Source organism: Candidatus Poriferisodalis sp. (assembly GCF_965214215.1).
In the GTDB taxonomy this organism is placed as follows: Bacteria; Actinomycetota; Acidimicrobiia; order Acidimicrobiales; family Poriferisodalaceae; genus Poriferisodalis.
Genome location: NZ_CBDCBD010000002.1, coordinates 1 through 115,343, shown reverse-complemented (window position 1 = coordinate 115,343; position 115,343 = coordinate 1). Strand labels below are relative to the sequence as shown.

106 protein-coding genes and 1 tRNA gene (1 of these 107 running past the window's edge) are annotated in these 115,343 nt (G+C 66.3%); 68 read left to right on the top strand and 39 right to left on the bottom strand.

The window, feature by feature from the left end; genetic code table 11:
• Positions 1-678, bottom strand: the 5' portion of a protein-coding gene (locus tag ACOOF5_RS00760) for an acyl-CoA dehydrogenase family protein (RefSeq protein WP_420435631.1). The gene continues 474 nt to the left of window position 1, outside the view; 678 of the gene's 1,152 nt are visible here — the first part of the coding sequence; the start codon lies at positions 676-678; its stop codon lies off the left edge, out of view.
• 27 nt (positions 679-705) lie between these two features.
• On the bottom strand, positions 706-2,331 hold the full coding sequence (locus ACOOF5_RS00755) for a flavin-containing monooxygenase (RefSeq protein ID WP_420435629.1): 1,626 nt from the start codon (positions 2,329-2,331) through the stop codon (positions 706-708).
• Positions 2,332-2,398: 67 nt separating this feature from the next.
• Between ACOOF5_RS00755 and ACOOF5_RS00750 the strand changes: the two genes are divergently transcribed.
• On the top strand, positions 2,399-3,934 hold the full coding sequence (locus ACOOF5_RS00750) for an amidase (protein WP_420435627.1): 1,536 nt from the start codon (positions 2,399-2,401) through the stop codon (positions 3,932-3,934).
• Here ACOOF5_RS00750 and ACOOF5_RS00745 read toward each other — a convergent pair.
• Entirely contained in the window at positions 3,928-6,240 is a 2,313-nt protein-coding gene (locus ACOOF5_RS00745) for a hydantoinase/oxoprolinase N-terminal domain-containing protein (RefSeq protein WP_420435625.1), read from the bottom strand. The genes ACOOF5_RS00750 and ACOOF5_RS00745 overlap by 7 nt on opposite strands.
• Before the next feature lie 165 nt (positions 6,241-6,405).
• Here ACOOF5_RS00745 and ACOOF5_RS00740 point away from each other — a divergent pair, with 165 nt between their 5' ends.
• Together ACOOF5_RS00740 and ACOOF5_RS00735 are read left to right on the top strand one after the other, a co-directional pair.
• Positions 6,406-6,813, top strand: coding sequence for a rhodanese-like domain-containing protein (locus ACOOF5_RS00740; RefSeq protein WP_420435623.1), 408 nt, complete (start codon positions 6,406-6,408; stop codon positions 6,811-6,813).
• Positions 6,814-6,846: 33 nt separating this feature from the next.
• Positions 6,847-9,153 (top strand): N,N-dimethylformamidase beta subunit family domain-containing protein, encoded by a 2,307-nt coding sequence (locus ACOOF5_RS00735; protein ID WP_420435621.1) that lies wholly within the window; start codon positions 6,847-6,849, stop codon positions 9,151-9,153.
• 27 nt (positions 9,154-9,180) lie between these two features.
• Here the strand turns inward: ACOOF5_RS00735 and ACOOF5_RS00730 are convergent, their stop codons facing one another.
• A complete protein-coding gene (locus ACOOF5_RS00730; protein ID WP_420435619.1) occupies positions 9,181-9,855 on the bottom strand; it encodes a hypothetical protein in 675 nt (224 codons plus the stop codon).
• 211 nt (positions 9,856-10,066) lie between these two features.
• Here ACOOF5_RS00730 and ACOOF5_RS00725 point away from each other — a divergent pair, with 211 nt between their 5' ends.
• Complete coding sequence (locus tag ACOOF5_RS00725; RefSeq protein ID WP_420435617.1) at positions 10,067-11,221, top strand: epimerase; 1,155 nt, start codon at positions 10,067-10,069, stop codon at positions 11,219-11,221.
• A gap of 30 nt (positions 11,222-11,251) precedes the next feature.
• Here ACOOF5_RS00725 and ACOOF5_RS00720 read toward each other — a convergent pair whose 3' ends face one another.
• The 3 genes from ACOOF5_RS00720 to modA are packed head-to-tail and all read right to left on the bottom strand — an operon-like array spanning position 11,252 to position 14,048.
• Positions 11,252-12,433 (bottom strand): ABC transporter ATP-binding protein, encoded by a 1,182-nt coding sequence (locus tag ACOOF5_RS00720; protein ID WP_420435615.1) that lies wholly within the window; start codon positions 12,431-12,433, stop codon positions 11,252-11,254.
• Positions 12,430-13,275 (bottom strand): ABC transporter permease, encoded by an 846-nt coding sequence (locus ACOOF5_RS00715; protein WP_420435613.1) that lies wholly within the window; start codon positions 13,273-13,275, stop codon positions 12,430-12,432. The genes ACOOF5_RS00720 and ACOOF5_RS00715 overlap by 4 nt, the downstream gene beginning before the upstream one ends.
• Positions 13,272-14,048 carry a molybdate ABC transporter substrate-binding protein gene (modA, locus tag ACOOF5_RS00710; RefSeq protein ID WP_420435611.1) on the bottom strand — a complete coding sequence of 259 codons (777 nt, stop codon included), beginning with the start codon at positions 14,046-14,048 and terminating at the stop codon, positions 13,272-13,274. The genes ACOOF5_RS00715 and modA overlap by 4 nt, the downstream gene beginning before the upstream one ends.
• 121 nt (positions 14,049-14,169) lie before the next feature.
• On the opposite strand from modA, the gene ACOOF5_RS00705 reads away from it, so the two are divergent.
• Positions 14,170-15,081 carry an MBL fold metallo-hydrolase gene (locus ACOOF5_RS00705; RefSeq protein WP_420435609.1) on the top strand — a complete coding sequence of 304 codons (912 nt, stop codon included), beginning with the start codon at positions 14,170-14,172 and terminating at the stop codon, positions 15,079-15,081.
• Here the strand turns inward: ACOOF5_RS00705 and ACOOF5_RS00700 are convergent.
• The gene (locus tag ACOOF5_RS00700) at positions 15,078-16,229 is read right to left on the bottom strand and encodes a DUF418 domain-containing protein (RefSeq protein ID WP_420435607.1); all 1,152 of its coding nucleotides are present in this window, start codon (positions 16,227-16,229) and stop codon (positions 15,078-15,080) included. The two genes, ACOOF5_RS00705 and ACOOF5_RS00700, sit on opposite strands and share 4 nt — an antisense overlap.
• Positions 16,230-16,316: 87 nt before the next feature.
• Positions 16,317-17,408, bottom strand: a complete 1,092-nt coding sequence (locus tag ACOOF5_RS00695; protein ID WP_420435605.1) for a Zn-dependent alcohol dehydrogenase — start codon at positions 17,406-17,408, stop codon at positions 16,317-16,319.
• 314 nt (positions 17,409-17,722) lie between these two features.
• Here ACOOF5_RS00695 and ACOOF5_RS00690 point away from each other — a divergent pair, with 314 nt between their 5' ends.
• The 7 genes from ACOOF5_RS00690 (at position 17,723) to ACOOF5_RS00660 (ending at position 24,777) form a co-directional block, all read left to right on the top strand.
• On the top strand, positions 17,723-19,138 hold the full coding sequence (locus tag ACOOF5_RS00690; protein WP_420435603.1) for a 3' terminal RNA ribose 2'-O-methyltransferase Hen1: 1,416 nt from the start codon (positions 17,723-17,725) through the stop codon (positions 19,136-19,138).
• A complete protein-coding gene (locus ACOOF5_RS00685) occupies positions 19,135-21,693 on the top strand; it encodes a polynucleotide kinase-phosphatase (RefSeq protein ID WP_420435601.1) in 2,559 nt (852 codons plus the stop codon). Before ACOOF5_RS00690 ends, ACOOF5_RS00685 begins: the two co-directional genes overlap by 4 nt.
• A gap of 85 nt (positions 21,694-21,778) precedes the next feature.
• Entirely contained in the window at positions 21,779-22,045 is a 267-nt protein-coding gene (locus ACOOF5_RS00680) for a hypothetical protein (RefSeq protein ID WP_420435599.1), read from the top strand.
• A 24-nt stretch (positions 22,046-22,069) separates the two neighbouring features.
• Positions 22,070-22,375: a carboxymuconolactone decarboxylase family protein gene (locus ACOOF5_RS00675; RefSeq protein WP_420435597.1), complete on the top strand. Its 306-nt coding sequence runs from the start codon at positions 22,070-22,072 to the stop codon at positions 22,373-22,375.
• A 116-nt stretch (positions 22,376-22,491) separates the two neighbouring features.
• Positions 22,492-23,346 (top strand): acyl-CoA thioesterase, encoded by an 855-nt coding sequence (locus ACOOF5_RS00670; protein ID WP_420435595.1) that lies wholly within the window; start codon positions 22,492-22,494, stop codon positions 23,344-23,346.
• Complete coding sequence (locus tag ACOOF5_RS00665) at positions 23,343-24,221, top strand: 1,4-dihydroxy-2-naphthoate polyprenyltransferase (RefSeq protein WP_420435593.1); 879 nt, start codon at positions 23,343-23,345, stop codon at positions 24,219-24,221. Before ACOOF5_RS00670 ends, ACOOF5_RS00665 begins: the two co-directional genes overlap by 4 nt.
• A gap of 55 nt (positions 24,222-24,276) precedes the next feature.
• Positions 24,277-24,777: a YbaK/EbsC family protein gene (locus ACOOF5_RS00660; protein ID WP_420435591.1), complete on the top strand. Its 501-nt coding sequence runs from the start codon at positions 24,277-24,279 to the stop codon at positions 24,775-24,777.
• A gap of 117 nt (positions 24,778-24,894) precedes the next feature.
• Here the strand turns inward: ACOOF5_RS00660 and ACOOF5_RS00655 are convergent, their stop codons facing one another.
• Both ACOOF5_RS00655 and ACOOF5_RS00650 read right to left on the bottom strand, forming a co-directional pair.
• On the bottom strand, positions 24,895-25,542 hold the full coding sequence (locus tag ACOOF5_RS00655; protein WP_420435589.1) for a ubiquinone/menaquinone biosynthesis methyltransferase: 648 nt from the start codon (positions 25,540-25,542) through the stop codon (positions 24,895-24,897).
• Between the two features lie 62 nt (positions 25,543-25,604).
• A complete protein-coding gene (locus tag ACOOF5_RS00650) occupies positions 25,605-26,051 on the bottom strand; it encodes a hypothetical protein (RefSeq protein WP_420435587.1) in 447 nt (148 codons plus the stop codon).
• A 103-nt stretch (positions 26,052-26,154) separates the two neighbouring features.
• Here ACOOF5_RS00650 and mshD point away from each other — a divergent pair, with 103 nt between their 5' ends.
• From mshD to ACOOF5_RS00630, 4 genes are read left to right on the top strand one after another with little or no spacing between them, the layout of a single operon-like run.
• A complete protein-coding gene (gene mshD, locus ACOOF5_RS00645) occupies positions 26,155-26,901 on the top strand; it encodes a mycothiol synthase (protein WP_420435585.1) in 747 nt (248 codons plus the stop codon).
• A 14-nt stretch (positions 26,902-26,915) separates the two neighbouring features.
• The gene (rlmN, locus tag ACOOF5_RS00640) at positions 26,916-28,046 is read left to right on the top strand and encodes a 23S rRNA (adenine(2503)-C(2))-methyltransferase RlmN (RefSeq protein ID WP_420435583.1); all 1,131 of its coding nucleotides are present in this window, start codon (positions 26,916-26,918) and stop codon (positions 28,044-28,046) included.
• 9 nt (positions 28,047-28,055) lie between these two features.
• Positions 28,056-28,697 carry an endonuclease III gene (gene nth, locus ACOOF5_RS00635; RefSeq protein WP_419838652.1) on the top strand — a complete coding sequence of 214 codons (642 nt, stop codon included), beginning with the start codon at positions 28,056-28,058 and terminating at the stop codon, positions 28,695-28,697.
• Between the two features lie 54 nt (positions 28,698-28,751).
• The gene (locus ACOOF5_RS00630; protein WP_420435580.1) at positions 28,752-29,669 is read left to right on the top strand and encodes an HpcH/HpaI aldolase/citrate lyase family protein; all 918 of its coding nucleotides are present in this window, start codon (positions 28,752-28,754) and stop codon (positions 29,667-29,669) included.
• A 42-nt stretch (positions 29,670-29,711) separates the two neighbouring features.
• Here the strand turns inward: ACOOF5_RS00630 and ACOOF5_RS00625 are convergent, their stop codons facing one another.
• The 4 genes from ACOOF5_RS00625 to ACOOF5_RS00610 all read right to left on the bottom strand — a co-directional run bounded on the left by ACOOF5_RS00625 (position 29,712) and on the right by ACOOF5_RS00610 (position 36,491).
• Entirely contained in the window at positions 29,712-29,954 is a 243-nt protein-coding gene (locus ACOOF5_RS00625; protein WP_420435578.1) for a hypothetical protein, read from the bottom strand.
• Between the two features lie 66 nt (positions 29,955-30,020).
• Entirely contained in the window at positions 30,021-33,266 is a 3,246-nt protein-coding gene (locus ACOOF5_RS00620; RefSeq protein ID WP_420435576.1) for a cell wall-binding repeat-containing protein, read from the bottom strand.
• A 245-nt stretch (positions 33,267-33,511) separates the two neighbouring features.
• Positions 33,512-34,786 (bottom strand): ATP-binding protein, encoded by a 1,275-nt coding sequence (locus ACOOF5_RS00615; protein WP_420435574.1) that lies wholly within the window; start codon positions 34,784-34,786, stop codon positions 33,512-33,514.
• A 469-nt stretch (positions 34,787-35,255) separates the two neighbouring features.
• Positions 35,256-36,491 carry an ATP-binding protein gene (locus ACOOF5_RS00610; protein ID WP_420435572.1) on the bottom strand — a complete coding sequence of 412 codons (1,236 nt, stop codon included), beginning with the start codon at positions 36,489-36,491 and terminating at the stop codon, positions 35,256-35,258.
• Between the two features lie 378 nt (positions 36,492-36,869).
• On the opposite strand from ACOOF5_RS00610, the gene hisD reads away from it, so the two are divergent.
• The 7 genes from hisD to ACOOF5_RS00575 all read left to right on the top strand — a co-directional run bounded on the left by hisD (position 36,870) and on the right by ACOOF5_RS00575 (position 43,912).
• Positions 36,870-38,174, top strand: a complete 1,305-nt coding sequence (hisD, locus tag ACOOF5_RS00605; RefSeq protein WP_420435570.1) for a histidinol dehydrogenase — start codon at positions 36,870-36,872, stop codon at positions 38,172-38,174.
• Positions 38,171-39,244 carry a histidinol-phosphate transaminase gene (gene hisC / locus ACOOF5_RS00600; protein WP_420435568.1) on the top strand — a complete coding sequence of 358 codons (1,074 nt, stop codon included), beginning with the start codon at positions 38,171-38,173 and terminating at the stop codon, positions 39,242-39,244. Before hisD ends, hisC begins: the two co-directional genes overlap by 4 nt.
• A 112-nt stretch (positions 39,245-39,356) precedes the next feature.
• A complete protein-coding gene (gene hisB / locus ACOOF5_RS00595; RefSeq protein WP_420435566.1) occupies positions 39,357-39,965 on the top strand; it encodes an imidazoleglycerol-phosphate dehydratase HisB in 609 nt (202 codons plus the stop codon).
• A 24-nt stretch (positions 39,966-39,989) separates the two neighbouring features.
• A complete protein-coding gene (gene hisH / locus ACOOF5_RS00590) occupies positions 39,990-40,637 on the top strand; it encodes an imidazole glycerol phosphate synthase subunit HisH (protein ID WP_420435564.1) in 648 nt (215 codons plus the stop codon).
• The gene (locus ACOOF5_RS00585) at positions 40,625-41,434 is read left to right on the top strand and encodes a HisA/HisF-related TIM barrel protein (protein WP_420435562.1); all 810 of its coding nucleotides are present in this window, start codon (positions 40,625-40,627) and stop codon (positions 41,432-41,434) included. Before hisH ends, ACOOF5_RS00585 begins: the two co-directional genes overlap by 13 nt.
• 44 nt (positions 41,435-41,478) lie before the next feature.
• Positions 41,479-42,285 (top strand): imidazole glycerol phosphate synthase subunit HisF, encoded by an 807-nt coding sequence (hisF, locus tag ACOOF5_RS00580; RefSeq protein WP_420435560.1) that lies wholly within the window; start codon positions 41,479-41,481, stop codon positions 42,283-42,285.
• 70 nt (positions 42,286-42,355) lie between these two features.
• On the top strand, positions 42,356-43,912 hold the full coding sequence (locus tag ACOOF5_RS00575) for an acyl-CoA synthetase (protein ID WP_420435558.1): 1,557 nt from the start codon (positions 42,356-42,358) through the stop codon (positions 43,910-43,912).
• 12 nt (positions 43,913-43,924) lie between these two features.
• Here the strand turns inward: ACOOF5_RS00575 and ACOOF5_RS00570 are convergent, their stop codons facing one another.
• On the bottom strand, positions 43,925-44,617 hold the full coding sequence (locus ACOOF5_RS00570; protein WP_420435556.1) for an alpha/beta hydrolase: 693 nt from the start codon (positions 44,615-44,617) through the stop codon (positions 43,925-43,927).
• Between the two features lie 172 nt (positions 44,618-44,789).
• Between ACOOF5_RS00570 and ACOOF5_RS00565 the strand changes: the two genes are divergently transcribed.
• The 10 genes from ACOOF5_RS00565 (at position 44,790) to fabZ (ending at position 52,894) form a co-directional block, all read left to right on the top strand.
• A complete protein-coding gene (locus ACOOF5_RS00565) occupies positions 44,790-45,086 on the top strand; it encodes a GroES family chaperonin (RefSeq protein WP_420436295.1) in 297 nt (98 codons plus the stop codon).
• 50 nt (positions 45,087-45,136) lie between these two features.
• Positions 45,137-47,326: an anthranilate synthase component I gene (locus ACOOF5_RS00560; protein ID WP_420435554.1), complete on the top strand. Its 2,190-nt coding sequence runs from the start codon at positions 45,137-45,139 to the stop codon at positions 47,324-47,326.
• A complete protein-coding gene (locus ACOOF5_RS00555) occupies positions 47,323-48,204 on the top strand; it encodes a YgfZ/GcvT domain-containing protein (protein WP_420435552.1) in 882 nt (293 codons plus the stop codon). The genes ACOOF5_RS00560 and ACOOF5_RS00555 overlap by 4 nt, the downstream gene beginning before the upstream one ends.
• Positions 48,205-48,320: 116 nt before the next feature.
• Positions 48,321-48,635, top strand: coding sequence for a putative quinol monooxygenase (locus ACOOF5_RS00550; protein WP_420435550.1), 315 nt, complete (start codon positions 48,321-48,323; stop codon positions 48,633-48,635).
• A 76-nt stretch (positions 48,636-48,711) separates the two neighbouring features.
• Positions 48,712-49,386: a phosphoribosylanthranilate isomerase gene (locus ACOOF5_RS00545; RefSeq protein WP_420435548.1), complete on the top strand. Its 675-nt coding sequence runs from the start codon at positions 48,712-48,714 to the stop codon at positions 49,384-49,386.
• Between the two features lie 90 nt (positions 49,387-49,476).
• Positions 49,477-50,643 (top strand): tryptophan synthase subunit beta, encoded by a 1,167-nt coding sequence (trpB, locus tag ACOOF5_RS00540; protein WP_420436293.1) that lies wholly within the window; start codon positions 49,477-49,479, stop codon positions 50,641-50,643.
• Positions 50,640-51,446, top strand: a complete 807-nt coding sequence (trpA, locus tag ACOOF5_RS00535; RefSeq protein WP_420435546.1) for a tryptophan synthase subunit alpha — start codon at positions 50,640-50,642, stop codon at positions 51,444-51,446. The genes trpB and trpA overlap by 4 nt, the downstream gene beginning before the upstream one ends.
• Before the next feature lie 3 nt (positions 51,447-51,449).
• Positions 51,450-51,863, top strand: a complete 414-nt coding sequence (locus ACOOF5_RS00530) for a hypothetical protein (RefSeq protein WP_420435544.1) — start codon at positions 51,450-51,452, stop codon at positions 51,861-51,863.
• Positions 51,864-51,967: 104 nt separating this feature from the next.
• Positions 51,968-52,336 carry a c-type cytochrome gene (locus ACOOF5_RS00525; protein WP_420435542.1) on the top strand — a complete coding sequence of 123 codons (369 nt, stop codon included), beginning with the start codon at positions 51,968-51,970 and terminating at the stop codon, positions 52,334-52,336.
• An 87-nt stretch (positions 52,337-52,423) separates the two neighbouring features.
• The gene (fabZ, locus tag ACOOF5_RS00520) at positions 52,424-52,894 is read left to right on the top strand and encodes a 3-hydroxyacyl-ACP dehydratase FabZ (protein ID WP_420435540.1); all 471 of its coding nucleotides are present in this window, start codon (positions 52,424-52,426) and stop codon (positions 52,892-52,894) included.
• Between the two features lie 83 nt (positions 52,895-52,977).
• On the opposite strand, the gene ACOOF5_RS00515 is transcribed toward fabZ, so the two are convergent.
• Complete coding sequence (locus ACOOF5_RS00515; protein WP_420435538.1) at positions 52,978-53,232, bottom strand: hypothetical protein; 255 nt, start codon at positions 53,230-53,232, stop codon at positions 52,978-52,980.
• 640 nt (positions 53,233-53,872) lie between these two features.
• On the opposite strand from ACOOF5_RS00515, the gene ACOOF5_RS00510 reads away from it, so the two are divergent.
• Together ACOOF5_RS00510 and ACOOF5_RS00505 are read left to right on the top strand one after the other, a co-directional pair.
• Complete coding sequence (locus ACOOF5_RS00510) at positions 53,873-54,547, top strand: helix-turn-helix domain-containing protein (protein ID WP_420435536.1); 675 nt, start codon at positions 53,873-53,875, stop codon at positions 54,545-54,547.
• An 84-nt stretch (positions 54,548-54,631) separates the two neighbouring features.
• On the top strand, positions 54,632-55,666 hold the full coding sequence (locus ACOOF5_RS00505; protein ID WP_420435534.1) for a hypothetical protein: 1,035 nt from the start codon (positions 54,632-54,634) through the stop codon (positions 55,664-55,666).
• Between the two features lie 58 nt (positions 55,667-55,724).
• Here the strand turns inward: ACOOF5_RS00505 and ACOOF5_RS00500 are convergent, their stop codons facing one another.
• Entirely contained in the window at positions 55,725-56,009 is a 285-nt protein-coding gene (locus tag ACOOF5_RS00500) for a hypothetical protein (protein ID WP_420435532.1), read from the bottom strand.
• Positions 56,010-56,069: 60 nt separating this feature from the next.
• A complete protein-coding gene (locus ACOOF5_RS00495; protein ID WP_420435530.1) occupies positions 56,070-56,864 on the bottom strand; it encodes an SDR family NAD(P)-dependent oxidoreductase in 795 nt (264 codons plus the stop codon).
• 134 nt (positions 56,865-56,998) lie between these two features.
• Here ACOOF5_RS00495 and ACOOF5_RS00490 point away from each other — a divergent pair, with 134 nt between their 5' ends.
• Positions 56,999-57,883: an alpha/beta hydrolase gene (locus ACOOF5_RS00490; protein WP_420435528.1), complete on the top strand. Its 885-nt coding sequence runs from the start codon at positions 56,999-57,001 to the stop codon at positions 57,881-57,883.
• Between the two features lie 17 nt (positions 57,884-57,900).
• On the opposite strand, the gene ACOOF5_RS00485 is transcribed toward ACOOF5_RS00490, so the two are convergent.
• The 3 genes from ACOOF5_RS00485 to ACOOF5_RS00475 are packed head-to-tail and all read right to left on the bottom strand — an operon-like array spanning position 57,901 to position 61,204.
• A complete protein-coding gene (locus ACOOF5_RS00485; protein WP_420435526.1) occupies positions 57,901-58,599 on the bottom strand; it encodes a type 1 glutamine amidotransferase in 699 nt (232 codons plus the stop codon).
• 24 nt (positions 58,600-58,623) lie between these two features.
• Positions 58,624-59,916: a cytochrome P450 gene (locus tag ACOOF5_RS00480; protein WP_420435524.1), complete on the bottom strand. Its 1,293-nt coding sequence runs from the start codon at positions 59,914-59,916 to the stop codon at positions 58,624-58,626.
• A 4-nt stretch (positions 59,917-59,920) separates the two neighbouring features.
• The gene (locus ACOOF5_RS00475; RefSeq protein ID WP_420435522.1) at positions 59,921-61,204 is read right to left on the bottom strand and encodes a cytochrome P450; all 1,284 of its coding nucleotides are present in this window, start codon (positions 61,202-61,204) and stop codon (positions 59,921-59,923) included.
• A gap of 52 nt (positions 61,205-61,256) precedes the next feature.
• Between ACOOF5_RS00475 and ACOOF5_RS00470 the strand changes: the two genes are divergently transcribed.
• On the top strand, positions 61,257-62,639 hold the full coding sequence (locus tag ACOOF5_RS00470) for a glutamine synthetase family protein (protein ID WP_420435520.1): 1,383 nt from the start codon (positions 61,257-61,259) through the stop codon (positions 62,637-62,639).
• 103 nt (positions 62,640-62,742) lie between these two features.
• Here ACOOF5_RS00470 and ACOOF5_RS00465 read toward each other — a convergent pair whose 3' ends face one another.
• Positions 62,743-64,047, bottom strand: coding sequence for a glutamine synthetase (locus ACOOF5_RS00465; protein WP_420435518.1), 1,305 nt, complete (start codon positions 64,045-64,047; stop codon positions 62,743-62,745).
• 102 nt (positions 64,048-64,149) lie between these two features.
• Between ACOOF5_RS00465 and ACOOF5_RS00460 the strand changes: the two genes are divergently transcribed.
• The 11 genes from ACOOF5_RS00460 (at position 64,150) to ACOOF5_RS00410 (ending at position 73,408) form a co-directional block, all read left to right on the top strand.
• Positions 64,150-65,415 carry an ABC transporter substrate-binding protein gene (locus ACOOF5_RS00460; protein ID WP_420435516.1) on the top strand — a complete coding sequence of 422 codons (1,266 nt, stop codon included), beginning with the start codon at positions 64,150-64,152 and terminating at the stop codon, positions 65,413-65,415.
• Between the two features lie 67 nt (positions 65,416-65,482).
• Complete coding sequence (locus ACOOF5_RS00455; protein WP_420435514.1) at positions 65,483-66,256, top strand: ABC transporter ATP-binding protein; 774 nt, start codon at positions 65,483-65,485, stop codon at positions 66,254-66,256.
• Positions 66,253-67,140: a branched-chain amino acid ABC transporter permease gene (locus ACOOF5_RS00450; protein ID WP_420435512.1), complete on the top strand. Its 888-nt coding sequence runs from the start codon at positions 66,253-66,255 to the stop codon at positions 67,138-67,140. The genes ACOOF5_RS00455 and ACOOF5_RS00450 overlap by 4 nt, the downstream gene beginning before the upstream one ends.
• 13 nt (positions 67,141-67,153) lie before the next feature.
• The gene (locus ACOOF5_RS00445) at positions 67,154-69,040 is read left to right on the top strand and encodes an ATP-binding cassette domain-containing protein (protein WP_420435510.1); all 1,887 of its coding nucleotides are present in this window, start codon (positions 67,154-67,156) and stop codon (positions 69,038-69,040) included.
• Positions 69,041-69,213: 173 nt separating this feature from the next.
• Entirely contained in the window at positions 69,214-69,996 is a 783-nt protein-coding gene (locus ACOOF5_RS00440) for a Phenylacetic acid catabolic protein (RefSeq protein ID WP_420435508.1), read from the top strand.
• A gap of 42 nt (positions 69,997-70,038) precedes the next feature.
• Positions 70,039-70,296, top strand: a complete 258-nt coding sequence (locus tag ACOOF5_RS00435) for a hypothetical protein (protein ID WP_420435506.1) — start codon at positions 70,039-70,041, stop codon at positions 70,294-70,296.
• A gap of 50 nt (positions 70,297-70,346) precedes the next feature.
• On the top strand, positions 70,347-70,796 hold the full coding sequence (locus tag ACOOF5_RS00430) for an FAS1-like dehydratase domain-containing protein (protein WP_420435504.1): 450 nt from the start codon (positions 70,347-70,349) through the stop codon (positions 70,794-70,796).
• A complete protein-coding gene (locus ACOOF5_RS00425) occupies positions 70,793-71,185 on the top strand; it encodes a MaoC family dehydratase (protein WP_420435502.1) in 393 nt (130 codons plus the stop codon). Before ACOOF5_RS00430 ends, ACOOF5_RS00425 begins: the two co-directional genes overlap by 4 nt.
• Complete coding sequence (locus ACOOF5_RS00420; protein ID WP_420435500.1) at positions 71,166-71,300, top strand: hypothetical protein; 135 nt, start codon at positions 71,166-71,168, stop codon at positions 71,298-71,300. The genes ACOOF5_RS00425 and ACOOF5_RS00420 overlap by 20 nt, the downstream gene beginning before the upstream one ends.
• Before the next feature lie 14 nt (positions 71,301-71,314).
• A complete protein-coding gene (locus ACOOF5_RS00415) occupies positions 71,315-71,683 on the top strand; it encodes an MmcQ/YjbR family DNA-binding protein (RefSeq protein ID WP_420435498.1) in 369 nt (122 codons plus the stop codon).
• 51 nt (positions 71,684-71,734) lie between these two features.
• Positions 71,735-73,408 (top strand): acyl-CoA dehydrogenase family protein, encoded by a 1,674-nt coding sequence (locus tag ACOOF5_RS00410; RefSeq protein ID WP_420435496.1) that lies wholly within the window; start codon positions 71,735-71,737, stop codon positions 73,406-73,408.
• Positions 73,409-73,412: 4 nt separating this feature from the next.
• Here ACOOF5_RS00410 and ACOOF5_RS00405 read toward each other — a convergent pair whose 3' ends face one another.
• Positions 73,413-73,880, bottom strand: a complete 468-nt coding sequence (locus ACOOF5_RS00405; protein ID WP_420435494.1) for a PPOX class F420-dependent oxidoreductase — start codon at positions 73,878-73,880, stop codon at positions 73,413-73,415.
• A 286-nt stretch (positions 73,881-74,166) separates the two neighbouring features.
• Here ACOOF5_RS00405 and ACOOF5_RS00400 point away from each other — a divergent pair, with 286 nt between their 5' ends.
• On the top strand, positions 74,167-76,605 hold the full coding sequence (locus ACOOF5_RS00400) for a CoA transferase (protein WP_420435492.1): 2,439 nt from the start codon (positions 74,167-74,169) through the stop codon (positions 76,603-76,605).
• A 5-nt stretch (positions 76,606-76,610) separates the two neighbouring features.
• Here ACOOF5_RS00400 and ACOOF5_RS00395 read toward each other — a convergent pair whose 3' ends face one another.
• Positions 76,611-77,609, bottom strand: a complete 999-nt coding sequence (locus tag ACOOF5_RS00395) for a CapA family protein (RefSeq protein WP_420435490.1) — start codon at positions 77,607-77,609, stop codon at positions 76,611-76,613.
• A gap of 367 nt (positions 77,610-77,976) precedes the next feature.
• On the opposite strand from ACOOF5_RS00395, the gene ACOOF5_RS00390 reads away from it, so the two are divergent.
• Positions 77,977-79,143, top strand: coding sequence for a serine hydrolase domain-containing protein (locus tag ACOOF5_RS00390; protein ID WP_420435488.1), 1,167 nt, complete (start codon positions 77,977-77,979; stop codon positions 79,141-79,143).
• Positions 79,144-79,152: 9 nt separating this feature from the next.
• On the opposite strand, the gene ACOOF5_RS00385 is transcribed toward ACOOF5_RS00390, so the two are convergent.
• The 5 genes from ACOOF5_RS00385 to fabD all read right to left on the bottom strand — a co-directional run bounded on the left by ACOOF5_RS00385 (position 79,153) and on the right by fabD (position 83,676).
• The gene (locus ACOOF5_RS00385) at positions 79,153-80,328 is read right to left on the bottom strand and encodes a beta-ketoacyl-[acyl-carrier-protein] synthase family protein (protein WP_420435486.1); all 1,176 of its coding nucleotides are present in this window, start codon (positions 80,326-80,328) and stop codon (positions 79,153-79,155) included.
• Entirely contained in the window at positions 80,325-80,558 is a 234-nt protein-coding gene (gene acpP, locus ACOOF5_RS00380) for an acyl carrier protein (protein WP_420435484.1), read from the bottom strand. The genes ACOOF5_RS00385 and acpP overlap by 4 nt, the downstream gene beginning before the upstream one ends.
• A gap of 159 nt (positions 80,559-80,717) precedes the next feature.
• Positions 80,718-81,452 (bottom strand): 3-oxoacyl-ACP reductase FabG, encoded by a 735-nt coding sequence (gene fabG / locus ACOOF5_RS00375; RefSeq protein WP_420435482.1) that lies wholly within the window; start codon positions 81,450-81,452, stop codon positions 80,718-80,720.
• Between the two features lie 59 nt (positions 81,453-81,511).
• Entirely contained in the window at positions 81,512-82,477 is a 966-nt protein-coding gene (locus ACOOF5_RS00370) for a beta-ketoacyl-ACP synthase III (RefSeq protein WP_420435480.1), read from the bottom strand.
• A 14-nt stretch (positions 82,478-82,491) separates the two neighbouring features.
• On the bottom strand, positions 82,492-83,676 hold the full coding sequence (gene fabD / locus ACOOF5_RS00365; protein ID WP_420435478.1) for an ACP S-malonyltransferase: 1,185 nt from the start codon (positions 83,674-83,676) through the stop codon (positions 82,492-82,494).
• A gap of 146 nt (positions 83,677-83,822) precedes the next feature.
• On the opposite strand from fabD, the gene ACOOF5_RS00360 reads away from it, so the two are divergent.
• From ACOOF5_RS00360 to coaE, 5 genes are all read left to right on the top strand, one after another.
• Positions 83,823-83,905 (top strand) — tRNA-Leu (locus ACOOF5_RS00360).
• 131 nt (positions 83,906-84,036) lie between these two features.
• Positions 84,037-84,612, top strand: a complete 576-nt coding sequence (locus ACOOF5_RS00355; RefSeq protein ID WP_420435476.1) for an ANTAR domain-containing response regulator — start codon at positions 84,037-84,039, stop codon at positions 84,610-84,612.
• Between the two features lie 77 nt (positions 84,613-84,689).
• The gene (gene polA, locus ACOOF5_RS00350) at positions 84,690-87,425 is read left to right on the top strand and encodes a DNA polymerase I (RefSeq protein ID WP_420435474.1); all 2,736 of its coding nucleotides are present in this window, start codon (positions 84,690-84,692) and stop codon (positions 87,423-87,425) included.
• Positions 87,426-87,673: 248 nt separating this feature from the next.
• A complete protein-coding gene (rpsA, locus tag ACOOF5_RS00345) occupies positions 87,674-89,059 on the top strand; it encodes a 30S ribosomal protein S1 (RefSeq protein ID WP_420436291.1) in 1,386 nt (461 codons plus the stop codon).
• A gap of 59 nt (positions 89,060-89,118) precedes the next feature.
• On the top strand, positions 89,119-89,748 hold the full coding sequence (coaE, locus tag ACOOF5_RS00340) for a dephospho-CoA kinase (RefSeq protein WP_420435472.1): 630 nt from the start codon (positions 89,119-89,121) through the stop codon (positions 89,746-89,748).
• 26 nt (positions 89,749-89,774) lie between these two features.
• On the opposite strand, the gene ACOOF5_RS00335 is transcribed toward coaE, so the two are convergent.
• Positions 89,775-90,281, bottom strand: a complete 507-nt coding sequence (locus ACOOF5_RS00335) for a hypothetical protein (RefSeq protein WP_420435470.1) — start codon at positions 90,279-90,281, stop codon at positions 89,775-89,777.
• 178 nt (positions 90,282-90,459) lie between these two features.
• Between ACOOF5_RS00335 and uvrB the strand changes: the two genes are divergently transcribed.
• Positions 90,460-92,574 carry an excinuclease ABC subunit UvrB gene (gene uvrB, locus ACOOF5_RS00330; protein ID WP_420435468.1) on the top strand — a complete coding sequence of 705 codons (2,115 nt, stop codon included), beginning with the start codon at positions 90,460-90,462 and terminating at the stop codon, positions 92,572-92,574.
• Between the two features lie 11 nt (positions 92,575-92,585).
• Here uvrB and ACOOF5_RS00325 read toward each other — a convergent pair whose 3' ends face one another.
• The gene (locus ACOOF5_RS00325; protein ID WP_420435466.1) at positions 92,586-93,677 is read right to left on the bottom strand and encodes an S-(hydroxymethyl)mycothiol dehydrogenase; all 1,092 of its coding nucleotides are present in this window, start codon (positions 93,675-93,677) and stop codon (positions 92,586-92,588) included.
• 240 nt (positions 93,678-93,917) lie between these two features.
• Between ACOOF5_RS00325 and uvrA the strand changes: the two genes are divergently transcribed.
• Complete coding sequence (gene uvrA, locus ACOOF5_RS00320) at positions 93,918-96,791, top strand: excinuclease ABC subunit UvrA (protein WP_420435464.1); 2,874 nt, start codon at positions 93,918-93,920, stop codon at positions 96,789-96,791.
• Positions 96,792-96,805: 14 nt separating this feature from the next.
• Here uvrA and ACOOF5_RS00315 read toward each other — a convergent pair whose 3' ends face one another.
• From ACOOF5_RS00315 to ACOOF5_RS00295, 5 genes are all read right to left on the bottom strand, one after another.
• Positions 96,806-99,034 carry a sensor histidine kinase gene (locus ACOOF5_RS00315; protein ID WP_420435462.1) on the bottom strand — a complete coding sequence of 743 codons (2,229 nt, stop codon included), beginning with the start codon at positions 99,032-99,034 and terminating at the stop codon, positions 96,806-96,808.
• The gene (locus ACOOF5_RS00310; RefSeq protein ID WP_420435460.1) at positions 99,031-100,263 is read right to left on the bottom strand and encodes an ABC transporter substrate-binding protein; all 1,233 of its coding nucleotides are present in this window, start codon (positions 100,261-100,263) and stop codon (positions 99,031-99,033) included. Before ACOOF5_RS00310 ends, ACOOF5_RS00315 begins: the two co-directional genes overlap by 4 nt.
• Before the next feature lie 127 nt (positions 100,264-100,390).
• On the bottom strand, positions 100,391-100,819 hold the full coding sequence (locus ACOOF5_RS00305; RefSeq protein WP_420435458.1) for an ATP-binding protein: 429 nt from the start codon (positions 100,817-100,819) through the stop codon (positions 100,391-100,393).
• An 85-nt stretch (positions 100,820-100,904) separates the two neighbouring features.
• Positions 100,905-102,080 carry a PP2C family protein-serine/threonine phosphatase gene (locus tag ACOOF5_RS00300; RefSeq protein ID WP_420435456.1) on the bottom strand — a complete coding sequence of 392 codons (1,176 nt, stop codon included), beginning with the start codon at positions 102,078-102,080 and terminating at the stop codon, positions 100,905-100,907.
• Between the two features lie 8 nt (positions 102,081-102,088).
• Positions 102,089-102,424 carry an STAS domain-containing protein gene (locus ACOOF5_RS00295; protein WP_420435454.1) on the bottom strand — a complete coding sequence of 112 codons (336 nt, stop codon included), beginning with the start codon at positions 102,422-102,424 and terminating at the stop codon, positions 102,089-102,091.
• A 163-nt stretch (positions 102,425-102,587) separates the two neighbouring features.
• Here ACOOF5_RS00295 and uvrC point away from each other — a divergent pair, with 163 nt between their 5' ends.
• From uvrC to ACOOF5_RS00255, 8 genes are all read left to right on the top strand, one after another.
• Positions 102,588-104,462: an excinuclease ABC subunit UvrC gene (gene uvrC / locus ACOOF5_RS00290; protein ID WP_420435452.1), complete on the top strand. Its 1,875-nt coding sequence runs from the start codon at positions 102,588-102,590 to the stop codon at positions 104,460-104,462.
• Between the two features lie 232 nt (positions 104,463-104,694).
• A complete protein-coding gene (gene rapZ, locus ACOOF5_RS00285) occupies positions 104,695-105,609 on the top strand; it encodes an RNase adapter RapZ (RefSeq protein ID WP_420435450.1) in 915 nt (304 codons plus the stop codon).
• Between the two features lie 89 nt (positions 105,610-105,698).
• Complete coding sequence (gap, locus tag ACOOF5_RS00280; protein ID WP_420435448.1) at positions 105,699-106,703, top strand: type I glyceraldehyde-3-phosphate dehydrogenase; 1,005 nt, start codon at positions 105,699-105,701, stop codon at positions 106,701-106,703.
• A 14-nt stretch (positions 106,704-106,717) separates the two neighbouring features.
• On the top strand, positions 106,718-107,878 hold the full coding sequence (locus ACOOF5_RS00275; protein WP_420436289.1) for a phosphoglycerate kinase: 1,161 nt from the start codon (positions 106,718-106,720) through the stop codon (positions 107,876-107,878).
• 91 nt (positions 107,879-107,969) lie between these two features.
• Positions 107,970-108,737, top strand: a complete 768-nt coding sequence (gene tpiA / locus ACOOF5_RS00270) for a triose-phosphate isomerase (protein ID WP_420435446.1) — start codon at positions 107,970-107,972, stop codon at positions 108,735-108,737.
• A 105-nt stretch (positions 108,738-108,842) separates the two neighbouring features.
• Complete coding sequence (locus tag ACOOF5_RS00265) at positions 108,843-109,121, top strand: hypothetical protein (protein ID WP_420435444.1); 279 nt, start codon at positions 108,843-108,845, stop codon at positions 109,119-109,121.
• Positions 109,121-109,510: a helix-turn-helix domain-containing protein gene (locus ACOOF5_RS00260; RefSeq protein ID WP_420435442.1), complete on the top strand. Its 390-nt coding sequence runs from the start codon at positions 109,121-109,123 to the stop codon at positions 109,508-109,510. The genes ACOOF5_RS00265 and ACOOF5_RS00260 overlap by 1 nt, the downstream gene beginning before the upstream one ends.
• 36 nt (positions 109,511-109,546) lie before the next feature.
• Complete coding sequence (locus tag ACOOF5_RS00255) at positions 109,547-111,112, top strand: AMP-binding protein (protein WP_420435440.1); 1,566 nt, start codon at positions 109,547-109,549, stop codon at positions 111,110-111,112.
• 23 nt (positions 111,113-111,135) lie between these two features.
• Here the strand turns inward: ACOOF5_RS00255 and ACOOF5_RS00250 are convergent, their stop codons facing one another.
• Together ACOOF5_RS00250 and ACOOF5_RS00245 are read right to left on the bottom strand one after the other, a co-directional pair.
• The gene (locus ACOOF5_RS00250; protein ID WP_420435438.1) at positions 111,136-112,278 is read right to left on the bottom strand and encodes an alpha/beta hydrolase family protein; all 1,143 of its coding nucleotides are present in this window, start codon (positions 112,276-112,278) and stop codon (positions 111,136-111,138) included.
• Positions 112,279-112,395: 117 nt separating this feature from the next.
• On the bottom strand, positions 112,396-113,004 hold the full coding sequence (locus ACOOF5_RS00245; protein WP_420435436.1) for a MarR family winged helix-turn-helix transcriptional regulator: 609 nt from the start codon (positions 113,002-113,004) through the stop codon (positions 112,396-112,398).
• Positions 113,005-113,255: 251 nt separating this feature from the next.
• Here ACOOF5_RS00245 and ACOOF5_RS00240 point away from each other — a divergent pair, with 251 nt between their 5' ends.
• The 3 genes from ACOOF5_RS00240 to ACOOF5_RS00230 all read left to right on the top strand — a co-directional run.
• Positions 113,256-113,705 (top strand): hypothetical protein, encoded by a 450-nt coding sequence (locus ACOOF5_RS00240; RefSeq protein WP_420435434.1) that lies wholly within the window; start codon positions 113,256-113,258, stop codon positions 113,703-113,705.
• Between the two features lie 30 nt (positions 113,706-113,735).
• Entirely contained in the window at positions 113,736-114,875 is a 1,140-nt protein-coding gene (locus tag ACOOF5_RS00235) for an alpha/beta fold hydrolase (protein WP_420435432.1), read from the top strand.
• 9 nt (positions 114,876-114,884) lie between these two features.
• Positions 114,885-115,343, top strand: a 459-nt coding sequence (locus ACOOF5_RS00230; protein ID WP_420435430.1) for a patatin-like phospholipase family protein, incomplete at its 3' end; no start/stop codon positions are given.

Genomic DNA, 115,343 nt, shown 5'->3' with positions numbered 1-115,343 from the left:
GTCGGGCACGAAGACGTCGTGGAAGGTCACCTCGTTGAAGTGATGGCTGCCGTCGAGGAACGGGATCGGGCTGATTTCGAGCCCGGGAGAACTCAGGTCGATCAGGAACTGAGACAGCCCCGCGTGCTTGTTGCCGTCTTCCATGGGTGCGGTGCGCAGCAGGCAGATGAACCAGTCGTTCATGTGTGCGTTCGACGTCCAGATCTTGGTGCCGTTGACGATCCAGCCGTCATCGGCCCGCTCGGCTCGGGTCGACACCGAGGCCAGGTCCGATCCGCTGTCGGGCTCGCTCATGCCGATCGAGAAACCCAGCTCGCCCCGGCAGATCGGCGCCAGAAACCGCTCGCGCTGCTCATCGGTGCCGAACTTGAGGATCACGTTGCCGGTCTGGCGATCGGCCACCCAGTGATGCCCGACGGGGGCACCCCAGCGCAGCATCTCCTCCACCACGATGAAGCGCTGCACGGCCGTGCGATCCGAGCCGCCCCAGCGTGATGGCAGCGCCATGCCCACCCAGCCCCGGGCGGCCATCTTGGCCGAGAACTCGCGATCGTGATCCGCAGCCATGCCCAAGCACGGCTCGTGGCTGCCGGGCGGCAGCTCGGCAGCCAGGAACTCGCGTACCTCGGCTTGGAGGTCACGTTCCGGACCGGTCAATTCGGTGGGCGTGAATCTCATCGGCAGGTCTCCGCGGAATGGGTGCGACTAGGCGAGGGCGAAGCCGCGGTAGTTGTCGGACGCCACGTCCTCGCAGATCTCAACGTAGGGCGGGAAGCCAGGCAGCGGCATGAACACTCGGGTCTTGCCGGGAATGTTTGCCCCCAGGTACCACGAGTTGCACGTCGGGTACAGCGTCAAGTCGGCCACGGCATTGACGTGGTCCACCCAGTAGGCCTCGGCGTCGGGCTCGGCCTCAATCGTGGTGGTGCTGCGCTCGCGCAGATCGGTGAGGCAGCGGGCGATCCAGTCGACATGCTGCTCGATCGACGGGATCATGTTGCTCAGCACCGATGGGCTGCCCGGTCCCGACACGGTGAACATGTTCGGGAAGCCCGCCACGCCGAGTCCCAGGTAGGTGCGTGGACCGGCGTCCCAATGGTCGGCCAGCCGTACGCCGCCACGACCAGTGATGTTCATGCGCAGCAGCGTCCCGGTCATCGCGTCGAATCCCGTCGCGTACACGATCGCGTCGACCGGGTATTCCTGGCCGTCCACCACCACGCCCGCTGGCGAGATGCGTTCGATAGGTGTCTCGGACACATCGACCAGATGGACATGGGGCTGGTTGAACGTCTCGTAGTAGTTCGTGTCGAGGCAGGGGCGCTTGCAGGCGATGGTGTTGTGCGGGGTGAGCTTCGCGGCCATCTCGGGGTCATCGACGACTTCGCCGATCTTGTCGCGGACGAATTGGGCAACTCGCTCGTTCGATTCGGCATCGAGCACGATGTCGCCAAATGCGCGGTAGAAGGTGAAACCGCCCACCCCCCACCGTTCCTCCATGCGCTCGTTGAATTCCTGCTCGCTCAAATCCTTGGCGGCGTCTTCGATGTCGGGCAGCCGCTGAATCATGGCCGCGCGCTGAGCGAACATCTCGGCCCGCAGCTCGCGGTAGTTCTGCTTCCAGTGAGCCTGCTCGTCGGGATCGAGCGGCTGGTTGCGGGCCGGCACCGTGTAGTTCGGCGTGCGCTGGAACACCGTCAGCTCGCGGCACTCCGCGGCGATGACTGGGATGGCCTGCACGGCTGAAGAGCCGGTGCCGATCACACCCACCGACAGGCCGCTGAATTCGACGCCTTCGTGCGGCCAATTGCCCGTGTGAAATGTCGGTCCGGCGAAGGTCTCGGCACCATCAAATCTGGGGACATTGGTGGTGGACAAGCAGCCGGTGGCCATCACCACGAAGCGCGCCCGGTACGTGCCCCGGTCGGTCTGCAGCACCCATCGGCAAGCATCGTCGTGCCAGTCGACCCGCTGGACCGTTGTCTCGAAGTGGATGTCTCGTCGCAGGTCGTACCGGTCGGCGACGTGGTTGGCGTATCGCAGGATCTCGGGCTGGCCGGAATAGCGCTCGGACCATTCCCATTCCTGTTCGAGTTCGGGGTCGAATGAGTAGGAGTACTGCATCGACTCGACGTCGCAGCGGGCACCGGGGTACCGATTCCAGTACCAGGTGCCGCCGACGTCGTCGGCCCTTTCCACCACCACAGCGTCGAAACCGAGCCCGCGCAGCGTGTAGAGCGTGTACATGCCGGCGAATCCCGCGCCTACGACCACCACGTCGTAAACGCTCGGCTCGTGACCGTTCGAGCCGACCCCATCCCCGGTGCTCATGGCCGGTCAGACTACCGATGCAGCCAAAGCGCAGCCCGGGGCCCGGCGATGTGTCACGCTCCGGGAGATGAGCGAGCCGTGCGATCTGTCTGCGACGCGGGCGCGGGAGCTGTTGGCAGCCCGGGACCTGTCGGCGATCGAGTTGCTGGAGTCCTGCCTGGCACGGGCAGATGCCATCGACGAGGCGGTCAATGCGCTCGTCATTCGTGACGACAAAGCGGCGCGCGCCACGGCCCGCGCGATCGACGATGCCCGTTCCCGTGGCGACGAATTGGGGCCGCTGGCGGGTCTGCCGGTGGCGATCAAGGACATTCAGACGACCGCGGGCCTGACCACGACGTATGGGGCTGCGCCCTTCGCGGCAAACGTGCCCGATACCGACGACGGCATTGTGGCGCGGGTTCGGGCGGCTGACGCCGTGATCATCGGCAAGACCAACACGCCCGAGCTCAGCATCGGCGCCAACACCGTGAACCGTCTGTTCGGTGCCACCGGCAATCCGTTCGACCCCGCGCTGACTTGCGGGGGCAGCTCGGGCGGCTCCGCAGTCGCACTGTCGTGCGGGATGACGCCGCTTGCCACCGGGTCCGACCATGGCGGCAGCCTGCGTATCCCGGCGTCCTACTGCGGAGTTGCTGCTCACCGCTCCACGCCGGGCACCGTGGCCCACGACGAGCGCACGATCGGGCGCACCAACTACAGCGTGCAAGGCCCGATGGCCCGAACGGTTGCCGACGTCGGGCTGCTGCTGTCGGTGATCGCAGGGCGCGACCGGGCTGCTCGCCGCGATCCCATGGCCTTCCCGCTCGACCCCTCCGGATTTGCCGAGCTCCCAGAGGCCGACGTCGGGAAGCTACGGGTAGGTGTGAGCGCCGACTTGGGCGGCTTGCTGGTGTCCGACGCTGTGCGTGGCGTGTTCGCCGACCGGGTCGAACGGCTGAGCGGCATCGTGGGATCAGCCGAAGAAGCCGATCTCGACCTCAGCGACGCGCTCGATGTGGACTGGCAGCTTCGCTCGGACATCTTCGCCACCCAATACCACCGCAGCATTCACAAGTTCGACCCCGACGTTGCGGGCCCCCATGCAAACAAACCTGATGGTGGCTTCAACCCGAACATCCGAGCTACCTACGACGAGGCCCTGAGCACCACCGTGCTCGACATCGCCAAGGCCCGGCGACGCCAGGTGGAGCTGTACAGGGCGACCGATGCGCTGTTCGACAAGTTCGACGTGCTGATCTGCCCGGGGGTCAGCGTGCCGCCGTTCGATTGGCATCAGCTGTTCCCTGCCGAGATCGACGGCGAACCTGTGCGCAACTACATGGCGTGGCTCGGGCTCTCTGCGGCATTGACCGTGGTCGGCCATCCCACCACGGCGCTGCCATGCGGGCGCGACGGCCAAGGCACGCCGTTCGGGTTGCAGCTTGTCGGCCCGAGCTACAGCGATCGGCGTCTGTTGGGCATCGCTGCTGCACTCGAGGCCGCGTTCGGCGAGGATCCGGTCATGACGCGCCCGGTTCCAGACGTCGATTGGCTGGCGAACCTGCAGACCGCGTGCCGCAGCGAGGGCCGACTCGTTCACGCATCTGCACCGCCTCAGTAGGGGCGGCCGGCCGCCGTGACCCGAAGGGTGGCCTCCACGAAGAGTTCGCGTCCGTTGCTGGGGGCTGTGCGGGTCGCCCAGTCGACGGAGACCGTTGCGTTGCGGGCACCTGCCGCAGCAGCCTCGGCCTGAGCAGCCTCCGTTGCCTGGGCGGTCGCCCACTCGCGGGCTTCGTCGAGGCTGTGCCAGACCGGCGGGTCGTCGCCCCAGTGGGCCCGGTAGCTGCCGCGACGCGGCGCGGTCACCGTTATCTGTTTGGTGATGCGGACCCGGGCCACGGCTGCGCCGACTGCATTGGCCACCTCGGCATGGGGCGGAACGACTGCGGTGGTGCCGAGCAGGGCTGCGACGAGGGGGGCATAGGTGGGCGCCGGGGTGCCGATCGCCACGATCGGCACCCCCACGCCAGCGTCGACGCGAGCCAGCGGCGCGTGATCTGTCGAGGGGCGTTCGCTCCGCGTCGCGTCGGCATCCTCGGTGATCGGGACGCTCGGCAAGGCGCTGGATTCGAGCAAGCCCCACAGCGGATTGACTGTGCGCGCGTCGTCGGGATTGCTGATCGGATCGGGCGAGGACCTTGCCAGCTCAGCAAGTCTGCGGTTCAGTGCCGCTTGAGCGAGCGGTCGCCTGGTTTCGCTCGAGGCGATGCTGTCTGCGCCGAGCGCGACGCCGAGCAGCGCCTCAGCCGCGCCCCGCAGCACCGTGCGCATCACCCGGCGGGACACGTCCACGGCACCGGCGCCGATCTGAACGCCGTAGCGGTCGCGCTGGCGGCTGAAGAGCTCGGCACCGGCCCTGGCTGCTGCGGCGTCGCCCACGGCGTCAGCGTCAGCCAAGCCGAGCACGACGCAGGCGTCGGTCGGCGTCAGCGCGGCGCGGCGCACATAGCCGCTGCGTTCGAGTCGTTCGATCGCACTGCGCCAGCGAGCCGACCGCTTGAGACTGTCCATGGGGAGTGCGCCGCCGCCGCCGTCGACGAGCCGCAAAATCTCGTTGTCGAGACCGTCGAGGTGCTCGCTCGACGCCGGTGTTGCGGCCCTCAACAGGACCTGGCCGAACTCTGCGAGCGGCCGTTCAGCCTGCTGCTGACGTTCGAGCATCGGCAGGACGATGTGGGGGTGTCGCTGGGCTGCGGTGCACAACGGCACCACTCTGCGCGGCCCGACGGTGAGTTCGCCGAGGCGCCCGTCGGGCGGGATGTGGATCTCGCTGTCGCCGCCGAGACCCAGCGTCACGGTCGGCAATGCGGTGACCATCGTGGCGTGGCCGCCCACAGTGGCGGTGTCGGCATCGTTGTTGCCATCCGCAGTCACGACAGCGCCGTCGCGGACAGCGGCGATGTCGGTGGTCGTGCCGCCGGTGTCGACGACGAGGCAGGCGGCGCTCAGCGAGTCGTGCCCGTTTGTCAGCGAACTCGCCAGGTGGCGCGCCCCGACGACGCTGGCCGCAGGGCCCGACAGCACGGTCTCGATCGGGCGTCGGGCGACGAACTCAGCCGAGACAAGGGCGCCGTCGCCTTTGACCACCATGAGGCGCGCATCGAGTTCGAGAGCCTCCATCCCTGCTCGGATTGCCTCGGCGAAGTGGGCCGTGACCGAGATGAGCTGAGCATTGAGCAGTGTGGTCACGGCTCGACGCGGCCCGCCTAGGTTCGGTGACAATTCATGGCTGCAGGTGACGGGCTTGCCGGTGCGCTGCGCGATGGCATCGCGAGCCGCGAGTTCGTGGGCGGCATTGCGGACGCTGAATTGGGCGGCAACGGCGTACGCATCAACCGAGTCGTCGATGCGGTCGATGGCCGCGGCGAGCTCGGCGACATCGAGCGGGTCGCGTTCGTCGCCGTGGGCACTGTGTCCTCCGCCCACGATGACGAGCGGTGCCGTCGCGAGGTTGCGGCTCATCTGCTCGCCGGTGCCGGCTCGCGTGTTCGATGCCTCGCCGATGCCCGCGGCTCCGGCGTGCAGCCCGACGCGCGCCAAGGTCTCGGGCTCGAATCCGATCGCCACCAAGCCGGCCGGTCGTACCGCACCCTCGACCAGCGCGTTGGTCGCCAGCGTCGTCGAGACCGCCACCAAGCCGATGTCCGCAGCGCTGGGAGCGCTGGCAGAAGCGTCGCCGCCGCCCTCGAGCACGCTCGACATTGCTTCGATGACGCAGCTGTACAAGTCATCGTGGAGCGTTGGAGTCTTGGCCGTCGCGAGGACCCGATCAGCGCCGTGGTCGTACACCACGGCATCGGTGAAGGTGCCGCCGGTGTCGATGCCAAGACAGAAACGACCTGACGGCGCTCCGAGCGGTTCTGTCACCGCTGCAAGTGTGCCAGCGCGAGCCCCTGCGGAACGATGATCGCTGGGTCGAGTGGACTCGAGCGCCCGCGTCGGTGAGACTGCACCGACGGCGCCCGCTGCACTCGCTGCGGTGCACCCGAGGCCGCCGCACCAACACCGATGCAGCCCCACAAGGAGGAACCGATGGGCGTCAAATCAGTCAACGAGATGGTCGCCGAGGCCAAGACCCGTATCGACAACATCTCGCCGGCGGAGGCGCATCGACGTGTCACCGAGCAGGGCGCGCTGATCGTGGACATTCGTGACGTGCGCGAACTGCAGCGTGACGGCGCTATTCCGGGTTCGATGCACACCCCTCGAGGCATGCTTGAGTTCTGGGTCTCACCCGACTCGCCCTACACGAAAGAGGTCTTCACCGAAGACCGCGAGTTCATCCTGTGCTGCGCGGGAGGCGCCCGCTCGGCGCTGTCGGCGGACACGCTGCAGGACATGGGCCTAGGAAGAGTCAGCCACGTGGATTCCGGCTTCGGCGGTTGGCGGGCGGACGGCATGCCGGTGACCGACTACGACACGTTCAGGTCGCAACGCTGAGCTGAACCTGCCGATCAACGCCAGCGAGACGCCATGACTGAGTCCCACGCGCCCGAGGTCGGGGCGCCCGGCCGCGGCGACACTGATTCCCCCAAGCAGGTCACCGGCTACTGCGAGCCCTGGACGTGCCGCGCCGGAGAGTCGATCCGGCTGATGGCCTCGAGCCACCAGCCCGGCCCGGCGGAGATCGACATCACGCGAATCGCCTGCGGCGACCCGACCCGTTACGGCCCCGGCTTCGACGAGCGACCCGCCCCGACGGCCGGCAGCTGGTCGGTTGAGCTGAATGAACAGCCGTTCGTGGCCGGCTCGTTCGGGGTCTGCGCGCTGGCGGGCGTGTCGAGTGCGAGCCGCTTCGGACTGCGGCTGTGGGTGATGCCGACGCTTGTTGATCGACCGGCGCGTATAGCGACGCTGCGCGCACACGCCCTCAGCGCATCGAACGAATCCGAGCCGATGGATGCCCTGCGCCTCGAACTCGTCGATGGCTGCGTTGTCGCGGTGACGGGGGCCGCCGGCGACGAGACGCGGCTGGTCGTCGACGATCGGCCGCTGACCCGCAACCGGTGGTACCTGGTTGACGCCGAAGTGGACCTCGACGCCGGAACGCTGAGCGCAGCGGTGACCACTGCGCGCTCGGACTCGCCGGGACGCGATGCCGTCGAGGGCAGCCGGATGAGCGGTCTGGCGTTCTCAGCGCTGGAAGCCCCCTCGGGCGGGTCTGCCGCCACAGAGCTTGTCAACGATGTGTCCCGGTACGGCGTCGGCGGCACCGTGAGATTCGGGACGCCGGGCGGCGTGACCTCCCTTGATTCGTCCGAGTTGTGGTTCGGGGCCGGTCCGGGCGGCGAACGCTTCGATGGGCGCATCGCGCGTCCCCGGCTCAGAGCCGGCGACATCGCGGTGCGGTGGGACCTCGCGGTGAACATGGCGGGCTCTGAGGTGCCTGCGGCACAAAGCGGGTGCGGGCCGATCGTCCTGCACCAGCTGCCGACACGAGCAGTCACGGGACCCGCCTGGGATGGCTCGTCGCATCGCTGGGCCGACAATCCCTCCCACTTCGACGCCATCCATTTCCATCACGACGATCTGTACGACGCAGGCTGGGAGACCACCGTCGAGACGACGCTGCCGGCCGATCTGGAGAGCGGGACCTACGTCTTCCGGGTGCGAAGCGCCGCTGGCCAGGATCGTGTGCCGTTCTTCGTTCGCCCCGCTGTGGGCGCACGCACGGCCGATGTGGCGATGCTGATGCCGACCGCCACCTACATGGCCTATGCCAACCACCGGATGCTGTTCGAAGGCGCCGACTTCATCCCGACCAAGACTCGCCTGCGGCCCGAGCACGCCTACATCCGCGACCATCCCGAACTCGGGCGCAGCCACTACGAGAAGCACCCCGACGGCAGCGGCGTGATGTTCAGCTCACGCCGCCGGCCCGTGCTGAACCTTCGGCCCGGGGCTGATGGTTGGAACTTCACGCCCGACACCGACATCAGTGCATTCCTCGAGCATCTCGAGATCGGGCACGACATCGTCACCGACGAGGACCTGCACTTCGAGGGCCGAGACGCCGTTGCGCCCTACCGGGTGCTGGTTACGGGCACCCATCCCGAGTACTGGTCGACCGACATGCTCGACGTGCTGGCCGACTGGCAGCGCGAGGGCGGCCGCCTCATGTACCTGGGCGGCAACGGCTTCTACTGGAGAGTGGCGTTCAGCGACGACTGGCCCGGCGCCATGGAGCTGCGCAGGGCCGAGGACGGCGTGCGGAATTGGCAGACCGGGCCGGGGGAGAGCTACCACGCTTGGGGCGGCGAGTACGGCGGGATGTGGCGTCGCCAGGGGCGGGCGCCCAACGAGATCTGCGGCATCGGCTTCGCCGCGCAGGGATTCGAGAAGGCCACCTACTTCGTGCGAGATCCCGGGGCCGACAGCTCGCGGGCGGCGTGGATTCTCGACGGGGTGCCGGGGGAGCGCATCGGCACCTCCGGGTTGGGCGGTGGCGCTGCCGGCCAGGAAGTCGATCGCTACGACGTGCGACTCGGCTCGCCAAGCCACGCGGTCGTGCTGGCGTCTGCGACCACGTTCGGACCCGACATGCTGCGGACGAAAGAAGAATTCGAGGGCTCGGTGGACTTCCCGACGCCCGACCCCATGGTCCGCGCCGACATGGTGTTCTACGAGACGCCGAATGTGGGAGCAGTCTTCTCGGTCGGCTCGATCTCGTGGTTCGGAGCGCTGGCCCGCGACGGCTATGACAACGACATCGCGCGTATCACGGCCAACGTGGTGCGGCGGTTCGCCGACCCTGAGCCGTTCCCGCCACCCGCCGTTTGACGGCGTGGTGTCGGTGGAGGAAGCCGGTCAGGCGTCTTTGCGCGTTTCGGAGATGATCTCGCTCACCCGATTCGCCGCCGGGGCGTAGTCGGGGTCGACCTCGGGGCCCGGCACGAATTCGGGCACCTCGACACGTTCGGGCCCTGACGGCGGCGCTGAACGCTTCGGCTTCGCTGCAGTCGCAGCGGGCTCGGCCGCCGACGCGGAGCTTGGCTCGGCAGCCGAACTCTCTGCCGCGGGGGCCGCAGTGCTCTGCGGCGCAGGGACTCCCGTTGCGTCGCGTGCGGACTTGGAGCGGGCGAGTATCGCAGCCAGCCGGGGATCTGCTGCGCCGTCATCGCCGGCTGGCTCGGCAGGCGCGGGCGCCGCGGCTGCGTCGTCCTGTGCCGGGAGCTCGTCAGTGCTCGCTGCCGGCAGCCCGCGCGATTCAGCCGCTGCGGCACGGGCTTCGGCGAGACGTGCCCGTTCCTGGGCCGCTTCGATTTCGGCTCGTGCCCGCTTAGCCAAGAACTGCGGCCATTCATCCTCGGGTACGAGCTTGCTGTGGGCTACCGAGATGACCTCGACGTCGTTGTCGAAGCGCACGCGGTAGCGCTTGATAGCGAAGCCGAGGCCTCGGCCGCACTTGCCTGGCGTGCCTTCGGGGACGCCAGGGAGGTCTTCGTTGACTATGACTCGGGTGCCGCGCTTGTACTCGCTCATGACCCGGTTCCGCCGATGATCGCGCTCATCGTTGCGGGAGCGTACCGGCGAATGTGGTCAGCATCACCGCAAGGACGGCGAGTTGTCGATCTTCCGCTGCGAGACACGGTCTACGAGCCGTAATGTCGCCGCGGCAGGGGCTCAGCGAGTGCGCGGAACGCGCGCCCGCGCGGCCCCGATGCCGGACGAACAGTGAGTCGAAGGAGCGGTCGTGAGCGAGCAGACTGCGTTGGTCGTGGGCGGCACGGGTCCGACTGGGCCCCACGTGGTGAAGGGCTTGCTCGAGCGGGGCTATCGCGTCACGATTCTGCACACCGGACGCCACGAGGCTGAAGAGATCACCGACCTCGTCACCCACATTCATACCGACCCGTTCGATGCCGACCAGTTCACTGCGGCGATCGGGCGGGCTACCTACGACCTTTCGGTGGTCATGTACGGCCGGCTGCGCGAGATCGCCCGGGTGATGGCCGGTCGCGTCGCCAAGTTCGTGAGCATCGGCGGTTTCCCTGTGTACAGCGGATGGGGCGATGCAGATGCGCTCTGGCCGGCAGGCATGCGAGTGCCCACGCGCGAGCACGATCGCTTGGTCTCCGATGAGGGGCCTGAGTTCCGGGTGAACAACAAGGTGCGCCAGATCGCGAATACCGAGCTCGTCGTGTTCCGCGAGCACCCAACGGCATCGCACCTTCGCTACCCGTGGATTTATGGCCCCGGCCAGATCAGCCCGCGCGAGTGGAAGATCGTGCGCCGAGTGCTGGACGGCCGTACGCGCATCGTGCTGCCCGACGGCGGTGTGACGTTGCAGGCTTCGGCAGACGCGCGCAATGCCGCTGCGATGGTGCTGGCGACAGTCGATGCCGGCGCACGGTCGTCTGGTCAGGCCTACAACGTGTCCGACGAGTGGACGCCCACGCTGCTGCAGTGGGTCGAGATCATCGCTGCGGCGCTGGACCACCGTTTCGAGATCGTGTCGATTCCCTGGGAGTATGCGGCCGTGTCTCACCATCTCACCCAGCGCAGCACGCCGCATCATCGCGTCATCAATTCCGACAAGGCGATCTACCAGCTCGGATACCGCGACGTCGTGGACCCGGTGGAGGGTTTGGCCGACACGGCACGCTGGCTTGCCCGCGAGGAGAATCACCCCCAGCCCGGTGGCGCCATGGAGCGCTCGCTCGTCGACCGTTTCGACTACCAGGCCGAAGATCGTCTCATCGACGCGTGGCAAGCAGCGATCTCGCGCAACGACATCGAATTAGCGGCTGCCGCAGCTGATCCCGGTTTCTTCGATCGATACAGCGCCGACTTCGACGACCGCCCCGGCGCCGGCAAGGGATGGACCTCAGTCAGCCGTCCCGGCTGAGCGATGAACACAGTCAGCCGCTCTGGCCGATTAGTCGCGGCTGTCGGGCGCGAGATCTACCTCGGTGGCCTTGACGGAGACCCACAGGCTGGTGCCGGGACGGATCACGAGCTCGTGTGCGGCGCCTGGGGTGACATCGGCCGTCAGCCGCAGAGGTGAGCCGAGCAGGACCCGCGTGATGTCGCCCAGCGGTTCCACCGCCTCCGCGGTGGTGCGCCACACGTTGCGCGGGCTGCCGCTCGGGCGTTCGCGGTGCAGCGCGATCGCCCGAGGGTGAATGGTGGCCAGGACCGGCCCGTTCACGGTCGTGTCGGCGGCGTGCAACAGCACCGCCGAACGTGGGCTGGCCGTTCCCGCCGTGGAGCTCTCGTCGGATGCGACGGTGATCTCGCCGCCGTGCGCTGCCCCGCGCACCAGGTTGATGCCGGACAGGTCGGCGGCATAGTCGGTCGCCGGCGCTCGCCGCAGTTCGTCGGGCGTTCCCGATTGAGTGAGGCGACCGTGCTCGAGGATGTGCACGCGGTCGGCCAACACGAATGCGTCGGCGGGGTCGTGTGTGATCAGCAGGCGCGGCACATCGTCGGCACCGCGAAGCGGGACCGCGTGCGCCGAGCCGCCGCTATTGCGCCCGCTGCTCAGATGCGCGGCCAGATTGCGGCGCAGCCGGTTGCGAGCGGTGACATCCAACGACCCGAGCGGCTCGTCGGCGAGCAGCAGATCCGGCTCGCAGGCCAGTGCGCGGGCCAGCGCCACCCGCTGACGCTGGCCTCCCGACAGGGCGCGGGGGCGGCGATGGCCGAGATCGCCGAGGTCCATCGCATCGAGCCAGGCCTGTGACCGTTCGCGTGCTTCGGTTCGGCGCATCCCGCGGGACGTCAATCCGAACGCAACGTTGTCGAGTGCGTTGAGATGACCGAAGAGGACTTGGTCTTGGAACACCACACCGATGCGCCGTTGATCGGGGGGCACGAAGATTCCCGCCGCCGGGTCGTCGAGCACCCGTCCCCCGAGCTTGATGACGCCGTGCCCTAACTGAAGCAATCCCGCGAGCGCCGTCACGATGGTGGACTTGCCTGCGCCGTTCGGGCCGAGCAGCGCAGCCGTCTCTCCCGGTTCGACGCGCAACTGCACATCGAGCTCGAAATCGCCGCGACGCAGCCGCAGCTCGGCGTCGAGGGCTCCGGAGCCCCCTGAGGCGTCAGTGCTGGTCATCGGCTCGGCCACCAGCGGTCCCGCAGAGCGATCAGCAGTCCCAGCGACAGGGCTACCAATACCAAGCTGATGGCAACGGCGGCATCACGATCAGCCTCGAGGGCCACGAACACGGCGAGCGGCAGGGTCTGGGTTCGCCCGCCGAGATTGCCCGCAAAGGTCACCGTCGCACCGAACTCGCCGAGGGCCCGAGCCCACGCCACGACGACAGCGACGCCCAGCGCCGGTCCGATCATCGGAAGCGTCACCCGCCACAGCACGCGCAGCCGGGAGGCGCCGAGCGTGGCGGCAGCGTTCTCGTAGCGCCGGTCGAGGTTCCGCAATGCACCTTCGACGGTGAGGATCACGAGGGGCGTGGCAACAAAGGCGTTGGCCAGAATGACGCCCCATATCGAGTAGGGCAGCAACAACCCGGTGGCGTCGTGCAGCGGCCCGCCGACCACGCCCCGTCGACCGAGTGCGAACAGCAGCGCGGCGCCCCCCACCACCGGCGGCAGCACCATGGGCAGCGTCACGAGCGCTCGCACCACCGAGCGGCCGCGGAAGTCCACTCGTGCCAGAACCCACGCCAGCGGCACGCCGACTGCGGCTGCAACGATCGCCGCAGCTACCGAGGACACCACCGAGAGCACCGCCGCATCCACGACAAAGCGACTCGACAGGTGCGTCCACAGCCCCGTCCACGGCGTTCGTGCGGCCAGTCCGACCACTGGCAGGGCGAAGAGCACCACGCCGACAGCTGCGAGGACCGCTACCGGCCACGGCGGCAGGTCTCGTGGTGACCGGCGTATCGAGCGTCGGTCGGAGTGGTTGCCAGCCTCAGATGCCGATGCGGAGGTCATGGCAGCGCGAATCCGAAATCTGCGAATGTGCTGCGGGCCGCGCCGGATCCCAGGTAGTCGGCGAACGCTGCTGCTGCAACGCCGTTGGGTGCATCGGCCAGCACCGCGGCAGCGTATGACGTCTGTGGCGCGGTGCCCGCAGTCCAGCCCAGGCTCACGACCGCGTCCAGGCTGGTGCCCCCCCGTGCGCTCGGAGCTGCATCGCTCGCGTACACCACGGCGGCATCGAGCTCGCCCGCAGCCAGCTTGGTGACAAGTGCGCGCACATTGGGCTCATCGGTGTCGGGATACGGCTCGATCCCGGCCCGCGCCAAACCGCGTCGAGCCAACGCACCGCAGGGAACCTCGGCTGCGCACAGCCCGATCAGCAATTCGGGCCGAGCCAGATCGGCCAGCGATGTCACCCCGGCGTCGTTGCCGGCGGGCACGGCGAGCACAAGCGAGTTGCGCGCTACGACGACAGCGGCACTCGCCAGCCCAACTTCGTCGCGAACCGCGTCGAGATGGACAGGGCTGGCGGGGATGAACACGTCGGCCGGTGCGCCTGCGAGCACCTGCTCGCGCAGCGCCGCGCTGCCCGCTCCGGCAATCTGCACGTCGACGGCGGGGTGGAGCTGCTCGAAGTCGTCGGCCAGCACTTGGGCAACCGGCAGCAACGAGGCAGCGACGAGGATGTGCAGGTCGCCGCTGAGGGCGCCGTCGCCGGACCGGGAGGATGAAGCGTCGGGACCTGCTGCGCATCCAGCAGCGAACGGCATCATCACTAAGGCCATCCACGCGAATGCAGCACCGCGGCGGACTGCAGCCCGACATGTCCCCCTGCGGCGGCGGCCCATAGGCGCGCCAGTGTGCCCGGCCCGCAGAGACGTCGAGCCCAGGCGTATGGTTCCCGCCATGGCTACGACCCTCGATTGGTACGGGTGCGCGACCTTCCGGCTGCGCACCGCAGGTCTCACGGTATTTCTCGATGCATACATCGACCGGGCATCCAACGCCGTCGGGCCCGGGCTCTCGGCCGACGACGTCACCGAGGCAGACTGGGTGCTGGTGGGTCACGCCCACTTCGACCACCTGTACGGCGCGGAACGGATCATCGCCAACACCGACGCAACGCTGATCGCCTCCTACGAGTCGGTGCGGCTCATGGCCGAAGCCGGCATCCCTGCGGACAGGATGATCTGCGTCGCCGGCGGCGAGACCGTAGATCTGAACCGGGACGGCCGCGGCCAAGGCGTCCGAGTTTCGGTGTACCCGAGCCAGCACTCGTGCGTATGGTCGCACACCGAGATGGATCAGCCCGACGAAATCTGCTTGGGCGACCTCGGCGTCACCTGGCAAGAGCAGCAGGAGCGTTTCGGGCAGCTGATGCGCTACTTGGCCACCGAAGTCGATCCGGCCACGATCGAGCACATCGCGGCGACGTCGGCCGGCCACAGCGACCGCGGCGACGGTGGGGCGCTGCTGTTCCTGATAGAGGCGCCCGACGGCTCGGTGCTGTTCCAGGACACATCAGGGCACTGGTCGGGGGTCATGCGCGACTTGCGCCCCGACGTGGCGATTCTCGCGGCGGCCGGCCGCGGCAACATCGACGGCGAACCCATCCAAGGTTCGCTGGCGCAGTTCATCGGTCGTCAGGCCGACCTGCTGCGACCCCGCAAGGTCATTCTCGGTCACCACGACAACTGGCTGCCAGGTTTCTCAATTCCGACCGACACGTCCAGCATCGCTGCCGAACTGGCTCGCGTCACGCCGGGCATCGACTTCCTCGAACCCGGATACATGGAAGCCACACCGATCCTGCCCTAGCGAGAGCGCAGCGGCTGCAGACGGCGGTAGGTGGCGAAACGCCAGAGCCACTCGACGGGTCCGAAGCTGAACCGATCCATCCACGCCTTCGACCACCACAGCTGCAGCAGCCAGACGGCGACGACGAACACAGCGATGGCGCTGCGGCTCAGCTCGGAGTCGCCCAACAGGGTGTCCAGCACGAGCAGGCCCATCGCGGTTTGGGTGAGGTAGTTGGTGAGCGCCATGCGTCCCGCTGCGCGGATGCGCGTGCGCATCGCGGACTCGCCTGCTGCGTTCCACAGTGCGATCAAGCTCAGGTAGCCCAGGCAGATCGGCACAGTGGCGACGGTGCTCGGGATGGTTCCTGCGATGGCCCAGTCGATATCAAAGCCGGAACCGGCCATGAGCGAGAATCCGGCGATTGACAGCGGCAGCCCGATGCCGAGCCCCCAGGCCGCGAGACGGCGATAGAACGACGGTGGCCGGTGGCCGCTGATCACGCCGGCGCGGTACAGCGCTGCCCCGATGAGCATGGCTCCCAAAGCTCGCCCAATGACATCAATCAGGAACCACGTCTCGACGATGCCGTAGTAGTCGCCGTAGTGCCAGAAGTCGATCAGAACGCTGGAGTAGCTGCGCAGCGACGAATGCACAGTCCAAGACGTGACCGCAACGGCGACGAAGCAGGCCGCGCCCAACGCCATAAGCATCCTGGGCGGCAGCTTTCGCAGTGCCAGCACCACCGTCGAGCACAGCGCGTAGAGCAGGAGAACATCGCCGTCCCAGATCGCTATGTGCATCAGGCCGATGACTGCCAGCAGCGTGTTGCGCCACAGGCTCAACAGCAAGCTGCGCCGGCCCTTGGCCGCGGCGCGCTCGGCAAACAGCACGATACCCGCGCCGAACAGCATGGAGAACAGGCCCATGAATTTCTGATCGACGAAGATCTCGCCTGCGCCGCCAACCGCCCAGTCCAGCCACGTACGCGAACCGCCCGCGTCGAGATTGGTATACGCCGCTTCGCTGAGACCGAACGCGACCGCGTTCATGATCAAAATGCCGAGAACCGCCACGCCCCGTACTGCGTCGAGCGTCGTGATGCGTTCGGTCTCGGCTGTCGCGTCGCCCTTCGTCGTGATCTGTGGCTCCGACGTGCTGCCGCTCATCGCTCGCTCACGAGCGCTGTGGACCCCTTGGCCCGGTGAGGCAGACAGCTTGGTCAATGTCTCGGAACTGCCGGGCCGATTGCTGCGTCAGTCGAAGGTGATGACCGTGCGGTTGGAGGAGCCGGCCTTCATCCAGGAGTAGCCCTCGTTAATCTGGTCGAGGTCGATGCGCGCGGAGATCATCTCGTCGAGCATGAGCCGGCCGTCGAGGTAGAGGTCGATCATCATCGGGATGTCGCTGCGGAACTGGTTCGAGCCCATCATCGAGCCCTGCAGCTTCTTCTCAGCCAGGAAGTCGATGCCGCGCAGCTCGACCCTGGTCTTGGAGGGGACCATGCCGATCACGGTGGCAGTGCCGCCGATGTCGAGCATCCCGAACGCCTGTTGTACGGTCTGCGCCAAGCCGATGGCTTCGAAGCTGTACTCGACACCGCCGCCGGTCATGTCCTTGACTGCGGTCACCACGTCGTCCACCTCGGAGGCATTGACGGTGTCGGTGGCGCCGAGCTGGCGAGCGGTCTCCAGCTTCTCTTCTGTCATGTCGACGGCGATGATCCGGCCGGCGCCTGCTACGCGGGCGCCCTGCACGGCCGACAGTCCGATGCCGCCGCAGCCGATCACGCAGACCACGCTGCCGACGCCGACGCCGGCGGTGTTGACCGCAGCCCCGAAGCCCGTGGTGACACCGCAGCCGATGAGACATGCCCGATCGAGCGGCATGTCGGGGCGCACCTTTACCACGGCGTTCTGATGCACCAGCATCTGCTCGGCAAATCCGCCAAGCCGAGCCATCTGGTCGACGGCGGTTTCGTCGTCACGGGTCAAGCGGGGGGCGGCATCCCTCGGGCGGGAGGTGGCCCGGATGTTCGTGCAACGGTGCGGATTGCCAGACAGACACCGGTGGCACTGGCCGCAGAAGATCGACAGGCACGCCACGACATGATCGCCGGGCGCCACGTAGCTCACGTCGGTGCCGACCGCTTCGACCACTCCCGCCGATTCGTGGCCCATCACCATGGGAAGCGGCGTCCGGAAGAGCCCTTCCATGAAGTGCAGGTCGCTGTGGCACAGTCCAGCGCCTTTGGTCTGGATGAGCACCTCGTTGGGCCCCGGCGCGTCGATGCTCAGGTCCTCGATCTCGAGATCTCCCGGCTGTTCGCAGAGCACTGCTGCCTTCATGTCACGCCCCCTTGCGTTGTGCGGCCATGCCGCTCGACCATGTTCGGCTCCTGCCGAGACTACGCGAGATGACCGGAGCCCTGTTCAGGCGACACGTTTCGGCGACGCCGCACATTAAGCGGTACATATTCCGCAGACATCGACCGCGTCGCCCTCAGGTCTGACAACAGGCACAAGTTCGAAAGGACTGTGGAGTCAGCGCCGAGCGAGGGACCGGAAGGTATCCGCCTGGCTGGAGGCCCTGACGACCTCAACAGTGACATTCAGAAAATGGTTGCAGCGCGCACCGTGAATTGTGTTTGGATGGCAGTGCCATGCTGGTCTCGCTCACTTCCACGACGCCCGACGCCACCGATCTGGGCTATCTGCTGCACAAGCATCCCGACCGTGTGCGGACGGTGGACGTCGGAATCGGACGTGCGCACGTGTTCTTTCCCGAGGCCACCCCGCAGCGCTGCACGGCGACGCTGTTCGTCGAAGTCGACCCGATTGCGCTGGCACGCGGCACCAAGGGGCGCCCGCCAGCCAGCCTCGAGCACTACGTGAACGACCGGCCGTATGTGGCCTCGTCCATGCTCGCAGTGGCCCTCGGCCGCCTGTTCGGGACAGCGCTCAGCGGTACCTGCGACGCTCGCCCGCATCTGGTCGCGCAGCCGCTGGATCTGGAAGTGCATCTGCCGACGCTGCCGGTGCGCGGCGGCGAACGCATCGTGCACCGGCTGTTCGAGCCGCTGGGCTATGAGGTCCACACGACTCCGATCGCGCTGGACGCGCAGTTCCCGTCGTGGGGCAACAGCCGCTACCACAGCGTCGGGCTCAAGGGGCGCCAGACGGTACGAGCCGCGCTGGAGCATTTGTTTGTGATGCTGCCGGTGCTCGACGACCGCAAGCACTACTGGATCGGCGACAGCGAGGTCGACAAGCTGCTTCGCCGCGGCGGCGACTGGCTCAAGTCGCATCCCGAGTCGTATCTCATCTCGCGGCGGTACCTGCGCTTCGGCAGCCTGACGCGCTCGGCGATGGAGCGTCTAGCCGAGTCCGACGACGACCGCGACGACGACACTGCAGACGGCGGCGGTGGATCAGAGGCCGAGCCGCAAGCGGGTGACCACGAACTGGCGGAACGTCCGATCAGCCTGGCCGACCAGCGTCGTTCGGCGGTGCTCGACGTGGTGCGCAGCCTGGGAGGCGGCCGGGTCGCCGACCTCGGATGCGGAGAAGGACGGCTGCTCACGCACTTGATGGACGAGCCGACTGTCACCTACCTGCTCGGTACCGATGCCTCGATCGACGCGCTCGACCGGGCCGAGCGGCGCCTCGGGCTCGACGAGATGTCCGAGCGCCGTCGCGAGCAGGTCTCTCTCGTCCAAGGTGCGTTGACCTACGCCGACGACCGGCTGCGCGGCTTCGACATCGCCACCTTGGTGGAAGTCATCGAGCACGTCGACCCCGAACGGCTCGACTCGCTCGCCGATGCTGTGTTCGCCCACGCAGCGCCGCAGGCGGTAGTGCTGACCACGCCCAATCGAGAATTCAACGTGAACTACAGCCATGTCGGGCCCGACGGCATGCGTCATCGCGACCACCGCTTCGAATGGAGCCGCGAGGAGTTCGGCGCGTGGGTCGGCGACATAGAGAAACGCTTCGGCTACCGAGCTGACATCAGCGGAATCGGCGTCGAACACTCCGACTACGGTCCGCCGACGCAGTTGGCGGTGTTCCGGCGATGAGAGATCAGCTCGCGACCATCGAGGTTCCCGACCTTGGCCTCGTCGTGCTGTGCGGTGCATCGGGGTCGGGCAAGTCGACCTTCGCCGCTCGGCACTTCTCCGACACTGAGATCGTGTCGAGCGACCGGTGCCGCGCTCTCGTCGGCGACGACGAGTCCGACCAGTCGGTCACCCCAGCGGCCTTCGACCTGTTGCACACGATCGTGGAACGGCGCCTCGAGGTCGGGCGTCTGACCGTGGTCGACGCCACCAACACCAAGCCTGCCGACCGTGCGTCACTGATCGAGCTGGCCCGCAAGTGGGACGTGCTGGCCACCGCTGTCGTGTTCGACCTGCCATTGGACCTGTGCCTGGAGCGCAGCCGGGAGCGCCAGGGCCGTGCCACGCCCGAGCACGCCGTCAAGCGGCAGCATCAAACGATGCGCCGCACGGCCAAGCGGTTGCGCAAGGAGCGCTTCGGCAAGGTGTACTCGCTCGGCACCGCTGCTGAGCTCGACACGGTGCAGGTGATTCGTCAGCGGCTGTGGTGCGATCGGCGGGACGACGCCGGGCCGTTCGACATCATCGGTGACGTCCACGGCTGCGGTGACGAGCTGGTGGCGCTGCTCGGCGAACTCGGCTACGACACCGACTCGTCACCGATCGTCCACCCCGACGGGCGACGGGCGGTCTTCGTCGGCGACTTGGTTGACCGCGGCCCCGGCGTGGCCGAGGTGCTCGACGTCGTGATGTCGATGGTGCACGCCGACGCTGCATTGTGCGTGCAGGGCAACCACGAGAACAAGCTGCGCCGCGCCCTGGGCGGGCGCAACGTGCAGCCGACACATGGCATCACCGAGTCGCTGACCCAGCTGGACGCCCGCGGCCCGGAGTTCAGCGCCCGGGTGGCAGCCTTCCTCGACGGTCTCATCAGCCATTACGTGCTCGACGGCGGCGCCTTGGTGGTCGCGCACGCAGGACTGCCCGAGCGATACCACGGGCGCACCTCGGGCCGCGTGCGCTCGCTCGCGCTCTACGGCGACACCGACGGCGAGTCCGACGAGTACGGGTTGCCCGTGCGCTACCCGTGGGCGAACGACTACCGGGGCGAGGCTGCGGTGGTGTACGGCCATACGCCGGTCTTGGTGCCCCGGTGGGTGAACAACACAATCTGTGTCGACACCGGCGTGGTGTTCGGCGGCGAGCTCACGGCGCTGCGCTGGCCCGAGAAAGAACTGGTCTCGGTGCCCGCCGCACGAGTGCACTACGAGCCGACGAGGCCGCTGCGCGCACACGGCGACGGTGCGGTTGGCGCGCACGGATCGAATGGCGTCTCCTTGGTCGACCTCAGCGATGTCCTGGGCAAGCGATCGATTGAGACAGCCCTGGACGGCCGCATCACCATCGAGGCCGACCAGACCGGCGCCGCGCTCGAAGTGATGAGCCGTTTCGCCGTCGACCCTCGCTGGCTTCCCTATCTGCCGCCCACCATGGCGCCAGCCGCGACCACTGCGCGCCCTGACTGTCTTGAACATCCCGATGAAGCGTTCTCGTACTTCCGCAAGGCCGGCACCGGCGAAGTGGTGTGCGAGGAGAAGCACATGGGGTCTCGGGCGGTCCTGGTGTTCGCGCGCAACCCCACGGCTGCAGCGGAGCGCTTCGGCATCTCCAATGACGACGCAGGCGTGATCGTGACGCGCACCGGCAGGCCATTCTTCTCGAAGCCGGGCGTGGCCGGCACGCTGCTCGACCGGCTGAGAGCTGCCGCCGATGCCACCGGTATCTGGGACCGCCTCGGCACCGACTGGCTGGTGGTCGACGCCGAGATGCTGCCGTGGACAGCGAAGTCTGCCGAGCTGCTGCGCCGTCAGTACGCAGCGACAGGCGCCGCGGGCACTGTGGCGCTCGGAACAGCCCAGCAGTTGATGGCCTCTGCCACGAAGCGAGGGGTCGACGTGGAGGCATTGACGTCGCGGACCGCGGAGCGGGCGGAACACGTGGCGTCGTTCGTCGGCGCCTACCGGCAGTACTGCTGGGACGTGGACGGCGCCGACGGCGTCGAGATCGCTCCGTTCCAGATCCTCGCCGCGCAGGGCGAAGTGCTGGCGCGTCGACCGCACCGCTGGCACCTCGAAGAGATCGATGCGCTGGTTACGGCTGCGGGCGGCTCGCTGCGCCGAACCGATCGTCGGTTCGTGCAGCTCGACGACGACGCCTCGGTGGCGGAGGCAACGCAGTGGTGGCAAGCAATGACTGACCGTGGCGGCGAGGGCATGGTGATCAAGCCGGCGCAGACCGTCGCACGCTCCGGCAGGGGTCTGGTGCTGCCAGGAGTGAAGTGCCGCGGCCGTGAGTACCTGCGGATCATCTACGGGCCCGAATATCTGGAACCGGCGAATCTGGAACGGCTCCGCAAACGCTCGCTGGGCCGGAAGTCTTCGCTCGCCCGGCGAGAGTTCGCGCTGGGGATCGAGGCGCTCGACCGGTTCGTCGCCAACGAGCATCTGTCACGTGTACATGAGTGCGTCTTCGGCGTGCTCGCACTCGAGAGCGAGCCGGTCGATCCGCGGCTCTAGCCATGCTGGGCTGTCCCACAAGCGCTGAGGGTGCGGCCCTGCGGTAGCGTCCCTGCCAGCGAGCCGCGGCCGTCGAGGGGGAGTCATGGCGAACGAGCACGGCTACTTGCCGAAGGTGATCGAACTGGACGACAAGCAGCAACGCCGCTTGGACACCTGGTACGCAAAGGCCTACACCGACGACAACCTGTTCCGGACGCTCGCCGCGGACGAGACCACTATCGATCTGTTCCTCGGCTGGGTCGGGGCCGTCTACGGCGGCCATCTCGACGAGGATCTTGGTGCGCTCGACCGGCACATGATCGAGCTGTGCCGCATCCGCATGGCCAACCGCAACGAGTGCTTCCACTGAAGCCTGGTCAAGAGCGCATCGTTGGTGCGCACCGGACTGACCGACGAAGTCATCGCCCAATTGACCGACTACGAGGCGTCGGACCTGCCCGAGTCGTGGAAGGCGGCCTTGGCGTTGTGCGATCGTCTCTCGGGCTATGAGCACAAGGGCGTGATCCCGCCCGAGCTGTACGACCGGCTCGCAGACCACTTCAATGAGCAGCAAATTCTGCGTTTGGGCGCGCTGCTCGCTTCGGCGAGCGGCTGGCACCGCATGATCGAGGCCTTCGGCATTCGCCCCGACCACTACCGGGCCGAGGAATCCGCGCCCTGGGCGGCCGCAGCGGGCTGACCACAGCGCGCACAGGCACACACGTCGTAGCTGGGGACTCGTTCGTTCCGTCATCAGATGCCACCAGTCCGTTCCCAGCCTCAGCCACCAAGCTCGCGCGCCTAGCTTTCGAGACCGTGAACGAGGTGGCCCCCGCCGCATCCGATGCGGCGCCCCAAGACCCGCATCTGGCCGACGTCACGCAGTTCTTCGGCTTGCAATCGACGGCCGCCGAACTGCGCTGGTTGCTGCCGGTCACCTATGAGGTGGCAGGGGCCACCGGAACGATGCATGGCGGGTGCGCGCTCGCCGCCGCAGTGGCGGCCCTCGAGAGCGTCACGGGCCGGCCGATGGCTGCTGCATCGGCCCAGTACCTGGCACGGCTGCCGGTCGGCGGCTGCGCGGCCATCGCCCTCGACATCGGCGCCAGCGGCAACCGCATGACTCAGGCGTCCGCGGAGATCACCGATGCCGCCGACGGCCGCATCATTCTCCGTGCGCTCGTTTCGCTCGGAGGTCGGCAGCTGGGAATCGACCAGACGTGGGCGACTGCGCCACAAGTGCCGCCGCCCGAGCGGTGCGAGCCACGTGGACCGACCTCGATCACCGGCGATTCGTTCACCGACCAAGCTGACATCCGGCTCGCCGGCCAGCAGCCGGGCGAGCGCCACGTTCGCTACTGGGCTCGCCTCGACGGCACGCTCGCATCGACGGGTCCGGGCCTGACGGCGCTGGCCGACCTGCTGCCGAGCGGGATGCGCGTCAGCCTCGATGCTGGTTTCAGGGGATCCAGCCTCGACAACACCGTGCGAATCTCTGGTGAAGCCGAGAGTGATTGGGTGCTGTTGGACATCGAATCCGACGCCGTGCACAACGCCATCGGCAACGGCATCGTTCGCATCTATGCCGCCGATGGGGGACTGCTGGCAACAGGCACCCAGTCTTTCGCAATCACCCGCATCACCGGTCCTTTGGGCTCGCCGCAGCAATGACCGGCGTGCGCACGTGGCTGGCCGGATCTCGGCCTCGCACCTGGCCGGCCTCGCTGGTGCCTCCCTTTGTCGGGACGGCGGCTTCGGATGCGGCGGCTGACGGAGCGATCGTGTGGTGGCGAGCCGCCTTCGCGCTGATCGTGTCGTTGTGCATTCAGATCGCCGTCAACTACGCCAACGATTACAGCGACGGAGTCCGGGGTACCGATGCGGCCCGGGTGGGACCCCAGCGTCTGGTGGCCTCAGGAGCTGCGACTCCGGCTGCGGTGCGAACAGCGGCATTCGCAGCCTTCGGGGTTGCTGCAGTATTCGGCCTGGTGGTGGCTGCCGCGGTTTCTTGGTGGCTTGTGGTAGCCGGCGGGGCATCGATGCTCGCCGCCTGGTACTACACCGGCGGCAGGCGCCCATACGGCTACCGGGGTCTCGGCGAGCTGTTCGTGTTCGTCTTCTTCGGGTTGGTGGCAACGGCAGGTTCGGCGTTCGTCCAAGACGCCCGGTTGACTGTGTTGGGCATTGCGGCCTCGGTACCTGTGGGCTTGGGCTCAGTGGCGCTGCTCATCTCGAACAACCTGCGCGATCTGCCCACCGATGAGCAGGCAGGCAAGCGGACCCTGGCGGTGCGAGTGGGGGATCGACCGACGCGGGCGATGTACGTCGTGGTGGTGTTCCTGGTGGTGTTCTCGCCGCTGTACCTCACCTTGCTGCGGCCGTGGGCAATCCTGGGCGTCGCCGCTGCGGTGGTGGCGATAGCGCCCGTTCGAGCGGTGCTGCGCGGGGCAACCGGCCCCGCACTGGTGGGCGTGCTGGTTGGCACCGGTCGCCTGCAGATCGTCGTGGGTGCGCTGCTCACCGTTGGTTTGGCGCTGGGTGCCTGAATCTCGGCCTGCAGCGCCCCGTCAACGAGCCGGCGTGATCCGCCATGATGTCCCGATGAGCACACAAGCGAGCTCGAGGGCGGTCATGGATCATCTGGTTGCGCTCGGCGTGGAGTACGAAGTGGTCGAGTGCGATCCCGACTTCGCCGACACAGCGCAATTCTGCGAGCGCTACGGCTATTCGATGGATGCGTCGGCCAATGCCATCTGCGTTGTGGGCAAGTCGGCCGAGCGGCCAATGGCGTGCTGCGTCGTTCTGGCGTCGACGCGGCTCGATGTGAACGGTGTGGTGCGGCGAAGGCTCGGCACGCGCAAGGCATCGTTCGCCGACGCCGACGAGACCATTGCGCGCACCGGGATGTTGATCGGCGGCGTCACGCCCTTCGGGTTGCCCGCAGACATTCCGGTGTGGATCGACAGCCGGGTGATGGACTGCGATGAAGTCATCGTGGGCGGAGGCTCTCGCGACTGCAAGATCTTGTGCCCGCCCGCTTCGCTGGCGGAGCTCCCCGAGGCCGAAGTCGTGCCGGATCTTGCCAGGGCACTGAGCGGGTAGGTACGCCCGCTGAGGAGGCGGCAAGAACCTCTGCTGCAGCGATCCAGCAGGTCGCAACGTCGCAGAGTCTCCTGCCGCCTCCTCAGCTATGGCATCTGTGGCTACTCGCCTGCGAGCTCAGCCGGCCCGCGTTGCGGTGATGAGCTGAGCAATGCCGCCGCTCAGCGCCTCCCGGTCCACGTGGAGAAATCCTGCCTCCGCGAGCTGGGCCAACAGCACCGGTACCTCGGGCAGATAGGCCACCGACTCGGGCAGGTAACGGTACGCAGACCGGCTGCTGAGCAGGCTGCCGACTGCTGGTACCACCTTGCCGAAGTACATCTGGTGACCGAAGCGCAGCAGCGGGTTGGCAGGTTCGGCGACCTCGAGAAGCGCGACCCGGGCGCCGGGCCGCAGCACGCGGAACAGCTCAGCGAAGAACGGCCCGAGGCTGGCGAAGTTCCGCAACGCAAAGCCGCACGTGGCGCCGTCGAGCGAAGCGTCGCGCACGCCGAGGCTGAGCGCATCTGATCGCAGCAGCGGGGCACCGGTGGTAGCCGCCGCAAGCATGCCTGCGGAGAAGTCCACGCCGATGGGACGCAGCCCTGCCGATTCGATCTCGTTGCACAGGTCGCCGGTGCCGCAGGCCACGTCGATGACTGTCTCGCCCGGCTGCAATCCGAGCGCCGCCACGGCGCGGCGACGCCACCGTGTGTCGAGGCGGAACGTCAGCAGCCGGTTCAGCAAGTCGTAGCGGGGCGCGATCTCGTCGAACATCTCCTCCACGGCCCGAGCCTTCTCTGCGGGGCTGGGCAGCGCAGAGTGTGTCCGCCGGCGCAGGCGCCAGGTCACTGGAACCAGACGCGGCGGTGACTGCGGCTTATCGGATGGAACAGCAGCACCAGCAACAACCCATCGAACATCAGGCGCAAGATCACGCCCAGCTGGAAGTTCATGCTCGCACCCCACCACAAGGTCGCCAGGACTGCGTAGATAGCTGCCGCGGTGCACAGCCAGTGGCCCCAACGGCGCTCGTTGGACGTCCCCAAGGCGCCTCCGACGTAGGCGCCGCCGAGCAGGACGGTGAGGGCTGGGGGCACGATGCTGTTGCCCAGATCGTCTGCAGTGCGGTCGTTGGCAAAGAGCGAGACGATGCCCTCGAAGACGTCGCGCGCGAGCTGCGAATCGATGCGAGTCCCGAACAACAGCAGCAGCGCGGCGGAGAAATAGCAAAGCAGCACTGCGCTAAAGAGCGTCTGGGGCTGGCTGCGGTTGAGCCACCGCATCTGATTCACCGGACAAGTGTGGCACCTGCGTCCGCACGCCCCCGGCGGCGCAGCCTCTGCGACAGTCACGGCGGCCTGATGGCGGAGCCGGTGCAGCATTAGCCTCTTGCCGGTGAGTGTCGATCCCGTCATCTCGATCGGCACAGACCAGCACGGTGCGGTCGCGGAGTCCGATGCCTCAAAATGGCCTTCGGGTGCGCTGGTTGAGGCATTGCGCCTGCATCTCACTGATGTCGTCGGGCCCGTGTCTGTCTGGATCGATCATCCCGATCACGGCGAGCCAGCCGGCGGAGACTCTGCGCCGACCGAGACCGAACTCGGGCGCGGGCTTGCCGAGCTCGGACTGACAGTCGAGCGCGACCTCTATCGCATGGAGCGGTCCTTGCCGATGGATCAGCCCAGCGGCATCGAGACGCGCTCGTTCGTGGTGGGCCAGGACGAGCAGGCCTGGGTCGAGGTCAACAACCGTGCGTTCTCCTGGCACCGCGAGCAGGGCGGATGGACTCTTGCCCAGGTTGCCGAGCGCCAGGCCGAGCCATGGTTCGACGCCGACGGCTTCCGGGTCTACGAGATCGACGGCGGGATCGCCGCCTACTGCTGGACCAAGGTGCACGCGGATGACGACCCGCCAGTCGGCGAGGTGTACGTCATCGCGGTCGACCCCCAATATCACGGTCGGGGTCTCGGCCGGGCCCTCACGCTGGCGGGCTACGAACACCTTGCAGATGCGGGCCTGACGCGAGCGATGCTCTATGTCGACGCCCATAACACGCCCGCGGTCACGCTGTACCTCGATCTCGGCTTGGAGGTGGCCGTGGTTCGTCGGCTGTTCACCGGCACTTGCCCGCTGAGCTCGTAGGGAATCGAGCGGACGTGGCAGATCTGGGCGCTGACCCTTCGCTCGGAGACCTCAGCCGTGCAGACTTCGGAGAGCTGTTAGAGGGCGAGCCCGCGTACCGGCTGGACCAGGTGTGGGAGGGCTTGTACGTCCAACGCCGACCGCTGGCCGAGATCACCAATGTCCCCAAAAGCCTGCGCCGCGCTATCGGCGAACTGCTGCCGCCGGCTTTGACGCTCGTCCGTACGCAGTCGGCCGATCGGGGAACCACGACGAAACACCTGTGGTCGCTGCGTGACGGTCACCTGGTCGAGTCGGTGCTGATGCGCTACCGCGATCGCACCACGCTGTGCATCAGCAGCCAGGCGGGCTGCGCGATGGGGTGCAGTTTCTGCGCGACCGGGCAGGTGGGCTTCGACCGGAACCTGCGCGTTGGCGAAATCGTCGAACAAGTTCTTGGCACACTGCAGGAAGCCAGCTCCACAGATCGGGCCGCCCCCGGCAGAGCCGTCAACAGCGACGCCGCCCCCGGCAGAGCCGTCAACATCGTGTTCATGGGCATGGGCGAGCCACTCGCCAACTACGACGCGGTGTGGGCGGCGGTGGAACGCTTCCACGACGACATGGGCATCGGAGCGCGGCATATCACGGTGTCGACCGTCGGCGTCGTTCCGGGCATTGCGCGCTTAGCAGCGGCGGGTCTGCCGGTCAATCTTGCGGTCTCGCTGCATGCGGCGAACGATCGCCTGCGAAACCGTGTCGCACCGATCAATCGCACGTACCCGCTGCGAGATCTGGCGCGCGCACTTGCGGACTATCGCCGCGCCAAGCGACGGCGCATCAGCCTCGAATGGGCGATGATCGGGGGCGTCAACGACAGCGATCGGGACGCAGCGGAGCTGGCTGCCTTTGCCCGGCCGCTGGCGGCTCACGTCAACCTCATCCCACTCAATCCCACGCCCGGATATGTCCACCAACCGACGCCGCGAGAGCGAATCGAACACTTTGCCGCCGAGCTCGCATCCCATGGTGTCAACGCCACCGTGCGAGTCAACCGGGGAACGTCGATCGACGCCGCCTGCGGCCAATTGCGTGCCGACAAGCTGGTATCGATTCGCAAGGGCAGCCGACCTGCGCGCGGCGCACGCGCTCGGGCGGAGCGCTAGACACTCGCCATGGCCAGGCCTCGATCGCCGAAGGGACGCGCCCAGCGGACGCATGAACGGCTCAAAGACGAGTACGAGGCCGTCTGCGAGCTGGAGCACCGCAACCCGTTCGAGTTGCTGGTCGCAACGATCTTGTCCGCGCAGTGCACCGATGCCCGCGTCAATGCCACCGTTCCCGGCGTGTTCGCGAAGTATCCCGACGCCGAAGCACTCGCATCGGCCGATCTCGCCGATCTCGAGGAACTGGTGCACCCCACCGGCTTCTTTCGCAGCAAAGCCCGCAACCTGCAGGGCATGGCACGCCACTTGCTTGCCGACCACGGCGGCGAGGTGCCGACGAATCTGAAGGACTTGGTGAAGCTGCCCGGCGTCGGCCGCAAGACTGCCAATGTGATCCGTTCGGTGGCGTTCGACCTGCCCGGATTGCCCGTCGACACCCACGTCGGCCGCTTGGTGCGGCGCCTCGGCATTACCGATGAAGAAGACCCGGTCAAGGTAGAGCTGGCACTGAACCCGATGATTCCCCAGTACGAACGGGGCGACTTCAGCCTGCGACTGATCCTGCACGGGCGCCGGGTGTGTTCGTCTCGCAAGCCAGCCTGCGATGATTGCGTGCTGAACGACTTCTGCCCGAGCGCCTTCGCGGCCTGACCCTGCACTGGCCCCGGCCGCAACAACACTGCGAGATCCAGGAGGGTTGAGCGAATGACGCAGTCACCGAACACTGGCGACACCACTGTGCGGCGGTCGTCGCATTTCGTGCCCGGCGCCAATGAGCGAATGCTCGGCAAGTCGCTTGCCACCGATGCCGACAGCCTGGTGCTCGACCTGGAGGATGCCGTCACGCCCGACAACAAGGACAGTGCCCGAGCAACTGTTTCGGGCTGGCTCGGCGACGTCGACTTCGGTGCGAAGGAACGTGTCGTGCGGATCAACCCGCTCGACAGTCCCTGGTGCGTTGACGACATCGCCGAGACGATGGTGTCCCCGCCCGACGCCTACTTGGTGCCCAAGGTGAACAACGCGGCAGAGGTCGTCCAACTCGACGCGATGGTCACCCGCTGGGAAACCGAGCACGGCCACCCACGCGGCGGAGTGGTGCTGTTGGTGTTGGGAACCGAGACGCCGCAGGGGCTGTTGAATATCGGCGAACTCGCCCAGCACGACCGGGTGGATGCGCTGAGCTGGGGTGCCGAGGATCTCTCCGCTGCTATGGGCTCCAAGGCCAATCGGGATGCCACAGGCGCTTACCTGCCGGTGTTCGAATACGCCCGGGTGATGTGCCTGGTGGGGGCCACGGCGTGGAACAAGCAGCCGCTCGACACAGTATTCGTGGATTTTCGTGACGACGATGGGCTCGCCGCCGAGTGCGCGACCTCCGCGGCGATGGGCTTCACCGGCAAGATCACCATCCATCCCGCCCAGATCGACATTGTCAACGCCGCGTTCACGCCCAGTGACGCCGAGTTGGCCGATGCTCAAGAGCTGCTCGAAGCATTCGCCGACGCAGAGGCCGCCGGCCGCATGGCCTTTGCCCACAGGGGTCAGATGGTGGACGTGCCGCACCTCACCCGAGCCCGCAAGATCGTCGCCACCGCCGACGCCATCGCTGAGCGCGTCTGATCGCTTCGCAGACGCCGCCTGCAACGGCCGCCGGCGGAGTGTTCAGCGGAGAGCGTCGGTGGCCTGGGCCAATCGTCGTCGAGCCATACGCAGCGAGCGCTCGACCTCATACAGCTCGACACCGACATCCTCATGGGGCGTGCCCATCAGCTCGTCGGCCGCCTGCGAAATTCGGGTACTCAATTCGCCCACGGCCGTCTCGATCGAGGAAAGCTCCGCAGCGCTGATCACCAGCGGCACGTTAGTGACGCCGGTGAATGGCGAGGTCACAGTGGCAACTGCCATGCGCGCATGCTTTTGTGCATGGTGTGGCCGCAGTCGTCCCTTCAACGCGATCTGGCGGTGAGTTAATCAGCCTGATTTCACAATGGTGACCGTGTGCGTGTCGCCGTCGTCGGCGGTCACCGTGATGAGGTGGCCCTCGACGGTCAACGATTCGCCGACGGCGAGGAAGGGGTACCGCTCAAGAAAGCCAAACCCGTTGTCGGTCGCGAACTTGATGGGTCGCCGGCCTCCTCGCAGCGTCGGATCGACTGTGTAGACGAGTACACGATCTCCCACGAGATCGGGATGCAGGCGGCCGGCAGCGACGGCATCGCGATGCGCACGCGAGAGGCTGTCATAGCCGATCCGGCGGCGGCTCTCGATGACGATGACGGTGTCGTGGGCCGCCGGAACAGCCGCCATGACCGTGCCCTCGCCAGTGCCGGCGAGGGGGCTCAACTCGACGGTTGCCTCGGGTTGATTCACGCAGACCATCTGCGGGCGTTCGATCCAGTCGAGTTGCCATCGCGTCCAGCTTGGCGGTTCCCAGAAGTCTCCGTAGAAGACGGTGCTCGGCGACGGGAACGAAGCGTTCAGCCCCTGGGTGCCGATCCGGAGTTGGTGCCAGTGCTGCCCCGTTGGCAGCACTGGTCGTTCAAATTGGCTGTCGGCCGCACCCAGCGCGCCGTAGTCGCCGAGGTAGGGCACACCGAACCATTGAAGCGACAGCGGGACGAGATAGCGCCCCCAAGCCGCGCCCTCAGACTCTGATGGGAAGACGTTGATGGCCGAAGCGATACGCCGGTCATCGTCAGCTCCCACCGAGGCATGCCCCGCTGTTCGCGCTCCGCTGAAGTGATTGCTCGGCAGGACTGTGATGAAGGCGTCTATCTCGCCGAACTCGACATAGCCCGAGGCGAGTGACGCAGATATTTCGGCGATTTCGAATTCCTTGATCGAGTCGTCGTGGGCGAGATATGCCTCCGCGCTGTTAGGTGCCCGAAGCCACCGGTGCAACGGAACGAACTCGATGTCCGAGCGTCCGTAGCTGATGGACTCGATGAATTCCTGCGTCGTCTTGAGGTCGCCTCGCTCCAGTTCCTCCGTGGTGCTGTGCGACGCCTCAGCGTCGGGGAAGTCGATGAACAGAACCGCCACGCGAACCGTCCCATCTGTCGCGGGGAAACCACGGGGCCTCGGGAACCCGACACTCTCGTAGGGCGAGCCAACCGGTCGGCAATCTGTGGCGACCGGCAGGATCGCCAGATTTGGCACGGGCACCACATAGCTCCTCGCCATATTGCCTTGGTGCGTGTTGCGCTCGAACAGGATGGTTCTGCCGTCCGGTGCCCACCGAGGCGCCCGGACAATCGTAAATGTGCCCATGGACGTGTCACTGACTAGCGGACCGGTGTACGCGACGGCGTGCGCGGTCGAACGGCCATCCAAGCTGAGGATGGTGATCCCGTTCTGAACGCCGACTCCGCCTTCGATGTCGGGGTCGTCGATCCACTCTCGAGACACGTACGCGATCGCGGTCCCATCGGGAGACCAGGAGTAACCCCGTCTGGCATTCGCCACCGGAACACGCCGCGGATTACTGCCGTCGGTGTCCATAATCCACATCGTGCCGTCGGAGTCATACGCAATTGCTGAGCCGTCGGGTGACCACGCTGGTGACGCTTCTGCGGTGCCGCCGGGAGTCAACGCTCTGATGTTTCCGCCGTCAGCGTCCATGACTGCGATATACCGGTCTTCGCGATTCTGCGGGACTCCGGGCGACTCGAGGTTGTGGCGGGCGAAGGCGATCTGCCGACTGTCGGGCGACCAGGTTGGGGAAACATCGCGGAAGTTGCCCGAGGTCAGCTGCGTCTCGCCCGATCCGTCGGCGTTAATGACAAATATGTGCGTGACCGGATCGCTGTTGTGAAGTCTGCCGGCGTGACGGACGAAGGCAATTCGGGTTCCGTCGGGTGACCAAGCGGGTTGTTCTGCCTCGTCGTCGTCGACGAGCTGAACCGGGTCGGTTCCGTCCACATTCGAAATCAAGAGCCTCGCAACGCGCTCATCGGTCAAGCTGAGGTATGCAATCTTGGTGCAGTCTGGCGACCAGGTTGCCTGCCGAGCGTAGACACCTCCGAGAACTTGGATCGGTTCGTCACTGAGCTGATCCACGCAACGCTGTTGAGGCTGTGACTCGCCGTGGCTCGTGTCCGTAGCGATCCCATCCGCGCCGAGCGGATTGATGGTTCCTGAAGAGCTTGCGAGGTAATTGGAAATGGCCGCATCGGAGACTGCGGCGTTGCCCCCGAAGACACGCACCGTGACCTCGCTGTGCCCCGCGGAGGCTGTAGCAATTCGAGCCTGATTCAAGAAGTCGGCTGTGGTTGGGGGGATAGACCGCGGATCCGCGAGCAGCAGGGGAGCGCACAGACGGGCAAGCAGCGGGGCGGCGCTGAAGGAATCGAACGGAATGCTGGCACGCGCCAAGCCGATACGTCGGCTCGTGAAGCAGTCGTCGCCATAGACGCCTGTGACGAGCCTTGCCGCCTCGACTGCCGTGTCGTAACGGGAACTGCCCGCAAGCCTCGTTACTTCGATACCAAGTGCGACGATCGAATCTTCGACGGCCTGGTGCAGTGCGCCCGTCCCGCCCATGAGCACGACATGTTCGATGTTGAGTTCGACGAGGTAGCTGGCCACGCCTTGGTGCAAACGGCTGCGAGGAGTCAGCAGCACGGGATGCGGACCGCGAGCTGCGAACGCGCCCGCCACCAGCGCATCAGCAAACACCTCCCCGCTCGCCACTACAGCAGTTCTGCCGAGATTGCCCATGTGGCCCGGTGTGCCCGTCCGATGGGCGGCTGCGAATCCAGTGGCGTACTGGTCTGCACGCGTTACTCGCTCGACAGAAATGCCGATGGCCTCGAGGCCTGCCACGACCGTGGGCCCCACCCCCTCAGCGTCGCTCTCGGCGCCCACGACAAGTGCCTGAGACACCCCTGTGCGGCGCAGAAACTCCGAGGCGTCCGAGCGCAGCTCGCCCGGCGGCGTCGCAAGGACTGGTGCGCCCAGTGACCCCGCGAGCGGCGCAGCGACGACTGCGTCGGTCCAGTTTCGGCCTGAGACCAAGACCACCCACTCGAGGCTTCCTCCAGCATGGGCTGCCACCGCCTCGGCCACCAGCAGCGAGGTGGCGTACCGATCGGCGCCCCCGTAGCGCGAAATGCCGACGTCAGCGATTTCGTCTGCTGCCGTCGCTGCTGCGATGGGGAGCACGGCACCGACAGCCCCGACGAGCAATCCCGCCAGCGCTCGGAGATAGCGGTGCATGCCCACAGCGTAAGTGCAGAGGATCGACAAGCCGGAAAGGGCGAGTGGCAGGCTGCAAATTCATGGCAGTGGTGAACAGAGGCGCAGGTACCCCCGCTGCGGTGCTAAAGCGGCTGGATCTGCGGGGCCGAAACGGTCGGCTCGTCGATGTGGCGCCGCAGGTAAGCCATGCAGAAATGGACAACCAAGTGTCCACAAAGTGGATAATTGACTGTCTTTTCCCGGAAACCGTGGTGTATTCGCTGTCAGGGGCCGAGGGTGGTGATGGGGATGACCGAGACGCCGTCGGGCCGTTGGTAGGCGTATCCGCCGGTGGCGGTCATGACTGCGAGTGCGCGGTTGCGGCTGCGGACGGCAGGGTCGACGCGCTGGGCAAGCTTGAGCAGCGAGGCTGCGGCGCGGTCGACGGCTTCCTCGCCTCCGAGCTTGACTTCGAAGGCTGCCCAGGTGCCGTCGCTCGCTTCGACGATGGCGTCGGTTTCCAGGCCGGTCTCGTCGCGGTAGTGGCCAACCCATGCCCGTGTGGGGCCTGAGTAGACGCGCAGGTCGCGCACCACGAGGGATTCGAACAGCAAGCCCAGCGTTTCGAGGTCGCCGAGCAGGCGTTCGGGATCGGTCCGCAGCAGCGCGCACGCGAGTGCGGGGTCGGCGAGTTGTCGGACAGGGGCGGCACGCAGCGTTGTCCGTGATCTGAGGCGTGGCGACCACGCGGGGGCGTCATCGACGATGAACACGCGCTCAAGCGCGGACAGGTAGCTGGTAACGGTCTTGGGATCGAGATGCGCGCCGCCGGTGTCGCGGGCCAGTGTGCGCAGCGTGGCCCGGGTGGAGACGTTACGCGCCAGGGACTGCATGAGCCTGTTGACGCGGGCGGGGTCTCGTGAGATGCCGTCGACGCGTTCGATGTCGGCTCGGTTGATCTCCTCGAGATACAGCCTCAGGAACTGCTGGGCGTCTTGGGTGGACAGGCCGAGCGTCTGGGGGAATCCACCCCTGCAGATCCACTCGGCGACGTCGTCGAGCGGATGGGCGGGCGCCACGGCGTTCGGTGCGGCGCCGCCCATGAGGGCACCGAGCGAGACCGAGCTATCCGAGACGCCTTGCTCGTACAGCGACATCGGGCGCATGCGCACCCGCCCGATGCGTCCCGCCCCCGAGTGGCGGGTGATGTCGTCGGCGGGGAGGGCCGAGCCGGTGAGGATGAACTGACCGGTTGAGCGGCGGTCGTCGCTTGCGCGTCTGACAGCGTTCCAGATGCCCGGAGCGAGCTGCCACTCGTCGATCAGCCGGGGCGTGTCGCCGTCGAGAATCGAGCGGGGATCGATCTGCGCGGCACGATGGGCGTTGGGCATCTCGTCGAGCGCGACCTCGCTGGCGCAGAACTGCCGCGCGCTGGTGGTCTTTCCGCAGCCGCGCGGGCCGTCGATCACGACCGTGGGCACGAGGCGCAGGAAGCGCTCGATGTCGGCGTCGATCACCCTGGGCACATAGCTGACCGCGTCCGCTGCGCTGGGCGCCATGGAGTCCAGCGTAGGCGGCGATGGACGTTATGGGAAGAATTCAATGGATGTTTTGGGACGTTTGCAATGGATGTTTTGGGACAGGACCGATGGACGAACCCAGAAAGGCGGCCGCCAAGCAGACCCGCATGAACCCGACATCACCCTCAACTGCTGTAGCGGCGGCCCGGGCGATGACCAGGGCACTGTGCTCTCGCATCGCCGGACGCGGATCACCCCAATAATCGCAGCAATGGAATAATCGCAGCAATGGCCCGAGAGGCCGCCGGAACTCCGCCGGATATCCCCTCCGTGCCATAAGACCTCCTCAAGGCCCATGACAGCAGAATCCAATAGTCCGCCCGCGCGAAACACAGGGTGCACCAATCAGATGACTGCCAGCGAGGGTCGGCGTCGTCGAGCGAGACAGCGAATCCGCGTCGGCGCGCGAACTGCCCGCCAGTATGGACAACGAGGGCCTGCTGTGGCGCTAGTCGGTGTTGTCCTTTTCTGGAACGCGAATCGAGCCCGCCGCTATCGATCGCCGCAGCCACGGCCCGATTGCGGGATGCGCCGGCTTCAGCCGTCCTCGTCCACCGGGGCTGACCATGCCCGACAGCAACAGCCGCCTGCGATACGCGCTGGCGCTGGTCTTGCCGATGCCGGCCTGTTCGCACACAGCGGCAACGCGGGGCGACTCGCCGCTGTCGGCGAGGACTGCCAAAGCCGCCAAGAAGCGCTTGTCGGTGTCTGAGAGGCTCTGCCACGTGGGGGCGAGCAGGTGGTCTTGGAGCGTCTCATCGGCCTCGGCGACGGCCCGCTTGGCGTGAGCGACGGTGATCGGTTTGCCGGGGCCGCCCGCTGCGCGCCACATCTTGTCCCCGATCAGCTGAAGCATGTACGGATGGCCGGCCACCGCCGAACCGGCGATATCGAGAGCGTCGTCGCCGATGATGCCCCCGTGCGTCACTATCGGCTCTCTCAGTCCGCGACGTGCCTCCTGCTCCGGCAAGGGATCCACGTTGTGCACGGCAAGGCGTTGCAGGAAGGTCGATTTCCGATCAGCCAACAGCGTCTCGGTGATGTACGGCAATGCGGCGCCCAAGAACACCAGCGCTCGCCGCTCCCGCTTTGCGATGTGCTGAATGTAGGAACCGAGCTGCCGGGCCTTGGCCAGCGGGATCGCGTGCATCTCGTCCATGGTGAGCAGCACACGGACGCCGATCCGGGCGGCGGAACCTGCGAGCTCGCCCAGGTCGCGTCGAAGGTCGTCTCCGTAGCTCGTCCGCCTCAGTTCAGGCTCTTCTGCGACGGCGACGCCGGCCGATACGACTCCAGCGCCCAAGCTCACCCCCGACACCGGCCGTCTGGCTGGCTCGCCATGAGCTTGCGCCATGGAATGCTGCGCCTGCACAACCGTCTTGTGTGTCTCGGCGATCGGGTCGCCGTCGGTCCCTGCTACCGCGAGCACCAGCCAGCCTCGCTCCTCCTGGGCGGCGCCCTCAATCTCGTTCAGCAATACCGTCTTGCCCATGCCCCGCGGAGCAAGCAGCACATTCGCGCCGCCCTCGCTGGCTGGGTCGCCAGCCAACAGGGTGCACACCTTGCGGATCAGTTCGTCTCTCCCCACCAGGCAGGATGGCGTGCTGCCGAATCCCGGAGTGAACGGCAGCGCCTCCGGGACATCGGGCTCGTCGGGAAAATAGCGGGGCCGGTCTCCTGCCATCTCCAAAGCATACTCCCTGGCTTCATCGTTTTCTTTTTCTTCACTATCTTCATGATGTTCATAATGTTCATTGTTTTCTTTTTCTTTCGCGTCGTCCGGGAATGAGCCTCAGCGACGTCAGCTCATCTTGACGCCATTCACGTCGCGACAGCGGGCGGTGTGAAGACGGCTGGAAGCAGGGAGGTGAGCTTGGGGTGCTCAGACGAGTGCGGCGAGGGGGACTGCGGCGATGCGGTCGTCGGGGCGTTGGTAGGCGCACCCGCCCGCTGTAGCGGCGGCCCGGGCGATGACCGGGGCACGGTGCTCTCGCATCGCCGGACGCGGATCACCCCAATAATCGCAGCAATGGCCTGAGAGGTCGCAGGTACCCTCGGCGCGGTGCTGAAGCGGCTGGACCTGCGGGGCCGAAACGGTCGGCTCGCCGATCTGCTGCCGCGCCCGCGAGCCGGTGACCTGGTGTCTCATGATGCTGTCCGCCAGCTCATCGATGAGGTCCGAGATGGCGGTGATGCTGCCGTTCGGAATCTCACGGCTCGCTTCGACGGTGTCGACTTGGCCGAGCCGTTGGTTCCAGTGAACGAACTGGAGGCCGCATGGGTTGAACTGCCTTCCGCTTTGCGTTTGGCGATGGAGACTGCTCACCGGCGGATCTTGGAGTTCCACGAGGGCGAAGCGAGCGCAGGCCACACCCACGAGCGCGACGGCGTCACGATCCGTTCGATCAGCCAGCCGGTGGACCGAGCAGGCATCTACGTGCCCGGCGGCTTGGCTGCCTATCCGTCCACCGTGCTGATGACGGTGCTCGTTGCTCGTGCCGCAGGGGTCGACGACATCGTGCTGTGCTCGCCGCCCGGGCCCGACGGCAGCCTCGCTGCTGTGGTGATGGCGGCGGCGCACCTGTGCGGTGTCACCGAGGTTCACCGGGTGGGCGGCGTGCAGGCTGTTGCCGCACTCGCGTACGGCACCGAAACGATCCGGCCGGTCGATGTCGTGGCTGGGCCGGGGAACGCCTGGGTCGCCACCGCCAAGCAGCTCGTGAGCGGCGATGTCGGCGTTGCATCTGCGTTTGCCGGACCGTCAGAGATCGTCGTGATCGCCGATGCCACCTGCCCGCCCGCAGCGGCCGCCACCGATGTGGTGCTGCAGGCCGAGCACGGGCCCGGCGGGCGAGCCTGGCTTGTCGCCTGGGACGAGACCTACGCCGGTGCCGTGTGTGCCGCAATCAGCGAGATTGTGGAGCTCTCGCCCCGGCGAGATGAGACGCTGGCCACCCTGGAAGCTGACGGGTTTGTGTGTCTCGTGGGCGGACCGGCCCAGGCCGTCGAGGTTGCCAACTTCGTCGCTCCCGAGCATCTTCAGATCATGTGCGACGGTGCTGAAGATCTGGTGGGCAACGTCCGCCACGCCGGAGCGGTGTTCGTCGGTCCATGGGCGCCGGCATCGGTCGGCGATTATGTCGCTGGGCCATCCCATGTGCTCCCCACTGCGGGCACTGCCCGCTTTGCCGGAGCCCTCACCGCGGACGACTTCACCAAGCGCATGCACGTCGTCGACGTCACCGAAGCCGGCTTCGATGAGCTGGCGCCAGCGGTGGCCGCGCTGGCCGAGGCCGAGGGCTTGTGGGCGCACGCCGCCTCGGTGTCGCGCCGCAAGGAGTGGGCTACCAACGGAGTCCGGCCATGAAGCCCCCAATGCGCGACGACCTGCGCTTGCTCAACGGCTACCACTCGCCGCAGATCGACGTGGAAGTGCGCCTCAACACCAATGAGGCGCCGGTCGGGCCGCCGCCGGAGTTCTCCGAAGCCCTCGCTGCCGAGCTCGCGCATGTCGAGTGGCATCGCTATCCCGACCGCACGGCCAGCAAGCTGCGAACCGATCTGGCCAAGCTGCATGGCACCGAACCAGACCGGATCTTTGTGGCCAACGGCTCCAACGAAGTGCTGCAGACGCTGTGCCTGACGTACGGCGGCGCTGGCCGCAGCGTCGCCACTTTCGAGCCCACCTATGCGATGTACGGCCAGATTGCACGCAGCACCCAGTGCGCTGTCGTCGAGGGCGAACGCCATGGCGACGGCAGCGTCAGCGTCTACGACCTGGAACAACTCATCGAACGGCACCAGCCGTCGATCGTGTTCCTGTGCTCGCCCAACAACCCCACCGGCACTCCCGAGAAGATCGACGTGCTCGAAAGGGCGCTGGAGATCGCGCCCGGCCTCGTGGTGGTCGACGAGGCCTACGGGCAGTTTGCCGACTGGAGCGCCATCGACCTGTGCGACGACGCCGGCGGGCCGGCGAATCTCGTGGTCACGCGGACGTATTCGAAGACTTGGGCGATGGCCGGAGCACGGCTCGGCTACGCCGTCGTGCCCTCCGGCATGGCCGCCGAATTCGAGAAGGTGGTGCTGCCGTACCACGTCGACACGTTCAAGCAGATCGCGGGCCGGGTGGCGCTGCGATTTGCCGACCAGACCGAATCGCGAGTGGCGGCGATCGTTTGGGAACGACAGAGGATCATGGCGTCGTTGACCCAGATGGGACTCGAGGTCTGGCCCTCGCAGTCCAACTTCATCCTGTTCCGCACCACCCCCAGCGGCTGCAGCGGTGATGACGTGTGGCAGGCACTCGTCGACCGCTCGGTGCTGGTACGAAACTGCTCGAGCTGGCCCAGGCTGTCCGACTGCCTGCGGGTCACCGTGGGAACGCCGGGCGAGAACGACCGATTTCTCGACGCCCTGTCGGAAGTGATCTCGTGAGCTGGCCAGTCGGTAAGGTGCGAAACAGCTCCGCAGGCCGCAGGCTGATGCGACCGCCGCTGATCGACTCCGCCTCTCTCAGCACAGCCTCAAGCGACCCAGTGAGATTCCTATGACTGCCACTCCTGCCGCCTCCCGCGTTGGAACCGTGCAGCGCAACACCGCAGAGACGCAGATCGATATAGCGCTGGATCTCGACGGCAGCGGCCAGAACGACATCTCGACCGGCCTGCCGTTCTTCGACCACATGGTTGCCCAGCTCGCCAAGCACGCTCGTTTCGACCTGCAGCTGCGCACGGTCGGCGATCTGGAAATCGATGCCCACCACACGGTGGAGGACACCGGCATCGCCCTCGGCGAGGCGATGCGGCAAGCCTGGGGCGACAAGGCTGGCGTGCGCCGTTTCGCCTCCTATGTCGTGCCGCTCGACGAGGCTGCGGTCGAGGTGGTGCTCGACCTGTCAGGCCGGCCGTTCCTGCATTACGACATCGAGCCGCCCGGCGAGAAGATCCTGGGCGATCCGCCATTCGACCCGCAGCTCTGCGAGGAGTTCTGGCGCGGGCTGGTGATGTCGGCAGGCATCACGCTGCACTTGGTGATGCTGCGGGGGCGCAACACCCACCACATCATCGAGGCCAGCTTCAAGGGTGCCGCTCGGGCCTTCTACGACGCGATTCGCATTGCGGACGACGTGCTGCCTTCGACGAAAGGCGTCCTGTGAGGGGCCCACAGTGACGGGCTGCCGGTGAGCGGCGTCTCCCCACGTCCGCTGGTCGCAGTTCTCGATTACGGCATCGGCAACCTGCGCTCGGCCCAGAAGGGTCTTGAACGGGTGGGCGCCGATGCTCGCCTCACTGCAGATGCCGGCCTCATCGCTGACGCCGATGGAGTAGTGCTGCCCGGCGTCGGACACTTCGGCACCTGCATGAGGCAGCTCCGCGCCACCGGCTTGGAGCAGCCAGCGCTTGCGGCCATCGACAGCGGGCGGCCGTTCCTGGGAATCTGCGTCGGCATGCAGATGCTGTTCGAGGCCTCCGAGGAGGCACCGGGCGTGACGGGGCTCGGCGTGATGACTGGCACGGTGAGACTCCTGCCGGACGGCGTGGTTCGGCCACAGATGCAGTGGAACCGGCTCGACGTGCGGCAGCCCGACTGTCCGTTGCTGGCCGGATTGACCGGCGGCGCTTGGATGTACTTCGTCCACAGCTACGCGCCCGACACCGAAGAACGCTTCGTCGTGGCGACGTGCGACTACCCCACACCCATCACAGCAGTCACCGAGCGCGACCAGGTGTGGGCCACGCAGTTTCATCCTGAGAAATCCGGTGACACCGGCAAACGGCTGGCGCAGAATTTCCTCGCCGCGGTGAGGACTGACCAATGCCGCCGGTGAGCTTCGACCTGTATCCCGCGATCGACCTGCGCGGCGGGCGATGTGTGCGCCTGCTGCAGGGCGACTACAACCGCGAAGTTCGCTATGACGCCAATCCGGTCGAAGTCGCGCATGAGTTCGCAGAAGCAGGTGCTCGCTGGATCCACATGGTCGACCTCGATGCCGCACGCTCCGGAACTGCCGAGCGCAGCAACCAGAGTGTGATCCAGTCAGTTGTCGCCGCCGTCGGCGATGCTGGCGTCCGTGTGCAGTGCGGCGGCGGCGTGCGTTCGCGCGACAGCGCCGAGGCGCTCTTTGACGCAGGCGTCAGCCGCGCTGTGGTGGGCACTGCTGCGATCGAGAACCCGGACCTCGTCAGCGAGCTGACGTCAGCCGGCTGTTGCGTCGCGGTCGGTCTCGATGTGCGGGGAACCGAGGTGGCCACCCGCGGTTGGGAGCACCAGAGTGGGGTTCGCCTGGACGATGCCCTCGCTCGGCTGGCCGGCAGCGGTGCAGAAGCAGTGATCGTGACGCAGATCGCCCGCGACGGGATGGGCGGCGGGAGCGACTTGACCGGACTGCGCGACGTGCTGGACTCGCTGCAGCGGCCCCCGGCGATGTCGGTGATTGCCAGCGGCGGGGTCGGCTGCCTCGCTGACATCGCCGACCTGCGAGACCTGCGCTCGCCTCACGGGCACACACTCGCCGGGGCCATTGTGGGCAAAGCGCTCCATGACGGCGTGATCTCGCCCGGCGCCGCTGTGGTGGTGGCCCGCGGCAGCGCCGTGATCGACGAACCGAATCTCCCCGCCGACTGACGACACAGGTGCGCCGATGAAGGCAATCGCATGAAGGCAATCGCATGAAAACGGTGCGCGTCATCCCGTGCCTGGACGTGGACGACGGGCGAGTCGTCAAAGGGGTCAGCTTCGTGGGGCTGCGCGACGCTGGTGATCCCGTGGAGCTGGCGGCCACCTATGACCGTGAGGGCGCGGACGAGATCGTTTTCCTCGACATCACCGCCTCTGCGCATGGCCGCGACACGATCATCGAGCTTGCACGTCACACCGCCGAAGAGGTCTTCATCCCGTTCACGATCGGCGGGGGCATCCGCACTGTCGACGATGCGCGGGCACTGCTGCGGGCCGGGGCCGACAAGGTCTCGGTGAACTCAGCAGCCGTCGTGCGACCTGAGCTGGTGCGTGAGATTGCCGACGAATTCGGCAGTCAGTGCGCTGTCGTGTCGGTGGATGCCAAGTCGAACGGTGGCCACGGCGATGCCTTCGATGCTGCGGCCGCCGAGGGCCCGCGAACGTGGAACGTCTATGTCAAGGGGGGCCGGGAAGACACTGGCATCGATGCGATCGAGTGGGTGCGTCGAGTCGCCGAACTCGGCGCCGGAGAGATCCTGCTGACGTCGATGGACGCCGACGGCACCAAGGCGGGCTTCGACCTCGAACTCACCCGGGCAGTCGTCGACGCCGTGGGGATTCCTGTGGTGGCCAGCGGAGGTGTGGGCACGCTCCAGCACCTCGTCGACGGAGCCGTCATCGCCGGCGCCGATGCTGTGCTCGCGGCCTCGATCTTCCATTTCGGCGAGCACACAATTGCCGACGCCAAGCGAGCGCTGATGGCCGCAGGCGTCACCGTGCGACCGCCCTCGGCTTGACGAGCGGCCCTGCCCTCACCGCAGAGCCCGGCTTCAGCCGTACTGGCAGGTGGCCGCTAGCTTCCCCGCCATGAGCTACCCCGGCGCGTATTCCGCGAACGATCCCGACCGACCAGCGGTGATCATGGCCCGCGACGGGCAGGTCCGCACCTTCGGCGAGCTCGAGGCTCGCAGCTGCCAGTTCTCGCAGCTCATGTGGGCTGCGGGCCTTCGTCCCGGCGACCACGTGGCGATCTTCGCCGACAACAACATCGGCTACTTCGATGCCTATTGGGCTGCGATGCGCAGCGGTCTGTACTTCACGACGGTCAACCGGTACCTCACCGCCGAAGAAGCTGCCTATGTGGTGAACGACTGCGGTGCGCGCGTGCTGGTGGCGTCGCCCGCCGTGGTTGACGCAGCGACTGAGATGCTGCCGCTCATCGACGACTGCGACGTGCGGCTCATGCTGGACGAGGCGGCAGAGGGGTTCGATGCCTTCGAAGACGCCATCGCAGCCCACCCCGCAGAGCCGCTCGCCGAGCAGCCGCGCGGGTCGGCCATGCTCTACAGCTCTGGCACGACGGGCCGCCCGAAGGGCATCAAGCGGCCCCTGGACGAAACGTCGATCACCGACCCCGATCTTGTCGGCGTTGGACTTGTGGGCGGCATCTTCGGCATTGGCGAGGGCAGCATGTATCTCTCGCCGGCCCCGCTGTACCACTCCGCGCCGCTGTCGTTCACCACCGGCACTCAGTCGATGGGCGGTACCGCGGTGGTTATGGACCGCTTCGACGCGGCCGAGGCGCTGTCGTACATCGAGCGCTACCGCATCACCCATAGCCAGTGGGTGCCGACGATGTTCAGCCGGATGCTCAAGCTGCCCGAATCCGAGCGCAGCCGTCACGATCTGTCCAGCCACCAGGTCGCCGTGCATGCGGCGGCACCGTGCCCCGTCGAGGTGAAGCAACAGATGATCGAGTGGTGGGGCCCGATCCTGCACGAGTACTACGCCGGCACCGAACTGAACGGCTTCTGCTACGTGAGCTCCGACGAGTGGCTCCAGCGCCCTGGAACGGTCGGCAAGCCGCTGATCGGTGTCATCCACATCTGCGACGATGAGGGCAACGAGCTGCCAGTCGGCGAGGCGGGTGCCATCTACTTCGAGCGCGAAGTTCCGGCGTTCGAATATCACAACGACCCCGACAAGACCGCCGATTCCCGTCACTCGGATCATCAGCTGTGGTCGACGCTGGGCGATGTCGGGCGCGTCGACGAAGACGGCTACCTGTACCTGACTGATCGCAAGGCGTTCATGATCATCTCCGGCGGGGTGAACATCTACCCCCAAGAGATCGAGGACTGCTTGGTGCTGCATCCCAAAGTGGCTGACGCGGCGGTGTTCGGGGTGCCCAACGAGGACTTCGGCGAAGAGGTCAAGGCTGTCGTGCAGCCGATCGACGGCCTGGCGTCCGACGACGCACTGGCAACTGAGCTGCTGGGGTACTGCCGTGAACATCTTGCGAGCTACAAGGTGCCCCGCTCGGTCGATTTCCGCGACGAGCTGCCCCGCCATCCCACCGGCAAGCTCTACAAGCGCATCCTGCGAGACGAGTACTGGGGAGACCGCACGTCTCGAATTGTGTGAGGTCGGCCGTGCCTACAAGCCGCCGACAAAGGTGCCGATCATCTCGGCGACGGCTCGGGCGTGGCCCATCAAGAAATGATCGCCTCCCGGGATCACCTCTCGCTGGGTGTTGGTCCAGCGCTCGGTGATCTCGGCCGCTTCGGCGGGGGAGCGGAACTGGTCGTGCTGGGGCACCAGAAGCAGTTTGGGTCGCGGATCAGCCGCCGCGCCCATCGACGCCGGGTCGACGATCCGCAGGGGAGCGGCAATGCCGATCCACGCTGACAGGCCGTCGTGAGTGGTCGCCAGGGAAACATCGCCGCCAAACGACCAGCCTGCTGAGACCACCGGCAGGGCAGTTGTGCTCGACCGTTCCTCTGCGAGGCCCACGGCGGCGCCGAACGCCGCGGCAGCGTCGAGCTGCTCGGCCTTCCCGTCGTCGTGGCTGCCGCCCGAGCTGCCGGTGCCCCGGAAGTTGTAGCGAAGCGTTGCGATGCCGGTCGCAGGCAGAGCCCTGAAGAGGTGATCGACGAGCGGATTCCACATGTCGCCGCCGTAGAGCGGGTGCGGGTGCGAGAGCACGACTGCCGCCGTGGCCCCCTCGGGCCAGGCAGCTTCGGCTTCGAGCACGACGCCGTCTGAGGCGGTTGGCGCAACAGCGAAGGCCTCGACCGCAAATGGGGGGCCGGGCGTGCTTGCCCTGCCCGAATTCTCTGCGTCATTCACGCCGGTGAACGGTACCGTGCGGGCGGTGAGCGCTCCGGAGACACGCAATGAGCACGGGACTGCTGCAGCGAGGAAACCCGCCCGTCCCTCGAAGAGTTCGAAGCCCGGCGGTCGCAAGGCCAAGCCAGCCTCGGCGCCCGCTCGCGATGAAGACGAGCGCCGGCCGATCAAGATGCTGCACGACCGCCTGCTCGTGCGACTTCCCAACGACGGCTCCGAACGGCGCACGAGCGGCGGGATCCTGATTCCGGCAACGGCGCAGCAGAACAAGCGCCTCGTGTGGGGCGAAGTCATCGGCGCGGGACCGAACGTGCGAACTGCCCAAGAAGGCGATCAGGTGCTGTTCAATCCTGAGGATCGTCACGAAGTCGAGGTGCACGGCGACGATTTCCTGATCCTGCGCGAGCGCGACGTGCACGCCATCGCTGCGCCTCGCATCGAGCCCGGCAGTACCGGCCTGTACTTGTGATGTACCGGCTTGTGACGCACCGGTGACTTTGTTCTCGTAGTGCAGCGCCGATGACCACCGCTCAGACGCAGCTTCGCACCGGCGGCGACATCACGGTCGCGCTGGAGGCCGCCACCGTCGACGGCGACGCCGAGATCGAGCACCTCGTCGACCGGCTCGACGAGGCCCGGGGCGTGCTGCTGTCGTCGAGCTATGAGTACCCGGGTCGTTACACCCGCTGGGACATCGGTTTCACTGACCCGCCGCTGGCTATCACCAGCCGGGCGCAGGACGTATCGGTGAGCGCGCTGAACGAGCGGGGCACCGTGCTGCTCGGACCTGTCCACGAGATGTTGGCGGGCCTTGGCAGCGCCGCGGGCATCGTCGATCTCGAGCTGGGTGACGGCGACGGCTTCGGGGGCGTGGCCTGCCGCATCGAGCGCCCCGACAGGCGCTTCGAAGAAGAAGAGCGCAGCCGCCAGCCGTCAACGTTCACGGTGGTGCGCGCGCTGGTCGACCTGTTTTCCTGCGATGATCCCCACCTCGGGCTGTACGGGGCGTTCGGTTACGACCTCGCTTTCCAGTTCGAGCCGATCTCGCTGACATTGCCGCGTCCATCGAACCAGCGCGACCTCGTGCTCTACCTCCCCGACGACTTGCTGATCGTTGATCACGAGGGCGGCGTCGCGCAGCGCTTGCGGTATGACTTCACCGTTGACGGCCGCAGCACTGCCGGATTGGCGGGCGGCGGCACTCGCGTCCCCTACGAACCGGACCTCGAGATGGAGGCCCGCGGAGATCACGAACCGGGCGGATATGCGGCTGGCGTCCGAGCGGCCCGCGACTATTTCGCCCGTGGCGACCTTTTCGAAGTCGTCACCAGCCAGATGTTCTGCGAGCCCAGCATCGAGCCTCCCTCCGAGCTCTTCCGCCGGCTCAAGGAGCAGAACCCTGCGCCCTACGGGTTCCTCATCAATCTGGGACAGGTGGGAACGTCAGGCGAATGGCTGGTCGGCGCGTCTCCGGAGATGTATGTCCGCGTCGAGGGCGAACGGGTCGAGACCTGCCCGATATCGGGCACCATCGCTCGGGGTCAAGACCCCATCGACGACGCATCACAGATCCTGGCTCTGCTCAACTCGTCGAAAGACGAGTCGGAGCTGACCATGTGCACCGATGTGGACCGCAACGACAAGAGCCGCATCTGCGTGCCGGGCTCGGTGAAGGTCATTGGCCGCCGCCAGATCGAGATGTACTCGCGTCTCATTCACACCGTCGATCACGTCGAAGGCCGACTGCGTCCGGGGTTCGACGCGCTGGATGCTTTTCTCTCCCACACGTGGGCGGTGACAGTGACAGGCGCTCCGAAGACCGCAGCAATGATGTTCCTCGAGCAGCATGAGCGCACGGCTCGGGCGTGGTACGGAGGCGCCGTCGGGAAGGTGGGCTTCGACGGCAGCCTCAACACCGGTCTCACGCTGCGCACCATTCGGGTGGCTGACGGTCACGCGGAGGTTCGGGTAGGTGCCACGCTGCTGTGGGATTCGGTCCCCGAGGAAGAGGAATCTGAGACCGAGTTGAAAGCGTCGGCCTTTCTGGATGCGATCCGGCGACCTCGGTCTGCGCCCGACTCGGGCGCGGTCGTTTCGGGGCCCAGCCGAAGGCGCATCCTGCTGGTCGATCACTTGGACTCGTTCGTCCACACGCTGGCGAACTACCTGCGCCAGACCGGCGCCACGGTGGTGACGCGCCGAGCCGGGTTCCCGATTGATGAAATCGACACCGACGAATTCGAACTCGTGGTGCTGTCGCCCGGCCCTGGCCGCCCCGACGACTTCGGCATCGGTCCGGTGGTTCGCGCAACGATCGATGCCGGATTGCCGCTCTTCGGCGTCTGCTTGGGCCTGCAGGGCATCGTGGAGTACTTCGGCGGCTCATTGGGCCAGCTGACTACGCCGATGCACGGCAAGCCTTCTGCCATTCGCGCGCTCGGCGGGCAGCTGCTCGACGGGCTGCCGAAGGAATTTCGGGCGGGCCGCTATCACTCGCTGTTCGCCCGCCGCAGCGAGGTGCCCGAGGAATTGGAAGTGACCGCAGTCAGCCTCGACGACGACATCGTCATGGCAGTCGAGCACCGCGAGCTGCCGGTCGCAGCCGTGCAGTTTCACCCGGAGTCGATCATGTCGCTTGACGATGGGGTTGGGCTGGCGCTGGTTCGCAACGCAGTCGAACGGCTGGTGCCCGGGTGGAGAACCCGATGAGCTCGAGAACAGGTCTGGACCGGCTGGTCGTCGCGACTGTCCCGCGCGACGTCATCATCGTCAGCGGCCCCGAGGCCGAGCTGTACCTCCAGGGCCAGATCTCCGCCGATGTTGCGGCGCTGGATCCGGGTGAGAGCACCCTGTCCTTCCTGCTGGAGCCGCGCGGTCGCATCGAAGCGTTCTTTGTCATCAGCCGCACCGGCCCAGATACGTTCGTCGCCGACACCGAACCTGGCTTCGGCGAAGAAATGACCACATCGCTGGCCCGCTTCAAGCTGCGCACGAAGGTCGAGTTCTCCCCCCAGCAGTGGACGATGCATGCAGTGCGCGGCCCTCAAGCGGCCTCGGAATCGACGACCCGGGCAGCGGCAACCGGTCCCGCCGATGCGCCCGAGCACGTGGTGCGCCCGACGCTGTGGCCCCACACCAGTGGCTACGACAAGCTGGTGAGTCCCGGCGGCGTCGTTTCCCAAACCGGCGGTGCCCGGCAGATTTCGACGGAGGAGTTCGAGGCGCTGCGGATGGCCTACGGCCTGCCTGCGCTGGGCTCGGAGATTCAACCGGGTGACATTCCGAACGAGACCGGACTTGTCGAGCGGGCGGCGTCGTTCACCAAGGGCTGCTATCGCGGCCAAGAACTGGTGGAGCGGATCGACTCACGAACGGGCGGACGTCGCAGCATCTGCCGGCTCCGGGCGGGTGTGCCGCTGGCGCCCGGCGACGAACTGCACGATGGCGCCGACACTTCAGTCGCCACGGTGCTGAGCGCAGCCGCGCTCGACGATGCAGTAGTGGGCTTCGCCCTGGCACGCCGAGATGCGGCTGAGGGGGCGTTCACCTCGGCAGCCCAACCTGTCGAACTCGCCGACTTGTTCTGAAGGGCTCGTGCGGCCGGAGCCGCCTTGCGAGGACTCGTCATCGGCCCCGCTGCGAAGCCCTCACCGGTACGCTCGCAGGCTGTCGCTGAAGCAACCCGATTGCAGGGAGCACTGATATGTCCAAGACCGCACTGCTGGCCAAGCTGACCGCACAGCCGGGCAAGCGCGACGAGCTGCTCGCTGTGATCGCAGACATCGGCATGAGCAATGTCGCGGGAGAGCCCGGCACCGAGGTTTATGCCGCGCACAAAGACCAGAATGACGACGATGTCGTGTGGTTCTACGAGCTGTACAGCGATCAGGCTTCGCTCGAATCCCACGGCGGCTCCGAGGGAATGAAGGTCTTCGGACGGGCGATTCGCGACTACATGGCCGGCCGGCCTGAGCTTTTCATGTTGGACCCAGTCGTCGCCAAGGGCGTCGACTTCTGACCTTGGCCCGACGTCGGGGTACCCGTTGACCGAGAGCCCGTATCGGCGAGAGGTCCCCTGAAGTGCCAGCAGTGACATGTTCGTAAAGATCTGTGGTGTCACCAACGAAGAGGATGCGCTCGTCGCTGTCGGCATGGGTGCCGACGCGATCGGCTTTAACTTCGTTCCCGGATCGCCACGGCAGATCTCGCCGCGGCTGGCGCGCGACATCATTCGCCGGCTGCCAGGCGGCATCGTCACGGTTGGTGTCTTTCGTAACGAGCTGCCCGAGCGCGTCGTGCAGATCATGGACGGAGCCGGCCTGCGGCTGGCGCAATTGCACGGCAACGAGACGGCGGCCGACAGCCGCTGGGTCGCCGAGCGGGTGCCTGGGCTCATCAAGGCTTTCGTCGCAGGCGATCCCAATGTCGAGCGAGTGCGTGACTACGGCGCTTCGGTGCTGATGCTGGACAGCTCCGAGCCTGGCAGCGGGCGCGTTTTCGACTGGCGACAGCTGGAAGGCCGAGATCGCGGCATGAGGCTGCTGCTCGCGGGCGGGCTGCGCGCCTCCAATGTGGCGCAGGCCATCGAGATTGTGCGGCCCTGGGGCGTGGACGTGGCATCAGGGGTCGAGTCCGAATCCGGCCGCAAGGACGTGCTCGCTATGCGTGAGTTCATTGCGAAAGCGAAGGACGCTGGGGCGCTCTACGAAGATGCCGAAGAGCCAGAGGCGCCGGGCCCTGAGGCGCCCTACGACTGGCGCGACGACTGAGCGAGGGACGGAATGGCTGCAGCAACTGACGAGCCGACGCCGGGTTCGAGGTCGGTCATGGGCGAGCCCACGACGAATCCGAGGTCGGTCATGGGCGAGCCCACGACCGATGGCCGTTTCGGCGATTTCGGCGGCCGTTTTGTGCCCGAGACCTTGGTCGCTGCCTGCGAGGAGCTAGAGGCGGCGTTTCGCGAGGCCTGGGTTGATCCGGTGTTCGTGGCCGAATTCGAGACCACGCTGCGCGACTATGGCGGACGACCCTCGCCGTTGACTGAGTGTCGCAATTTGTCGCGCCAGCTTGGTGTGCGTCTGCTGGCGAAGCGGGAAGACCTCAACCACACCGGCTCGCACAAGATCAACAACGTCATCGGGCAGGCGTTGCTCGCTCAGCGTATGGGCAAGACGCGGCTGGTAGCCGAGACAGGTGCCGGCCAGCACGGGGTTGCCACTGCCACCGCAGCGGCATTGCTGGGGATGGAGTGCAAGGTGTACATGGGGGCCGTCGACGTCGACCGTCAGGCTCTGAACGTGTTCCGCATGCAGTTGCTCGGATCCGAGGTGGAGTCGGTTCAATCTGGCAGCCGCACCCTCAAGGACGCCGTGAACGAGGCGTTGCGCGATTGGGTGGCCACCGTCGAGCACACGCATTACTGCCTGGGCTCGGTGATGGGGCCCCACCCCTACCCGTGGATGGTGCGCACCTTCCATCACATCCTCGGCGACGAGGCTGCTGCGCAGTGCAAAGACCTGACCGGCGGCGACCCTGACGTGGTGGTCGCGTGCGTCGGCGGGGGCAGCAACGCCGCTGGGATCTTCTCGGGCTTCGCGGACGGCGACGCCCGGCTCGTCGGCGTCGAGCCCGCCGCCGGTGCCGCTGTCGGGCGCGGTGTGCCTGGCGTGGTGCACGGCATGACCAGCTACCTCATGCAGGACGAGGTGGGCCAGGTGATGGAGGCAGAGTCCATCTCGGCAGGCCTGGACTATCCCGGAGTCGGACCTGAGCACGCGTACCTCGCGGCCATCGGCCGGGCCGAGTATCCGAGCGTGACCGACGACGAGGTGGTCGAAGCGTTCACGCTGATGAGCCGGGCTGAGGGCATCATCCCGGCGCTGGAGTGCGCGCACGCCCTGGCGTGGATCGTGCGTGCAGCGCCGCAGATGCAGGGTCAGACCGTGCTCATGAACCTCTCGGGCCGTGGCGACAAGGACGTCGACCAGATGATGGACGTGCTCGGCATGCAGGGAACCGTCTCGTGACCGGGGCAGCCGGCAGCTTGCAGGCCCCATCCTTCGGCGCGCTCGAGACATGGTTGCGGGCTCGGCGCGACAGCGGAGCGAAGCTGCTCATTCCCTACGTCACGGGCGGCTACAAGGGCTGGCAGCGTGCCGTCGAAGCGGCCGCGGCCGCCGGCGCCGACGCCATCGAGATCGGTATTCCCTTCTCAGACCCGGTGATCGACGGACCAGTCATCCAGCAAGCCTCCACCGCAGCGCTGGACGAAGGCGCAACGCCGGCATCGGTGCTGGAAGAGGCGCGGGAACTCGACACCGGCATACCTCACGCAGTGATGACGTACTACAACATCTGCCACCACCAGGGCCACGAGCGGTTCGCCGCCGCGCTGGTCGAAGCGGGGGTGTCGGGTGCGATCCTGCCCGACCTGCCGTACATCGAGGCCGGGTCGTGGCTCGACGATGCCGCCGAGGCCGGCATCGAGGCGATCCTGCTGGCAGCACCCACCACGCCAGAGCACCGGCTTGGCGAATTGTGCGGCGCGTCTCGCGGGTTCGTCTATGCAGTCGGCCTGCTCGGCGTGACCGGCGAGCGTGCATCGCTCGCCCGCACGGCCACCGAGATTGCCGCACGTTGCCTGGCCGTCACCGATCGGCCGGTGCTCACCGGCGTCGGCATCGGCTCGCCGTCTCAAGCCGTTGAGGCCTGCGAGGTGTCCGATGGCGCCATCATCGGTTCCACCGTCGTCCGGACGCTGATGTCCGACGGCCCCGAGGCGGTGGGCGAGCTCGTGGCCTCCTACCGGACGGCGCTCGATCGCGGCTGAGCGGTGAGGGCGGTCGAACCTGACGCTGCTTCACCGGCACGCTGCGGTGACTCGCAGACGGATTCGCCCGAGTTCGATCCCGACTGCGAACTGTGCGAGGCGGCACGCTTCACGCACTGGTACTTCGAGGATGACCTCTGCTGGGTGGCCGACTGCGAGGTGTGCGCAACGCCGATGGTGGTCTGGAAGCAGCACGGAACCGAACCGCCCGCACCGGAGTTGGATGCGATGCTGGCCCGATTGATCGATGCAGGCGAGCAGCGTTTTGGACCCAACGGCGGAAGGGTGGACCAGGTGATGCGCCAGATACCCGACCATTTCCACGCTCACTACCGCGATGCCGACTGGATGTCGCGCCGTTGGAACGAGCCACCGAGCCGCTACACCGGCGTCGGCACCCACCGGGTGACCCGATGAACTTTCCGCGTCGCTCCACTCCGACAGATCTTGCGCTGTCCTCACAAATCCCCCGAGACTCTCGTCGCTGCGAGCCACCCGGGAACAGCGCCAACCCACGGCTCGTGGGCTCGGTGGCGCAGTTCTTCGGCGCAACGGGCATCGTGCTCGTCCTCGCCGCCGGGCTCGCTGCCTGCGGTGCTGCAGACGCGACTGAGGCCGATCTCGACCGACTGGAGCTGGCGTTCGCCAGTGCTGATGTGGAACTCGGGAGCGAGGTCTTCGGTGACAGCTGCTCGGTGTGCCACGGCAGCGATGGCAGTGGCGGCGTCGGCGCAGCGCTCGGCGGAATCGACGAGCGTCTCAGCGTTCGGAGCCATCTGGCGGTCGTGTGGACGGGCCGAGGATCGATGCCCCCATTCGGCGGGATCCTCACCGACGCAGAAATCGCCGCCGTAGTCGCCTACCAGCGGAGCACATTCGGAGACGAGTGAGCGCCGGCGCGGGCGCCATTTGCGGCTGCCCGATGAGCTCAACTTGCGTCCGGCCCCTCGATGCTGCCGGGCGGTAGCTTCGCCCCCGTGAGCGACCCAGCATCTGAAGCGCCGAGCAACACTGATTTGCCTCGACCCGACGAGCTGCTGCCGCACCGGGCGCCGTTCCTGTTCGTCGATGAGATCGTGGAGCTTGAGCCGGGCGAGCATTGCGTCGCGCTGTGGCACCTCAGCGGCGACGAGAACTTCTTTGCTGGTCACTTCCCGGGCCGACCGACGCTGCCCGGAGTCCTCATGGTTGAAGCGATTGCGCAAACAGCCGGTCTCGCCGCGGCTTCGGCGTCGTCGCTGGAAAGCAAGCTGGCGCTCTTCGGCGGAATCGACAAGGCTCGCTTCCGACGCCAAGTCGCCCCGGGCGACACGCTGCGCCTCGAAGCCACGATCCACCGGCTGTCGCCACGGGCAGGGCGGGCATCGGGCACGGCGAGTGTCGATGGCCAGGTGGCCTGCGAAGCCTCGATGATCTTTCTCATCACCGACAACGACGCCGCCTCCTGAACCAGACCAGCGCCAACTCAGCGCTAATCGCCGACCAGCAAGGTGAATCGGCCCGGTGCCGCGCTTGGTTCCCTGATTCGGGGCTACGACTGGCCGGCGTCGACGATGGCGGCCACGGTCTCGCGCCCGAGTCCGGATACTTCCGCAAGCTGGCGCAGCGAGGCGCCGGATCGGCGGGCCACCCGGATCATGTCGTCACGCATCTCGGCTTCTTTGTGTGCCCGCTCGGCGCTGAGGCCCACCACCGCCAATGCAGCCGCGATCTCGCCATCAAGCTCTCCGCGGTACTTGTTCATCGCAACCCGAGCTGCTGACACGTCTACTTCGGTGTAGCTCATTGACGACCTCGCTGTCCCGTCGCGAGCGTGTCTCGAAACGGCATTGGGCGGACACGTGTGAAGTAGCCCACCTGAGGTTTCCAGTGTCGAGGTCGGACGTCAAATCGGGCTCTGTCCCACTCGCCGCCGAGAGCGGGACTGACGGACTCGTTGGCGTGCACGAGGCGCCAAGCGAGAAGAGGCAGCGTGTAGCGCCAGAAGCAGACGACTTGGGCAATCCTGGGCAATAAGCGAGTTGGAGTCACTTGCTCTTTTACACATCTAACTGTAAGATATGTAAATGCTCTTGCTGGGACAGCGGCCGCTCTCCGCCTCAGACGCCGATCGCCAGCTATTCGCCAATCGTAATGCAGAGCTCCAACGGGTCTGCCGAGCGCTCGACTTGGGTTTGAATGCGTACGTGCATGGGCCGCCTGGCAGCGGACGTACATCGTTCTTGCGTCAGATCGAACGACAGGTTTCCGGGGCCAAGTACGTCCGTCTTCAAGGGGTACAAACGCTTGATGAACGTCTCGAGCAGTTCGAATGCGCGATTACCGGCTCAAACGCGCTGCCGCGCGAACGAGGGAACCCTCTCGCCGAGGCGTTGGGGTCATTCGCGTCGACTCAATACAAGGTCGTAGTGGATCCCTTGCGACATGTGCGGTCAGCACTCACATCACACCCGGCCCCCGCTGGGCACTTGCTGCTCGTGGACGATCTGGACAAGGACGGCTGCCACGAGGTCTTCGGCAAACTGCGCGATGACTTGTGGGAGCTTCCGATCCAGTGGGTCGTTTCTGGATCCTCGTCACGGCTTGAGCCACCGGCTGACACATTCTTCGATGCCGTCATCGAACTGGAACCGTTCGATCTGGATGGGCTCCAGGAACTCGTGGAGCGACGGGCGGCGAGCGGCACCGGCGCCGAAGGCTTGCTCCTGCGATCGCGTGCGGAACCTGCGATCGAATCCATTGCCCCGTCGACGCCTCGCCGCGCGCTCTCAGTCATCCGCGAGCTCTACCTCTCTGAGGACTTGGAGTCCGCTACGCATCGTTTGGCCGCACAAAGCGCAGCGCGCGCACGCTTGTCGGCAACCGCCGCTCGTGTGCTGGACGCCTTCGTGCACCATGGCCCGACGCATGCAGGAAACGAGCAACTGCTGGAAGAGGTGGGGGTTAGCCGTAGCCGAGTGGTGCAGGTGCTGGCACAACTCGAGGCCGAAGGTCTCGTAACTGCCCAGCGTGCGGGCCGTCGCAAGCTGTACGCGGCGACCAAGGGCGGCTATAGCGTGAGAAAACCGCTTGAGGCAGCAACTGCGTCGCGACTGATATAGCCGGATGCAGCCGCACGCAACACAGGCTCGGTGCCGCGCTCATTGCGACCGGTGGGGCCGCTGGCAGAGCTGGGACGCACTGTCGTGACGCACGCCGTGCTTCGACTGTTACGTGAGCGGTATGCGTTCGACGCCACGCCGATGTTCGGCGACCTCGGTGTCTACAACGTTCAGTTCGAATCCATGAGTGATGGTGTGCGGGTCGAAACTCGATTGCGCGAAGGAGCGCTTGGCGGCGAGCGAATTGCTCTCATCGCCGATAGCGGATGCGGCAAGTCGAGCGTGATTTCCTTCGTTCTCGGTCCGATGGCCGAAGGCGTCTATCCCATTCTTGTTCCGGTCCATTCCCTGATGCAGGACGCGGCAAGCCCGGAACGCGTCGCTGATGCAGTGATTTCCCAAATCGCGCGCGACATCCAGTTCGTCGTAAACGACAACAGCGATGCCCTGCACGCCAGCGGAAGCCGCCGCGAGGTGACGCAGTCTGGCGGACGCCTACGCAAGGTGGCTGTACGAGCGCCGGCTGGAACGCTTAGCGCCGAGGTGGCCGAAGAGATCGGCCGACAGATCACCACGACTCAACAGATCGAGTTGCCCGAGAAGATTGAGGTGATCTACCAAGGTCTCCTGCCATTGCATGAAGACGCACTCATGCCGGTATTCGTCTTCGATGACTCGGATCGCTGGTCTGCCCCGGAGGAGGAGGGGATCGTCAAGGGCTTCTTCACCGAAGCGATCCGTTGGATGACCGATTTGCCAGCCGCGATCGTTGTCGCCATGCACTCGCAGTATCTGAACTCGGGCAGAGGGGGATCAGAGTTGCTGGCGTTCTTGGACACCAAGATCGAGTTGCCGCTGTTGCCTGCCGCCGCGCAGCTTGGTCGCATTCTGTTGGAGCGGGCCCGCGTTCACGTCGAGAACGAAGGCTCGCTCGGGGCGCCGCCTGAGCTGACAGAAATCGTGACGGACTCAGCCATCCGCGTGCTCTTTGATCAGTACGACAGTGGGAAGTCCCTTCGACAGGTTCTTCAGCTGACTCACCATGCGCTTGCAGAAGCGACGGACGCAGGCGCCGAGGCGCTAGACGATCACCACATCGTTGCGGCGATTCGGGCATGACGCCGACGCGAGACTCGCATCGTGCGTCTTTCGCCAGCCCTTAGCGGCAGCGCACCGGCTAGACGAGGGCGAGCCAGGTGACGCAGTAGACGTCGTCGGGAGTGACTTCGGGGAGCGGTTCGGGAGGCACGTAGGGATGCAACCCGAGGTCTCGGATGACCCGGTTTATCTGCTCGGACTGCTCGGCCTGCTCGGCAGGCTCGGGTGAGCTAGCGAGCGCGCTCTGGAAGGTTCGGATAGTGCGCTCAGGGTAGGGCGCCCTAATCGTGTCGATCGCCCGGTCGATCTCGTCCTGGGTCATGCCTGCGGGCGGGTGGTCACGCACGACATCGGCGGCCCGCATCGGCCGCTTCGGCTTCAGGCAGCGCTGTCATGCGTCGTGTTGTCCTTTGAGTGTTGTTGCTCAGCGGAGGTGGGTGGGGCGGGGATCGGCGAGGCGGCCGAGGGGCGACTGAGCTCGCAGGCCACCGTCTACCACGATGGCTTCGCCGGAGACGAATGACGACTCGTCGCTGGCCAGCCAAGTCGCGACGCTGGCGATCTCGTCGGGATGGCCGAGGCGGCGCAGTGCGTGCGCTGCCAGATTTCGCTCGAGCGCGGCGGGGTCCTGCATCATCCGCTGCACCGGGGGAGTCTCGATGGTCCCTGGGCAGATGGCATTGACGCGAACGCCGTCGGGGGCGTGATCGGTGGACAGCGCTCGCGTCAGATTGATGACCGCTGCCTTGGACGCCGCATACACCACTGATCCGCCGTCGCCGTGCAGGCCGCTGATTGAAGCCGTATTGATGATCGAGCCGCCACCACGGGCCTCCATGGCGGGCACGGCGTACTTGGCGCCCAGGTACACCGACCGCACGTTCACGTTCATGACGAGGTCCCAGTCACGAGGCTCCAGCTCGACTGCGGTGCCTGGGCGGATCGTGCCTGCATTGCTGTAGAGCACGTCGAGGCCGCCCCAGCGGTCGACGGCCGCAGCCACCATCGCCTTGACGTCGTCAGGCTCCGCCACGTTGGCACCGAAGCCATGCGCCTCCCCGCCGTCTTCCATGATGGCCTCTGCGACCGTCTCGGCTCGCTCTCGGCGGATATCCACCACGAGCACCGACGCACCTTCAGCAGCGAAGCGCTTCGCGCTGGCCTCGCCGATGCCTGATGCTCCGCCGGTCACGATGGCGATCTTGTTCTCCAGCAGCATGGGATCCCCTTCCGAGAGCCGCGTCGCTCACCGCGGACACTACGAGGCTGAGCTGGGCCCCGTCGCGCCAACATGGCTACGTTGTATCGGCCGATCGGGATCAATCCGATGCGGGCCGAAGCAGGGAGGGCTCGATGGCGAGCGAAGCGTTCTACAGAATCCGCGAGATCATTGCGTCGCAGGCCATGCCTGCGGACATCGATGCGATGCGCAAGGGCATCGAGCTGACGGCCCGGCCGCTTCCGGCCAGCGTGAGCGGCGAAATGGTCGACGCCAACGGTGTGTCCTGTGAGCTGCAGACACCCGACCAAACCACCGGCGACGCCATCGTGCAATACGTGCACGGAGGCGGCTACGTCGCCGGGTCGATCGGCTCGCACCGGAATCTGACTGGCAACCTGGCCCTGAAGCTGGGCTGTCCGGTGCTCTCGGTCGATTACCGCCTTGCGCCCGAGCATCCCCACCCTGCGCCGGTGGAGGACTCGGTTGCGGTGTATCGCTGGCTGCTCGACCGCGGCCACGCTGCCGACAAGATCGCCATTGCCGGCGATTCCGCAGGCGGTGGGCTGACGATGTCGACGCTCATGAAGGTGCGCGACCTTGGGCTACCGCTGCCGGCCGCAGCCGTGCCGATCTCGCCGTGGGTCGACATGTCCGGCACGGGGGAGAGCGCCGTCACTCGGTCTGACCGCGACCCCATGGTGAGCGCTGACGATCTCACTCGCATCGCCGGTGTCTTCCTCGGCGCCGACGGCGATCCCGCCGATCCCTACGCGTCGCCGCTGCAGGGCGACCTGTCAGAACTGCCTCCGTTGCTGATCCACTGCGGCGACGACGAGGTCCTGCTGTCCGACAGCGAGCGACTCGCTCACAAGGCCCGCACCGCCGGCGTCGACGTGACCCTCGAGGTATGGCCCGAGATGATCCACGTCTGGCACTCGATGGCCGGCCTCTTCCCCGAGGCCGACGAGGGCATTTCCCGAGTCGCCGAGTATCTCAGCGAACGCCTCGCCGGCTAGAGCGCCGAGCCCTTCGGCTAGGACTGGGCCACGTCGTCGAGGAACCAGTCGACGAGGTCGAAGCAATTGCGGCGGTTCGCGGCCTCGTTGCGCTTCACGGCGGCCAGGATCTTCTCGCGAACTACGCCGACCGATTCGAGGTAGTCGTCGCTGGCCGCCCAGAGCCACTCGCTGGCGAGCTCCACGTTGATCTCGGGATGGAACTGGGTGCCCACGCTGCGGCCCATTCGAAAGAGCTGCGGGCAGATGTCGGTGCTGGCGAGCAACTCGGCCCCGTCGGGTAGGTGAAAGCGATCGTGGTGCCACTCCATCCACGGACCGGTCGAGATCGGCAGGTCGACGCCGTCGGGCGGCGAGATCCGGTACCAGCCGATCTCCGTCTCGGGGGAGCGGTCCACCGATCCGCCGAGCGCCGCTGCCAGCGCCTGACCGCCGAAGCAGATGCCCAGCACCGGCGTGCCGCGCTCATGAGAACGGCGTATGAGATCCAGCTCCGCGCCGATCCACGGTTCGATGGCGTCCTCGTAGACCGACCAATACGAACCCGTCACGACGAGCACTTCGAAGTCTTCGGCCGGCAACGGACAGAAGTCGGCCGGCCGCGTGTTGTCGGGCACCATCACGTGGACAGCCAGATCGACGCCCCGTTCGGCCAGGCGATCACCGACGAATCCGGGCCGCGATGTCTTCTCGTGGGTGACGACCAGGGCTCTCACGTGCGCTTCCTCATCCGGCGAGCATCATGCTGCTAGGTCGACGACGCGCACCGGCAGGTGCTTGATGCCGGAGATGAAGTTGGAGCGCAGCCGCTCCACTGGCCCGTCCTGCTCGATCCGCACGACCCGCCGCAGCAGCTCCTCGAACACGACCTTGATCTCCATGCGGGCCAGCCAGGCGCCGAGGCACAAATGGGGTCCGTTGCGACCGAAGGCCATGTGCTCGTTATCGGTGCGCGCCAGATCGAACCGGAATGGGTGAGGGAACCGGTCCGCGTCGTGATCCGCGCTGATGTAGTACAGGACCACCTTGTCACCAGCCCGGACCTTGGTGCCGTTGATCTCGGTGTCACATGTCGCCGTGCGCCGGAAGTGCGTCGTGACCGAACTGGCACGCAGCACTTCCTCCACCGCTGCCGCGGTCAGCGTTTCATCGCCGTCCAGCACCGCAGTGCGCCACAGGTCAAACAGGTGCGGATGAGCCATCAGCACCCACAGCCCGTGAGTCATCGTGTAGCGAGTGGTGTCGTTGCCGGCCGCGATGAGCAGTGTGAAGAAGTTCTTGAACTCGAGATCGGTCAGCGGCGTGCCATCGGTGGTGGGGGCCAGCAGCTGGCTGATCACGTCGGAAGTCGGGCACACGCGCCGCTGAGCGGCCTGCTGTGCCGCGTATTCGAAGATCTCCACCGTTGCCGGGCTGCGAAACGGCATGAAGCGGAACTCGTCGGTGTCGACGAGCCCGACGGGAAAGTCGGTGAAGTCGGGATCGGTATTGCCGAGCAGTGCATCACCCCACTCGACGAGTTGGTGACCGTCATCGTCGCTGGTCCCCAGCATCCGGCCCAGCATGCGCATCGGCAGCTCCGTCGCCACTTCGGTGACGAAGTCGAAGCGATCGGTGGTCAGTGCCCGGTCCAGCACCTCGCAGGCAAGACCCCGGATGGCTGCCTCGTAGGTGTTGACCACCCGAGGCGTGAACCCGCGGCTCACCAAGCGGCGGTACCGCGTGTGCTCGGGTGGATCCATCTCCATCATCGTTGTGCGCGCTTCGAGCTCGTCGGGCGCCATGTCCTCGAGCCGGATGCCCTGCGCGGAGGTGAATGTCTCGGTGTCGCGGCTGATGCGGAACGCATCGTCATACTTGGTGACGGCCCAGTAGCCCCGCCCGTCAATCTCGTCCACCCAGGCGACGGGTTCCTCGCGTCGCATACGGGCGAAGGCGGCGTGGGGGACGCCCTGAGCCCAGACGTCGTGGTCGGAGATGTTGGCGTCGTCAGGACCGAGGTCCTCCAGATACGGCTCGGCCCAGGTGCTCACGTTCTTAGGCTCGCACAGACGCTGGTGGACCGCCGACGGGCACGTCGACCGAAACCTCCACCGAAGCGACGCCGTGGACAAAATTCGAGGGGATTCGAACGAGATTCGAGGCGCTCGACAGCCGGATGCCGCGGTCCAGCATCGTTTCGAGCAGCACGGTCAGCTCCATGCGGGCCAGATAGGCCCCCAGGCAGAAGTGCGGACCGCCGCCCCCGAATGCGATCTGGGCATTGTCAGCTCTGCCGATGTCGAATTCGTCGGCCTGGTCGAACAGCGCCTCGTCCCGATTGGCCGACGGGTACCACATGACGACCTTGTCGCCCGCTGCGATCTGGGTCCCAGACAGCTCAGTGTCCACCGCCGCGGTGCGCCGCATGTGCAGGATCGGCGACGCCCAGCGGATGATCTCCTCTACGGCGTTGGGAAGAAGCCCGCGGTCGGCCACCAGCCGATCCCACTGCTCGGGGTGCTCGGCGAAGGCGGTCGTCCCATGGGTGATTGCAGTGCGCGTCGTCTCATTGCCGCCGAACACCAGCACCTGGAAGAAGTTCCGGAACTCGGTCGCCGTCAAACGGTCGCCGCCGACCTCAGCGTGCACGAGATGGCTGACCACATCGTCAGTGGGGTGAGCCAAGCGCTCGTCGCCGAGCTTGGCGCCATATTCGTAGAGGCCCCACGCAGCGGGGCTCCCGAAAGGCAGCAGGCGCAATGGTGTGGTGTTGCCGTAGGCATCAGGCGGCAATGTCTGGGTCTCGGTGGTGCCCTCCACCAGGTGGTTCGACAGCTCGACCATGTAGTCGGCGTCGGAGGGCGGCACTCCCAGGATGGCGATGATCACCCGGATCGGCAGCGGCGCCGCGACCAGTTCCACCCAGTCACCGCCTCCCTGCCGGACGACAGCGTCGAGCAGCTCGTCGGCGATCTGACGCGTGCGTTCTTCATAGCGGCGCATCTGGCGCGGTGTGAACGCTTTGCTGACCACGCGGCGAAGCCGGGTATGCGCCGGCGGGTCGTGCTCGAGTATCGATCGGCGTGCTTCGAGGGCGTCGGCCTCGAGGTCCCACAGGTTCACGTGCCCGATCGCGGACGAGAAGCGCTCAGGGTGGCGAGACACCTCGCATACGTCGGCATGCCGCGTGACCGCCCAGAAGCCGTGGTCTTCATAGCGGTTCCAGTGCAGCCCCGGCTGCTGTCGCAGGGTGCGGAAGTCTTCCCAGGGAACGCCGTTCGCGTAGCGCCGGGCATCGGCGATATCGATCTGTGCGGTCAAATCGGCTCCGCGTGTCATGGACGAATGGTAAGTGTGTGCAGATGTTTTGGTGGACCGAGGAGGCAAACCTGTGACAACCGTCGCCGATATCAAGGGCATTTTGAGTGGAGCCGACGTGCACACCGTGGAGGTCGCCATCGTCGATACCTACGGGCACCTGCGAGGCAAGCGCTTCCCGGTCGATCACTTCCTGCGCTCGGTCGCAGAGGGCGGATGTCACCTTGCCGACGCCATCTACATCTTCGACCTGCACAACGATCTCGTCGACAGTCCCTACATCAACATGGGCCTCGGCTTTCTCGACACCCACCTGGTCCCCGATCTGGGCACGCTGCGCATCTTCGGCCACCGCCCCGGCTACGCATTGGTGTTTGCCGACAGTCTCGAACCGCCGCACCGTCTCCATCCCATCGCACCCCGCACAGTGCTGACCTACCAGATCGCACGCTGTCGGGCCCTCGGCTTCAGCCCGCTCGTGGCGACCGAGATGGAGTTCTACCTGTGCGAGGCCGACTGGTCGCACACCCAGAGCCATATCCAGTATTCGTCGCTCACCGATCGAGCAGACCTCGAATCGGTGCTGCTGGCGATGCGCCTCGCGATGATCGACGCCGGCATCCCTGTTGAGTCGTCGAATCCCGAGTACGGGCCGGGCCAGATCGAGATCAACGTGCAGTACTCCGATGCCATGACCACCGCCGACAACACGGCGCTCTACAAGAGCATCGTGAAGGAGATCGCCGAGGAGACCGGTCTCAAGGCCACGTTCATGCCCAAGCCGTGGACCGAGCCGTCGGGCAGCGGCATGCATGTGCACACGAGCCTCGTGTCGGTGGGCGATCGCGCTCCTGCCGGCGGCGAACACCCGCACGAGGCTGTGAGCCACAACGCGTTCGCCAGCTCCACCGATGCGCCGAACGAACTGATGTCCCAGTGGCTGGGCGGCCAGATCGACAATGCCGGGGCACTGTCGCTGCTCGGCAGCCCGTTACCCAATGGCTACAAGCGCGTGCGCCCGTACACGTTCGCCCCAACCCACGTCCACTGGGGGCTCGACAACCGTTCGGTCATGAGCCGTTGCACGGTCGGCGCTGGCAATGCGAACCGGGTCGAATACCGGGCAGCGGGTGCCGACGCGAACCCCTACCTCATCATCGCCGGCCTGCTGGCGGCAGGTGCTGACGGGCTCGAGCGGGGCGCCGACCCAGGCCCGATGAGCGCGGGCGACCAGTACGACGACCCCGGCGACGCTGTGCCGCTGCCCGCAAGCGCCGCCGACGGCATTGCGGCCTATGAAGGCAGCGCACTCGCCGCAGCGTTGGGGGAGGAATTCTCGACGAATTTCGTGCTGATGGCCAAGGCCGAGCTGGACAAGTTCACCGAAGCCGGCTGCGACCCGATCGGCGACGAGGTCTCCGACTGGGAGCGCGACCGCTACATCGAATTCGCCTGACCGGCCCCGCCGATCTCAATTCGATGCCGGATCGCCGCCGTGGTCGGCAAAGCTGCGCACACAACGCCTGGCGGCTGGCGCGCATGTCATCGACCATCTGGCGCTAGTGGTACGGCAGGTACTCGTTGATCTCCCACTCGCTGATCTCGTCGGCGGGCTCACCGACGGCTGCCACGTAGCGCTCCCACTCGGCGTCCTTGATGGCCAGGAAGTTGTCGACCAACTCGCTGCTCACGGCTTCGCCGAGCGCGCTGTCTGCACGCAGGTCGCCCAGCGCATCAGTCAGATTGAGCGCAGAGGTCACCTCGGTGTTCCAGGCCTCCATGCCGTCGTTGGTCTCGGGCGGGGGGCACTCGAGCTCATCGACCACACCGAGACGTGCAGCCTGCAGCACGGCGGCAATCGCCGTGTGGATGTTGCAGGTGCCATCCGCCAGACGCGACTCGATGCGCGTGCGTGTGCCACGCTCAGGCGGCACACGGGTGCCGACCACGCGATGGTCATACCCCCAGTTGGCGCGCCGGCCGCTGAACGTGAACGGCCGCAGGCGCCGGTAGGCATTCACCGTCGGGCAACACAGCGATGTGAGTCCCTGATGGTGAGCGCACAGTCCGGCCAGGCACGACTTCGCCAAGCCAGACAGACCATCGTCGGTGCTGGGATCGGCGAGCACGTTGTTGCCCTCGGCATCGACCAGCGAGAAGTTCACGTGGACGCCATTGCCCTCGAGGTCTGCATAGGGCTTGCCCAGGAATGTGAGCCGGCGACCGCGGTCCATGGCGCATTCGCGGGCCAGCACCTTGAACAGAAAGGCGTCATCGGCGGCCCGCAGCGCATCCGCATAGCGCAGCGTCATCTCGAATTGTCCCGAGTCGAACTCGGCATTGACCGATTCGAGCGTGATCTCGCAGCCGGCTGCGAGATCGACGATGTCGTCGATCAGGCCGATCGGGTCCACCAGGCGGCCGGTTCCGTAGACGTACGACTCGGGCGTGTCCCAGCGCTGCCAGCCGTGCTCGTCAGTCAGTTCGAGCACGTAGGCCTCGAACTCGATGCCCACCATGGGGCGGTAGCCCAAGGCTTCCCAGTCGGCGATCGCCTTGCGCAGGGCGTACCGAGCGGAATAGCGGAACGGCTCACCGCCCTGAGACAGGTCGCAGACGGCCACCTGGGTCCTGTCGTCGTCCCAGCCCGGCCGAAGGTCCGACGCGTCGAACGTGGCATGCACGTCGGGAAAGCCGTCAAGCACGCCCGACCCGGGAGCGGGGATGAACGAACGGTCGTAGGCAAGGCTGTACACGGCCGCCGCGTGCCCGGTGCCTTCGTGCGCCAAGGAAGCAGGAAGGTACTTGCCCCGAGCAAGCCCGAGGTGGTCAGGCCACAGCATCCGGACGCGTTCATTGGTCATGGATGTTCCTCATCGCTTCAGGTGCGGAAACGGTCAGCAGAACCTATACGGGCCGGTACCCACGGGGGGCTAGCATCGATTCGATTCACGGGGAGGCCCATCATGAAACGACGCATCTTGGCTTTGCTGGCCGTAGTTGCGCTGCTCGGTGCCGCATGCGGCAGCGACGACGACACAACGGATAGCGAGCCGGCTGCCACCGAGGCACCCGCTGCGACCGAAGCACCGGCCGCTGCGGTGACGATGACCAGTATCGACATCGATCACATACTGAGCGCCGATCTGGCGAGCTGCGAAGAGGTGCCGAGCGGCGATCCGATCCGTGTGGGCATGGCGATGGACTTCAGCGATGTGGTCGGCTTCGTTGACATTCCGGGCTCGAAGCTGGTGCCCCACATCGCGGATCTCGCCAATTGCCGCGGCGGCTTCAACGGCCGTCCCGTGGAGGTGCGGGTTGCCGAGGTTGGCGAAGACGCGGCGCTCGCCACCAACGACCTCCTCGACTGGGGTGCGCACTTCCTGATCGGTCCGCCGTTCGCGGACTTCGCGCTGCCGATCCTGCAGACCACCGGCGGCACTGTGCCGTTGTTCGTGGCGGCCTCCACTGAGCCGACGCTTGCAGATGCGTCCATCAACTCCTATCTGGTCACCTTCGACGACTACCAGATGTCTGGTGCAGCCGCCCAGTGGGCGCTGGACCAAGGCATCACCCGGGCGATCGTGTTCACCGAAGGCGAGGGCATCCCCTACAGCGGCGTCAACCCCGATGCGTTCATGGCCGCGTTCGAAGCCGGCGGGGGCGAGGTGGTGAGCGTCCAGACCTACATATGGGCTGGAGACACCGACTTCTCCTCGCAGGTGAACGAGATCGCCCAGATCTCGGAGAACAACGAGGTCGTGTTCTCCGCTGCACTGGGCTTCCAGGTGACTGCACTGCGCGGCCAGCTCGAAGGCCAGGGGCTCGACGGGCTCACCTACGTCGGCACCGACGCACTCGACGCCACCGGCATCCAGGTGGAGGCGAACAACGAGGGCATCGCTCACACGCCGCACACGAGCATTACCGCGGGCGACCGCATTGATTCGATGCTCGCCGGGTTCGAGGCGGCCAAAGGCGAGGCGCTCGACAGCCGCGGCTTCATGGCGCTGTATGTCGACTCGATGTTCATTGGCATCCAGGGCATGCTCGACTGCGGCTGCGACGACACGGCCGAGATCGGCGAGGCCGTCCAGCAGATCTCCGGCTTCCAGGGTCTGTCGGGCGAGATCACCTATGAAGGCACCAACGGCATCCCGCCGAAGGCGGTGCCGATCAATCGCATTGTGAACGGCGAGGACGTACTCGTCGACACGATCACCATCAAGTAGGTCCGTTCCGGCACCGCCGCAGCGGGCCCAAGCGCCCGGCGGACATGGGCAGCAGATCGCGAGTTCGATGCTCGAAGTCGAAGGTCTCACCGTTCGCTACGGCTCCATAGCCGCGCTGCGCGGCGCGACCCTCAGCGTCGGGTCCGGTGAGGTCGTCGGCCTCATCGGGCCCAACGGCGCGGGCAAGACGACCATGCTGTCGTCGATCGCCGGGCTGCTCTCGCCGGCCGAGGGCCGAGTCACCTTCGAGGGCCACGACATCACCGGCCGCTCGCCAGAGCAGCTGCTGCGCTCGGGCGTCGCGCTCGTGCCCGAGCACCGCCGCATCTTCGCCGACCTCACGGTGGAGGAGAACCTGCGGATCGGCGGAGTGACCGTCCCAGCGGCGAAACGCGCAGCGCTGCTGGACGAGATGGCCGAGCGCTTCGCGGTGCTGAGGGAGAAGTGGGACGTCCCAGCCGGCTATCTGTCGGGCGGCGAGGCGCAGCAGCTGGCCATCGGGCGAGCGCTGATGGCGGCACCCCGCTTGTTGATGATGGATGAGCCTTCGCTCGGCCTCGCCCCGGTGCTCGTGGACCTGGTGTTCGAGCTCATCGGCACGCTGCGCGATCAGGGCCGTACGTTGCTCGTCGTGGAACAGAACGCTGCGAGGATGCTCGAGGTGTCCGACCGTGCCTACGTGCTGCGCAGCGGTGAGTTGGTGGCCTCGGGCACGGGCCACGAACTGAGCCAGCGGGACGACCTGTTCGACACCTTCGTCGGGTCGGTTGTGGCGCCGGACGAGGGTCTGCCCGTCGCGGACGCGCACACGCCGAACGGCAGCGGAAGCGGGGCGGCGTGACCGAGCTGGCGCAAAACCTCATCGACGGTCTCGGCCGGGGCAGCATCTACGCGCTGCTGGCACTGGGCGTCGCCGTCGTCTTCGGCGTCATGCATCTGCTGAATTTCGCCCATGGCGAGCTCATCACCGTCGGCGGCTACGTCGCGCTGTGGACGCTGGGGCGCGAGTGGTCGTGGTACATCGTCACGCCGCTGATCGTGCTGAGCGCCGTGCTGACCTCGTTGGCGATCGAGCGGGTGGCCTTCTCGCGAGTGCGGGGCAGCTCGGACTTCACTCTGTTGCTGACGTCGTTCGGCGTGCACTTCGTCATCTCCGCGATCTTCCTGCTGTACGTGTCGGCCTCGGTCAAGCCGTTCGATCGGCCTTCGTGGGTGACGAACACCTACTCAGTCGGCCCGCTCAACGTCGAGGTATTCGACACCGTGGTCATTGTGGTGACAGTCATCACGCTGATCGGCACGACTCTGCTGCTGCAGCGGACCATGTTCGGGTTGTCGCTGCGGGCGGCTGCCGCCGACTTCGACACTGCTCGGTTGATGGGCGTGCGCTCCGACACCGTCATCCGGGGGGCGTTTGCCCTCTCGGGACTGCTGGCAGGCATTGCCGGGGTGTTCTGGCTGATGCGAGCCGGCAGCATCAGCCCGAGTGCCGGAATCACGCCGATGCTCAAGGGCGTGCTGGCTGCGCTCATCGGCGGCTTGGGCAGCCTCCGGGGAGCGGTGATCGGCGGATTGATGCTGGGGCTGGCTGAGGTCCTGCTGCGCTCACGTCTGCCCGACAGCGTCGCCAGCCTCACCGAAGGCGTGGTGTTCGGGCTGATCGCCCTGCTGTTCATTTTCAGGCCGCAGGGCCTCGTCACCGTCAAGCACGCCGTGCGGGTGTGATCGGACCGATCTGATGTTCCCGCGCTTCGGACGCGACGTCGGCTTCCCCGTAGCGGGATGCGCCTTGCTCTTCGCAGTCTTCGTAGCGGGCGCGCTCATGTACCAGAGCTTGCAGGGTCGCGCCGCCGAACGGCTGGTGACGGTCATGCTGATTGACGCCATCATCGTGCTCGGCATCCAGATCTACGTCGGCAATACCGGCGTCCTGTCGTTCGGCCACATCGGCTTCGGTGCGATTGCCGGTTATGCCTTCGCAGTGTTGGCCATCAGTCCGCAAGAGAAGCTCAAGCGCATTCCTGATGCACCGTTCGGCTTGAACGAAGTGGTGCTGGACCCGGTACTGGCCAGCGTCGTCGCCATCGGGGTGACCTTGGTGGTCGCGCTCGTGGTAGGCATCGGATTGGCGCGCTCGGGCGCGGAATCGGGTGCCGTTGCGGCCACCGTGATCACCTTGGCTCTGCTGTTCGTCACCCACGAAGTGGCCCGCAACTGGCCTGATCTGACTGGCGGCAACCGCGCGGGTCTCGCCTTCAAAGTCGGGGCTGCGCTCGACAGCAGGCTCCCGATCTACCTGTGCCTGCTGGGGGCGCTGATCCTTGCGAGGCTCTTCGCCCAGAGCCGCAGCGGCAAGCTCGCGGTCGCTGCCCGTGAAGACAATTTGGCCGCCCGGGCCATGGGAGTGAATCCTCTTGTTCAGCAGACTGCCGCGCTGCTGATCTCCGTCGTGGTGGTGAGCGTCGGGTCATCGCTGCGGGTGTACGAGAACGGCTCGATCCTGCCTGATGATTTCTTCTTCAGCTACACGCTGCTGACGCTGGCCATGCTGATCGTCGGCGGTCGCAACAGCGTCACCGGAGCACTGGTCGGGGTCGCGGTGATGACCGTCGGGCGCGAATTGGCCCGTCGTCTGGGCCAAGACGGCTTCGAGGTGTTCGGGCTCAGCCTCGACGCAGGTCCGCTCGACTGGATCTTCCGCGAGAACCTGCAAACGGTGTTCTTGGGCTTGGCGATGCTCGGCTTCATGATCTTCCGGTCCGACGGCCTGCTGGGAGACTGGGAGCTGGACGGGTGGCTGTGGCGTCGTTGGCACCAGCGCAAACCTGAAGTACGACCCGAGTCGCTGGCCGAGGTCGCCCCGGTGGGTTTGCACGCCGAGGTTCCCCATGAAGGGGCAGCCCTGGACGTGGGTGATCTCGTCGTCGACTTCGGCGGCTTCCGGGCGCTTGACGGTGCCGGCCTCAGGGTGGCACCCGACGAGGTCGTCGGGCTCATCGGGCCGAACGGCGCCGGCAAGACAACCCTGGTGAACGTCATAACGGGGATGGTGGCGCCCGCTGAGGGCTGGTTCAGGCTGGGCGAGCGCGACCTCGCAACCGAGCCGAGTCACGAGATTGCCCGTGCCGGACTGCTGCGCACGTTCCAGAACCTGCGACTGTTCGGCGCATTGACCGTCCGCCAGAACGTGGAGCTGGCGGGTCGCGTCGCTGCCCGGCACCGACCGGGGGACCATCCGTCGGCTGATGCGCTGATCGCGGAGGCTGGCCTGTGGGAAGTGCGCGACCGGCGGGCCCGCGAGCTCGACTACGGCAGCGCCCGCCGCCTGGAATTGGCCCGGGCAGCGGCCATGGCACCGGCGTACCTGCTGCTGGACGAGCCCACGAGCGGCATGAGCGATGCCGAATCCGACGAGATGATCCGACGGATTCGTCACATGGCCGCTGCGGTGGATGCCGGGGTGCTGGTCATCGACCACGATCTGAACTTCATCACCGGCATCAGCGACCGGATCTACGTGCTCGACCAGGGCCAGGTGATCAGCGTGGGCACTCCCGACGAGGTGCAGGCTGACCCGGCCGTGCGCGCTGCGTACCTCGGCACCGAGAGCGACGCGCAAACCTGAGGCTGAGCCGATAGGCGAAGCCGTGGCCCGAGCGGCCCGTGAGCGCAGCGAACAAGAGCGGGAGACAAATGGTGCGACAACGGAAGGGTTCGCCCGTCTGAGCGGTGCTTGGCTGAGTACTCTCGGAAGATGTCGGCGGAGTACCGCTCGGACTGTGGCGATGTGAGGATGACATGAGCACGTCAACGCTGGAACGCCTGGAATCTGATCAGACCGAATCTGATCGAATCGGCGCTGGGCCAATCAGCGATGGGCAGCGCATCTGGGAAGAGGGCGACCCCGACATTCCCGCCGAGTTCCACGAATTGCTCGTGCGGATGCTGAGCTACCACGTCGAGAACAGCGCGAACCCCCACTACACGAACTTGCTCACCAAGCTGTGGGATCGCTGCTTGCGGTTCGCGCCCGACGAGGCCACCAAGGGACTGCTGGTCAAGCTGATGCAGCAGGAGGTCGAGCACGGGATCATCAACGCCCAGATCCTGGCCGGGCTCGGCGTCGATCACGTCGACCGTCCGATCGAGCAGTACGCATTCCGCCACCCGATGGAGACGTTCTGCGATCTTTCGTACTTCCATGCGCTCATCGACCGGGTGGGCGTGTACATCGGCGAGACCTGGGACGGCGTGCCCTACAAGCCCTTGCTCGACATCGCCACGCGGGTGCACAAAGAAGAGCTCTTTCATTGCACCCTCGGGCTGCGAAACCTGCGCCTGATCTGCAAGACACCCGACGGGCTTGCCGAGGCGAATGAGAAGATCAACTTCTGGTGGCCGGCGGCGCTGGACATGTTCGGGCGGTCCGATTCCGACTTCGGCGACGCGTATGTGCGCTGGGGTCTGCGCAAGAAGAACAACGCCGACCTTCGCAGGCAGTACATCGCCGACACGAGGCCGTTGCTCACCGAGCTCGGGATCGAGGTGCCGCCGAACCGGTTGAACCGCCGGTTCTTGTAGCCGGCCATGGACCCTGCGGCCGCGGGCGGACTTGCAATTAAGGTGACGCGCCCAGCGCCCGAAGTCGCGTTCATCGAGACGTCATCATCGGCGCACTGGGAGTGCTTCTGGGTGGCCGAGGGCGAGCACACGCTTGTCGTCGGTGCGTTCGACCGGGGCGACCGCTCGACTCCGGAACCTCGGGTGCAGGTGATGAACAAGCCCTACGGCTGGGACATGCAGCCGGTTTCTGACCCGCCGTCAGCCGGCGACGACCAGGACCTGCTGGTGCAGGTGTGGCAGCTGCTGAGCTCGAACTGAGCGTGTTGGGCTGCAGAGTTAAGCGGGATCATGGATAGCGAGGCATCAGGATGAACCTGGACACGCTGGGCGAAGTGCTGGTACGCACCGAGGTGGTGGTGGAGCCCGCCTCGGTGGCACTGCTCGTTGATGCGCTTCGCACGCCCCACGCTCAGGAGGTGGCACTGCGGCTGCCCTTCTTCGGGCCGACGGTGGGAGGCGGCGACTCGGTGGTCGGGCCCATCGATCTCAGCCTCGAGCGCGGTCTCGCCGGCGGCCAATCGTTCGAATGGCACCGTTCGTTTCGTCTGGGCGAGCGGGTGTCGGTGGTGGTGTCGGTGGAGGACATCATCGACAAGGGGACGCTGCACCTGGCCACGGTGCTGTCGGAGTATCGAGACGTCGACGGCGAGCTGATCCAGCGGCAGCGGACGGTGTTCGTGGAACGCAAGCCGGCTGAAGATCTGACGCAGAAAGCCGTGGTCGATGACGGAGGCGAGGCGGGGGAGCCCGGCGCATGAATGCACAGCGCACAAGCGACTTGGAGTTGACCCCGACAACCGCTCCGGCGGTCACCCCCGAGGCTATGCGCAGCTTCGTCGACGGCGTGAGTGACCCCAATCCGGTGCACACCGACCCGGAGTTCGCAGCCAAGGCCGGGTTGCCCGATGTAGTGGTGCAGGCCTCGCATACGAGCGCAATCGCACTCGATGCGCTCATTGCACAGTTCGGTGCAGATGCGGTCCTGAACCTCGACATCCGGCTGCGCGGGCCGATCTTTCCGGGCGATGAGGTGACAGTGTCGCCGGTGAGTTTTGGCGAGCTGGATCGAGGCGTGGAGTTGCGCAACCAGCGGGGCGATGTGATTGCCACGGGCATCGTGGTGATGCGTGGCGATCCCGACGAGTGACCTGCACGAGCGAGCGCCGACGACACAAGGAGAACACATGAGCTACGAGCACCTGCTGACCGAGGGCGCCAGCGCCTTCCTCGAACGCCGCACCCCCGACTGGCAAGCCCGCTAGAGCACGGCCGCCCGATGGCGACATTTGACGACGTACAGCGGCTCGGGATGGCACTGCCCGAGACGACCGAGGCCACCTCGTACGGGACGCCGGCGCTGAAGGTTCGCAAGAAACTGGTCTGCCGGATGTGGAGCGAGCGCGAATACAACCGCGACGACGTACATGACACCGAGGTGCTGGTGCTGTTCTGCGAGCTGGAGATGAAGCAGGTCCTGCTCGACAACCATCCCGGCGTGCTGTTCACCGTGCCCCACTACGACGGGTACGGCGCTGTGCTGGTGCGGATGGCTGACGTGGACATCGACGATCTCGCCGACTGGCTCGAGGAGAGCTACCGCCTCAAAGCGCCCCCGACCCTCATTCGCCAACTCGACGCCGACTAGCAGGGTCCTGCGCCAACACGAATCTCGCCGTCGCGCACCACACTGGTGGCTATGGATGATGCGATAACGCTGGAAGCGAGCGCGAACCAGCCGCCGCCGCTCGAACCGTACGACCTCTTCGCGACCGACCCGGTGCTCGGCGCCGCCATGGAACGCGAGGGCGGCGACCGTGAGGCGATGGCCTCATTCGGCAAGGCGGTGGGCACCGACGAGGTCTTCGAGTGGGGCTTTGCGGCCAACCGTCACTCGCCCGAGCTCGCAACCCATGATCGCTTCGGCAACCGCATCGACGAGGTGAATTACCACCCCGCGTATCACTCGTTGCTCGAGATGTCGGTCTCAGCGGGCATTCATTGCATGGGCCACGAGTCTCAGCCGGGCAATGGCGGTGGCGTGACACGCAACGCACTGATGTACCTGGTGAGTCAGGTCGAGGTAGGCCACGGCTGCCCGACCTCGATGACCTCGGCGGCGCTCGGGGCGCTCGATCACCAACCGGAGCTTGCCGAAACATGGCGGTCGCGCCTGGTGTCACGCAATTACGACCCCCGCCTCGTCGAGCCGTCGACCAAGTCGGGCTGCCTTGTCGGCATGGGCATGACCGAGCGGCAGGGCGGCTCGGACGTACGGGCCAACACCTCCGTCGCCCAGCCCGTCGGCGCGTCCGCCGCAGGTTTGGAGGGCGCCCACTTGCTGCAGGGCCACAAGTGGTTCACCTCCGCCCCGATGTGCGATGCCTTCTTGGTGCTGGCTCAGGCGCCCAAGGGGCTCTCGTGCTTCCTGGTGCCGCGTGTGCTGCCCGATGGGCAGCGCAACGGTCTGCGGTTCATGCGACTCAAGGACAAGCTCGGCAACCGGTCCAACGCGTCGGGCGAGCTGGAATTCGACAACGCGCTGGCGCAGATGGTGGGCCCTGAGGGGCGCGGAGTGCCCACCATTATCGACATGGTCAATGCCACCCGGGTGGACGTCGCCATCTGGGCGGTGTCACTGATGCGTCAAGCCGTCTCGCAAGCGGGCTGGCACGTGGCGCATCGCAGCGCGTTCGGATCCAAGTTGATCGACAAGCCGCTGATGACCAACGTGCTCGCCGACTTGGAGCTCGAAGTCGAGGCGGCGACGCTGATGATGGCGCAGATGTCCGGCGCCTTCGATCGAGCGCCGACCGATCCCGATGAGGCCGCCTTCTCGCGCCTAGCGACCGCGGTGGGCAAGTACTGGCTGACGAAACGCTCGAGTCCAGTCGTGCGCGAAGCACTGGAGTGCGTGGGCGGCAACGGCTACGTCGAGGAGTCGATCCTGCCTCGCCTGTACCGCGAGGTCCCGCTCAACGCCATCTGGGAGGGCGCCGGCAACGTGATCGCGCTCGACGTGCTGCGAGCCATGGCCCGCGCTCCGCACAGCGTCGAGGCGTTCGCGGACAGGCTGGAACGCGCGAGCGGCGCGAATGCCACACTCGACCGCCACCTCGTCGGCCTCCGCACGGCCATGGGAGGCCACGACGACGATGTCTCAGGGGCGACACGAGAAGCAGGTGCGCGCCGTCTCGTCGAGCAGATGGCCCAGTGCTGGGCGGCGTCGCTGCTCGTGCAGCACGGCGACTCAGCGCTGGCTGAGGCGTACGTGCAGTCCCGTCTCGGTGGCGACTGGGGAAGCGAGCTTGGCACGCTCAATCCCACGGCCCGGCTGTCGCACATCGCTGCGCGAGCCGTCCCCTCGCGCTGACCAGCTACTCCTCAACGAGGCGGGCGGGGAAGCCGCCCTTCGAGATGGGCCCCCAGCTCTCGATGTGCAGGCGCAGCAGCACCTTGTCTTGGCGGGTCATCGCCTCGCGGTACTCATCCCAGTCGGAATGCTCGCCGCTGATCACCCGGAAGTACTCGACGAGGCCGTCCGCAGCGTCGGGCAGGTCCACCACTTCGCCCCGGCACTCCAATTGCACCCACTCGCCGTTCCAGGCGTCGGACATCACCACGACCCAGGCGCGCTCGTTGCGCCGCAAATTGAGCGACTTGGCCCGGTCGGGGTAGCTGCTCACCAGCACGGCGTCGCCCTGGGGGTCGAGACCCATCGTGACGAGCGAGGCCTGCGGTCGACCGTCCCGCCGGAGCGTGAGCAGCACCCCGTGGTGCCGTTCTCGCACGAACTCCAGCAGCTCTGCACGTTCCACGACGCGATCGGTCGCTATCGACACCATCTGATCCTCCCCATGGGCCGCGCGGACTGGCGCAACCCCTTGCTGTCGCACCCATTGTCTCCCGCTCTTGCTCGCTGCGCTCGCGGGCCGCTCGGGCCACGGCTGCACCTCGCGGCGCAACCGCCTGAGTCCCCCAAACAGCTCGGGCAGTCTCGCCGCTCGGCTGGCCAATCGGCGACTGTTTGGGCGTCTCGGTTGCCCAGCGGTCCGCGCCACCGGCCCGCACAGGGAAGAATCGGCGTCAGGCGGCGCAACGTGCCGGCATGAACAAGGGGTGACGTTCGAGATGTTGCAGCACTATCGGGTCTTGGATCTCTGCGAGGGAATCAGCCAGTTCGCGGGCCATTTGCTCACCAGCCTCGGCGCCGAGGTGATTTCTGTCGAGCCACCCGGCGGTGCACGCAGCCGTCACCTCGGGCCCTTCGTCGATGACGAGCCAGACCCGGAACGCTCGCTGGCGCACTGGGCCTACAACCAGGGCAAGCAGAGCGTCATTGCGGATCTCACCAGCACCGAAGGCCGCCAACGGCTGCTCGAATTGGTGAGGGGCGCAGATGCACTCATCGAGGACGCCCCGGTGGGTCACTTGGCATCGCTGGGCCTCGGCTATGACGACCTCGCCACCGTCAATCCCGCGATCGTCCATGCTTCGGTGACGCCGTTCGGCTCAACCGGGCCTCGCAGCTCCTGGGCGGGCTCGGACCTGACCGCCGTGGCCGGCAGCGGCTTCCTGCACGCCAGCGGGGACAAAGACCGCGCCCCCGTCCGTGTCTCGGGTGCGCCCCAAAGCTTCCTGCAGGCAGCCGGCGACGCCGCGGCTGCGACACTCATCGCGCTACGCGAGGCCCAGCGCAGCGGCATCGGCCAGCATGTCGACATCTCCGCCATGGAGTCGATGACCCACGGGCAGCCGCAGAACCTGTCGCCACGGGTGAATGCCAACCCCATCGACCGCCTCGCCGGGGGCCTGAGCCTCGGCGGCATCGATGTCCCGATGATGTTCCCGTGCGCCGACGGCAACACCATCTGCGTGGCGCTCATGGGTGCCGCATTCGCGCCGTACACCCGACGGCTCGTGGAGTGGGAGGCGTCTGAGGGCTTTGCCGATGAGGAGCTGCAGGCGGTGGACTGGGAAACGATTGCGGTCGAGGTTCTGAGCGGTCAGCGCTCGCCTGAGATCATCGCCAAGTCGTTTGCGACCCACGCCCGATTCCTCGCGACCAAGACCACCGACGAATTGTGGGCGGCGGCATTCGACCGGAACCTGCTGATCACCCCCTCTGCGTTGGTCAGCGACCTCCTGACCAACCCGCACTTCGCCGATCGCGATTTCTGGCGGGACACCGAGATTGATGACGGCCGCACGGCTCGCTACTGCGGTCCGCTTGTCCACTTCAGCGCCGACGCTCCAGAACGAACCCCTGCCGTTCCGTCGTTGGGTGCTGACAACGACGCCGTGGACATCGACCGCCAGCCACATGCGACAGCAGTGGTTGGTGCCAGCGGCCCCAGTTCCGACGGACACGAGTTGCCGCTTGCCGGCCTCAAGGTCGTGGAATTCTCGTGGGTTATCGCCACGCCCTCGGCAGTGCGGATCCTGGCCGACTACGGGGCAACCGTCGTCAAGGTGGAGACCGAAAGCCGCCCCGACACGATGCGGACGGTCAACCCGTTCGTCGATGAGGAAGCCCATCCTGACAACAGCGTCGGTTACGGCGTGTACAACGCGGGCAAGCGCAGCCTCAGCCTCGATCTCAGCAAGCCCGAGTCGCGAGCGGTGGTGGAAGACCTGATCCGCTGGGCCGACATCGCCACGGAATCTTGGGCACCAGGAGCGGCCGCGCGCATGGGTTTCGGCTACGACGACTTCTCGGCGATGAACCCCGAGATCATCATGTTGTCAAGTTCGCTGCTGGGCCAGAGCGGGCCGTACTCGAGTCTTGCCGGCTACGGGTTCATGGCGGCTGCGATCGCCGGCTTCTACGAGATCACCGGGTGGCCTGATCGCGGTCCGGCCGGCCCGTATGGCCCCTACACCGACTTCCTGGCGCCACGAGTCATCGTGGCGTCGCTGATGGCGGCATTGGAACGACGCGACCGCACCGGAACCGGCTGCTACATCGACGTGTCGCAGACCGAAGCAGCCCTGCATTACCTGGCGCCGGCCATCTTGGATGCGTCGATCAACGGCCGCGATCCCCAGCGGTGCGGCAACGAGGATCCGCACATGAGCCCCCACGGCGTGTACCCGAGTTCCGGCGACGACCAGTGGGTAGCGATTGCCTGCACCGATGACCGGTGGGCATCGGTGGCTGACACCATCGGGCTCGCCGGTGATGGGGCAGCAGGGTGGGATCAGGCTGCGCGCAGGGAGCGTGCGGCGGAGATCGACGAGGCCATTTCGGCATGGACCTCGGAACGCACCAACGCGGAGGCGGCCGAGACGCTGCAGGCCAGCGGCGTCGATGCCTACCCGGTCAACAATGGTCAAGGATGCTGCGACGATCCGCAGCTGCAGGCTCGGGAGCACCACATCAACGTCCCCCACAGCTATCGCGGGACGATGTGGACGCAGAACTGCCGGACCCGCATGTCGCGGACACCGCCGGTGGTCTGGCGAGGTGGCCCATGCCTGGGCGAGGACAACTTCGAAGTACTCACCGAGATCTTGGGCTACGACGCCGATCGCATCGCCGATCTGGCCGCTGCCGAAGTGCTGGGCTGAGGGCGTTACTCGGCTTGCCCGTCGGGCTTATCGCCGTCTTCGGTCTCCGTCTCGGTCTGCGGTTCCGCCTCACCGTCGGCATCGGGCGTAGCCGCGGCGGTGGTCGGCGGCGGTTGATGGCGGGCGCATTCACCCGAGACGATGTCGCTGATGCGGTCGACGCGGACCCCCTCAGCAGAAGGCACCGGCGCGCCGTTGATGTCGAGCAGGTGCGGATGGAACGACCAGCCCACGATCTCATTGCCGTCGAAGTCGATCTGGAGCACACCCGTGTCGCCTGTGATGCCGGACCGGTGGTGCCACACGAAGTTGCCGAGCGAGTAGGCCACGAGCTTTCCGTCGTCGAACACGACCGGCTGCAGCACGTGAGGATGGTGGCCGATGACCGCATCGGCGCCGTTGCGCAGCAGCTCGAACGCAAGGTCGCGCTGGCGGCTGTCGGGGCACGTCCTGCGCTCGATGCCCCAGTGGATGAGCGCGATCACCACGTCGGCCTCACCCGCAGCCGTCCGGACGCTGGCGAGCAATCGGTCCTGCTGGTACGCCGACGCAATCCCCGGGCGCGTCTCGGTGGCCTGAGAGCCGAGCGGAACCACCAACGACGCGCCGACGAATGCGACGCGCATATCGGGCCGGACCTCGATCATGCGGTGCCGGTAGGCATCGGGGCTGCTCGCCCCTGCACCGAGCGCAATCACACCGTTGGCTTCGAGAAGGTCGACGGTGTCGAGGAGCGCGTCGGGCCCGAAGTCCATGGCGTGGTTGTTGGCCAGGTTGGCCACATCCACACCGGCTGCAGCGATGCGCCCGGCGGCCGACGGCGGCGCCCGGAACACGTACCGCTTGTCGGCGGGATCTCCGCGCTCGCTGATGACCATCTCCACATTCACGACCGCGACATCCGCCGATCCAAGTGCTGGCTCGATACTTGTGAACGGGTCGATGCCGGCTGCTTCGCTGCGGTCCATCAGCACGTCGCCGCCCGCCAGCAGCGTCCAAGTCACATCCGGCTCCGTCGTTGTCGGTATAGACGATGGCTGTGACGGTCGTCGCCGTGGCCGATTCGGTCGACGACGTTGCCGGGTACGTCTCAACCACGGCACCGAGCGCTTCAGTCACCGCCGAGACGGGCTGAGAGACCGCAGGTGCCGTCGAATCAGTGGGCGGGGGAGGCTCGACCCGGATAGCACTGCTACATGCCGCCACGAGCAAGGTTGCGCAGACAGCGGTGAGTGCGCCGGTGCGCCGAGACGCCATGGCGTGGAGGGTAGGGCAGGCGCGCTGAGGCCTCGGGTCGCCAACTAGCGTCGCGCCCGCAGGGCCGAATCAATCCCTGCGAAGCGCTGAACTCAGCCGAACAGGAGGCCTGACATGTCGCTCGGAGACGAAGTTCAAGGAATTCTCGACCGAGGCGTCGCTGACGGTGACGTCGTGGGCGCGGTGGCCAAGGTCATCAGTGCCGACGGAGAGATCTGCTCAGCGGCGGCCGGCACCCGTGGCGCCGACAGCGACGTTCCGATGTCGAATGACACCGTGTGCTGGATCGCTTCCATGACCAAGGCCATCACCGGCACCGCGGCGATGCAGCTCGTCGAGCGGGGCCAGCTCTCGCTCGACAGCCCCGGCGCGGAGGTGCTGCCGCTGCTCGGCGAGCTCGACGTGCTGACCGGCTTCGACGACGACGGCAACCCGGTCACCCGACCCCGCAACGGCGACATCACGCTGCGTCACCTGCTGACCCACACCGCGGGCATGGGATATGACATCTGGAGCCCTGAGCTCGGCCAGTACGAGGAGGTCACCGGGACCCCAGGGGTCATCGAGTGCCAGAAGGAGACCCTGCGGATCCCGTTGCTGTTTGATCCCGGCGACCGCTGGTTCTACGGAACCGGCATCGACTACGCGGGCCAGATGGTGGAGGCGGCTTCAGGGATGTCGCTTGGGGAGTACATGACCGAGAACATCTTCGGGCCGCTGGGTATGTCCGACACGTCGTTCAAGATCAGCGACGACATGCGCGCTCGCATTTCGGCGATGCAAGCGCGGATGGAGGATGGCTCGCTGGTCGAGATGCCATTCGAGATCCCTCAAGAGCCCGAGTTCGAGATGGGCGGCGGCGGCCTGTACTCCACCGTCGACGATTACTGCCGCTTCCTGGCCATGATGCTGAACGACGGCAGCCTCAACGGCAACGAAATCGTGTCACCCGAAACGCATGCGCAGATGGTCACCAATGCCATGGGCGACTTGCGCGTCACGATGCTCCCGACGGCCATTCCGCCCTACTCATTCGATGCGGAGTTCTTCCCAGGCGTCGAGAAGTCGTGGGGCCTGACATTCCAGATCAACGAGGAGCCGGCCCCGACGGGGCGCCCGGCAGGCGGCCTCATGTGGGCCGGTTTGGCCAACTCTTACTTCTGGATCGATCTGCAGAATCGGGTGGCCGGCTGCTACATCAGCCAGCAGGTGCCGTTTGCAGATCCTCGCTCGTACGCGCTCCACGAAGCCATCGAGACCGCCACCTACAACAGCCTGTAGCAACCGCTCTCAGGCGGGGCCGAGCACGATGCAGCCGTTGTGGCCGCCGAAGCCGAACGAGTTGCTGATCGACGGGCCCGGCTCCCAGTCGGCCGCTTGACCGGTCACCAAGCGGAACTCCGCAAGCTCGGGATCGGGAGTGGTCCAGCCCGCCGTCGGCGGGATCTTGCGGTGACGCATCGACAGCAGCACAGCGATCGCCTCCAGCGCGCCCGCGGCACCCAGCGCATGGCCGGTGACGCCCTTCGTAGACGTCACCAGCGGCCCGTTCGGGCCGAACAGCTTGTTGAGCGCCTCAGCCTCAGCGGCATCGTTCAACGGAGTCGAGGTGCCGTGCGCGTTCACGTGCGCGATGTCGTCGGGCGTGAGGCCGGCGTCATCGATCGCGAGCTGCATGCAGCGCAGCGCTCCCGCGCCGCCCGGGGCCGGTGCGGTGATGTGATGGGCGTCGGCATTCGACGCGGTACCGAGCACTTCTCCGTAGATCGTCGCTCCCCGCGAGACCGCTGACTCCCACTCCTCGAGAATCAGGGTGGCGGCGCCTTCGGTCATCATGAAGCCGTCACGGTTCTTGTCGAACGGCATCGAGACACCGCTCGTCGACAAAGCAGTCATGTTGACGAAACCTGCTGTGCCCACGGGAGTCATCACTGACTCGCAGCCACCGGCCACGATGACGTCAGCGACTCCGGTGCGGATCAGCCGAGCTGCGTACCCGACAGCGTGCGTACCTGCTGCGCAGGCCGTGGTCAGCACCTCGCACGGGCCGGCTAGGCCGAAGCGCATGGAGATGGCAGCCCCGGGGGCGTTGGGCATCATCATTGGGACCATGAACGGCGACACCCGGCGCGCACCCTTGCGGTCGAGCACAAGAACCTGGTCTTCGAAGGTCTGCAGGCCGCCGACACCGGTGCCGTAGATCACCCCGCAGCGATCCGGGTCGGTCGCCAAGTCGCCTGCATCGGCGATCGCGTGTGCAGCCGATGCCATGCCGAGCTGAGTCGACCGATCAGCCCGCCGCGCCTCCTTGGGATTGTCGTAGAACGGCGCTGGATCGAAGTCGGTGACCCGGCGCTCGCCTTCCGGCGGCTCGGAGTTCAACCCCCGCCAGAAGTCGTCAATGCCGGTCCCGGCGCATGAGATGACGCCGAGGCCGACGACAGCTACTCGCCGGCTATCGCTCACAGTTTCGATTCGACCAGCTCGATCGCGTGGGCGACGGTGGTGACGTCTTCGAGTTCTTCCTCGTCCACGCTGATGTCGAACTCCTCTTCCAACGCCATCACCAACTCGACGAGGTCCAGGCTGTCGGCGTCGAGGTCGTCGGCGAAGCTGGCCTCCGGTGTGACTTGCTCGGGATCCACTGCCAGCACCTCGACGGCGCAGTCACGGAATCGATCCAACGTGTCACTCATGCTGATCCCCTCATGTGGGCGGTCACGCGCACGATCCCCCGACGGCCGTGCGAGTGCGAAGTGTAGGTCCCGCGAGCCTCGCCGTCGTCACATCTGTCGCTTCCCGCTCATGTTCGCTGTCGCTCTCGGGCCGCTGGGGCCCGGGCTCAGCCGCTTGGCTCAATGACCCATGCCCAAACCGCCGTCAACAGGAATCACGGCGCCGCTGATGTACGCGCCATCGTCGGACGCCAGAAATGCGATCGCGGCGGCGATCTCGGACGGCTCTGCCACCCGGCCCAACGGGACAGCGTCGGTGATGGCGGCTTGCTGAGTGTCGTTGAGCGCACCGAACATCTCGGTGTTGACCGGCCCTGGTGCGACGACATTCGCCGTGATGGCGCGCGAACCGAGTTCGCGCGCCAGCGATCTGGCCATGCCCACGAGGCCTGCCTTGGATGCGGCGTAGTTGACCTGTCCTGCCGAGCCCAGCAGTCCGACCACTGACGACACGAAGATCAGCCGTCCCCAGCGGGCGCGCAGCATCGGCCGGGCCGCCCGCTTGGCCATCCTGTACGCGCCGGTCAAGTTGGTGTCGACGACCGCAGCGAAGTCTTCGTCGGCCATGCGCAGTACCAGCTGATCACGGGTGATGCCGGCATTGGCGACCAATACCTCGACCGGGCCCAGCTCTGCCTCAATGGTGCTGTACGCGGCATCGACCGCATCACTGTCGGCCTGATCACACGCCACCCACAGCAGACGGTCGTCGTCGGGGGCCACGCTGCGACTCGTGACCGCCACGCGGTGACCCGCATCCGCGAACAACCGGGCGGTCGCCAGACCGATGCCCCTGCTTCCGCCGGTGACCAAGACCGTTCGTTCAGTCGTGGGGCGCGCTGTCGCTGAGCTCATAGTGCACTGCTTGAGGAGGTCCGGTGTTCGGGCGGGGCGATCGTCGGTGACGGCAGCAGCTAGCTGGCCTTGGCCGGAGCGCCCGACCAGCGCAGCAGCGCTGATGCCGAGGTCATGCCGGCTCCGAATCCGACCAGCAGCACGTGGTCGCCCTCGCTGATGCGACCGCCGCGCACGGCGTCATCGAGCGCGAGGGGAATCGACGCAGACGACGTGTTGCCGGTGCGTTCGATGACCATCGCGGCCTTCTCGAAGGGAATGCCCAGCCGTTTGCACGAGGTCTGCACGATGCGGACGTTTGCCTGGTGCGGCACCACGACGTCGATGTCGTCGGGTGTGAGACCGGCCTGCTTCATGGACTGGCGAGCTGATTCTTCCATGACGAGCACGGCCTTCTTGAAGACTGCTTGGCCGGCCATCTGGATGGAGTCGCCATGCTCGCAGTAGAGGTGCTCCTCCATGGCGCCGTCGCTGGACACATGCCAGCCGAGCAGGTCCGAACCCTGCTCGCTGCGCTCGAGCACTGCGGCACCTGATCCGTCCGCGAACAGGATGCATGTGGCGCGGTCGGTCCAATCGGTGATCCGCGAGAGCACTTCGGCGCCGATGACCAGCACCCGTTCATGTCCCATGGCGATCATGCCGTGACCGGCGACGAGCGAGTACACGAAACCCGAACAGGCGGCGTTGACGTCCATTGCCCCGCAATCGAGCCCGAGCGCCTCTTGCACCCGCGACGACGTCGCCGGAACGCTCCGATCAGGAGTGGTCGTTGCCAAGATGAGCATGTCGATGCTCGACGGGTCGACGCCGGCCACTTCCATGGCTGCTTCGCCGGCACGTGCAGCCAGGCCCGCCGTGGTGCCCCCGATATTCCGTTGCTTGATGCCGGTTCGCTCGATGATCCACTCGTCGGACGTGTCAACCATCTGGGCCAATTCGTCGTTGGTGAGGACTCGTTCTCCGAGCGCCGTCCCGATGCCGACAATGCGCGCGCTCGAAGCACTTCCCACGCTGAGCGTCATCTGTGGCCTCCCCGTTAGGTCCCTGCGGCCGTCCGCAACCACGCAACTGGCTGCCGAGCGGTGACCCGCTCGCCCTCGACGGCCATAATCCCCATGACAGTACCCGCGAATGCCGAGCGAACTTCCTCACCGGCCACATGGCCGATGACATCGCCGACACTGACTTGCTGGCCATCGTCGACGCCCGCGCCGAGCGTGAAGATTCCGGCGCATGGGCTCACAATGAGTCGTTCGGTGACGTAGAGGTTCTCGCCGCCCAGCACGGCAGGCGCCGACGGGGCCTCGGTCGCGAGCGCCTCCATCAGCGCGTCGATTTCAGCCGGCGCACCGACCGACATCGATGTGGCGCCGCGGTGCGTCCGCTTGGTCATGCCGGTCAGCACCTTGCCCGGTCCCAGCTCCACGAAGGTGGTGACGCCGGCGTCGGCCAATGCATGGAGGCTGGCGCGCCACAGCACTGGACTGGTGAGCTGCTGGGCCAGGAGCACGCGCCATTCGTCAGCGTCAGAACGAGGGCGTGCGTCGACATTTGCGACGACCGGCACGCTCGGGGCTCGAATCTCGACTTCCGCCAGCGCCTTGCGCAGACGGTCGCGGGCCGGCTGCATGAACGGGGTATGGAAGGCGCCGCCCACGGGCAGACCCATGAGCCGTTTTGCGCCCGCTGTCTTCGCTTCGTCGCCGGCGACGGCCACGGCGTCGGGTGCGCCCGCGATGACCACCTGGCCCGGGGCGTTGTAATTGGCGACCCAGACATCGCCAGGTGTGGCCTCGCACGCTTCCGCCACCAGGTTGTCGTCGAGGCCCAGCACTGCGGCCATGGTGCCTTCTCGCTCGTCAGCAGCGACCTGCATCGCCTCGCCGCGCTCGGCAACGAGCCGCACCGCGTCGTCGTACGCCAAGGCGCCGGTTGCGGTCAGGGCGCTGTACTCGCCCAGCGAATGCCCCGCCGCACACGAGAAGGTCGTGCCGGTGCGCTCGACTGCATCGAGTGTCACCATCGACAGCACGAACGTCGACAGCTGTGAATTGCGCGTATGGCGCAGCTCGTCGGCGTCGGCTTCCAGCAAGAGCGCGGCGACATCGCGCCCGCAGGCGTCAGATGCCTCGGTGACCAACTCCCACGACTCGTGCGAGGTCCACGGTTCGCCCATGCCCGGTTGCTGAGAGCCCTGACCGGGAAATGTGAATGCGAGCACTCGGCCTCCTCCGCAGCGCCAGTGCGGAAGAACGGGCGCATGCCCGGGCCGCGGCGCAGTGAACGCACAGTGGATGTAGCGGAAAGGGTAGGTGCCAACTCGGTGGGAGCGCGACCGTCCAGCTCGGTACGCTGAGCCGCCCCACAGCCCGGGTGGTGAAACGGCAGACACGGGGGACTCAAAATCCTCTGCCCTCACGGGCGTGCGGGTTCAACTCCCGCCCCGGGCACCCCAAACCGGCACGAATCTCGCCGGGAGACTCTGGGGAGGCCGTCGAAGTGCAGCGATAGGCTGGCCGGTCCGCAGCAGCCGACCGGGCCCCGCCCGCCGGTGCGATCCTGTCCCGCGAGGGGAGCGCGTGTGTCCAAGCGAGTCGTGATCGCAGAGGACGAGGCCATCATCCGGCTCGATCTGCGCGAGATGCTCGAAGACGAGGGCTATGTCGTCGTGGCTGAAACGGGTCGCGGCGATGAAGCGGTGGAATTGGCACGCAAGCATCAGCCCGAGGTGTGCATCTTCGACATCCAGATGCCCGGTCGCGACGGCCTCGACGCGGCGCGCGAGGTTGCCGCAGACCGCACCTCTGCGGTGCTCATCCTCACGGCGTTCAGCAAGCGCCATCTCATTTCCGAAGCTCGCGATGCCGGAGTGCTCTCGTACTTGGTAAAGCCGTTTCAGCGCGAGGAGCTGGTCTCGGCCATCGAGGTGGCGTGGGGTCGTTTCACAGAGATGAGAGAGCTCGAGGACACCGTGGAGAGCCTCGAGGAGAAGCTGGAGACTCGCAAGGCCGTGGAACGTGCGAAGGGCCTGCTCATGGACGATTTTCAGTTGTCTGAGCGGGATGCTTTCGAATTCATCCGCAGTACGGCGATGGCCAACCGTGCGAAGATGCGAGACATCGCTCAGCAGATTGTCGATGGATTGCTGACTCCCTGAGTCGCTCTTTCGAGATCTGCTCGCCTGCGCTTGGCAGGCTTCCACAATCGCCGCCCCGCAACGTTGGGAGAGTTCCGATGTCCAAGCTCCTCTTGCTTGACGGGAACTCGCTCACGTACCGGGCCTTCTTCGCCATACCCGAGGACATGGCCACACGCTCGGGACAGCCCACTGGCGCCGTCTTCGGGTTCACGTCCATGCTCATCAACCTGGTGCGGGATCACCGCCCAGACGCGATCGCGGTGTGTTTCGACCGTCCCGAGCCGACGTTTCGGCATATCGCTGCGCCGGAATACAAGGCACATCGCGACGAGACGCCGGCAACACTCATCGACCAGCTCGGCTTGGTGCGCGAAGTGCTCGAGTCGTTGAGCATGACTGCGCTGGACTGTGCCGGCTTCGAGGCCGACGACCTGTTGGCGACGCTGGCGTCCGAAGCCGAACAGCGTGGCGACGATGTTCTGATTGTCAGCGGGGATCGCGACGTGTATCAACTTGTGCGCGATCCCAAGGTTCGTGTGGTCTACAACCGGCGCGGCGTCACCGACTATGCGCTCTACGACGAAGCGGGCATCACCGAGCGCACTGGCGTCACGCCGGACCTCTACGTGCAGTACGCCGCACTGCGTGGCGATCCGTCCGACAACCTTCCCGGAGTGCCTGGGGTCGGCGAGAAGACGGCCGCCAAGCTGCTCAATAAGTACGGCAGTCTCGAAGCCCTGCTGGCCGCGGCTGCGGAGCAGACTCCGAAGCTGGCCGAGAACCTCGCGGCACACAGCGAGCATGTGCGGCGCAACGTCGACCTGATGACCCTTCGGACCGACGCACCGGTCGAAGCGGCGCCAGCGGATCTCCAATGGGACGCTTTCGACGGCGACTTGGTGACGCGTACGTTCGAGTTCCTGGAGTTCGGCAGCCTCCACGCTCGTCTCCGCGACGCACTGGTGGGCACGGCCCTGGACGGCCTGCTGAGGGCCGACGCAGCATCCCCGCAGACCATCCAGCTCGCGGAGACGCAGTTTCTTCCGGTTGATGTTGGCGCCGATGCCCGTGGTGCCAATGCAGTGAGGCTGCTGGCCGAGCTGGCGGACCGTGACGATCCTGTCGCGCTCGGATACACCCTCGAGGCGGACGGCGCCGTGGGTGTGCTGGCGGTCGCGGTCGACCCCTCACGCGGGTCCGTGCTCGCGCTCGGTGCCGCTGATCTGGAGGTGCCCGACATCGCCCAGCGGGTTGCCTGCCTGCTCGGGGCCGACGGGCCAGGCGTCCACATCCATCAGGCGAAAGCGCTGATGCGCGCACTCGAGCTCACGAGCGGTGATCTCGCTGCCGGCGCGTCGATGCCCGGCCTCGCTACCGATACTTCGATCGCCGCCTATCTCATCCATCCATCGGAAGGTCGCGCCGAGCTGAGCGCGCTCCTCGCCCGGCATTGCGGCACTGAGCTTCCCCGCAGCGATGGACAAGATCAACTCGGCTTCGATGATCTCGAAGTCGACCGTCCTTCAGCAAGTGTCGCGGCCGGCAGTGATGCACTGGCTGTGGCGATGCTTGCCCCAGCACTCAATCGAGAACTCGAGGCCCTCGGGATGTCCGATTTGTATGGCGACATCGAGCGTCCGCTGATTTGCGTCCTCGCTCGCATGGAGTCGGCCGGGATCGGCGTCGACCACACCGAACTGGAGTCGTTGCGTGACCACCTGACGAGCGAAGTGTCTGCACTCGAAGCAGAAGTGCGGCAACTGGCCGGTCGGGACGATCTCAACGTCAACTCGCCCAAGCAGCTGGCAGAGGTGCTCTTCGAGGACCTGGGGTTGACGCCGCAACGCAAGACCAAGACGGGCTATTCCACAAGTGCCACAGCGCTTGAATCGCTGCGAAGCGAGCACCCGATCGTGGACAAGCTGCTGGCGTTCCGCGAGGTGGAGAAGCTGCGATCCACCTACGGCGTCAGCTTGCTCGAATGCGTCGAGCCGGACGGTCGCATCCACGCCACGTTCAACCAGACGGTTGCGCGTACCGGCAGGCTCAGCTCCGAAGAGCCGAACCTGCACAACATCCCGGTGCGGACCTCCCAGGGGCGCCTGTTCCGGCGCGCGTTCGTGCCGGCTGACGGCTACGAGCTGCTGATCGCCGACTACAACCAGATCGAGCTGCGGGTGATTGCGCATCTGTCGGGCGACCCGGGCCTCGTCGGTGCCTTCGAGGCCGGCCACGACATCCACAGCGCAACGGCAGCATCCCTCTTCGCCATCAGCCCCAGCGAGGTCGACCCGCAGCAGCGGTCAGTGGCAAAGATGGTGAGCTACGGCTTGGCCTACGGGATGGAGGCATACGGTCTCGGACAGCGACTCGGGGTGCCCACAGACGAGGCAGCTCACATTCTGGAGGCCTACTTCGAAGCGTTCCCCGCGGTGCGCTCGTTCATGGACGGCGTGGTCTCGGAGAGCCGCGAGCGTGGGTACACCGAGACGGCCTTCGGACGACGTCGCCCGCTTCCCGAGTTGACATCTCGAAATCACCGCGTGCGCCAAGCCGCAGAGCGACAGGCCATGAATGCTCCCATCCAGGGACTCGCAGCGGACATCTTCAAGGTGGCGCTGGTACGCCTCGATGCGGCCTTGCGGGATCGGTCGGCAGCCAGCCGTCTGGTGCTGCAGGTGCACGACGAGGTGATCCTCGAAGTGCCCCCATCGGAGCGCGACGAGGTGACCGAGCTGACGGTGGACACGATGCGGCATGCCGCCGACCTGGCGGTCCCGCTCGAAGTCCATGTTTCGGCGGGCGCAAGCTGGGCCGACGCCAAGGGCTGAACGGCGCGGGGCTCCACGCCGCGGGCCGGTAGCCTTGCCGTGCGCTTCGTGCGGCTCGCTCGGCCGCCTGCGCCCGTACTCCCGACGTGAGCATTCCCCCCGTGACCGACGCACTTGCCCCCGCAGCAGACCCCGAAAACCCCGCACCCCAAGACCCCGTACCCCAAGACACAGCATCCGAAGACCCCGCACCCCAAGCCACCGCAGAAGCACCGCCGGATACCCCCGACGGTGAGAGCTCGGGAAAGATGGCGGGCAACGGAGCTTCGCAGGGCGCTTTTGGCACGTTCACCGACGCGGGCGATTACGTGCCGCGGACTGTCACCGTCGACGATCTGGGCGACACTTCCTTCGAGGACGCCATAGCGCAGACCATCGTCGAGTTCGACGACGGCGACATCGTGGCCGGCACCATCGTGCGCGTCGATCGCGACGAAGTACTGCTCGATATCGGCTTTAAGTCTGAGGGCGTCATCCCGTCTCGCGAGCTCTCGATCCGCCACGACATCGATCCTTCCGAAGTCGTGGACGTCGGCGATCAGATCGAGGCGCTCGTCCTTCAGAAGGAAGACCCCGACGGCCGCCTGGTGCTGTCCAAGAAGCGAGCGCAGTACGAGCGTGCTTGGGGTCGCATCGAAGAGATCCGCGAATCGAACGGCGTCGTCACGGGTCCCGTCATCGAGGTCGTGAAGGGCGGCTTGATCGTCGACATCGGACTGCGGGGATTCCTGCCGGCGTCACTGGTGGAACTCCGGCGCGTCCGCGATCTGGCCCCCTATGTCGGCCGCGAGCTCGAAGCCAAGATCATCGAGCTCGACAAGAACCGAAACAACGTCGTGCTCAGCCGGCGAGCTTGGCTGGAGGAGAGCCTCAAGGAGGAGCGGGAAGGCTTCCTGCGAGACCTCAAGCGGGGCGAGCGTCGCACTGGCAGGGTCTCGTCGGTGGTCAGCTTTGGCGCATTCGTCGACCTCGGCGGCATGGACGGCCTCATTCACGTGTCGGAGCTGTCCTGGAAGCATGTCGATCATCCGAGCTCGGTCGTCACCATCGGCGACGAGGTGACGGTGGAGGTGCTCGAGATCGATCGTGAGCGCGAGCGCATCTCGCTGTCACTCAAGGCGACGCAGCAGGATCCGTGGGAAGCGTTCGCCAACTCCCACCGGGTCGAAGAACTCGTCTACGGCCGAGTCACCAAGCTGGTGCCATTCGGAGCCTTCGTGCAGGTCGGCGATGGCATCGAGGGCTTGGTGCACATTTCGGAGATGTCGGCCCACCACGTCGAGCTGCCCGAGCAGGTCGTGACCCCCGGCGAGGAGCTGTGGGTGAAGATCATCGATCTAGACCTGCAGCGTCGGCGCATCAGCTTGTCGATCAAGCAGGCCGCCGAAGGCGGCGTGGTAGCGGAGGAATACCGCGAGGCGTTCGGCGACCACGCGTACGACGAAGAGGGCAATTTCATCGGCGAATTCAGCTACGAGACGCCCGCCGAGGGCGAGGAATCGGAAGCTGAGCGGGCATGGCGCGAGTACTACGAAGAGCATGGCGAGGAGGCCTACCGCCAGGCCCTCGCGCAATACGAGAATCAGGAAACCGAGGGCGAGCCCGCCACGGCCGCTGCCGAAGGTGACGGCTAGCGCAGCCGCTCTTCGCTGGATCCGCTCCAGTTGAATCCGTCTCCTTCGAAGCCGGTCGGATGATCTCGGTCGGGCTCACCGGCGGCATCGGCAGCGGGAAGAGCACTGTTGCTTCAGGCTTCGTCGAGCACAGAGCCATACTGATCGACGCGGATGCCATCGTTCGCTCGCAGCAGGCGCCATCGAGCCCCGTCTTTGACGAGATGGTCGAGCGCTTTGGAGATCACATAGTCGCTCCGGACGGCACGCTCGACCGCGGTGCCGTCGCGGCCATCGTGTTCAACGATGCCGACGCACTCGCTGATCTGAATGCGATCACCCATCCTCCGGTCGGTCGGGAGATCCGTCGCCGGCTCAGCGAACTGGAACGTACGGATCGCCTGGTTGTGCTCGACATCCCGCTGCTCGGTGAGGGGCTGGCTGAAGGTCGACGGCCCCGTTACCAGACCAGCGGGATCCTGGTGGTGGACACGCCGACCGATATCGCAGTGGAGCGACTCGTGACCTCGAGGGGTTTTTCCGTCGACGATGCACGCGCTCGTATCGCCGCACAGCTGTCGCGCGAAGAGCGCCTGGCCATCGCCGACTGGGTCATCGACAACTCCGGCGGTCTCGACGAGCTCGAAGCTGCGATTGGCGCAGCCTTTCGCTGGGCGAGCGCGCTGCCGCACGTCGACCCAGCTCAGTGACACGCGCCGCGCTGTCGCTGAGATTCTCAGTAGGCGATCGGAGTCCCGCAGTGCGGACAGCTGGGCTCGGGCGCGCGCGTATCGAACTGTGACGGCTTGACCAGAAGGAAGCAGCCCTCGCAGAGGATCTCGTCTTCCTGCTTGGAGGACGAACGCGAGCCGGTGACAATGCCGATCTCGTCGTCCTCGTCGTCCTCGTCGTCGTCTTCGGATGCCAGCCGCTCCTTGAGGATCTCGCCGAGATCGGCTTCGAGCTCCTCATCGTCATCGTCGTCATCTTCATCGTCCGTGGGACGCACCCCGATGGGCACTTCACGGCTCGGCTCGGATGCATCATCAGACGAAGCTGGCACGTCTGGGTTGTTCTCGTCAACCTCGTCGATCTCGTCGTCGAAACTCGTCGCTCCCAACTCTTCGGCTTCGACATCGTCGGGCACCGGCTCGAGGTCAGCGCCCAGCAGGTCAGGTTCGAGCAAGGTGTCGTCGTGCGGTTCGTCCTGGGCGTCAGGGACGTCTGGTTCGTCGCGGCTCATGGGCAGTCTTCGGTAGTGGTGGAGTCGGGTTTTGCCGGGTCAGCAGTCAGCGCGGCAGGATAACCAGACTGACTGCTCGCAGGGAGACACCTTCGCTCTGATCGGCGCAACAGTTTCCCCGGTCTGGTGATCTGATGCTGGCGGGATGGCGAGGCGTCGCGGCCCTAGTCTCCCGAGCATGGCATCGGTCTCGACCGCTCTCCCGCATGGGGATTCGGACCGAGACGATTCGCGGCAGGTCCGCCCGTGGCTGCCGACACCCACCGCCGCCCATCCGTTCCGCGTCACCGCAGACTTCGAACCTGCCGGTGACCAACCGCGCGCGGTGGCCGAGCTGGCTGACGGCATCACCCGCGGGGACCGGTTCCAGACGCTGCTGGGCATCACCGGCTCGGGCAAGAGCGCCACGATTGCGTGGACGATCGAGCAGTCGCAGCGACCGACGCTGGTGCTCGCACCGAACAAGTCCCTGGCGGCGCAGCTTGCCAATGAGTTCCGTGAGTTCTTCCCCGACAATCGCGTGGAGTATTTCGTCTCGTACTACGACTACTACCAGCCCGAGGCATACATGCCGGCTTCGGACACCTACATTGAGAAGGACTCCAGCGTCAACGATGAGATTGATCGTCTGCGGCACTCGGCCACGGCGGCGCTGCTGACGCGGCGGGACGTCATCGTGGTGGCATCGGTCTCTGCCATCTACGGGCTCGGTGCACCCTCGGAGTATCTGCGCCAGATGCTGTACCTGCGGGTTGGCGAAACGGTCGACCAGCGCGCGGTGTTGCGCCGACTCGTCGACATGCAGTACGAGCGCAACGACATGAACCTCGTGCGCGGTCGATTCCGGGTACGCGGCGACACGCTCGAAGTGCACCCGGCATACGAGGAGTTCCTGGTGAGGGTGGAATTGTTTGGCGACGAGATCGATCGGATCAGCCGCATCGACCCGGTCACCGGAGAGCGCCTGGGCGATCTCGAGGAGGTCACCGTCTTCCCTGCGTCGCACTACGTCACTGGTGAGGACAAGCTGCGGGTGGCGATCTCCAAGATCGAGGCCGAGCTGGCGGAACGGCTGCAGCAATTCGAGAAAGAGAACAAACTGCTCGAGGCGCAGCGGCTTCGCATGCGCACCGAGTACGACCTCGAGATGCTGGGCGAGCTTGGCTACTGCAATGGCGTCGAGAACTACTCGATGCACCTCGACGGCCGGGTCTATGACGAGCCGCCGTACACATTGCTGGATTTCTTCCCCGACGACTATCTGCTCGTCATCGACGAGAGCCATGTCGCGGTGCCCCAACTGCACGGCCAGTTCGCCGGCGACCGACGCCGCAAGGACACCCTCGTGGAGCACGGCTTCCGGCTGCCGTCGGCTCGGGACAACCGGCCGTTGCGCTTCGACGAGGTGATGGACCGGCTGAATCAGGTTGTCTTCTTGTCAGCGACGCCGGGGGAGTACGAGCTGCGGACGAGTTCTCAAGTAGTGGAGCAGATCGTCCGCCCGACCGGCCTGGTGGACCCCGAAATCGTCGTGCGCCCGACCCAAGGCCAGATCGACGACCTGATGGGTGAGATCGAGCGGGTCACCGAACAGGGCCAACGGGTGCTCGTGACGACGCTCACCAAGAAGATGGCGGAAGATCTCACCGACTACTTGCTGGAATTGGGCGTCAGGGTGCGGTACCTGCACAGCGAGATCGACACCATCGAGCGGATCGAGATCCTCCGTGACCTGCGGCTCGGGCACTTCGACGTGCTGGTGGGCATCAACCTGCTGCGAGAAGGCCTCGACCTGCCCGAAGTGAGCTTTGTCGCCATCCTCGACGCCGACAAAGAGGGATTCCTGCGCAGCGAGACGTCGCTCATCCAGACCATCGGGCGAGCAGCACGCAACGTGGACGGTCAGGTCGTGATGTACGCCGACGCGTTCACGCCCTCGATGCACCGTGCGGTATCGGAGACGAACCGGCGCCGCGGCCTGCAGCAGGCATACAACGCGGAGCACAACATCGACCCCCAGACGATCCGCAAGGCGGTCACTGACATCCTCGAAGTACTCAGAGGCCCAGCAGAGACCGCCCCGGTCCCCGAGAAGCTGGCCTCGGGCCGAGTGGACGCAGAAAAGGTCCGAGCCGCGTACGGCGACCTGCCGCCAGACGATCTCACACGGCTCATCGCCTCGCTGGAAGAGGAGATGGCCGAAGCAGCGGCAGACCTCAGATTCGAATACGCAGCCCGCCTGCGAGACGAGCTCAGAGAATTGCGCCGAGACCTCCGAGACGCCAGCGCCTAGAGAACGACTGCCTAGAGAATGACCACAGAGCGCAGGACCTCGCCACGCTCCATCTTCTCGAACGCCTCCTCGACGCCGGCAATCCCGATCGTTTCGCTGACGAACTTGTCGAGTGGCAACCGCTCCTGCAGGTGAAGATCGATCAGCATCGGAAAGTCCCGGCTCGGCAAGCAGTCGCCATACCACGAGCTCTTCAGCGACCCGCCCCGACCGAACACCTCGATCAACGGCAGCTCGATCTTCATCGTGGGATTCGGCACCCCGACGAGCACGACAGTGCCTGCCAAGTCACGGGCATAGAAGGCCTGCTCGTAGGTCTGGGGAAGTCCGACAGCCTCGATGGCCACATCCACGCCGTTGCCTCCGGTCAGCTCACGGATTGCCTCAACAACCTCGTCGTTGCTCATGCCTGACGAGTCGATGGTGTGCGTGGCACCGAATTCTTGGGCCCATTCGAGTTTGCGGCTGTCGATGTCAACGCCGATGATCGTGTGCGCTCCCGCAAGACGCGCTCCACAGATCGCGGCGTCGCCCACGCCGCCGCAACCGAACACCGCCACGCTGTCGCCCCGGCCTATTCCGCCGGTGTTCATTGCAGCTCCCAAGCCGGCCATCACTCCGCAGCCGATGAGGCCAGCGACCTCGGGCGGCGCCGCAGGATCCACCTTTGTGGCCTGTCCTGCTGCGACGAGGGTTTTCTCGGCGAAGGCACCAATGCCGAGCGCGGGAGAGAGCTCGACGCCGTCGAGGCTCATCTTCTGTGCTGCGTTATGGGTCGCGAAGCAGTACCAGGGGCGACCACGGTCGCAGGACCGGCAGTCTCCGCAGACTGCCCGCCAGTTGAGAACCACAAAATCACCCACGGCGACACTCGTGACACCCTCGCCGACCTCGGACACCACGCCCGCTGCCTCGTGCCCAAGCAGGAACGGGAACTCGTCGTTGATTGCGCCTTCGCGATAGTGGAGATCGGTGTGGCAGACACCGCAGGCCTGCACGTCCACGAGCACTTCGCCGGGCCCGGGGTCGGGAATCGTGATGGTCTCGACGCTGACCGGCTCGCCGACAGCCTTCGCCACGACTCCTCGTACTTCGTATGGCATGACGGCCCCCAGTTCGCTCTCCGGTGATCTGCCCGGGCGGCTCGTGCCTCGTATGGGCACTGTCGCAGCTCCGCGTACACGGGCCGCCGCGTGCGAGCGCGACCCTAGTTCTGCTGATCAGCGCGACGGTCAAGGCGTGCCCCGAGCGCCGAACGAACTTGTGTTTGTTTCCGGGATGCACGACGGGGGCACGGGTAGGCTCGCCCTGCATGGCTGGGCGCCAAGGGAACAGTAGGCAGCATGGGTGAGCTGCTGATCGTCCGCGGCGCGCGAGAGCACAACCTCCGCAATGTCGATGTCGAGTTGCCCCGCGATCGCATGATCGTGTTCACCGGGCTGTCGGGCAGCGGCAAGTCGTCGCTGGCGTTCGACACCATCTACGCCGAGGGGCAGCGCCGGTATGTCGAGTCGCTGTCGGCCTACGCGCGCCAGTTCCTGGGCCAGATGGACAAGCCCGATGTGGACTTCCTTGAGGGTCTGTCGCCGGCGATCTCCATCGACCAGAAGAGCGCCAGCCGCAACCCGCGTTCGACTGTCGGCACGATCACCGAAGTGTTCGACTACCTCCGGCTGCTCTACGCCCGAATTGGCGTCCAGCACGATCCGCAAACCGGTGAGGTGGTTGAGCGCCAGACGTCTCAGCAGATCGTGGACCGGATCATGGAGATGCCCGAGGGCGCCCGTTTCGAGGTGCTCGCCCCGGTGGTGCGCGGCCGCAAGGGCGACTACCACACGCAGCTCGGCGACTTCGCCCGGCAGGGCTACGCACGCGTGCGGGTCGACGGCGAGGTGCTGGACCTGGGCAGCGTCGATGAGATCGAGCGACTCGATCGCTACGTCAACCATGACATCGAGGTCATCGTCGATCGGCTGGTGATTCGTGGCGACATCGAACAGCGCCTGACCGAATCGGTCGAGGCGGCGCTGGGCCTCGCCGACGGGCATGTGTGGATCCACCTAGTTCCGCACAGCGCAGTGCCTTCGGGAGACGGCGGCGCCGCTGACGATTCGCCGGAAGTGCTGACGTTCAGCCAGCACCTGTTCTCGCCGGGCACCGGACGCTCTTTCGAGGAGCTGGCACCCCGCAACTTCTCGTTCAACTCTCCCTACGGCGCCTGCCAGACCTGTGATGGCCTCGGCACGCGGTACGAAGTCGATCCGGAGCTTGTCGTGCCGAACACGGAGCTGTCGGTGGCGGCTGGCGCGCTCGCCCCGTGGGCAGGGTCAACCGGCAAGTGGTTCACCCGGCTGCTCGAGGCCGTCGGAGAACAGCAGGGCATCCCGCTTGACGTGCCGTGGGCCGAGCTCGAAGCCCCGCAGCGCAAGCTGCTGCTCGAAGGGGCCCCGGCTGGCGAGCAGATCACCGTGCGCTACCGCAATCGCTACGGCCGCTCGCGTAGCTACACGACCCGCTACGAGGGCGTCATCCCGTTCCTGCGCCGCCGCCACGCGGACACCGAGAGCGACTGGTCACGCAACCGCATCGAGGGATACATGCGCGAGGTGCCGTGCGGAACCTGTCACGGCGCGCGGCTCAATGAGGTGTCGCTCGCCGTGCGGGTCGCCGGTCGGAACATCTTCGAGCTCTGCTCGGCGTCGATCGGCGAGGCAGCGAAGATCGTCGATGGACTTGAGCTCACTGAGCGACAGCGCATCATCGCTGCCCCGATCATCAAGGAGATCGACGCACGGTTGAACTTCCTGCTCGACGTCGGCTTGGATTACTTGACGCTGAATCGTTCGGCGGCGACTCTGGCAGGCGGCGAGGCCCAGCGCATCCGGCTGGCGAGCCAGATCGGCAGCGGGCTCGAAGGCGTGCTGTACGTGCTCGACGAGCCGTCCATCGGATTGCATCAGCGTGACAACCGCCGCTTGATCGACACGCTGCTGCAACTGCGCGATCTCGGCAACACCGTGCTGGTCGTGGAGCATGATCTCGAAACGATCTCGGTCGCGGACTGGGTGGTCGACATCGGCCCCGGCGCCGGCGAGCACGGCGGAGGGATCGTCTACAGCGGACCGGTGGAAGGGCTGGCGGGCGCTCCGGGCTCGGTGACGGGCGAGTACCTGTCCGGCGTCCGGGAGATTCCGGCCCCACCGGCGCGCCGGCCCCGTGGCGACGACCGATTGGTTGTCCGGGGAGCGCGAGAGCACAACCTGCGCAAGATCGACGTGGAGTTCCCGCTGGGCTGCTTCATCTGCGTGACAGGCGTGTCGGGCTCGGGCAAGAGCACGCTGGTGAACGACATTCTCTACAAGGCGCTGATGCAGCGGATCTACTCCTCCAAGGGAGTGCCCGGCTTGCACACGGCGGTCGAAGGCGCCGAGGCGCTCGACAAGGTCATCGATATCGACCAATCGCCGATTGGCCGCACGCCGCGCTCGAACCCCGCCACCTACACCGGCGTCTTCGACCACATCCGCAAGCTCTACGCAGCCACGAACGAGGCGAAGGTGCGGGGCTACCTTCCCGGCCGGTTCAGCTTCAACGTCAAGGGCGGGCGCTGCGAGGCCTGCTCGGGCGACGGGAACATCAAGATCGAGATGCACTTCCTGCCCGATGTGTACGTGCCTTGCGAGGTGTGCAAGGGCGCTCGCTACAACCGCGAGACGCTCGAGGTCCGCTTCAAGGGTATGACCATCGCCGACGTGCTTGCCATGCCCTGCGAGGACGCCCTCGAATTCTTCGCGGCGCAGCCGCCCATTCGGCGCCACATGCAGACCCTCGTCGACGTGGGCTTGGGCTACATCCGCCTGGGGCAGCCCGCCACGACGCTCTCGGGCGGTGAAGCGCAGCGCGTCAAGCTGGCCAGCGAACTGTCGAAGCGATCCACCGGCCACACGATCTACATCCTCGACGAACCCACCACCGGCCTGCACTTCGAGGACATCCGCCGACTCCTAGGTGTGCTCGACCGGTTGGTCTCGGCCGGGAACACCGTGGTGGTCATCGAGCACAACCTCGACGTCATCAAGACCGCCGACTGGATCATCGACTTGGGCCCCGAGGGAGGCATCGGCGGTGGAACCGTGGTGGCCGCAGGAACGCCCGAGCAGGTCGCTGTGACCCCCGAATCGCACACTGGTCGGTATCTGGCGCCGCTGATCGGATGAACTGTCCGGGGTGATCACGTTGCCGCTGCGGGGTCCTCCGCCTCGACGAGCACCGAGTGCTCAAGCGGCAGCTCCACGGTGAACTCGGTGAACTCGCCTGGCTCGCTCTCCACTGAGATCTGGCCGCCGTGGCCTCGAATGATGTCATTGGTCATCGCCAAGCCCAGTCCTGTGCCCTCGCCGGTGGGCTTGGTGGTGAAGAACGGCTCGAAGATCCGCTGCACGACATCGGGCGGGATGCCGGTGCCGTTGTCGCGCACCTTGATCACTGCCAGCTCATCCGTTCGTCGAGTGCTCAGTCGGATGGTAGGGAAGTAGGTCGAGCCGTCGCCGTCACTGTCGGTGACGATCTTGCCGGGCTCGCCGCCGAGTTCCCGCCATCGTCCATTGGCCGCATACCCGGCATTGCTCACCAAGTTGAGAAACACTCGGCCCATGTCCTGCGGGATGACCTCCAACTCACCCATCTCGGGATCGAAGTCGCGCTCGATGGTCACATTGAAGTCCGGATCCTGCGCCCGGGCGCTGTGGTAGGAGAGCATGGCGTGCTCGTCGAGCAGGGCGTTTATCTCGACGGGGCGTGATTCGCCGCCGCCGCGGCCCATCATGAGCATGCTCTCCACGATGCGATTGGCCCGGTCGCCGTGCCCGCGGATGCGGGTCAGGTTCTGCTTGAGGTCGCCGGTGATCTCGGCGACGTAGCTGGCTTGGTCCTCGGGCGGCTCGGGATCTGCGATTGCTTCGAGCAGCTCTTCGAGCAGCTCGTCGGACGATTCTGCGAAGTTCTTCACGAAGTTCAGCGGATTGCGGATCTCGTGAGCGACACCGGCGGTGACCTCACCGAGCGCCGCGAGCTTCTCGTTCGCAACAATCTGGTCTTGTGCGCGGTCCAAGTCGGCGAGCGTCTGGGAGAGCTGTTCATTGCGCTCGCTGAGCTGACCGGCGAGCTCTTCGACCAAGTTGAGCCGCTGGACTTCGAGCGCGGCCTTGCGGAAGTGCTCCAGGGCATCGGCCATCTCGGCAACTTCGTCGCGGCCGCTGGCATCTACCGGCGATTCCAAGTCGCCGCCGGCGAGCGCCCGCATACGGTCCGACAGTTGTGCCACGCGGCGCAGAATTCGCTTCCCGACGAACAGCCAGCTGAACGCCAGCACACCCACGATTCCGACGATGCTGATCACGACGAGCAGCAGCCGGCCAGTGTCGACTGCCTGTGCCGATGCATCTGTGGCTGTGTCCACGCTGGCTTGAACGGCGCCGACGAGTGATTCGATCTCGTCCACCAAGCCGACGCCGAGATCCTGGTTCTGGGCGAGTAGCTCGCGCTGGTTCTCGGTGATCTGGAGCACTCTGAACATGACGTCGAAGACGCCGCCGTCGCCGAGACCGAGCGTGATCAACTGACTCACCGTCGGGCGAAGCTCATCTGCGACCTGCTCATCAAGGGCAGCGAGGTTGATCTCGATGCGGTCCCTGGCAGATTCGAGGCTTTCCCGGAGTGGTTCGATCAGCGCGGACTCCGATGCGCTGAACGCTCCGGCCAGCAGCGCATCGGCTTGGGAAACGTCACTGCCCAATGCCGACCAGCGGCGGTACATCAGGACTTCGGAGTCGGAGCGATGAATGGACTCCGGCGCCGGCGGTGTCCACAGATGCCGCCGTCCTTGAACCAGGAAGAACAGCTGGTCGTCGAGCGCCGGGACGATCTGGCGGGTCAATTCCCGCACCGCAGCGTCGGATTCCGCGCGCAGATTCTCTGCACGGCCGAGCAGGGTGAAGAACTCGGGCATGTCGGCCTCGATGGCGGCAATGTTGGAGTTGAGCTGGGCGGCATCGCTGCGCATCTCGCCGAGCCACATGGAGCCTGTTCCGCGGTTCCACAGCAGGTCGAGCTGTGTTTCGAACTCGCTTCGCGCTTCAGCGATCTCCCCGACGACGGTCTCGTAGTTCTCGGGTGTCGAAGCCGTCAGCCGGGGGCCACCGGCCACCAGCCGGTTGCTCGCCTCAGCGACGCCCAGCGCGGCGTCGAGTTCTGGGATGGCCCCTTCGGTGACCTGACGCTCGGCCTCGCCGACGCGGGTGAATGAGATCCAGGCGACGACGCTCGCCGCCAGCGTCAGCAGCAGCGGCACAGCGATGCCCGCGTACATCTGAGTTGAAATGCGCAGGTGCAGTGCAGGTTTGTGGTGTTCGCGCGTTCCGCCCGAACCGGCGGCTGCGTCGTCGGACTCTGCGGGGCTCATGGATCCAGGCTGGCGAGCGTGTCGAGCGGTAGGTAGTTGCCATCGGAACCGATCTGGGTGACGAACACTGCATCGGAGCCTTGATTGTCTTCGGTCATGCTCTCGCCGTCGCCGAAATACAGCGTGAAGCCGTCGATGTCGACCTCGTCGGCGCCCAAGATGGCGTTCAGGAAGCATCGGCGCGTTACAGCGTTGCCGCACTGCTCCAATCCTGCGATGGCGAGCCTGCCTGCGATGTAGCCCTCCAGCGACACGAAGCCGGGCACCGGGTCGGGGGCGACGTGGTCCAACGTTGAGTGCAGGGTGCCCACATATTCCAATGCCGCCTGGTAAGCGGCCACGACCGGCGTGGAATTGTCGAACGGGAACGGCACCACTTGGGTGACGAGCACGCCTTCGCCGACAGCGCCGAGCTGGTTGGCGAGCGCATTCGCGCCGACGAACGACAACGTGATGAAGACCGGGTCAAAACCGGTGTTGCGCGACCACGAGATCAGGGTGCCGACGGGTTCGTAAGCGCCCACCATGATGACCGCCTCGGGTTCGCCTGCCTTCAGGTCCAGCAGGGCCGTCTTGATGGCGGTGGTGTTGCGCGGATAGAAGCCGATCGCGACGGGCTCCATATCGCGTCGTTCGAGTGCGGCGAGTGCCCCGAAGTACCCCGCTCGGCCGAAGGAGTCGTCCTGGAAGAGCACGGCAATGCGCTCGATGCCCAAGTCGGCGGTCAGGCGTTCCACCATTTCCTCGGTCTCCTGGGCATAGGAGGCACGAAGGTTGACGATGTTGGACCAGTCGTCGTTGCGCAGAAAGCCGGCCCCAGTGAACGGTGCCACGTAGGGAACGCCCGCCGCGGCAGCCACGGGCGTCGCAGAGCGCGATGTCGGCGTTCCCACGGCGCCGATCAGCGCGAACACATCCCCGCTCTCGATGAGGGCAGTCGTGTTCTTGATGGCGTCGTTGGGCTCGTACCTGTCGTCGAGCGACGTCAATTCGAGCCGTCGCCCGTTCACCCCCCCGGCCCGGTTGGCCTCTTCGAAGGCAGCCAAGATTCCCAGGCGCATGCCAACGCCGAGTTCGGCTGCCGATCCGCTCAGCGCAGCCGATTGCCCGAACACCACTCGGTCGGGATAGACACCCGTCTCGACGTCGAGCGCATCAGGGACGGTGGGGCGTGCCGGAGCGGCGATCGAGCCCGGCGCGTCGGCATCGTCCGGCGCCTGATCGCTCACGGCGTCGCTGCAGGCACTGAGCCCCGCGGTGACAGCAGCGACGACGCCGAGGGCCGCAACGGCCCGGATCGTTGCTGAGGCGCCTGCGCGCCGAAATGCTGGCAGGCGCAAGCGCATGGGAGTCCCGTCAGCCGCCAGCCCGTGCGACCAGCGTCAGGTGGTTCTTGCCGTCCGCATGCTCGTAGGCGAGATCTTCGGCCATCGTGCGCACCAGGTGAAGGCCCAATCCGCCGATCGAGCGCTCAGCCAGCGGCAGATCGGTGTCGGGCGGCGGCTCGTCGTTCAGGGGGTCGAATGCGGCGCCGTCGTCGACGAGTGTGATCGCGACCGAGTTCTCGCCGCTCTCCAAGGTGATCTCGATGTCGCTGAGCCCGCTGGTGCGCCCATGGGTGAGCGTGTTCAAGATGAGCTCTTCGAGGATCAGATTGGACCGCAGGACGAGGTCTGGTGCCCAGTCGTCCAACTCGGCCATCTCCTCCACGAACGCCACGATGCGTGGGAGCGCCTCAGCTGCCGCAGCGCCCGGCAACGGCGTGATGTTCAACGAACGTCGCATGAGCGGTGCTCCGTGGTGGCGGCTCCCAGGCGCCGGACGCCTGCAAGCAGAACAGTCGAGGGTTCGGTGAAATAGTGTGGCTGGCTCACGATGAGGCGTTCCGGTGCAGGGCCAGGCACGTGATGTCGTCGGAGGCGGGAGCTTCGCCGGCAAATTCTGCAACCGCGCCGAAGATCGCTGTCATGGCGTCCTCGGCGTTGCGGGGAGGATTGCCGTCGAAGATGTGCAGGATCCGTTCGGTCCCGAATTCTTCCTGATCGACGTTCATTGCCTCGCTGACGCCGTCTGTGTACAGCACGAGCGTCTCGCCGGGGGCGAGCGTCAGCGAGTTCTCGGTGAGGTTCGATGCGAAGACCGGCTCGGGGGCGATGCCCAAGGCCATGCCGCCGGTGCCCGGCATCTGCTCGGCGCTGCCGTCGGCACGCACGACGACGGGCGGGTCGTGCCCGGCGCTGGCGTAGGTCACCGAGCCGGAGCGAGGCTCGTACACCGCCATGATGACCGTTACGAACATGAACGTCGGATTGTCGGCCTGCAGGACCCGATTGGCTTCGATCAGCGCCTCTCGTGGCGAGCCGGTGCCGATCGCAGCACCCTTGAGCGCAGTCCGGCTGGACATCATGAACAGTGCCGCGGGGATGCCCTTGTCGGATACGTCCGCGACGGTCGCGAACATCCGGTCGTCGGGCACTGCGACGTAGTCGTAGAAGTCGCCGCCGATGTTGCGCGCCGGCACCATGTTGGCGTTGATCTCGTAGGTCGCCGTCTCGGGGAAGTCGTCGGGCAGGATGGACTGCTGCACGTTCGAGGCGATGTCCAGCTCGTTCTGCAGCGTGACGAGCTTGTCGCGTGACGCGGTGGCCTCCCGCCACTGTCGCAGATGCTCGACCGTGCGCTCGATCGTGATCTGCAGGTCGTCGAAGTCGACCGGCTTGGTGACGAAGTCGAACGCGCCCCGGTTCATGGCTGTCCTGATGTTGCCCATGTCGCCGTAGGCGGAGATGATCACCGCCCTCAGGTCCTGATTCAGCGAGTCGAGCTGTGACAGCAGGGTGAGCCCGTCCATCTGGGGCATGTTGATGTCCGAGAGCACCAGGTCGATGGTGTCGTCGGCCCGCAGCTTCTCGAGCGCTTCCAGACCGTTTCCTGCGAACTCGAATTCGTACTTGCCGCTGCGGATGTGTCGCCGCATTCGCTGCAGGACGAGCGGCTCGAGATCGGGCTCGTCGTCGACGACGAGGATGCGCCAAGGCTGTGACATCGGCCTGGTTATGCCAGCTGAGACTTCGCCTCGTCGAGCGTCCCGAACACGGTGATGATCTGGTTGAAGCCGCTGATTCGGAATACTTCGTCGACCGAGGCTGCAAGGGAGCAGACAGCGAAGGGGGTCGAAATGCCGCCAAGATGTTGCGCGATGAGCAGCAGGACGCGGAGGCCGGCGCTGCTGATGTAATCGATTCCGCCCATGTCGAGGATGACGCGGTTGTCATCGTCAGACATGGCGCCGACGAGCGCCTCGTGGAATTCGGCGGAATTCGATCCGTCCACCCGGCCCGCGGGACTAATCACGTTCGTGCCTGCGTCCCGCTCCTGTGCGAGTTCCATGTTGTGCAGCCTCCTGCGCAGCTACGAGATGCGGTACCGCCGCATCATGCCAATCGGGGTGCACGCCAATGCCCACACCCCGAGATCTGGCCTTACGTCGGCGAAACTTACTACACGCCTTCGCCGTATCCACCTATTGGCCTCAGTCTCATAGCCTGCGGGTGTGGGTTTGCGCCCGGCAGCGGGATCGGTACCGGATACGCCCGGGAGCTACCAATTCCTGGATGCGGACGGCCGCATCATCTACGTCGGCAAGGCCAAGAGCCTGCGCTCCCGGCTGAACAGCTACTTCGGCGATCCCGCAGGGCTGCATCCGCGCACCGCCCAGATGGTCGCCACAGCTGCATCCGTCGAATGGATCGAGGTCGCCACCGAGGTTGAGGCGCTGATGCTGGAGTACAGCCTCATCCAGCGGCATCAGCCGAGGTTCAACGTCCGGTTACGAGACGACAAGTCGTACCCGTTCCTCGCTGTCACGCTCCTCGACGAGTGGCCCAGGGCGATGGTGATTCGGGGGCGGCGCAAGCGCGGGAACCGGTACTTCGGCCCGTTCGGCCACGTATATGCCATCCGGGAGACGCTCGACCTCCTGCTGCGGACGTTCCCGATCCGAACCTGCAGCGACAGCAAGCTGAAGACCCATCAACGGCTCGGCCGGCCGTGCTTGCTGTACCACATCGAGCAGTGCGCTGGACCGTGCGTCGACGAGATCGACTCAGACTCCTACGACCGGCTCGTGCGGGATCTGGTCCGTTTCCTCGAGGGGGACACCGAGGCCATTGTCAATGATCTCGAACAGCGCATGGCTGACGCCTCGGCGGAACTGGAGTTCGAGCTGGCTGCGCGGCTGCGGGACCGCCTGGGCAGCGTGCGGCGTGCGATCGAGAAGCAGCAGCTTGCCGGGACCCGCAACGAGGACTTCGACGTCATCGGCATCAGCGACGATGAGCTGGAGGCGGCCGTCCAGCTGTTCTTCGTGCGCAAGGGGCGCGTGATGGGCCAGCGCGGCTTCGTGGTCGACAAGGTCGAAGCGCTCGATGGTCCCCAGCTGGTCTCCCGGGTGCTGTCGGGGCTGTACCACGAGGAGAATCCGCTGGGCTGGCCGAAGCTGGTGCTCGTCCCCGAATTGCCCGCGGAGACCGGCTTGTACGAGCAGTGGCTGAGTTCGGGGCGAGGCTCTCGGGTGACGCTGCGCATCCCGCAGCGGGGCGACAAGCGCGCACTGATGGACACGGCGCGCCACAACGCCCGCGAGTCGCTCGCGCGGCACCGGCTGCGACGCGGCAGCGACCACAACAGCCGCGCCCGCGCGCTGAACGAGTTGGCAGAGCACCTGGAGTTGCCACAGCCGCCCCTGCGTATTGAGTGCTACGACATGAGCCATCTGCAGGGCACGAACTACGTGGGCTCGATGGTGGTGCTCGAAGACGGCCTGCCACGCCGCAGCGAGTACCGCCATTTCCGGCTTCGCAACGTCGAGGGCAACGACGACTACGCAGCCATGGACGAGGTGCTGCGCCGGCGTCTGCGGAATTACCTGGCCGAGCGCGATTTGCCTGCGGCTGAGCAGGGACGATTCGCCTACCCGCCGCAGCTGTTGGTGGTGGACGGCGGCAAGGGACAGCTCAGTGTTGCGGCGGCGGTGCTCGACGAGCTGGGCTTGCGAGAGCAGATTCCGGTGTGCTCGCTCGCGAAGCAATTCGAAGAGGTCTTCGTGCCGGGTCGTTCGGAGGCAGTGCGGATCCCGCGGCAGTCAGAGGCGCTGTATCTGCTGCAGCGAGTGCGCGACGAGAGCCATCGATTCGCGGTGTCGTATCACCGAAGGCTGCGCAGCAAGGCCATCAAGCGGGGGGTGCTCGACGGTATCGCCGGTCTGGGGGACAAGCGGCGTGCACGCCTGGTGCGCGAAGTCGGGGGCGTCGGTGCGGTGAAGTTGGCGTCGCTGGAAGAACTGCGGGCGTTGAGCTGGCTGCCTGATGCCGTCGCGGAGGCCGTCTACGCCGCGACCCACCCGGCCGTGTCACCTCCGGGTTCCTGAGAACCTGCGCGGATTGGCGGAACGTTTCATTGCGTCACCTCTTGCTTCCCGCTCTAGTTCCCAAATGCTCATGTGATTGGGCTCACGGGCCGCTCGGGCCACGGCTTCGCACTGTGTTTCCCGCTCTAGCTCGCTGCGCTCGCGGGCCGCTCGGGCCCGGGGCTCAGCCTCTCAGGTCGGCGGCACACCCGTACCCGTAGTGCGACGCGGTTGGCCCAATACGATCCACCTCGTGGCTGGGGGGCCGGAGTTCGTCATTGTGGCCGGTTCCTCGGGCGCGGGCCGCTCTACCGCCGCGAATGCGCTTGAGGATGTCGGCTGGTTCGTCATCGACAACCTGCCGCCCCACCTCATCGGGGATGTGGCCGACATGGTGGCCCGCCCCGGTTCCCGGCTGCGCCGCGTCGCGCTCGTGGCAGGTACCCGCGAGTACCGGGAGGATCTCGTCACGGCGGTCACGCAGCTACGTGAGCGCAACGCCTCCGTGCGAGTCGTGTATTTGGATGCGCCGACCGATGTGCTGGTGCGGCGCTACGACGACACCCGGCGGCGCCACCCGCTGCATACCGCCGATCTGCCCGCGGTCGCCCCGGTCTCGGGGCCGTCTGGCGCGGAGCCGGTTGCGGAGTCGGTCGTCGATGCGATCGAGCTGGAGCGCGAGCTGCTCGCCGATGTGCGCGAGACGGCCGATGTCGTCATCGATACGGGCGATCTGAATGTGCACGAATTGCGCGATCGGGTGCGTGACGAATTCGGCGCGTCAGGCGACGATCAGCAGATGCGCACTGCGGTGATGTCGTTCGGCTACAAGCACGGCGTGCCCACCGAAGCCGATCTGGTGTTCGACTGCCGCTTCCTGCCGAATCCGCATTGGGTGCCCGAGCTGAGGCCCTACACCGGGCTGCATCCAGGGGTGCGCGAGTGGGTGCTCGGCCAGCCGGCAACCGGCACGTTCCTATCGCATCTCCTGCCACTTCTCGAAGCGTTGTTGCCGTCCTATCGCGCCGAGGGCAAGTCGTATCTGACGATTGCGCTGGGTTGCACGGGCGGCAGGCACCGCAGCGTGGCATTTGCCGAAGAAGTCACCCGCCTGCTGGCCTCGGAGGGTCACGAACTTCACTGCCGCCACCGCGACATCGCCCGCTAGCGACGCTCTGCCCGCTAGACAGCTAGCGACAGAACGGGCCGGGGCACAGGCAGCCTGCCGGGCTCGCAGAGCGAACAGGACTGCAACAGATGAGCGTGCGCGTAGGCGTCAATGGCTTCGGCCGTATCGGACGCAATTTCTACCGGGCGGCCGACCGCCCCGACTGCGACATCGAGATCGTGGCGGTGAACGACCTTGGCGACACCGCCACCATGGCTCACCTGCTCAAGTACGACTCGGTGCTGGGCAACCTGCCGCACGACATTGCGGCGACCGACGGCGGCATCTCGATCGACGGCACGGTGCTGCCGGTGCTGTCGGAGCGCAACCCGGCGGATTTGCCGTGGGCGGACTACGGCGTCGATGCGGTGGTGGAGTCGACGGGCATCTTTACCTCCCGTGACAAAGCGGCGATGCACCTCGATGCTGGCGCGCCGCTGGTGATCGTGTCGGCTCCGGCATCGGGCGCGGATGCCACATTCGTCGTGGGCGTGAACGACGCCGACTTCGACCCCGAGGCGCACAAGGTGGTCTCGAATGCGAGCTGCACCACCAACTGCTTTGTGCCCATGGTGCAGGTGCTCGACCAGGCATTCGGTGTCCAGCAGGGCCTGATGACGACCATCCACGCCTACACAGGTGACCAGTCGCTGGTCGATGGGCCGCATTCCGACTTGCGACGGGCCCGCGCCTCTGCGGTGAACATCATCCCGACATCGACCGGCGCAGCCCGAGCGACCGGGCTGGTGCTGCAGTCGATGGCGGGCAGACTCGACGGAACCTCGCTGCGGGTGCCGATCCCCGACGGCTCGATCACCGACTTCACGGCGACTCTCGACGCCAGCCCCAGCGTCGAAGAAGTGAACGAGGCCTTCGCCGCCGCTGCGTCCAACGGACCTCTCGCCGGAGTGTTGGACTATTCCGAGGACCCGCTCGTGAGCAGCGACATCGTGGGCAATCCGGCGAGCTGCGTCTTTGACGCGGGCCTGACGATGGCGATGGGCACCATGGTGAAGGTGCTCGGCTGGTACGACAACGAATGGGGTTACTCGAACCGGCTGGTGGACCTCGTGGGCATCACCTGCAACCGATGAGCGTCGCTGGCGGTCTGCCGCTGCTCGAGGATCTCGAGCAGCGACTCGGCGGCCTTGACGGCAGGCGCATCTTGGTTCGCTGCGATTTCAACGTCCCGCTGCGCGACGTGCCGGACGGGCAACCTGAGATCGCTGACGACCTGCGCATACGGGCGGCGCTGCCGACACTGAACTGGCTGACTGAGCGGGGAGCGGCCGTGACCGCGTGCTCGCACCTCGGCCGCCCTTCGGGCACGCCCGAGGAGCGATATTCGTTGGCGCCTGTCGCTGAGCGCTTGGGAAAGGCAGCTCCCGATATCGCCTTGGTCGAGAACCTTCGTTTCCACGCAGGCGAGACGGCCAACGATCCCGCATTCGTCGACGCCCTCCTTGCGGGCGAGGTCGTCGTCCGCTTCGGCGGCGCCGCGACTTCGATGCCGTTTGACGGCTACGTGAACGACGCCTTCGGTGCAAGCCATCGGTCGCACGCATCCATCGTCGGGCCCCCGCAGCGCCTGCCGAGCGCGGCCGGCCGGTTGCTCCACCGAGAAGCCGAGGTGCTCGGCGGCTTGCGAACCGATGCCAAGCGGCCGTTTGTGGCGGTGCTGGGCGGTGCCAAGGTCAGCGACAAGCTCGGCGTGGTCGAGGCGCTGCTCGCAGTAGTGGACACGTTGGTCATCGGCGGAGGCATGTGCTTCACGTTCCTCGCCGCTCTCGGGCACTCCATCGGCGATTCGCTGTGCGAACCCGACTTCATCGAGACCTGCACGCGCCTGTTGGGCAGCGGCGCCAACATCGTGCTGCCTGCCGACATCACCGCCCTCGACGCTGGCGGCACGGTGCGCCAGATGGGTCGCAGCCTGCCCGACGGTTGCTGCGGCCTCGATATCGGGCCTGGCTCGGCAGCCGAGTTCGACGACGTCATCGCTGGAGCTCGCACCGTCTTTTGGAACGGCCCGATGGGCATGTTCGAAGACGAGAGATTTGCTGCAGGAACCCGTGCAGTGGCTCAGTCGTTGGCCGACTGCCGGGCGTTCACTGTTGTCGGCGGCGGCGACAGCGCAGCAGCGGTGGCCCAGTTCGGCATTGCCCCGTACATGGATCACATCTCGACTGGGGGAGGGGCGGGCCTCGAACTCATCGAACACGGAGATCTGCCCGGCCTCGCGGCCCTGCGAGACTCGCCGCACCAGTAGGTCAATCGGGGAGAACAACAATGAGCCGAACGCCTTTGATCTCGGGCATGACCCGCCGTCTCGGCGGGCAATTGAAGAGGGCGGGTAGACGATGAGCCGAACGCCTTTGATCTCGGGTAACTGGAAGATGCACCTCAACCATCTCGAAGCAATCCAACTTTGCCAGAAGCTGAGCTACGAGCTGGCGCGCCACCGCTACGACCAGGTCGAAGTGAGCCTGCACCCGCCCTTCATCGACCTGCGGAGCTGCCAGACCGTCATCGATGCCGATCGCTTGGAGTTCAAGCTCGGGGCACAGAATTGCCACGATCAGAGCAAGGGCGCCTATACCGGCGAGGTGTCCCCGTCGATGCTCGCCAAGCTCGACGTGAGCTACGTCATCGTCGGCCACAGCGAACGCCGAGCCCTCTTCAACGAGACCGACGAGTTCATCGCGGCCAAAGCTGCCGCTGTCGCCAAGGCAGGCATGACCCCCATCGTCTGCGTCGGCGAGACCCTCGAAGAACGCGAATCCGGGCAAGCCGCCGCCGTGGTGACCACCCAGCTCAGAGGCAGCCTGGCCAAGCTCACCAGAGCAAGCTTCGAGACCTTGGTCGTCGCCTACGAGCCCGTCTGGGCCATCGGAACGGGCCGAAATGCCTCCCCCGAAGACGCCCAAGACATGTGCGCCACAGCCCGAAACGTGATCGACGACATTCGCCGCGGCACGGGCGAGCACGTCCGCATCCAATACGGAGGCTCGGTCAAGCCCGCCAACGCCCACGAGCTCCTTCGCCAGCCAGACATCGACGGCGCCTTGGTCGGCGGTGCATCCCTGGACGCAGTCCAGTTCGCCCGGATTGTTCACGCCGCCACTTAGCTGCACTTCGGCCCCAAGTTGCAAGTTGTTCCCGGAGTGGGTACTATTTCTAGCAGTGCCGGTGACCCCCGCCGGCGACTCCCCCTCCCCCCAGGAGCTAGCCCCATGGCCGTACTTGATTCCGTCCGCGAAATGCAGGACCGCTCCCTCGAGCAGATGAAGACTGCCCAAGAGCAGTTCGTCTCGATGAACGAGCGCGTTGCAGAGGCCTGGCTGTCCGCCGCCCCGGCGATGTCGAGCCCGTTTGCGGAATACCTGCCCAAGCCCACCGAGATGATCGACACCTACTTCAGCTTTCTGGGCCAGGTGCACGAGGCCAACAAGGACTGCGCTGCCCGGATCGCCGCTGCGTGGGAGCGCGCCAGCGAGGATGCCCAGGCCTGATGGCCGCTTCCGGCCCTGACGCCGCAGAAGCGGACGATCAACGGTCGGGGCACTCTTTCCCCGGATTCGATCAGCTGGGCGCGTTCATACGGGCCCAGCGGGAGATGATGGAGCTGAGCCAGCGACAGCTCGCCAAGATGGCGCAGCTGTCGAACCCGTACCTCAGCCAGATCGAGCGCGGGCTCCACGAGCCGTCGGTGCGGGTGCTCAAGGCACTTGCCGAAGCGCTCAATGTGCGGGCAGCCACGTTGCTGTCGTACGCCGGCTTAATGGACCGTGAAGATGTGCCGACGGTGATCGAAGCAGTCCGCGCCGATCCGAACCTGACCGATGAGCAAAAGGCAGCCCTGCTGGGCGTCTATCGAAGTTTCGACGCTGGCGGAGACTGAGCTGCGGTGATCGGGTCCGTCATTGCCAGAGAGAGCATGTGGCACGTTGCCCTGCGCATGGGCGCTGCCGATGCGGCCCTGACTTCAGCACGTTGTTGGGCATCGGTGCGCTGGGGCCTCGGCACTGCGGCGTCTGTGTCCGCAGCAGCCCTCCGGTTCGGCGGCCGCGCTGCAGTCGTCGACGATGAAGGCTCGATCGACTACCGCACGCTGGACCGTGCAGCGTCCAGCGTGGCCGCCTGCATGCGTGCTGCGGCAACAGGGCCCGATGGAAGCCTGGCTGCCGTCGGCATCCTGTGCCGCAACCACCGGTGGTTCGTGACCGCACTGGTTGCCGCCGAGCGAGCCGGCTGCGACACGGTGTTGCTGTCGACGGCGCTGCCAGCCTCGAACCTTGCTGAGGTCTGCGAACGCGACGGCATTGCCGTCATCGTGACCGACCAGGAGTTCTCCGAGGTCATTGCCCAGTCAGGCACGACCGCAACCGTGCTCGTGGCCGACGGGAGCGGTCCCGGCGCGATGTCCCGCGTCGCCGCCGAGGGACGGCAGTGCTCACCCCCGACGCGCCGGCCAAAGCTCGTCCTGCTGACGTCTGGCACCACCGGCGCCCCCAAGAGTGCAGTGCGGACGCTGAAGACGACGCGTGTGGGCGGCGTCGGCATGCTGCGGCGCGTGCCGTACCGCCTCGGCGACCGTTATCTCATCGCATCGCCGCTCTTTCACGCCTGGGGTCTGAGCCAGCTGGTCGTTGGGCTGGCCACCGCCAGCACCATCGAAGTCAGGCAGCGGTTCGAAGCCGCCGAGATCGGCAAGTTGCTGTGCGAACACCGCTATGACGCACTCGTCGTAGTGCCGCTGATGCTGCGCCGCATTCTGGACTTGCCGATCGACTCCGCGTCGGTGCGCAGGCCCCGCATGGTGCTCAGCAGTGGGAACGTCCTCTCCGGCGAACTCGCTCGCAAGTGGATGGATCGCTTCGGCGATGATCTCTACAACGTCTATGGCTCCACTGAGACCGCGATCGGGACGATCGCAGATCCCGCCGACCTGCGCGCCGCGCCCGGCACCGTCGGCCGCCCCCCCGACGGGGTGACGCTCACCATTCTCAATGACGACGGCATGCCGGCGCCTCGAGGAACTACGGGCTGGGTCCATCTCGCCAGCACGGCGCAATTCCTCGGCTACACCGACGGGAGCGACGGCGACCGCGCCGGCACGCTGATGGCTACGGGCGATATCGGCCGGCTCGACGCCGACGGGCGCCTCCATGTCTCGGGCCGTGCCAACGACATGATCGTGACCGGCGGCGAAAATGTGTTCCCTTCCGGCGTGGAGGAGGTGCTGGACCGCCACCCCAGCGTCGAGATCGCCGCCGTCGTGGGCGTGGACGATCCCGAGTTCGGTCAGCGCGTGGCAGCGTTCGTGGTGCCGCGCCCGCGCCGACGCGTCGATGCCGATGTGCTCCGTGCTTGGGTCGCCGAGAGCCTGCCGAGCTTCATGGTGCCGCGCGACATCCACTTCGTCGACGCCCTGCCCATGACCACGACCGGCAAGGTCGTGCGGCATCGACTGGCGGTACTGGGACAGTCTGAGCGCGTGTAGCAGTACCTGCTGCGGCCCGAATGTCAGCGCGGCGGGGCTGCCGGCACGCTGCCGAACGTTTCGGCCGCCGCGCGATCCACGTAGCGGGAGACCTCGCGTTCGAACGGGTAGGACAGGTGCGAGCCCTGGTACCACTGCATGTCGGGTCGCTCCCAGTGCTCCCACAGCGTCTTGACGTTGCCGGGTCGGACCCAGCGGTCGAGCAAGCCGGCGAAGATGTAACGCCGATCGCGGGGGACCTTGCACGAAAGCGACAGCGGCGACACCACCGAGAGGACTTGCTCGTACGCCTCCCAAGACAGGCCCCACTGCTCGTAGAAGGGGGGCAGAAGCGGTTCCACCTGCCGGCGGGTGCCGCGTGCCAGATCGCTCTCGGGGACACCGGCGATGACTGCGGCAAGGTCGTCTTCCAGGGCGGCAGTCATGGCTGCCATGTAGCCGCCGAGCGATATGCCTGACACGGCAACGGACGGCGCCTCGTGCTGGTCGCGGACCCAGCCGATCACTCGCCGGATGTCCCACGCGCCTTGCGCGACCGTGAACACCGTGTTCATCGCGCCTGCGTGTATGACCCGGGAACCGCTCACCCCGATAGCGCGGGGCCCGTGCAGTGGCAGAACTACCGCGATCACGTTCAGGCCCCAACGCCGGTGCAAGCGATTCGCGTACAGCATCCACATGTCCAGCTCTGGCTCGCCGGTGCGGTAGCCGTTGACGGCCACCACCCAGGGCCGCGCGCGGTCGGGATGCTGCAGCATCCACGCGTGCGTGGTGCGAACCGGTCGGTAGCTCATCCAACGCTCTCGGCCGGGTTCACCGGGCCAGGGCTCGAACTCGCTGTTGAAGCGAACGTGCCAGAAGTCCGCATCGCCCGCTGAGGCAGCGCTGATCTGCACGTCGCCGTCGAGCGGCGGGGGAGTGCGGTGGTACGCGGCGGGGTCGTCCAGCCAGCCGCGGTCGGCATAGTGCTTGTGTGCCTCGGCGAGCTCGGAGCGGAGTCGCTTTCGGAACGGTCCGTCGGGAATTCTCATGCGGGCCGAAGCCAGCTCGAACTGGATGGACCACTCGTCAATCATCCACTTCCACGCTGCGGCGGGCGTCTGACGCACTGCCGGCAAATCGTCCTCGCTGTGACCCCGGATCCACTCGCCCACCGAGCCGGCCACTCGGCAGCCGGCTCGCAGGGGTGACGCAGGCCGACTCGGGGCCCGCCGACGGCTGCCCGATTGAGTATCAGAGGGGGCACTGGTCATGCGACGGAAGTTCTCCTCGGTGATCTGGCGCTAGAGCGCCCGGGCATCAAGCCGTGCGAGCGCGGCGTCGGTCGACACCAGCATGCGTTCGAGCAAGTCTGCAAGAACTTCACGCTCTTGGGTGTTGAAGACGGTGAAGATCTCTTCGTAGATGCGATACGCGCGGTCTACGAAGTATTGCTGGCGGGCCGCCCCGAGGTCGGTCAACTCGACTAGCACCTCTCGGTGGTCGCGTTCGGCCCGCTGCTTGTAGACGAGCCCATCGGTCTCGAGTCTGGTGATGGCCCGGGTAACGGTGCTTGGCTCGACGTCCATGATGTCCGCAAGTGCTCGAATCGTCGCAGGCCCGTTTCCGGCCACGGCATCGAGCGCCCGGAATTGGCCCGGTTCGATGGACTGCGATCCGCCGCCGAGGACGTGCCGGCGCAGGCGCTCGACGGTCGGCCCCAGCCGGGCGGCGCGCCACAGGGCGGCGACCTTGTGATCGAGGTCCCAGTCGTCACCCCATTCGGCGGACACCGGAGCACTCGGCTGTTGCGCGTCATGAACACGAGGCAGTCCGAGGGTGCGACGAGTGCCGCTGCCTCCAGACTGCACTGGGTCTCCCGCACCCTGCTGATCCGTATCGATCACATTCATTGGCCGAATTCACATTGTAGCCGATCCGCCAGCCAGCCCAGCAGTTCATTGCAGGGTGTCACACAATTTCCCGAGACGAAATGCTTTTGTGACAGGGCCGTAATCCAGATATGATTGCATAGCGTCATGCAATTGATGGACAGCGGCGCTTGCCTCGTCAGTCCATCGATTCGCACCGGCAGGTGTCTCGCACGCCGCCGGAATTCGTGACATCAGACCGGATACCCCCCTTTTTCCCGGAGGAAACAAACATGGCCAAGCAGTGGCGTGAGATCTACAACGAATGGGAGTCCGCCGTAGCGCCGGGACTCCAGCAGTTCGCAGCCTCCGACGGCTTCCGCGATTTCATGGCAGCGAGCGCCAAGGTCAGCAGCGCTTTCGCCGCCGAATTCGAGCGGACCAGCCGGCGCTGGTTGCACTTCTGGAACCTTCCCGCTGCCACCGACGTGCGCAAGCTGCGCCAGCAGGTCGCCGCAGTAGATCGTGAGCTGAAGGGTCTCAAGAATCTCGTGTTCGACGTGGTCGCCGTCGTCCCGACTGAGGCCCCGCCGGCAACGAACGGCAAGGCAAGCCCGGTTTCGAAGCCGGCCGCACCCAAGGCGACTGCATCGAAGTCCAGCGCATCGAAGGCGACTGCATCGAAGGCGACCGCCAAGAAGCCTGCTGCACAGAAACCCGCCGCAGCGGTCGAGAAGTCCTGAACACCCCCGCATCACCCTGAAGGAGCAACCATGTCTGCAACCACGCTTGTCAAACCCAAAGCCACCGGCGTCAATGGCGACTCATCCGAGCGCCCCGCGGAAGTGACCAACCCGCTCGCCCCATTTTCCGAGATGTGGGAAACCGGCATGAGGCGCTGGTGGAACCTCACCCGCCACGTCATGGGCATCGACCGCGCCCCGGTCGGCCAGACACCCCGCGACGCGGTGTGGAGCAACGGCAAGGCCGTGCTGTACAGATACCGCAGCGAGAGCCCGACCGTGCGTCCGCCGCTGTTGCTGGTCATGAGCTTGGTGAGCCGCTCGTTCATCTTGGATCTGCAGCCAGGCAACAGCTTCATCGAGCGGCTCGTCGCCGAAGGGTTCGATGTCTTCCTGCTCGACTGGGGCGTACCCGACGAGGAGGAAGCCAACAACACCTTCGAGACCTACTGCGACGAACTGCTGCCACAGGCGGTCGCCAAGGTCAACCAGATGGGCGGCGACAACGGTGTCACCGTCTTCGGCTACTGCTACGGCGGTCTGCTGACGCTGTTGTACGCGGCCGGCCACCCAGACGACCCGATCCGCAACGTTGTCGTGATGGCCACCCCGGTGGACTTCACCAAGATGCCGACGGTCATGACCGGCGTCGGTTCCGCCGGCATCGACCCGGCGCACCTGATGGACGCCAGCGGCAACGTGCCGGCCGAGTCGGTGCGGGCGTCGTTCACCCTGCTGACGCCCACCTCCGATCTCAGCACCGTGATGGACTTCTGGGAGCATCTCGACGACGAAAAGTTCCTGAGCTCGTACCAGGCCATGACGTCGTGGACCCGCAATCACATCCCGTTCCCGGGCGCCACGATGGTCCAGACCGTCGAGATGTTCATCGAAGGCAACGGCTTCATGACCGGCGACCTGATGCTGGGCGGGCGCAAGCTGGACCTCGCTGACATCAAGGCACCGTTCCTGAACGTGATCGCTGAGCGCGACCACATCGTGCCGCCGGAATCCACCTACGGCCTCGACAAGCTGGTCGGCTCCACTGACGCCACCGAGATGCGACTGCCTGCGGGCCACGTCGGGCTGATCGTGGGCAACGGCGCTCGCAAGCGCTCGATCCCATCGATGATCGGCTGGATGGTCCAGCACAGCGACGTCGACAAGTAGCCGCGGCCGATGACCACTGGTGGCGTTGGTGGGCGCCCACGACCTGATCGCAGCGTGGCGCTCGTCATGGGCTCCGGTGGCATCGTCGGCGGAGCATTCCATGCCGGCGTGCTCAAGGCGCTTGAGGACACGTGGGGGATCGACGCCCGCGATGTCGACCTGATCGTCGGAACGTCCGCCGGTTCCATCTCGGGCGCGCTGGTGGCAGCCGGCCTCAGCCCGAGCGACCTCTTCCGGCGTGAGACCCGCCAGCCGCTCAGCCCCCAAGGCGAGCGGCTATTGGGCGCAGCTCGGGCGCAGCGCGGCCCGAAGCGGCAGGCCACCGCCGCGTTCGGGGCGCCGATGGCACCTCACATCTGGCTGCTGGCGGCTGCGATGCCCGGTCGGGTGTCGCCCGGAACGGCGCTGGCCTCCCTGCTGCCCGAGGGCAAGGTGCCCACGTCGCATGTCACCGACCTCGTCCGGGGG

Coding starts and splice junctions, on each gene's coding strand:
- ACOOF5_RS00755 (WP_420435629.1), bottom strand. CDS start 2,331: ATGAGCACCGGGGATGGGGTCGGCTCGAACGGTCACGAGCCGAGCGTT.
- ACOOF5_RS00750 (WP_420435627.1), top strand. CDS start 2,399: ATGAGCGAGCCGTGCGATCTGTCTGCGACGCGGGCGCGGGAGCTGTTG.
- ACOOF5_RS00740 (WP_420435623.1), top strand. CDS start 6,406: ATGGGCGTCAAATCAGTCAACGAGATGGTCGCCGAGGCCAAGACCCGT.
- ACOOF5_RS00735 (WP_420435621.1), top strand. CDS start 6,847: ATGACTGAGTCCCACGCGCCCGAGGTCGGGGCGCCCGGCCGCGGCGAC.
- ACOOF5_RS00730 (WP_420435619.1), bottom strand. CDS start 9,855: ATGAGCGAGTACAAGCGCGGCACCCGAGTCATAGTCAACGAAGACCTC.
- ACOOF5_RS00720 (WP_420435615.1), bottom strand. CDS start 12,433: ATGACCAGCACTGACGCCTCAGGGGGCTCCGGAGCCCTCGACGCCGAG.
- ACOOF5_RS00715 (WP_420435613.1), bottom strand. CDS start 13,275: ATGACCTCCGCATCGGCATCTGAGGCTGGCAACCACTCCGACCGACGC.
- modA (WP_420435611.1), bottom strand. CDS start 14,048: ATGGCCTTAGTGATGATGCCGTTCGCTGCTGGATGCGCAGCAGGTCCC.
- ACOOF5_RS00705 (WP_420435609.1), top strand. CDS start 14,170: ATGGCTACGACCCTCGATTGGTACGGGTGCGCGACCTTCCGGCTGCGC.
- ACOOF5_RS00700 (WP_420435607.1), bottom strand. CDS start 16,229: ATGAGCGGCAGCACGTCGGAGCCACAGATCACGACGAAGGGCGACGCG.
- ACOOF5_RS00695 (WP_420435605.1), bottom strand. CDS start 17,408: ATGAAGGCAGCAGTGCTCTGCGAACAGCCGGGAGATCTCGAGATCGAG.
- ACOOF5_RS00690 (WP_420435603.1), top strand. CDS start 17,723: ATGCTGGTCTCGCTCACTTCCACGACGCCCGACGCCACCGATCTGGGC.
- ACOOF5_RS00685 (WP_420435601.1), top strand. CDS start 19,135: ATGAGAGATCAGCTCGCGACCATCGAGGTTCCCGACCTTGGCCTCGTC.
- ACOOF5_RS00680 (WP_420435599.1), top strand. CDS start 21,779: ATGGCGAACGAGCACGGCTACTTGCCGAAGGTGATCGAACTGGACGAC.
- ACOOF5_RS00665 (WP_420435593.1), top strand. CDS start 23,343: ATGACCGGCGTGCGCACGTGGCTGGCCGGATCTCGGCCTCGCACCTGG.
- ACOOF5_RS00660 (WP_420435591.1), top strand. CDS start 24,277: ATGAGCACACAAGCGAGCTCGAGGGCGGTCATGGATCATCTGGTTGCG.
- nth (WP_419838652.1), top strand. CDS start 28,056: ATGGCCAGGCCTCGATCGCCGAAGGGACGCGCCCAGCGGACGCATGAA.
- ACOOF5_RS00630 (WP_420435580.1), top strand. CDS start 28,752: ATGACGCAGTCACCGAACACTGGCGACACCACTGTGCGGCGGTCGTCG.
- ACOOF5_RS00625 (WP_420435578.1), bottom strand. CDS start 29,954: ATGGCAGTTGCCACTGTGACCTCGCCATTCACCGGCGTCACTAACGTG.
- ACOOF5_RS00620 (WP_420435576.1), bottom strand. CDS start 33,266: ATGCACCGCTATCTCCGAGCGCTGGCGGGATTGCTCGTCGGGGCTGTC.
- ACOOF5_RS00615 (WP_420435574.1), bottom strand. CDS start 34,786: ATGGCGCCCAGCGCAGCGGACGCGGTCAGCTATGTGCCCAGGGTGATC.
- ACOOF5_RS00610 (WP_420435572.1), bottom strand. CDS start 36,491: ATGGCAGGAGACCGGCCCCGCTATTTTCCCGACGAGCCCGATGTCCCG.
- hisC (WP_420435568.1), top strand. CDS start 38,171: ATGAAGCCCCCAATGCGCGACGACCTGCGCTTGCTCAACGGCTACCAC.
- hisB (WP_420435566.1), top strand. CDS start 39,357: ATGACTGCCACTCCTGCCGCCTCCCGCGTTGGAACCGTGCAGCGCAAC.
- ACOOF5_RS00585 (WP_420435562.1), top strand. CDS start 40,625: ATGCCGCCGGTGAGCTTCGACCTGTATCCCGCGATCGACCTGCGCGGC.
- hisF (WP_420435560.1), top strand. CDS start 41,479: ATGAAAACGGTGCGCGTCATCCCGTGCCTGGACGTGGACGACGGGCGA.
- ACOOF5_RS00575 (WP_420435558.1), top strand. CDS start 42,356: ATGAGCTACCCCGGCGCGTATTCCGCGAACGATCCCGACCGACCAGCG.
- ACOOF5_RS00565 (WP_420436295.1), top strand. CDS start 44,790: ATGCTGCACGACCGCCTGCTCGTGCGACTTCCCAACGACGGCTCCGAA.
- ACOOF5_RS00560 (WP_420435554.1), top strand. CDS start 45,137: ATGACCACCGCTCAGACGCAGCTTCGCACCGGCGGCGACATCACGGTC.
- ACOOF5_RS00555 (WP_420435552.1), top strand. CDS start 47,323: ATGAGCTCGAGAACAGGTCTGGACCGGCTGGTCGTCGCGACTGTCCCG.
- ACOOF5_RS00550 (WP_420435550.1), top strand. CDS start 48,321: ATGTCCAAGACCGCACTGCTGGCCAAGCTGACCGCACAGCCGGGCAAG.
- ACOOF5_RS00545 (WP_420435548.1), top strand. CDS start 48,712: ATGTTCGTAAAGATCTGTGGTGTCACCAACGAAGAGGATGCGCTCGTC.
- trpB (WP_420436293.1), top strand. CDS start 49,477: ATGGGCGAGCCCACGACCGATGGCCGTTTCGGCGATTTCGGCGGCCGT.
- ACOOF5_RS00515 (WP_420435538.1), bottom strand. CDS start 53,232: ATGAGCTACACCGAAGTAGACGTGTCAGCAGCTCGGGTTGCGATGAAC.
- ACOOF5_RS00500 (WP_420435532.1), bottom strand. CDS start 56,009: ATGCGGGCCGCCGATGTCGTGCGTGACCACCCGCCCGCAGGCATGACC.
- ACOOF5_RS00495 (WP_420435530.1), bottom strand. CDS start 56,864: ATGCTGCTGGAGAACAAGATCGCCATCGTGACCGGCGGAGCATCAGGC.
- ACOOF5_RS00490 (WP_420435528.1), top strand. CDS start 56,999: ATGGCGAGCGAAGCGTTCTACAGAATCCGCGAGATCATTGCGTCGCAG.
- ACOOF5_RS00475 (WP_420435522.1), bottom strand. CDS start 61,204: ATGACACGCGGAGCCGATTTGACCGCACAGATCGATATCGCCGATGCC.
- ACOOF5_RS00465 (WP_420435518.1), bottom strand. CDS start 64,047: ATGACCAATGAACGCGTCCGGATGCTGTGGCCTGACCACCTCGGGCTT.
- ACOOF5_RS00460 (WP_420435516.1), top strand. CDS start 64,150: ATGAAACGACGCATCTTGGCTTTGCTGGCCGTAGTTGCGCTGCTCGGT.
- ACOOF5_RS00455 (WP_420435514.1), top strand. CDS start 65,483: ATGCTCGAAGTCGAAGGTCTCACCGTTCGCTACGGCTCCATAGCCGCG.
- ACOOF5_RS00445 (WP_420435510.1), top strand. CDS start 67,154: ATGTTCCCGCGCTTCGGACGCGACGTCGGCTTCCCCGTAGCGGGATGC.
- ACOOF5_RS00440 (WP_420435508.1), top strand. CDS start 69,214: ATGAGCACGTCAACGCTGGAACGCCTGGAATCTGATCAGACCGAATCT.
- ACOOF5_RS00430 (WP_420435504.1), top strand. CDS start 70,347: ATGAACCTGGACACGCTGGGCGAAGTGCTGGTACGCACCGAGGTGGTG.
- ACOOF5_RS00425 (WP_420435502.1), top strand. CDS start 70,793: ATGAATGCACAGCGCACAAGCGACTTGGAGTTGACCCCGACAACCGCT.
- ACOOF5_RS00415 (WP_420435498.1), top strand. CDS start 71,315: ATGGCGACATTTGACGACGTACAGCGGCTCGGGATGGCACTGCCCGAG.
- ACOOF5_RS00410 (WP_420435496.1), top strand. CDS start 71,735: ATGGATGATGCGATAACGCTGGAAGCGAGCGCGAACCAGCCGCCGCCG.
- ACOOF5_RS00405 (WP_420435494.1), bottom strand. CDS start 73,880: ATGGTGTCGATAGCGACCGATCGCGTCGTGGAACGTGCAGAGCTGCTG.
- ACOOF5_RS00400 (WP_420435492.1), top strand. CDS start 74,167: ATGTTGCAGCACTATCGGGTCTTGGATCTCTGCGAGGGAATCAGCCAG.
- ACOOF5_RS00390 (WP_420435488.1), top strand. CDS start 77,977: ATGTCGCTCGGAGACGAAGTTCAAGGAATTCTCGACCGAGGCGTCGCT.
- acpP (WP_420435484.1), bottom strand. CDS start 80,558: ATGAGTGACACGTTGGATCGATTCCGTGACTGCGCCGTCGAGGTGCTG.
- fabG (WP_420435482.1), bottom strand. CDS start 81,452: ATGAGCTCAGCGACAGCGCGCCCCACGACTGAACGAACGGTCTTGGTC.
- ACOOF5_RS00370 (WP_420435480.1), bottom strand. CDS start 82,477: ATGACGCTCAGCGTGGGAAGTGCTTCGAGCGCGCGCATTGTCGGCATC.
- polA (WP_420435474.1), top strand. CDS start 84,690: ATGTCCAAGCTCCTCTTGCTTGACGGGAACTCGCTCACGTACCGGGCC.
- rpsA (WP_420436291.1), top strand. CDS start 87,674: ATGGCGGGCAACGGAGCTTCGCAGGGCGCTTTTGGCACGTTCACCGAC.
- coaE (WP_420435472.1), top strand. CDS start 89,119: ATGATCTCGGTCGGGCTCACCGGCGGCATCGGCAGCGGGAAGAGCACT.
- ACOOF5_RS00335 (WP_420435470.1), bottom strand. CDS start 90,281: ATGAGCCGCGACGAACCAGACGTCCCTGACGCCCAGGACGAACCGCAC.
- uvrB (WP_420435468.1), top strand. CDS start 90,460: ATGGCATCGGTCTCGACCGCTCTCCCGCATGGGGATTCGGACCGAGAC.
- ACOOF5_RS00325 (WP_420435466.1), bottom strand. CDS start 93,677: ATGCCATACGAAGTACGAGGAGTCGTGGCGAAGGCTGTCGGCGAGCCG.
- uvrA (WP_420435464.1), top strand. CDS start 93,918: ATGGGTGAGCTGCTGATCGTCCGCGGCGCGCGAGAGCACAACCTCCGC.
- ACOOF5_RS00315 (WP_420435462.1), bottom strand. CDS start 99,034: ATGAGCCCCGCAGAGTCCGACGACGCAGCCGCCGGTTCGGGCGGAACG.
- ACOOF5_RS00305 (WP_420435458.1), bottom strand. CDS start 100,819: ATGCGACGTTCGTTGAACATCACGCCGTTGCCGGGCGCTGCGGCAGCT.
- ACOOF5_RS00300 (WP_420435456.1), bottom strand. CDS start 102,080: ATGTCACAGCCTTGGCGCATCCTCGTCGTCGACGACGAGCCCGATCTC.
- ACOOF5_RS00295 (WP_420435454.1), bottom strand. CDS start 102,424: ATGGAACTCGCACAGGAGCGGGACGCAGGCACGAACGTGATTAGTCCC.
- gap (WP_420435448.1), top strand. CDS start 105,699: ATGAGCGTGCGCGTAGGCGTCAATGGCTTCGGCCGTATCGGACGCAAT.
- tpiA (WP_420435446.1), top strand. CDS start 107,970: ATGAGCCGAACGCCTTTGATCTCGGGTAACTGGAAGATGCACCTCAAC.
- ACOOF5_RS00265 (WP_420435444.1), top strand. CDS start 108,843: ATGGCCGTACTTGATTCCGTCCGCGAAATGCAGGACCGCTCCCTCGAG.
- ACOOF5_RS00260 (WP_420435442.1), top strand. CDS start 109,121: ATGGCCGCTTCCGGCCCTGACGCCGCAGAAGCGGACGATCAACGGTCG.
- ACOOF5_RS00255 (WP_420435440.1), top strand. CDS start 109,547: ATGTGGCACGTTGCCCTGCGCATGGGCGCTGCCGATGCGGCCCTGACT.
- ACOOF5_RS00245 (WP_420435436.1), bottom strand. CDS start 113,004: ATGAATGTGATCGATACGGATCAGCAGGGTGCGGGAGACCCAGTGCAG.
- ACOOF5_RS00240 (WP_420435434.1), top strand. CDS start 113,256: ATGGCCAAGCAGTGGCGTGAGATCTACAACGAATGGGAGTCCGCCGTA.
- ACOOF5_RS00235 (WP_420435432.1), top strand. CDS start 113,736: ATGTCTGCAACCACGCTTGTCAAACCCAAAGCCACCGGCGTCAATGGC.